79 protein-coding genes, 1 tRNA gene and 1 riboswitch (1 of these 81 cut by a window edge) are annotated in these 82791 nt (G+C 67.0%); of the genes, 29 read left to right on the top strand and 51 right to left on the bottom strand.

Annotated features, from left to right (window positions below):
* Positions 1-60 precede the first annotated feature (60 nt).
* Together ACM6JT_RS07100 and ACM6JT_RS07095 are read right to left on the bottom strand one after the other, a co-directional pair.
* Positions 61-702, bottom strand: a complete 642-nt coding sequence (locus ACM6JT_RS07100; RefSeq protein WP_105392372.1) for a LysE family translocator — start codon at positions 700-702, stop codon at positions 61-63.
* Between the two features lie 79 nt (positions 703-781).
* Positions 782-1858, bottom strand: coding sequence for an NAD(P)-dependent oxidoreductase (locus tag ACM6JT_RS07095; protein WP_265183309.1), 1077 nt, complete (start codon positions 1856-1858; stop codon positions 782-784).
* Between ACM6JT_RS07095 and ACM6JT_RS07090 the strand changes: the two genes are divergently transcribed.
* Entirely contained in the window at positions 1748-2506 is a 759-nt protein-coding gene (locus tag ACM6JT_RS07090) for a Mut7-C RNAse domain-containing protein (RefSeq protein ID WP_131948798.1), read from the top strand. The two genes, ACM6JT_RS07095 and ACM6JT_RS07090, sit on opposite strands and share 111 nt — an antisense overlap.
* A 77-nt stretch (positions 2507-2583) precedes the next feature.
* On the opposite strand, the gene ACM6JT_RS07085 is transcribed toward ACM6JT_RS07090, so the two are convergent.
* Positions 2584-2820, bottom strand: a complete 237-nt coding sequence (locus ACM6JT_RS07085; RefSeq protein WP_034183942.1) for a hypothetical protein — start codon at positions 2818-2820, stop codon at positions 2584-2586.
* Between the two features lie 402 nt (positions 2821-3222).
* On the opposite strand from ACM6JT_RS07085, the gene ACM6JT_RS07080 reads away from it, so the two are divergent.
* From ACM6JT_RS07080 to ACM6JT_RS07065, 4 genes are read left to right on the top strand one after another with little or no spacing between them, the layout of a single operon-like run.
* Positions 3223-4428, top strand: coding sequence for an efflux RND transporter periplasmic adaptor subunit (locus ACM6JT_RS07080; RefSeq protein ID WP_034183941.1), 1206 nt, complete (start codon positions 3223-3225; stop codon positions 4426-4428).
* A gap of 7 nt (positions 4429-4435) precedes the next feature.
* Complete coding sequence (locus tag ACM6JT_RS07075) at positions 4436-5134, top strand: ABC transporter ATP-binding protein (RefSeq protein ID WP_034183940.1); 699 nt, start codon at positions 4436-4438, stop codon at positions 5132-5134.
* Between the two features lie 21 nt (positions 5135-5155).
* Complete coding sequence (locus ACM6JT_RS07070) at positions 5156-6310, top strand: ABC transporter permease (protein ID WP_034183939.1); 1155 nt, start codon at positions 5156-5158, stop codon at positions 6308-6310.
* Positions 6311-6318: 8 nt separating this feature from the next.
* A complete protein-coding gene (locus tag ACM6JT_RS07065) occupies positions 6319-7485 on the top strand; it encodes an ABC transporter permease (RefSeq protein WP_217590163.1) in 1167 nt (388 codons plus the stop codon).
* A 13-nt stretch (positions 7486-7498) separates the two neighbouring features.
* Here the strand turns inward: ACM6JT_RS07065 and ACM6JT_RS07060 are convergent, their stop codons facing one another.
* The 3 genes from ACM6JT_RS07060 to ACM6JT_RS07050 form a co-directional block, all read right to left on the bottom strand.
* Positions 7499-8830 (bottom strand): carotenoid oxygenase family protein, encoded by a 1332-nt coding sequence (locus ACM6JT_RS07060; protein WP_414856159.1) that lies wholly within the window; start codon positions 8828-8830, stop codon positions 7499-7501.
* A 16-nt stretch (positions 8831-8846) separates the two neighbouring features.
* On the bottom strand, positions 8847-9470 hold the full coding sequence (locus ACM6JT_RS07055) for a DUF2239 family protein (protein WP_414856158.1): 624 nt from the start codon (positions 9468-9470) through the stop codon (positions 8847-8849).
* Positions 9471-9585: 115 nt separating this feature from the next.
* Positions 9586-10317 (bottom strand): glutathione S-transferase family protein, encoded by a 732-nt coding sequence (locus ACM6JT_RS07050; protein ID WP_414856157.1) that lies wholly within the window; start codon positions 10315-10317, stop codon positions 9586-9588.
* A gap of 107 nt (positions 10318-10424) precedes the next feature.
* Between ACM6JT_RS07050 and ACM6JT_RS07045 the strand changes: the two genes are divergently transcribed.
* From ACM6JT_RS07045 to ACM6JT_RS07035, 3 genes are all read left to right on the top strand, one after another.
* A complete protein-coding gene (locus ACM6JT_RS07045; protein WP_374955243.1) occupies positions 10425-11345 on the top strand; it encodes a LysR family transcriptional regulator in 921 nt (306 codons plus the stop codon).
* Positions 11346-11547: 202 nt separating this feature from the next.
* Entirely contained in the window at positions 11548-12888 is a 1341-nt protein-coding gene (locus ACM6JT_RS07040; RefSeq protein ID WP_034183933.1) for an MFS transporter, read from the top strand.
* A gap of 62 nt (positions 12889-12950) precedes the next feature.
* Positions 12951-14348 (top strand): enolase C-terminal domain-like protein, encoded by a 1398-nt coding sequence (locus ACM6JT_RS07035; RefSeq protein WP_131948790.1) that lies wholly within the window; start codon positions 12951-12953, stop codon positions 14346-14348.
* A gap of 107 nt (positions 14349-14455) precedes the next feature.
* Here ACM6JT_RS07035 and ACM6JT_RS07030 read toward each other — a convergent pair whose 3' ends face one another.
* On the bottom strand, positions 14456-15445 hold the full coding sequence (locus ACM6JT_RS07030; RefSeq protein WP_414856156.1) for an arginase family protein: 990 nt from the start codon (positions 15443-15445) through the stop codon (positions 14456-14458).
* An 81-nt stretch (positions 15446-15526) separates the two neighbouring features.
* Here ACM6JT_RS07030 and ACM6JT_RS07025 point away from each other — a divergent pair, with 81 nt between their 5' ends.
* On the top strand, positions 15527-16210 hold the full coding sequence (locus ACM6JT_RS07025) for a CGNR zinc finger domain-containing protein (RefSeq protein ID WP_414856155.1): 684 nt from the start codon (positions 15527-15529) through the stop codon (positions 16208-16210).
* A 298-nt stretch (positions 16211-16508) separates the two neighbouring features.
* On the opposite strand, the gene ACM6JT_RS07020 is transcribed toward ACM6JT_RS07025, so the two are convergent.
* From ACM6JT_RS07020 to ACM6JT_RS06980, 9 genes are all read right to left on the bottom strand, one after another.
* A complete protein-coding gene (locus tag ACM6JT_RS07020; RefSeq protein ID WP_081938585.1) occupies positions 16509-16766 on the bottom strand; it encodes a PAAR domain-containing protein in 258 nt (85 codons plus the stop codon).
* A gap of 9 nt (positions 16767-16775) precedes the next feature.
* Positions 16776-18242, bottom strand: a complete 1467-nt coding sequence (locus tag ACM6JT_RS07015) for a virulence factor (RefSeq protein ID WP_105392361.1) — start codon at positions 18240-18242, stop codon at positions 16776-16778.
* A complete protein-coding gene (locus ACM6JT_RS07010) occupies positions 18239-20605 on the bottom strand; it encodes a hypothetical protein (RefSeq protein ID WP_414856154.1) in 2367 nt (788 codons plus the stop codon). The genes ACM6JT_RS07015 and ACM6JT_RS07010 overlap by 4 nt, the downstream gene beginning before the upstream one ends.
* An 18-nt stretch (positions 20606-20623) precedes the next feature.
* Positions 20624-23410 carry a type VI secretion system Vgr family protein gene (locus ACM6JT_RS07005; protein ID WP_051983814.1) on the bottom strand — a complete coding sequence of 929 codons (2787 nt, stop codon included), beginning with the start codon at positions 23408-23410 and terminating at the stop codon, positions 20624-20626.
* Positions 23411-23917: 507 nt separating this feature from the next.
* Positions 23918-23993: transfer RNA gene (locus ACM6JT_RS07000), tRNA-Ala, on the bottom strand.
* 66 nt (positions 23994-24059) lie between these two features.
* Entirely contained in the window at positions 24060-24413 is a 354-nt protein-coding gene (locus tag ACM6JT_RS06995) for a c-type cytochrome (RefSeq protein WP_407971024.1), read from the bottom strand.
* On the bottom strand, positions 24410-25210 hold the full coding sequence (locus ACM6JT_RS06990; protein WP_034183993.1) for a BON domain-containing protein: 801 nt from the start codon (positions 25208-25210) through the stop codon (positions 24410-24412). The genes ACM6JT_RS06995 and ACM6JT_RS06990 overlap by 4 nt, the downstream gene beginning before the upstream one ends.
* Positions 25211-25227: 17 nt before the next feature.
* The gene (locus ACM6JT_RS06985) at positions 25228-25812 is read right to left on the bottom strand and encodes an SIS domain-containing protein (protein ID WP_105392357.1); all 585 of its coding nucleotides are present in this window, start codon (positions 25810-25812) and stop codon (positions 25228-25230) included.
* Positions 25813-25938: 126 nt separating this feature from the next.
* Positions 25939-26367, bottom strand: coding sequence for a YraN family protein (locus ACM6JT_RS06980; protein ID WP_175748383.1), 429 nt, complete (start codon positions 26365-26367; stop codon positions 25939-25941).
* A 46-nt stretch (positions 26368-26413) separates the two neighbouring features.
* On the opposite strand from ACM6JT_RS06980, the gene rsmI reads away from it, so the two are divergent.
* On the top strand, positions 26414-27292 hold the full coding sequence (rsmI, locus tag ACM6JT_RS06975; RefSeq protein ID WP_034183928.1) for a 16S rRNA (cytidine(1402)-2'-O)-methyltransferase: 879 nt from the start codon (positions 26414-26416) through the stop codon (positions 27290-27292).
* Between the two features lie 78 nt (positions 27293-27370).
* Here the strand turns inward: rsmI and ACM6JT_RS06970 are convergent, their stop codons facing one another.
* Positions 27371-27982 carry a septal ring lytic transglycosylase RlpA family protein gene (locus ACM6JT_RS06970; RefSeq protein WP_034183992.1) on the bottom strand — a complete coding sequence of 204 codons (612 nt, stop codon included), beginning with the start codon at positions 27980-27982 and terminating at the stop codon, positions 27371-27373.
* Positions 27983-28637: 655 nt separating this feature from the next.
* Between ACM6JT_RS06970 and ACM6JT_RS06965 the strand changes: the two genes are divergently transcribed.
* The 3 genes from ACM6JT_RS06965 to ACM6JT_RS06955 all read left to right on the top strand — a co-directional run bounded on the left by ACM6JT_RS06965 (position 28638) and on the right by ACM6JT_RS06955 (position 30488).
* Positions 28638-29282 carry an MBL fold metallo-hydrolase gene (locus tag ACM6JT_RS06965; RefSeq protein WP_034183927.1) on the top strand — a complete coding sequence of 215 codons (645 nt, stop codon included), beginning with the start codon at positions 28638-28640 and terminating at the stop codon, positions 29280-29282.
* A complete protein-coding gene (locus ACM6JT_RS06960; protein ID WP_034183926.1) occupies positions 29279-29938 on the top strand; it encodes an exonuclease in 660 nt (219 codons plus the stop codon). Before ACM6JT_RS06965 ends, ACM6JT_RS06960 begins: the two co-directional genes overlap by 4 nt.
* Before the next feature lie 79 nt (positions 29939-30017).
* Positions 30018-30488, top strand: a complete 471-nt coding sequence (locus ACM6JT_RS06955; RefSeq protein WP_006477376.1) for an Lrp/AsnC family transcriptional regulator — start codon at positions 30018-30020, stop codon at positions 30486-30488.
* A gap of 42 nt (positions 30489-30530) precedes the next feature.
* Here the strand turns inward: ACM6JT_RS06955 and ACM6JT_RS06950 are convergent, their stop codons facing one another.
* The 3 genes from ACM6JT_RS06950 to ACM6JT_RS06940 form a co-directional block, all read right to left on the bottom strand.
* A complete protein-coding gene (locus tag ACM6JT_RS06950) occupies positions 30531-31688 on the bottom strand; it encodes a cation diffusion facilitator family transporter (RefSeq protein WP_105392353.1) in 1158 nt (385 codons plus the stop codon).
* Positions 31689-31929: 241 nt separating this feature from the next.
* Entirely contained in the window at positions 31930-32223 is a 294-nt protein-coding gene (locus ACM6JT_RS06945) for an H-NS family nucleoid-associated regulatory protein (RefSeq protein ID WP_034183924.1), read from the bottom strand.
* 355 nt (positions 32224-32578) lie between these two features.
* Positions 32579-33238, bottom strand: coding sequence for a HugZ family protein (locus ACM6JT_RS06940; protein WP_105392374.1), 660 nt, complete (start codon positions 33236-33238; stop codon positions 32579-32581).
* A gap of 261 nt (positions 33239-33499) precedes the next feature.
* Here ACM6JT_RS06940 and ACM6JT_RS06935 point away from each other — a divergent pair, with 261 nt between their 5' ends.
* Complete coding sequence (locus ACM6JT_RS06935; protein WP_034183923.1) at positions 33500-34717, top strand: MFS transporter; 1218 nt, start codon at positions 33500-33502, stop codon at positions 34715-34717.
* A gap of 85 nt (positions 34718-34802) precedes the next feature.
* On the opposite strand, the gene ACM6JT_RS06930 is transcribed toward ACM6JT_RS06935, so the two are convergent.
* On the bottom strand, positions 34803-35945 hold the full coding sequence (locus ACM6JT_RS06930; protein ID WP_034183922.1) for a branched-chain amino acid ABC transporter substrate-binding protein: 1143 nt from the start codon (positions 35943-35945) through the stop codon (positions 34803-34805).
* Between the two features lie 443 nt (positions 35946-36388).
* A complete protein-coding gene (locus ACM6JT_RS06925) occupies positions 36389-37468 on the bottom strand; it encodes an NAD(P)H-dependent flavin oxidoreductase (RefSeq protein ID WP_414856153.1) in 1080 nt (359 codons plus the stop codon).
* A 246-nt stretch (positions 37469-37714) separates the two neighbouring features.
* Between ACM6JT_RS06925 and ACM6JT_RS06920 the strand changes: the two genes are divergently transcribed.
* A complete protein-coding gene (locus tag ACM6JT_RS06920; protein ID WP_414856152.1) occupies positions 37715-38407 on the top strand; it encodes a dienelactone hydrolase family protein in 693 nt (230 codons plus the stop codon).
* Between the two features lie 81 nt (positions 38408-38488).
* On the top strand, positions 38489-39967 hold the full coding sequence (locus ACM6JT_RS06915; protein ID WP_414856161.1) for an amidase: 1479 nt from the start codon (positions 38489-38491) through the stop codon (positions 39965-39967).
* 72 nt (positions 39968-40039) lie between these two features.
* On the opposite strand, the gene metF is transcribed toward ACM6JT_RS06915, so the two are convergent.
* From metF to ACM6JT_RS06870, 9 genes are all read right to left on the bottom strand, one after another.
* Entirely contained in the window at positions 40040-40870 is an 831-nt protein-coding gene (gene metF / locus ACM6JT_RS06910; RefSeq protein ID WP_034183918.1) for a methylenetetrahydrofolate reductase [NAD(P)H], read from the bottom strand.
* A gap of 13 nt (positions 40871-40883) precedes the next feature.
* Complete coding sequence (locus ACM6JT_RS06905; RefSeq protein ID WP_034183917.1) at positions 40884-41237, bottom strand: phage holin family protein; 354 nt, start codon at positions 41235-41237, stop codon at positions 40884-40886.
* A 160-nt stretch (positions 41238-41397) separates the two neighbouring features.
* A complete protein-coding gene (ahcY, locus tag ACM6JT_RS06900; protein ID WP_152862368.1) occupies positions 41398-42816 on the bottom strand; it encodes an adenosylhomocysteinase in 1419 nt (472 codons plus the stop codon).
* A gap of 32 nt (positions 42817-42848) precedes the next feature.
* Positions 42849-42976: riboswitch (S-adenosyl-L-homocysteine riboswitch) on the bottom strand.
* 94 nt (positions 42977-43070) lie between these two features.
* A complete protein-coding gene (locus ACM6JT_RS06895) occupies positions 43071-43805 on the bottom strand; it encodes an RNA polymerase sigma factor FliA (RefSeq protein ID WP_034183990.1) in 735 nt (244 codons plus the stop codon).
* A gap of 22 nt (positions 43806-43827) precedes the next feature.
* On the bottom strand, positions 43828-44646 hold the full coding sequence (locus tag ACM6JT_RS06890; protein WP_034183915.1) for a flagellar biosynthesis protein FlhG: 819 nt from the start codon (positions 44644-44646) through the stop codon (positions 43828-43830).
* Positions 44639-46399 carry a flagellar biosynthesis protein FlhF gene (gene flhF / locus ACM6JT_RS06885; protein WP_414856151.1) on the bottom strand — a complete coding sequence of 587 codons (1761 nt, stop codon included), beginning with the start codon at positions 46397-46399 and terminating at the stop codon, positions 44639-44641. The genes ACM6JT_RS06890 and flhF overlap by 8 nt, the downstream gene beginning before the upstream one ends.
* Positions 46396-48495, bottom strand: coding sequence for a flagellar biosynthesis protein FlhA (gene flhA / locus ACM6JT_RS06880; protein WP_131948773.1), 2100 nt, complete (start codon positions 48493-48495; stop codon positions 46396-46398). The genes flhF and flhA overlap by 4 nt, the downstream gene beginning before the upstream one ends.
* 82 nt (positions 48496-48577) lie before the next feature.
* The gene (flhB, locus tag ACM6JT_RS06875; RefSeq protein ID WP_034183912.1) at positions 48578-49774 is read right to left on the bottom strand and encodes a flagellar biosynthesis protein FlhB; all 1197 of its coding nucleotides are present in this window, start codon (positions 49772-49774) and stop codon (positions 48578-48580) included.
* A 341-nt stretch (positions 49775-50115) separates the two neighbouring features.
* Positions 50116-50496: a DUF805 domain-containing protein gene (locus tag ACM6JT_RS06870; RefSeq protein WP_034183911.1), complete on the bottom strand. Its 381-nt coding sequence runs from the start codon at positions 50494-50496 to the stop codon at positions 50116-50118.
* Positions 50497-50862: 366 nt separating this feature from the next.
* Between ACM6JT_RS06870 and ACM6JT_RS06865 the strand changes: the two genes are divergently transcribed.
* Entirely contained in the window at positions 50863-51279 is a 417-nt protein-coding gene (locus tag ACM6JT_RS06865; RefSeq protein WP_034183910.1) for a hypothetical protein, read from the top strand.
* Here the strand turns inward: ACM6JT_RS06865 and ACM6JT_RS06860 are convergent.
* The 16 genes from ACM6JT_RS06860 to flhD all read right to left on the bottom strand — a co-directional run bounded on the left by ACM6JT_RS06860 (position 51276) and on the right by flhD (position 66346).
* Positions 51276-51773: a VOC family protein gene (locus ACM6JT_RS06860; RefSeq protein ID WP_034183909.1), complete on the bottom strand. Its 498-nt coding sequence runs from the start codon at positions 51771-51773 to the stop codon at positions 51276-51278. The two genes, ACM6JT_RS06865 and ACM6JT_RS06860, sit on opposite strands and share 4 nt — an antisense overlap.
* Positions 51774-51935: 162 nt before the next feature.
* Positions 51936-53186: a DUF3443 domain-containing protein gene (locus ACM6JT_RS06855; RefSeq protein WP_414856150.1), complete on the bottom strand. Its 1251-nt coding sequence runs from the start codon at positions 53184-53186 to the stop codon at positions 51936-51938.
* A 16-nt stretch (positions 53187-53202) separates the two neighbouring features.
* The gene (locus ACM6JT_RS06850; protein WP_034183907.1) at positions 53203-53706 is read right to left on the bottom strand and encodes a DUF2844 domain-containing protein; all 504 of its coding nucleotides are present in this window, start codon (positions 53704-53706) and stop codon (positions 53203-53205) included.
* 262 nt (positions 53707-53968) lie between these two features.
* Positions 53969-54700, bottom strand: coding sequence for a protein phosphatase CheZ (gene cheZ / locus ACM6JT_RS06845; protein WP_034183906.1), 732 nt, complete (start codon positions 54698-54700; stop codon positions 53969-53971).
* A gap of 1 nt (position 54701) precedes the next feature.
* Positions 54702-55097, bottom strand: coding sequence for a chemotaxis response regulator CheY (cheY, locus tag ACM6JT_RS06840; protein ID WP_034183905.1), 396 nt, complete (start codon positions 55095-55097; stop codon positions 54702-54704).
* A gap of 67 nt (positions 55098-55164) precedes the next feature.
* Complete coding sequence (locus ACM6JT_RS06835) at positions 55165-56256, bottom strand: protein-glutamate methylesterase/protein-glutamine glutaminase (protein ID WP_034183904.1); 1092 nt, start codon at positions 56254-56256, stop codon at positions 55165-55167.
* Positions 56253-57038, bottom strand: coding sequence for a chemoreceptor glutamine deamidase CheD (gene cheD / locus ACM6JT_RS06830; protein ID WP_034183903.1), 786 nt, complete (start codon positions 57036-57038; stop codon positions 56253-56255). The genes ACM6JT_RS06835 and cheD overlap by 4 nt, the downstream gene beginning before the upstream one ends.
* Positions 57035-58027 (bottom strand): CheR family methyltransferase, encoded by a 993-nt coding sequence (locus ACM6JT_RS06825; RefSeq protein WP_131948767.1) that lies wholly within the window; start codon positions 58025-58027, stop codon positions 57035-57037. The genes cheD and ACM6JT_RS06825 overlap by 4 nt, the downstream gene beginning before the upstream one ends.
* 3 nt (positions 58028-58030) lie before the next feature.
* Positions 58031-60001, bottom strand: a complete 1971-nt coding sequence (locus ACM6JT_RS06820) for a methyl-accepting chemotaxis protein (protein ID WP_414856149.1) — start codon at positions 59999-60001, stop codon at positions 58031-58033.
* Between the two features lie 37 nt (positions 60002-60038).
* The gene (gene cheW / locus ACM6JT_RS06815) at positions 60039-60563 is read right to left on the bottom strand and encodes a chemotaxis protein CheW (RefSeq protein ID WP_034183900.1); all 525 of its coding nucleotides are present in this window, start codon (positions 60561-60563) and stop codon (positions 60039-60041) included.
* Positions 60564-60611: 48 nt separating this feature from the next.
* Positions 60612-62870: a chemotaxis protein CheA gene (gene cheA, locus ACM6JT_RS06810; RefSeq protein ID WP_414856148.1), complete on the bottom strand. Its 2259-nt coding sequence runs from the start codon at positions 62868-62870 to the stop codon at positions 60612-60614.
* Between the two features lie 33 nt (positions 62871-62903).
* The gene (locus ACM6JT_RS06805; protein WP_034183898.1) at positions 62904-63281 is read right to left on the bottom strand and encodes a response regulator; all 378 of its coding nucleotides are present in this window, start codon (positions 63279-63281) and stop codon (positions 62904-62906) included.
* A 24-nt stretch (positions 63282-63305) separates the two neighbouring features.
* Positions 63306-64325, bottom strand: a complete 1020-nt coding sequence (motB, locus tag ACM6JT_RS06800; RefSeq protein ID WP_034183897.1) for a flagellar motor protein MotB — start codon at positions 64323-64325, stop codon at positions 63306-63308.
* Positions 64326-64338: 13 nt separating this feature from the next.
* Positions 64339-65199 carry a flagellar motor stator protein MotA gene (gene motA, locus ACM6JT_RS06795; RefSeq protein ID WP_034183896.1) on the bottom strand — a complete coding sequence of 287 codons (861 nt, stop codon included), beginning with the start codon at positions 65197-65199 and terminating at the stop codon, positions 64339-64341.
* Positions 65200-65378: 179 nt separating this feature from the next.
* Entirely contained in the window at positions 65379-65933 is a 555-nt protein-coding gene (flhC, locus tag ACM6JT_RS06790; protein WP_011350591.1) for a flagellar transcriptional regulator FlhC, read from the bottom strand.
* A gap of 92 nt (positions 65934-66025) precedes the next feature.
* Positions 66026-66346, bottom strand: coding sequence for a flagellar transcriptional regulator FlhD (gene flhD, locus ACM6JT_RS06785; protein ID WP_011350590.1), 321 nt, complete (start codon positions 66344-66346; stop codon positions 66026-66028).
* Between the two features lie 667 nt (positions 66347-67013).
* Here flhD and ACM6JT_RS06780 point away from each other — a divergent pair.
* Positions 67014-68078 carry a glycosyltransferase family 4 protein gene (locus ACM6JT_RS06780; RefSeq protein WP_034183895.1) on the top strand — a complete coding sequence of 355 codons (1065 nt, stop codon included), beginning with the start codon at positions 67014-67016 and terminating at the stop codon, positions 68076-68078.
* A gap of 111 nt (positions 68079-68189) precedes the next feature.
* Here the strand turns inward: ACM6JT_RS06780 and ACM6JT_RS06775 are convergent, their stop codons facing one another.
* The gene (locus tag ACM6JT_RS06775) at positions 68190-68486 is read right to left on the bottom strand and encodes an H-NS histone family protein (RefSeq protein WP_034183894.1); all 297 of its coding nucleotides are present in this window, start codon (positions 68484-68486) and stop codon (positions 68190-68192) included.
* Positions 68487-68786: 300 nt separating this feature from the next.
* Between ACM6JT_RS06775 and aqpZ the strand changes: the two genes are divergently transcribed.
* Entirely contained in the window at positions 68787-69527 is a 741-nt protein-coding gene (gene aqpZ / locus ACM6JT_RS06770; protein ID WP_034183893.1) for an aquaporin Z, read from the top strand.
* A gap of 131 nt (positions 69528-69658) precedes the next feature.
* Here the strand turns inward: aqpZ and ACM6JT_RS06765 are convergent, their stop codons facing one another.
* Complete coding sequence (locus ACM6JT_RS06765; protein ID WP_131948762.1) at positions 69659-70483, bottom strand: Cof-type HAD-IIB family hydrolase; 825 nt, start codon at positions 70481-70483, stop codon at positions 69659-69661.
* 145 nt (positions 70484-70628) lie between these two features.
* A complete protein-coding gene (locus ACM6JT_RS06760; protein WP_034183891.1) occupies positions 70629-71510 on the bottom strand; it encodes a BadF/BadG/BcrA/BcrD ATPase family protein in 882 nt (293 codons plus the stop codon).
* A gap of 142 nt (positions 71511-71652) precedes the next feature.
* On the opposite strand from ACM6JT_RS06760, the gene ACM6JT_RS06755 reads away from it, so the two are divergent.
* Positions 71653-72255 carry a DNA-3-methyladenine glycosylase I gene (locus tag ACM6JT_RS06755; RefSeq protein ID WP_034183890.1) on the top strand — a complete coding sequence of 201 codons (603 nt, stop codon included), beginning with the start codon at positions 71653-71655 and terminating at the stop codon, positions 72253-72255.
* A 214-nt stretch (positions 72256-72469) separates the two neighbouring features.
* Here ACM6JT_RS06755 and rpsU read toward each other — a convergent pair whose 3' ends face one another.
* The gene (gene rpsU, locus ACM6JT_RS06750) at positions 72470-72682 is read right to left on the bottom strand and encodes a 30S ribosomal protein S21 (RefSeq protein WP_006401410.1); all 213 of its coding nucleotides are present in this window, start codon (positions 72680-72682) and stop codon (positions 72470-72472) included.
* A 518-nt stretch (positions 72683-73200) separates the two neighbouring features.
* Between rpsU and ACM6JT_RS06745 the strand changes: the two genes are divergently transcribed.
* From ACM6JT_RS06745 to ACM6JT_RS06705, 9 genes are all read left to right on the top strand, one after another.
* Positions 73201-74355 (top strand): flagellin, encoded by a 1155-nt coding sequence (locus tag ACM6JT_RS06745; RefSeq protein WP_407971033.1) that lies wholly within the window; start codon positions 73201-73203, stop codon positions 74353-74355.
* Positions 74356-74490: 135 nt separating this feature from the next.
* Positions 74491-75987 (top strand): flagellar filament capping protein FliD, encoded by a 1497-nt coding sequence (gene fliD, locus ACM6JT_RS06740; RefSeq protein ID WP_414856147.1) that lies wholly within the window; start codon positions 74491-74493, stop codon positions 75985-75987.
* Positions 75988-76012: 25 nt separating this feature from the next.
* Positions 76013-76312, top strand: a complete 300-nt coding sequence (locus ACM6JT_RS06735) for a flagellar protein FliT (RefSeq protein WP_243565093.1) — start codon at positions 76013-76015, stop codon at positions 76310-76312.
* A gap of 251 nt (positions 76313-76563) precedes the next feature.
* The gene (locus ACM6JT_RS06730) at positions 76564-78918 is read left to right on the top strand and encodes a tetratricopeptide repeat protein (RefSeq protein WP_407971035.1); all 2355 of its coding nucleotides are present in this window, start codon (positions 76564-76566) and stop codon (positions 78916-78918) included.
* Positions 78919-79107: 189 nt separating this feature from the next.
* Positions 79108-80238, top strand: a complete 1131-nt coding sequence (locus ACM6JT_RS06725; RefSeq protein ID WP_051983812.1) for a DegT/DnrJ/EryC1/StrS family aminotransferase — start codon at positions 79108-79110, stop codon at positions 80236-80238.
* Entirely contained in the window at positions 80228-80938 is a 711-nt protein-coding gene (locus ACM6JT_RS06720) for a WbqC family protein (RefSeq protein WP_244099561.1), read from the top strand. The genes ACM6JT_RS06725 and ACM6JT_RS06720 overlap by 11 nt, the downstream gene beginning before the upstream one ends.
* Positions 80935-81570: a class I SAM-dependent methyltransferase gene (locus ACM6JT_RS06715; RefSeq protein WP_175748224.1), complete on the top strand. Its 636-nt coding sequence runs from the start codon at positions 80935-80937 to the stop codon at positions 81568-81570. Before ACM6JT_RS06720 ends, ACM6JT_RS06715 begins: the two co-directional genes overlap by 4 nt.
* The gene (locus ACM6JT_RS06710) at positions 81570-82229 is read left to right on the top strand and encodes an acetyltransferase (protein WP_034183883.1); all 660 of its coding nucleotides are present in this window, start codon (positions 81570-81572) and stop codon (positions 82227-82229) included. Before ACM6JT_RS06715 ends, ACM6JT_RS06710 begins: the two co-directional genes overlap by 1 nt.
* 8 nt (positions 82230-82237) lie before the next feature.
* Positions 82238-82791, top strand: the 5' portion of a protein-coding gene (locus tag ACM6JT_RS06705) for a hypothetical protein (protein ID WP_414856146.1). Its footprint extends 424 nt past the window's final position; only the first 554 of its 978 coding nucleotides appear in the window; its start codon is at positions 82238-82240; its stop codon lies beyond the right edge, outside the window.

Genomic DNA, 82791 nt, shown 5'->3' with positions numbered 1-82791 from the left:
ACGAACGCCCCGCCCTCTTGCGAGAGGCGGGGCGTTCGGCGCGCCTGAGTCAGCCCGGGATCAGTGACGGACCAGCGCCATCATCGCGCCGAAGCCGACGAACAACCCGCCCGTCAGCCGGTTGAAGATCTTCGCGACGCTCTGGCTCTTCAGCGTCGCGCCGATGCGCGTGCCGAACGATGCATAGACGAGGTACCAGCTCACCTCGATCACCGCGAACGTGACGACGAGGATGCCGAACTGCGGCAGCGTCGGCTCGGCCGCGTTGATGAACTGCGGCAGCAGCGCGGCCGCGAACAGGATCGCCTTCGGATTGCTGCCCGCGACCAGGAAGCCGTTGCGGAACAGTACCCAGCGCGATGCCGACGCAGCCTGGCGCGACACGGTTTCGACGTCGGCGGCCGACGGCGCATCGTCGACGCGCGCCCGCCACGCCTTCACGCCGAGATAGATCAGGTAGGCCGCGCCCGCGAAGCGCAGCGCGTTGAACATCGCCGGCCACGCTTCGAGAAACACGCCGAGACCCGCCGCCGACACCGACAGCATCAGCACCAGCGCGCTCAGGCAGCCGGCCATCGTCGCCGACGAGCGCCGCAGCCCGTGTCGCGCGCCATGCGTCATCACGAGCAGCATGTTCGGGCCCGGAATCGCCGACACGACGAACACCGTCGCCACGAAAAGCCACCACGTATGCAAGTTCATGCCCGCCTCTGCGTGAAAGAAAGTAGAAAGACGAAACGTCGATTATGCCGTGCGCGCCGCGCTTCTGTCGCGCCCGGGATCAGCGGCCCGCGCGGCGCAGCGCGACTTCGCCGAGCACCGCGAAATCCTGCTCGCCGCCGCCGTGCGCGAGCGCATCGAGCAGGCTGTCGCGCACGACGCTCGCCACCGGCAGCGGCACCGACGTGGCGTCGCCGGCCTCCAGCGCGAGCCGGACGTCCTTCAGCCCGAGGCGCGCCTTGAAGCGCGCGGGCTCGTAGCGACGCTCGGCGATCATCGAGCCGTAGCCTTCGTAGACGGGCCCCGGAAACACGCTGCTCGTGATCACGTCGAGGAAGTCGCGCATCGCGACGCCGTGTGCGCCCAGCAGCGCGGACGCCTCGCCGAGCGTCTCGATCGCCGACGCGAGCGTGAAGTTCGCCGCGATCTTCGCGACGTTCGCGTGCTGCGGCAGCGAACCGAACCGCCAGGTCTTCTGGCCGATCGCGTCGAACAGCGGCTGCACGCGGTCGATCGCCTCGGCCGGGCCGCCCGCCATGATCGTCAGGCGTGCGGCGGCCGCGACGTCGGGCCGCCCCATCACCGGCGCGGCGACGTAGTCGATGCCGCGCGACGCGTGCGCATGCGCGAGCGATTCGGCGAGCGCGACCGACACCGTCGCCATGTTCACGTGGATCAGGCCGCGCGGCGCCTGCGCGAGCAGCGCGTCGTCGAACACGGCGCGCGCGGCCGCGTCGTCACCGAGCATCGAGAACACCGCGTCGCCGCGAAACGCGTCGGCCGGCGTGTCGACGATCTGCGCGCCGAATGCCGCGAGCGGCTCGGCCCGCTCGCGCGACCGGTTCCAGACCCGCACCGTGTGCCCCGCCTTCAGCAGGTTCGTCGCGATCGCCTGCCCCATTTCGCCCAGCCCGATAAACCCGAGATCCATTGCCCGCTCCTTCGCTCCGTGAAGCCGCGAGTTAAACACAGATGCCGGCCGTCTGCAGCGCCTGCCGTCGGCCGGGCGCGGTGCGATACTGCACGGATGGCGACCGCGACCTTCCGCTTCCACGGCGAACTGAACGCCTTTCTCCCGCGCGCGCAGCGCGACCGCGCGTTCGGGCACGCGTGCGCGCGCGATGCGACGGTGAAGCATGCGATCGAGGCGCTTGGCGTCCCGCATACCGAAATCGGCCGGCTCCGCGTGAACGACGCGCCGGCCGCGCTCGACCGGCCGCTCGACGACGGCGACCGTGTCGAAGCCTTTCCGGAGCGCGCGCAGCCGGCGGTAAACGGTGCAACCGCGCCGAAACCGGAACAATGGCGCTTCGTCGCCGACGCGCATCTCGGCGGCCTCGCGCAATTGCTGCGCCTCGCCGGCTTCGACACCTGCTACGACAACCACTACCGCGACGACGAGCTCGCGGCGCTCGCCGGCCGCGAGGGCCGGGTCGTGCTGACCCGCGACCGCGAGCTGCTCAAGCGGCGCGCGGTCGCGCGAGGCTGCTACCTGCACGCGGTGCAGCCGGCCGACCAGTTGCGCGAACTGTTCGAACGGCTCGATCTCGCGCCGCACATGCGGCCGTTCCGGCTGTGCCTGCGCTGCAATGCGCCGCTGCATCCGCTCGACGCGGAGGCCGCCGCGCCGCACGTGCCGGACGGGGTCCGGCAGCGGCACCGGCGCTTTGCCGCGTGCGACGTTTGCCGGCGCGTGTTCTGGGAAGGCTCGCACTGGCGGCGCATGCGGTCGGTGGTCGACGCGATGCGCGCGCCGGCGCCGCCGGCCAGCCCCGGCGACGCCTGAAAAAACAAAACCCCGCATGCCGGAGCATGCGGGGTTTTTCGACGGGCGGCCGGCAGCGCCGGCCCCGGGCGAATCGCTTAGTTCTGCGTGCCCTTGTCGTTCGTGCCTGCAGCCGAAGCAGCGGCGGCCTTCGCCTTGCCCTTCGCCGAACCGTGGGTCTTCAGCTGGTGCTTCGGCTTGCTGTGATCCTTCTTCGCCGGTGCGGAAGCGGGAGCCGCACCGACTGCCGGCGACGACGCCGACTCCTGTGCGAATGCCGAAACCGATGCGAGTGCGAATGCTGCGGTCATGATCGAAGCGAGCGTCTTCTTCATTGTTCTTCCTTTAGCGGAGAAAAAGTCAAACGTACCGGTAAGAGATGCGAGGCATTCGCATCGGAACGCCAGTCGCGCCGGGGTTTCCGGTCGCCGCCGGGCGGCCGGCTTGCGCCGTTTCGCCGCGACAAAGACTGACGTACTGGCTCCATAACGCGCCGCCTTCGCGGCAAGTTGACACACGGCTTGCGCCTCTCGGGTTTTCCCCGACGACGTCGGTTTCCGGCCGCCCCGGCATGCGTATCCGGCATCGCGCGGCCCGTCCGCCGGCAGCCGCGGCGGCCCGGCAAACCGGCTCTCGCGCGCTGCCCCGCGACGCTATACTGGGCGTCCATCCGTCCCTTTCCCCGGAAACCGGATCGCGGCCGGTCGCCAGACCGCCGCCGTCGCGAGGCGCTCAAATTGCCCGATCACAATCTGGACAAACTGAAAATCGACCGGCGTCCGATCGCGCCGGTGCCACGGCGGCGCCGGTGGGTCCGCTATGCGGTCGCAGCCGCGCTCGTCATCGTCGCGATCGTCGCCGGCGTCGCGCTCACCGGCCGGCCGACGGTCGAAACCACGTCCGTCACGTCCGCCTACCCGTACCAGAACGACACGCAGCTCAATGCGACCGGCTACGTCGTGCCGCAGCGCAAGGCCGCGGTCGCGTCGAAGGGCCAGGGGCGCGTCGAATGGCTCGGCGTGCTCGAAGGCACGCGTGTGAAGAAGGACGAGATCATCGCGCGCCTCGAAAGCCGCGACGTCGAGGCGTCGCGGGCACAGGCGCTCGCCCAGGCGAAGGTCGCCCGCGCGAACCTCGGCGTGCAGCAGGCCGAGCTGAAGGACGCCGAAATCGCGTTGCGCCGCACCGCGGTACTCGCGCCGAAGGGCGCCGTGCCGGCCGCGCAGCTCGACATCGACACGGCCCGCGTGAACAAGGCGCGCGCGTCGCTCAACAGCGGCGAAGCCGCGATCGCGTCCGCCGACGCCAATGCGCAGGCCGCGCAGGTCGCCGTCGACCAGACGGTGATCCGCGCGCCGTTCGACGGCATCGTGCTCGCGAAGCATGCGAACGTCGGCGACAACATCACGCCGTTCTCGTCCGCATCGGACAGCAAGGGCGCAGTCGTGACGATCGCCGACATGGACACGCTCGAAGTCGAGGCCGACGTCGCCGAATCGAACATCGCGAAGATCCGCGCCGAGCAGCCGTGCGAGATCCAGCTCGACGCGCTGCCCGACCTGCGCTTCGCGGGCCGCGTGTCGCGCATCGTGCCGACCGTCGACCGCTCGAAGGCCACCGTGCTCGTGAAGGTGCGCTTCGTCGACCGCGACGACCGCGTGCTGCCCGACATGAGCGCGAAGATCGCGTTCCTGTCGAAGCCCGTGTCGGCGCAGGACCGGCAGCCCGTGACGGCCGTGCAGGCGAGCGCGGTCGTCGAGCGCGACGGCCGGCCGGTCGTGTTCGTCGTGAAGGACGACACCGTGCGCGCGGCGGCCGTGACCACCGGCATGCGAATCGGCGAGCTGGTCGCGATCCGCGGCGTGAAACCCGGCGATACGGTCGTGCTCGCGCCGGGCGCGAAGCTGAAGGACGGCGCGAAAGTGGCCGTCGCGAAGAAGTAGCGCCAGCGTGAACGACGCGCCGCCGCCCCTCGTCGAGATCAGCCACGTCGCGAAGTCGTACCGGCGCGGCAACCAGATCGTGCCCGTGCTGACCGACATCACGCTCGATATCGGCGAAGGCGACTTCGTCGCGCTGATGGGGCCGTCGGGTTCCGGCAAGAGCACGCTGCTGAACCTGGTGGCCGGCATCGACCGGCCCGACAGCGGCGAGCTGCGCGTAGGCGGCCTCGACATCTCGCAGCTCGCGGAGGCGCAGCTGGCCGAATGGCGCGCGGCGAACGTCGGCTTCATCTTCCAGTTCTACAACCTGATGCCCGTGCTCACCGCGTTCGAGAACGTCGAGCTGCCGCTGATGCTCACGCACCTGTCGCGCCGCGAGCGGCGCGAGCGCGTCGAACTCGTGCTCGACATGGTGAACCTCGGCGACCGGATGACCCATTACCCGTCCGAGCTGTCGGGCGGCCAGCAGCAGCGCGTCGCGATCGCGCGTGCGCTGATCACCGATCCCGTGCTGATCGTCGCCGACGAGCCGACCGGCGACCTCGACCGCGCGTCGGCCACCGACGTGCTCGCGATGCTGCAGCGGATGAATGCCGAGCTCGGCAAGACGATCATCATGGTGACCCACGACGCGCACGCGGCCGACGCCGCGCGATCGGTCGTGCATCTGGAAAAAGGGGAGCTGATCGATGGGCACGCCGGCTGACCGGCTGCGGGAGCGCGCGCGATGTACGTGCTGAAGCTGATCGCGCGCAACGCGCTGCGGCACCGGCTGCGCACGCTGCTGACCGTGCTCGGGCTCACGATCGCGGTGCTGGCGTTCGGGCTGCTGCATACCGTCGTCGACGCGTGGTACGCGGGCGCGGCCGCCGCGTCCAGCGGACGGCTCGTCACGCGCAATGCGATTTCGCTGGTATTTCCGCTGCCGGTCAGCTACGAGAACCGGATACGCGGCATCGACGGCGTGACGGCCGTGGTCCGCTCGAACTGGTTCGGCGGCATCTACCGCGACCCGAAGAACTTCTTCGCGAGCTTCGCGGTGTCGGAGAACTATCTCGACCTGTATCCGGAATTCATCATCCCGGCGCAGCAGCGCGCCGACTACAACCGCGACCGCCGCGGCTGCCTGGTCGGGCGCCAGCTCGCGACGCAGTTCGGCTTCAAGATCGGCGACGTGATCCCGCTGAAGGGCACGATCTATCCCGGTACGTGGGACTTCGTCGTGCGCGGGATCCTCGATGGCCGCGACGATTCGACGATCACGCGCCAGATGGTGTTCCACTGGGACTACCTGAACGAGACGGTACGGAAGCGCACGCCGAAACAAGCCGACCAGGTCGGCGTATTCGTGCTCGGCGTCGCGAACCCGGACGACGGCGCGACGATCGCGCGCAACGTCGACGCCGTGTTCAAGAACTCGCTCGCCGAGACGCTGACCGAGACCGAGCAGGCGTTCCAGCTCGGCTTCGTCGCGATGTCGAACCAGATCATCGCGGCGATCCGCCTGGTGTCGTACGTGGTGATCCTGATCATCATGGCCGTGATGGCAAACGCGATGGCGATGAGCGCGCGCGAACGCACGGCCGAATACGCGACGTTGAAAGCGCTCGGCTTCGGGCCCGGCTTCCTCGCGCTGATCGTGTTCGGCGAATCGGTCGTGATAGCGGTGGCCGGCGGCGGGCTCGGGATCCTCGCGACGCCGCCCGCCGCGAGCCTGTTCAAGCAGGCGGCCGGCAGCATCTTCCCGGTATTCAGGGTATCGGCCGAGACGGTCGTGCTGCAGGCCGCGTGCTCGGTCGCGGTCGGCGTCGCGGCCGCGATCGTGCCGGCGTGGCAGGCGGCGCGCGTGCGCGTCGTCGAAGGCCTGCGGGCGATCGGGTAGGCACGCGCATGACGATCCCGCTTACCTACATCGCGCGCAACCTGTGGACCAGGCGGCTCACCACCGCGCTCACCGCGGGCGGGATGGCGCTCGTGATCTTCGTGTTCGCGACGGTGCAGATGCTCGACGCGGGGCTCACGCAGACGCTCGTGTCGACCGGCGAACCCGACAACGCCGTGGTGATCCGCAAGGGCGCCGAGACCGAGATCCAGAGTTCGATCGACCACCAGCAGGCCAACGCGCTCGAGATGCACCCGGCCGTCGCGCTCGGCCCCGACGGCCGGCCGCTCGTGTCGAAGGAAGCCGTGGTGCTGATCTCGCTCGTGAAGACGTCGAGCGGCAAGCCGTCGAACGTCGTGATCCGCGGCGTGTCGCCGTCCGGCCTCGCGCTGCGCCCGCACGTGAAGCTGGCGGCCGGCCGCATGTTCGCGCCCGGCTCGTCGGAAATCATCGTCGGCAGCGCGATCGCGAAAGGCTTCAGCAGCACGCAGCTCGGCGACAGCCTGCATTTCGCGCAGCGCGACTGGACCATCGTCGGCATCTTCGACGCGGGCGGCAGCGGCTTCGATTCGGAGATCTGGGGCGACGTCGACCAGCTGATGCAGTCGTTCCGGCGCACCAGCTATTCGTCGATGGTGCTGCGCATCCCGAGCGCCGACGGCTTCGCGCGCTTCAAGGCCGACATCGACGTCGACCCGCGGCTGACCGACGAGGCGAAGCGCGAGCAGACCTTCTACGGCGACCAGTCGAAGGCGCTGTCGAAGTTCATCAACATCCTCGGCATCACGCTGTCGACGATCTTCTCGATCGCTGCGATGATCGGCGCGATGATCACGATGTATGCGTCGGTCGCGAACCGCGTCGCCGAGATCGGCACGCTGCGCGCGCTCGGCTTCAAGCGCATGAGCGTGCTCGCCGCGTTCCTGCTGGAAGCGCTGCTGCTCGGCTTCGTCGGCGGCGTCGCGGGGCTCGCGTGCGCGTCGCTGATGCAGTTCGCGTCGTTCTCGACCACCAACTTCCAGACCTTCGCGGACCTGTCGTTCCGTTTCGTGCTGACGCCCGCGATCGTCGTGAAGACGCTGATGTTCTCGCTCGTGATGGGGCTCGTCGGCGGATTCCTGCCGGCAATGCGCGCCGCGCGGCTGAAGATCGTCGACGCGCTGCGCGCGCAGTGACGCGCACGGCCGCTCAGCGCACGCGCGGCACCCACGCGCCGTGGAAGCCGGCCGGCACGCGGCGCGGCAGGTGCACGGTCGCGACCGGCCCCGCATCGATCGCGCGCGCATCGAGGATCACGACGTCGCTCGTATCCGTCGCCGCGCGGTAGACCATCACCAGCAGCCAGCCGTCGTCTTCGTCGACGCCGCCCGGGCGCGGCACGAACACGGGCTCGCCGTTCTGGTCGCCGGCCGGCACCGCGTAGCGCGTCGTCGTGCCGCGCGTGTGGTCGAAGCGCATCACGCCGCGCATTTCCGTATTGTTCGGCTGCTCGGCCGCATACACATAGCGGTAGCGGCGCCCCGTCCGGCTTTCGTTGATGCGCGGCAGCTCGATGCCGCCGTCGTCGAGCGGCCCTTCGTCGATCAGCCCGTTCGCCGTATCGATCACGTAGCGCCACAGCTCGCCGACCGGGTTGTCGGCAAAGCGGCCCGTACGCGCGTCGAGCCGCAGGTACCACGGATAGCGCACCGCATCGAGCACGATGCACGATTCGTCGCAGTCGTACGCGTTCACGACGTGCTGGATGAAGCACGGCTCGATGCCGAACCAGCGCACGTCGCCGCCGTGGCGCGCGATCACGCCGATGCGCGCGGCCCGGTCGTCGTGCCAGCGCAGCGGCATCCGGTGGCCCTCTTTCAGCATCGAGAAGTCGTAGCCGACGTTCAGGTCGAGCAGCAGGCTGCGGGTTTCCGTGATCGCGAGGTCGTGCATCATCGACGGCGCTGGCACGTCGAGCGCGAGGTCGACGCGCTGCACGCCCTGCGCGTCGACGACGCCGTAGCGCAGCCACGGCGCGCGCCAGTCCGCACGAAACGCGATCAGTTCGCCCGTTTCCGGATCGACCTTCGGATGCGCGGTCATCCCGCCATCGAAGCCCGCATGCCGCTCCGGCACGCCGAGCGAATCGAGCGCGGCGGTGATCGCGAACGGCGCGCCGCCCTCCGCCAGCGCGAGCAATTCGCCGGCGTGCTGCAGCACGTTCACGTTCGGATTGGTGTCGGGCAGATGCGGCGCCTGCGCGGGCGCATGCACGGCGGCCCAGCGGCGCGTGCGCGCCCAGCGGTTCCGGTAGCCGGCCGCGCGGCCGTGTTCGAACGCGATCGCGTGCAGCATCGCGGCTTCCGGCCACCACGACAGCACGTCGTTCCCTTCGAAGCGGCCGCCCGGCGGATTCGGGCCGTTGCGCAGCAGCGTGCCGTCGAGTTCGCGCGGGATGGCGCCGGTCACGCGCAGGTCGACGAGATCGACCTCGTCGGCGACCGGCGCGATCGCGCCGCGGTTCAGATCGAATATGGTCATCGCGTCGGACGTTCCGTCAGCAGCCTTCGGTGGACGGCGGCAGGTCGCCGCGCGCCAGCGCGAGCGCATGGCCGCGTACGTCGTCCGGCCATCCGGCGACCAGCTCGGCCAGCCGTACCGCGTCGTTCGCGTACAGCGCCCGCGCAGCCTCCTCGAAACCGGGCAGGTCGCCCGCCATCGCCGACATGAAGTGGTACGCGCGCGCCTGCGCGTCGCGGCGCCGGTCGGCCTCCGCATGCGTGCGCCGCGCGTCCTCGACGAGCTTGCGCAGCGCGACGGACGCGCCGCCCGGCTGCGCGCCGAGCCATTCCCAGTGACGCGGCAGCAGCGTGACCTCGCGCGACACGACGCCGAGCTTCGGCCGGCCGCGGCCGCGCTGCTCGCCCGTGCCGGCCGGCTCGCCGGCGGCACCCGACGCGTCGCCCGGCGGCGGCGCATAGCGCGCGCGGATATCGTCCGCCGTGCCGCGCAGGTCGAGGTCGATCGAGCGGCCCGTTGCGTCGTCGAAGATCAGGATCGTGCCGGACGTTGCATCGCCGGCTTGCCGGACCGCGAGTGCGACCGTCGCGAGCGGGCCCGACGCGAGCCGCCGGTGGCCGTCGAAGGCCGTGTACGAAGGAAGGAGCGTGGAAGTTGTCATCGTGGTCGCCCGCAGGCAGGAATCGGAATGGCGTTATTTTTATCCGGGTATAAATTGGATGTCAATATCATCCGGGTAAAAAATATCGCCAGCCCCCCACCCACCCTTTGCGCGATCAGATCGTCCGGACCGGAATCGCCAGGCCGTGCGCGCTTGCGAGCACGTCGTCGAGCGACACATGTCCTTCGAACGCCAGCGACGCCGGCAGCGGCAGGTTTTCCTCGACTGCGTGCGCGAAGCGCACGCCTGCGTCGTCGGCGAGCTGCGCACGCAGCGCGGCGATGCGTGGAAACGCGTCGCGCTCGAACACCGCGTGATAGTCGGCCCAGCGGGCGAGCCCGGCGAAGTATGCGTCGGCCAGCGTGCGCTGCGCGCCCAGCAGCCATGGGCCCTCGCCTCGCGCGAGCAGCGCCTCGAGCTGCCGGTGCGCCTTCAGCACCTTGCCGCGGCCGTATGCCTGCAAGGCCGCTTTCTCGGCGCCTTCGCTGCCGTGTTCGTACACATGCCAGAGCGCGCCGAACGCGCTGAAGAACGTCGTGTTCAACCAGGCCAGCATCCGGTTCAGCCGGTCGAAATCCACGCTGCCCTGGCGAAACGCGAGGCCGCTGTCGAGCGCCTGCACGCCGATGTGGCCGAGGATCGCGAGGCTTTCGGTCAGCACGTCGCCGTTTGCGGTCACGAACGCCGGCGTCTCGGCGACGGGGTTCAATGCGAGGAACGCGTCGCTCGTCACGAGGCCCGGCATCGTGATGCGCGACAGCCGGTACGGGTGGCCGGCCCATTCGAGCGCGACGATCGAGCCGAACGAGCAGCCGGCGGGAACGCCGTAGAGAAGGATCGGGGACATCGGGGTATTCCGCGGAAAGTTGAACGAGCGGTCATACTCCCACGGCGAACGATGACGCAGTAGCCGTTAGAATCGAAACCCGTCGTTTCTTTTTGTGGACGCTGACAGTGAATCTGAACGATCTCTATCTGTTCGTGCAGGCGGTCGACGCAGGCAGCATGTCGGCGGCCGCGCGCCGGCTCGACCTGCCGAAATCGACGGTGAGCAAGCGCGTTGCCGAGCTCGAGCGCACGCTCGGCGCGCGGCTCGTGCATCGCACGTCGCGCAGCTTCCGGCTGACGCCGGTGGGCGCCGAGTTCTTCGACCATGCGCGCGCGGCCGTGATCGAGGCCGAAAGCGCGCGCGACGCGGTGCTGCGGCAGGCCGCCGAACCGGCCGGCATCGTGCGTATCACGAGCTCGGTGCCGGTTGCGCAGCACATCCTCGCGCCCTGCCTGCCGGCGCTGGCCATCGCGCACCCGAAGCTGCTGCTGCAGATTCACGCGAGCGACCGCCTCGTCGACATCGCTCAGGAAGGTTTCGACATCGCGGTGCGCAGCCATTTCGCCCCGCTCCCCGATTCCACGCTCGTGCAACGACCGCTCGCGACGTCGCCGATCATCGTCGTTGCGTCGCCGGGCTATCTCGCGCGTGCCGGCACACCGGACGAACCGGCCGACCTCGCGCGGCACGACGGGCTCCATCCGGGCCAGCAGCCGTGGCGGCTGCAGCGCGGCGGCGACACCGTCGACGTGGCGCCGCGCATCCGCCTGCTGGCCGACGAATCGACACTGCTGCTGCAGGCTGCGATGGCCGGCCTCGGCATGGCCTGCCTGCCCGACTGGATCGCTGGCGATGCACTTGCGTCCGGCGCGCTCGCGCGCGTGCTGCCCGGCTGGCGGGCGGGCACCGTCACGACGACGCTGCTGATGCCGCACCGGCGCGGCCAGTTGCCCGGCGTGCGCGCCGCCGTCGAGTTTCTCGTGCGGCACGTGGAGCGCCATCATGGCGCCGGGGTGGACGGCGCGCGCGCCCGAGCGATCGAATGACTCGATCGATTCAAATGCTGAATCGATCAAGTCAGCAATTGGCATGAAAGCGCAAATATCGACATGACAGAATGGCCCGGACGCCCTGCCTGCATCGGCGTCCGGCGCCCGGCCTCCGGCCGGCGGCACCTGCACCCATAACGCGCGCACCCGACGCGCCTGCCGCACGACGGCAACCTTCCGCCATTCGGAGGAGACAGTCATGAATCCGCTTCAAGCGCTGCCGGCGTCCGCGTCGGCAACGGCCCGGCGCACGCGCGTGCGCTGGCTCGTGCTGGCCGTCCTGTTCGCGGTCACGACGATCAACTACGCGGATCGCGCGGCGATCGCGATCGCAGGACCGAGCCTCGCCCGCGCGCTGCACCTGAGCCACGTGCAGATCGGCTTCATCTTCTCCGCGTTCGGCTGGTCGTACGTGGTCGCGCAACTGCCGGGCGGCTGGCTGCTCGACCGCTACGGGTCGCGCATCGTCTACGCGTTCAGCATCTTCTTCTGGTCGCTGTTCACGCTGCTGCAGGGCGCGATCGGCTTCTTCGGCGGCGCGGCCGCGTTCGCACTGCTGTTCGGGCTGCGCTTCCTGGTCGGCGCGGCCGAGGCGCCGTCGTTTCCGGCCAACAGCCGGATCGTGTCCGCGTGGTTCCCGGCCGCCGAGCGCGGCACCGCGTCGGCGATCTTCAACGCCGCGCAGTACGCGGCGACCGTCGTGTTCGCGCCGCTGATGGGCTGGCTCGTGCACGCGTTCGGCTGGCAGTCGGTGTTCGCGGTGATGGGCGTGCTCGGCTTCGCGTTCGTCGCGGTGTGGAACCGCACGATGTACGACCCGAAGGACCACCCGAACATCAACCGCGCGGAACTCGACTACCTCGCCGAAGGCGGCGCGCTCGTCAACATCGACCAGGCGACGGGCGCGCACGGCGGCGGCCCGTCGATGCGTCACGTGAAGGCGCTGCTGAAGAGCCGAATGCTGATCGGCGTGTACGTCGCGCAGTACTGCATCAACGCGCTCACCTATTTCTTCATCACGTGGTTTCCGGTCTATCTCGTGCAGGCGCGCGGGATGTCGATCCTCAACGCGGGGCTCGTCGCGTCGATCCCGGCCGTGTGCGGGTTCCTCGGCGGGATTCTCGGCGGCGTCGTGTCCGACGCGCTGCTCAGGCAGGGCCGCTCGCTGTCGGTCGCGCGCAAGGTGCCGATCGTGCTCGGCATGCTGCTGTCGATGTCGATGATCGTCTGCAACTACACCGATTCGCACGTGCTCGTCGTGCTGTTCATGGCGCTGTCGTTCTTCGGCAAGGGGCTCGGCGCGCTCGGCTGGGCCGTCAACGCGGACACCGCGCCGCGCCAGATCGCGGGGCTGAGCGGCGCGCTGCTCAACACGTGCGGCAATCTGTCGAGCATCACGACGCCGATCGCGATCGGCTATATCGTCGACCGCAGCGGCTCGTTCAACGGCGCGCTCGTGTACGTCGTCGCGCACGCGCTCGTCGCCGTGATCTGCTACCTGTTCGTCGTCGGCGAGATCCGCCGCGTCGAGCTTCATTGAACGGCGCGGGCCGCGCCGGCGCGTCCGGCTGCCCGCGCGCCACCGGAACCAGGAGCGAACCGATGTCCGAATCCCGCCGTGCCGGCACCCCGCGCGTCACGCGCATGCAGGTGATTCCCGTCGCCGGCCGCGACAGCATGCTGCTCAACCTGTGCGGCGCACACGCGCCCTACTTCACGCGCAACCTCGTGATCCTCGACGACAGCAGCGGGCACACCGGCGTCGGCGAAGTGCCGGGCGGCGAAGGGATCCGCCATGCGCTCGAGCGCATGACGGATCTCGTGGTCGGCCAGTCGATCGGACGCTACCAGGCGACGCTCAACGCAGTGCGCGCGGCGCTGTCCGGCGCGGGTGCAGGTGCGGGCCGCACGATCCGGCACGAGGTGACGTCGGCTGGCGAAGCGGCCGTGCTGCGCCAGCCGCACGAGATCAACCTGCGGCTCGACAACGTGATCACCGCGATCGAGGCCGCGCTGCTCGACCTGCTCGGTCAGCATCTCGACGTGCCGGTCGCGGCGCTGCTCGGCGAAGGCCAGCAGCGCGACGCGGTGCCGATGCTCGCGTACCTGTTCTACATCGGCGACCGGCGCCGCACCGATTTGCCGTATCGCGACGAGACGCACGCATCGGACGCGTGGTTCCGGCTGCGCAACGAAGCGGCGCTCACGCCGGCCGCGATCGCGCGGCAGGCCGAGGCCGCGGTCGAGCGCTACGGCTTCGCCGACTTCAAGCTGAAGGGCGGCGTGATGGCCGGCGCCGACGAGATGGAAGCGATCGCGGCGATCAAGGTGCGTTTCCCGGACTCGCGCACGACGCTCGACCCGAACGGCGCATGGTCACTCGACGAGGCCGTCGCGCTGTGCCGCGGGCAAGGCCACCTGCTCGCGTACGCGGAGGATCCGTGCGGGCCGGAGGGCGGTTATTCGGGCCGCGAGGTGATGGCCGAATTCCGCCGCGCGACCGGCATTCCGACCGCGACCAACATGATCGCGACCGACTGGCGGCAGATGGATCACGCGGTGCGGCTGCAGGCGGTCGACATCCCGCTCGCCGATCCGCATTTCTGGACGATGCAGGGCTCGGTGCGGCTCGCGCAGCTGTGCCGCGACTGGGGGCTCACGTGGGGCTCGCACTCGAACAACCACTTCGACGTGTCGCTCGCGATGTTCACGCATGCGGCGGCCGCCGCGCCCGGCACGATCACCGCGATCGACACGCACTGGATCTGGCAGGAAGGCGACGCGCGGCTCACGCGCGAGCCGCTCGCGATCGTCGGCGGCAAGGTGGCCGTGCCGGAGCGGCCGGGGCTCGGGATCGAGCTCGACATGGCGCAGGTCGAGGCCGCGCATGCGCTGTACAACGAGGTGGGCGGCACTGCGCGCGATGACGCGGTCGCGATGCGCTATCTCGTGCCGGGGTGGACGTACGATCCGAAGCGGCCGAGTTTCGGGCGGGGATAAGAACGGCGATACGTTCGCGTCGCGCCGAAACGCCCGCCCGCCGCGCTTCGTCACGGACAGGCGGATGGCGGCGTGTGCGCGCCGGGTTCGAACGATCGCGCTCGCCGTCAACCGCGCGGCACGGGCAGCGCGGCCACGCCATCGGCGATGCTGCGCGCGATTCGATCGGCGTACGCGAGCTCCGGATCGAGCCCCGGGTCGTAGATGGTGAAGTCGATCCCCGCGATACGGCCCGACGCGACGAGCGGACCGAGCAACGCGTCGAGCCCGTCGAAGTCCAGCCCCGGCGAACCGGGCGAATCCACGGCCGGAAGCTGCGCCTGATCGAGTACGTCGAGATCGACGTGCAGCCAGGCTCGCCCGAGCGCGCGCCGATGCAGCCAGTCGACCAGCTCGCCGGCGACGACGCCGGGCCCGCGTGCCAGCAACTGCTGGATCGTCACGCGCGTGATCGCGGTGCGAACGATATCGCCATACGCAGCCTCGAAGGCGTCGGTTTCGGCATCGCGCTCGCCGATCTGGCACGCGTCGAGATCGTCGACGAGCGGGCCGTCGAGATCCGGCCAGCAGGTCAGCAACGGCTCCCCTCGCCCGGTCGCCAGCGCGAGATCCATCCCCGCCCCGGAACCGAGCCGCTGCGCGGTGTCGTAGTTGCCGGGATGGAAGAAATCGCTGTGCCCGTCGACGTGGACCAGCCCCCTGCCGCCGGCCCGCCGGTTGCCCAGCAGGCATCCGAGCAGCACGCTGCAATCGCCGCCGAGCACGACCGGAAACGCGTGCCGCCCGAGCGCATCGACGACATACCCGGCCAGTTCGAGCGAGAAGTCGCGGATCGACACGCCGTTGCGAATGCGCGTGCCGGACTGCGGCTCGAATGCATAGGCGGGATGCGCGAGCCACGACACGCGCGCGCCGAGACGCGCGGCGAGGCCGGTGGCCAGCAGCACCTCGGGGCCGCGCCAGGTCTCGGGCTCGCGGCCGGCCGCGTTCGGCCGCAGGCCGAGGCTGCTGGGCGCGGCAATGAACTCGACCGGGCGAGCGACGCCGGTTTGCGGATGCCCGTCCCGCAGGTCGGGTGAAGCGGTCGACACCGTCATGATTTCTCCTCGCACGATCGCCGGCCCGCCGGGTGTGCCAACCTTTTAAAGTGTTATGAAAGGTTAGCATCGATTTACCCCATGTCCAACACGTCAGCGGCGATGGAAGCCCATACGTTCGTGGCCCGCGATTTCGTTGGCGGCCACCTGGCCCTCGACTTCGTGAATACGGTGACCGGTCGCGATCGGGCGCCGCGCGACTGGCTGCCCGACTACGACGCCTGGCTCGCGTGGCTGGCCGCGTCGTCGACCCTGCCCGCGCGCGACCTGAAGCAGCTCGCGGCCCGCGCGGCCGAAGCGCCGGCCGCGGCCGACCGCGCGCTGCGCGACGCCAAGCGCCTGCGTGAAGCGCTGTTCGGCATCTTCGGCGCGCTCGCGCATGAAGTCCCGCCGGTCGCGGCGGATCTGGAAACGCTGGAGCAGGCATGGCGACGTGCAATCAACGGCCGGCGGCTGATCGCGATCGAAGGGCGCGTCGCATTCAGCGACCCGCCCGACACGGCAGGCGTGGTGGACCTGCATCTGCCCGCCCACCGAATCGCGCTCGGCGCCGTGACGCTTCTCGAAGCGTTGCCGAGTGGGCGGCTGCGGATGTGCGCAGGATCGAATTGCGCGTGGCTGTTCATCGACAGTTCCAAGACGGGACGCCGCAAGTGGTGCGACATGGCGACCTGCGGCAACGTCGCGAAGGCCCGACGGCACTACCGCGCGGTGAAGCGTGCGCCGGCCGGATCGGCACGCGGGCGCGACGCGATCAATGAATAGGATCGAGGCTGCCGGGTGCGGTCGCCCCATGCAGAGCGCCCTGAAAACAAAAAGGGCTCGGTTTTGCGACCGAGACAGGACGGAAGTTCTTGCACTCGGCGGGTACCATCTTCCTGCACTTGAGCTCTCGCCCGTCAAGGCGTTCCCGCAGCAGAGTGTTGGCGCGTGACGCACATCTTTTTGCACTTGGTCAGGGCTGCTCCGATATCTCCGCTCTATGTTCTTTCAAAGAGGTGCGGATCGAACGAAGCGATACTGCGCTGCTCCGGGGAAGTCGGGATGTGTCATCACGTCCGGCTTAGGCAAGCCCAGAGGTGGGTACGGAAGAAATCAGCACCGCGCCGCACGATGTTTTATGACCGTCGAACGACGCTGGGGCGCCCTCCACATCAAAACCTGCCTCACCATCGACGATCACAACCTCGCCATGCAGCGGGCACGTACAGCGATCTCCCTGGCGCGCGACAGCGCGCCCCATGACTTCACTGTTCGCGGCACCGGTCTCCACACGACCACCGTGGCTATGCACGTCGCCTACACGAATGATGCCGCGCATGGATGCTCCTCAGTACGAGTAACCCTGGATGCCGTAGTTCGTGTCGTGACGACGCCCCCACCACGGGAGATAGGCGTTGTCTTCGCCGCGTGCACGGAACCAGTCGCCGTTCGGGTTGATCGGTGTGAGCTTGGACGGCGGAAGGATGACAACGGCGGTCGGATGGCCAGCGTCCGTTGTGCCGGCAACCAGCGCATTGCCGCCGAAATGATTGATCCGGCCGATCGCGAGTGCGACGTTCGTCAGCGCCGTACCGGCGCCCATGTCGCCGAGCAGCGCCGGCGTGTTGAAGACCTGCTTCGTATAGTCGAATTCAGGCAGCGTTTCCGTGAGCGTCTGCGACAGCGAGGCCAGACGCGCCGATGCCGAATCGCTGCCCTTGCCCGCATCGTGCACGACGAACTGGATGCTTGCAGGGTCGACGTTGGCGTTATGGGCAGCCTGCGCGATCGTCGCCTTCCATGCCTGGACAGCACGCGTGGTGCCGGCCTTCGCCTCGTAGTCGCTCACCTTGCCCGTTGCAGCCTTGCCGATCCATGCGAGCGGCTCGCGTTCGGTCTTCAGATCAGGGCCGGCGAGAAACAGCACTGTGAGGTTTTCGTTCATCTGCGCATCTCTGGGCGGAAAACTCGGTGCGTCCCAGTTCATCACCCACACGCTTTCCTGCGGACGCTTCTGCAGATAGTCGAGCGCGGCGTTCAGTGACGTGAAACCGGCATTGGCACCACCGACGTGAATCTGAATGTCGGCAGGCAGATCCTTGCTCCACAGATCTTTTGCAGACTTATTGCCAATTTCAAAATAATCTTTTATCTGGTAAGCCAAATAATCTTTTGCCTCTTTCGGCACCAGTCGCTGAGGTATCGTGAACTCGACGCGAATGCCCGCCAGCTCTCGCCAAAGACTCGGGTCATGTGGTTGTACCGTATAGAAATAGCGGCCATTCAGCACGTATTTCTCGGCAAACAGACTCAAAAATTTAGAAATGTACTTTTCATAGAATCCGTCGAAACTTTCCGCCCCGTTGTTGCCATAGGCAACTCCAGCAACGGGGCGAACAGTGCCGAACGCCTTGGGATCCTTTCTGACCATATCGTCATTCTTGTTCGGCTTGACTAGTCCCATCGTCCATAGCAGTTGCCATTCAGTCGGATAATCGCGGCGCTGCAACGGATTGAGCCATTCCAGCCCCACGACCTGTGCGAGAAACGGCTTCTCCTGAGCAGGAACCGGCGGTGCCTGTATCGAAATGGGCTGTGCAGCATCCGCGGTCGAAGACGACCATGCCGTGGCAAATGCAAAAACAGCAATTCCAGCCAAGGCCGGCAATCCTATCCATCGTGTCATTTCTTCTCCCATGCTTCGCGTCTGCGGGCCGTGACCAATCGCTTCGATAGCAACGACACCAATCACAAGTAGTACTCCAACGAATGCCAGTGCGAGGCGTCGCGACCGGGAGGCAAACAGCGATCTCATACGGCCTCCCCGATACCGAGCAACGCACCTCCCTGACGCTTGTCGTCTATCGATTCGGGGAGCTTCGCTTCCGGATCGGTAAGCACCCAGTCCTGCAAAAAGGCACCCTTCATTTTTCCTTTCTCGAAGTAGTCCGAATAAATCTTATTTGGATTCAACTTGTCCAGACTCTCACCGAATCGCCAGTCGGCCTCAATCCTGAACTGGTTCAGTTGTTGAGACGAGATTCGACAGATACCGATAGCGACATCGTAGGCCAGCGCCTTCTCCGCGTGCATCGGATTGGTCATGATCGTCGAATGGTTGGTCGGGTTATTTACTGCTGCATCGAGGATGTTCACGATCTGCTTGTTTCGCCACTTCTGATACCCGTCGGGCATTTGTGCATTGGGGCCAGCTTCACCAACGACCACACCGTCCTTGACCCAATCGGATTTGTTCTTGTACCGCGCCTCCATGCGCGCGATTGCGTGATCCTCATAACGCTGTGACGCCTCACTGTCGGCATCGCCATGGGGGGCCATCTCGTCGGCATGATCGTCGTTGTCGGGTTTGTAAGTGTCGTACGGATCGGCCGTATTGATGGTTGTCTTCTTCTTGTTACGCGCGGCCGCCACCGGGTCGTTGTCCTCGTTGAAATCGCTTTGCGCATTACCGTCCTTCACCTGCACGACCGCCCCATAGCGAATCGCCTGCGGGAAGAACGGTTCCGGCAGGCCAGGCGCATCACAGATCACGTGCCAGCCCTCCTGCGTGTTGCCGCATTTCTGCGGCGGCTCGGCATTGACGCGCATCACTCCCAGCGCCGATGTCGCCATCGTTACGATGTACAGTACGGGGGCCACCGCGATGGTACCGACCTTACCGTACCAGTGCGGGTTGCCCCTCAGTGCTTTGACCAGGTTGTATTTTGCCGGGGGGGACGTCGGGTAAAAGAACAGTTTCGTTGAGCCCTTGCCATAACGCCAATCGTCCTTCCACGTGTCGTAGGTCACGGGCGACGCCTGACCAACCTGGAAATTGGTTGCAAACACGCGTTGCGTGAAAAGGCTCGAACCCTTGACAAGCGCGACCTCTTCCGGATGTAGTCCGCGCCAGCCCATCCCCTGCACCGGAGCGGCGGAAATCACTTGGTCGTGCGGGCACGAATACAGCGTCACGCGGCCATAAGTATGGTTCTGAACCCCATACTGCTTCCGGTCATTGTCGGGATCGTAGGCGGGTTTGCCGTCTTCTCCCGGCTTCATGTTTGCCATCACTATCCGGTAGTCGAGCGGGTCGCGCTGGTCCTCGGCATCCTTGCTCTGCGCGATCAGTTCGAAGAACGCTTTCAGGGCCTTCACCCGCGCCTGCGATTCCACCCGCCCACGGTTGCCTTGCGAGTCCTTGTCGTTGCGTTCGGTCCAGTCTTCCATGAAAGGCGAGTTGTCGCCCTCGATGGAGCCGAGGACGCTGTACGGCGGGTTGGCCAGTACATAAGTGTCGGCCACGCATCTCACGCCCGCATTCTTCGACAGCCGGTCCCCGAGGAACGCGGCTGCAATGCCGACCATGTTGCCCTGGCTATGGCACACCACCGTGATTGGCACGTCCTTCTGTACCTTGCGGATAGAGCCGATGAGTTTTGCGAGACGCAACGCTCCCATTACGTTGTACAAGCGCGGTGGCGTCTCGAAGAGCGGACGCTGTGTCGGATTGAGCCCCTGCACATTGATGAAGCCGAAGATCCGCGGGTCGACACCAGCGTTCCACAAGTCCGGCAGGCTGCCGCAACCGTTCGCGAATGGGCCACCGCCCCAGTAGTTCTGTTCATTCAGGAAGATCGACTCGCCGTAGCGTTTCAATTCCTCCTTGTTCGCCTTGTAGCCCCAGCGGAAATGAATGACGGGCGAAAAGGTATTTTCATCTGGTTGCAGATACGCACCGGCCCACAACTGCGGGTTGATGAACCCATCATCGGTCAGGCTCTTCATGTAATGCATCGGTCCCATCTGGCCGGCCTGCGGACCGCGATGCGTCAGATGATCGTCTAGGCGTCCGAGCCGCTGGTTCAGGCCGGCGCACAGACCCTCTTCGCCCGGTTCGAACCACTCGCCCTCCGAGTTCACCCCATGCACAAAAATCACGATGCCCGGCAATGGCATCTGCATCACGCACAGGTAGTCCGATTGGCTGAGCGTCATCACGCCATTGCCGTTTGCGACCAGATAGCGATTCTGCGAATCGTCCCCGCCCCCCGACGCGCCCCCGCCTGAAGGCGTGCGCGGATCGAGACCGCCACCGTCGTTCGCTGCGGCCTGCGCCGACGGATTGTTTTCAGATGCAACCGGACTAGCCGGTGCTGTATCGGCAGTGTCTGCCATGATTTTTTTATCCCCCGGTCAGGTCTTGTTCTTGAAGAAATTCACGACGAATGGTTCGAACTGGTTGCTCTGGATGGGAGCAAGCTTGCCCGCTGCGTCGGATTGCCCCTTCACCACCTCGCCCGACGCTTTCGTGATTTCCGCCTGCATGCCCTCTACGGCCTGACCGTCGGTCGGTCGCACGAGCTTCGGCACGCGCCCGAGCGGCGCATGGTCGAACTTCGGCATGTCCGTGCTCATGCTCGCCGGCCCCTGCCACGAGTGCCCGGCGGACTTCACCGTGAACGTGCCGGGGCACCCCAGCTCGATATCGCTGCCGTGCAGTTTCAGGTAGGCACCGCCGGACGTCGTGAAGACCACCTCGTCGCTCGCCATGCCGGCGAGCTTGCCACCGGCCGCAGTGAACTGAATGTTCTTCGCGGAATCGATCTGCGTGTCGTCGTTCTGGCTCTGCAGCGTCACCTTGCCCTGATTCGCGATCGCCGAGACGCCATCGCTGTGCGCGAACATCGCGACACCGCGGCCGCCGTGCAGCGTGATGCGCTGGCCGCTGGTCAGCTGGACATGTTGCTGCGCGACCTGGTCGATGTTCTCGCCGGCGTACGTCACGTGGGTCTTCGGAGTCATCGCGACCGAGCCGGCTTGCGCACCGAACGCCATCAGCGCCTGCGATCCGGCCGCATCGCCGGTTCCGGTGCCCGACGCACCGCTGCCGCTACCGGGCGTCCAGCCCTTGAACGCCGCGGCGACTGCCTGCTGGCCCGCCGTATCGCTCGCCTGTCCGCCATGTTGACCTGCGTAGTCGCCCAGCGACTTGAACAACTCGGTGCACTCGCCGAGCAGCCGCAGCAACTCATCACGATCGAGCTGACCGCCGCTCGCCTGCGAGCGCGCGTAGGTCGTCAGCAGAATCCCTTGTGCGGCCCGCAGCGCGGCGGCCGCGTCGGTGCGCAATTCCGCGCCCTCTCCACGGTCTTGACCTCGGCCGTCCTGACGGGGCTGCGTCAGATACCCCAGATTCAGTTGAGAATGCGCATGTTCGCTCGCCAGCTGACTGGAAATCTGACCCGGCGTGTCGTCGAGACGCAGCTGGTTATACCGGCGCCCCTTGATTTCCTTGGTCTTGATCCCCGACACGTAGCGGTTGCCGGGAAGGTTGCCGATATGGGTGAAGGCCGCCGGCGGGTTCACGCCGTTGCTCAGCACATTGATGATGATCAACCGGTCCGGATCGCCGCCGAGGCTGCCGATCAAGACTTCCATGCCGACACGCGGCAGAAAAAGCGAACCAAAGCTTCCACCCGCGAGGCTCGCTCCGACACGGATCGGCGCACTGTCGCCGGCGTTGTCGTTCGTGCCCGCACCCTGGGCGTGCGCATGATCTACCGGATCGAGGCCGTGGATCCGCACACGTACGCGGCCATCGGCATCGCAGAACACTTCCTCGCCTTGCTGACCGACGATCGTACCGGTGAGCAGGTGCACGGGTGGCAGGTCGATCTTCGGATCGTATGCCGGCGTGAGCGGTACGCCCCGGCGCACGCACGTGAAGCGGTTCTCGTAGCGCGTGTCGGGTTCGGCTGCCGCCGCCGGCTGCCGGGACGGCGACGGATAGGCGAGGTGCCGGCTCGCTGCAAACAGCGCCTGCACTCGGTCGGTCAGTCCTTTCGGGAGGTTGTTCCAGACGTCGTGGTCGATTGACGTGATCACGAACTGCCGCTTGTCCGTGGTCTGCATGTCCCATTCGGGGTCGCCGGTCAACGTGATCCAAGCGCCGACGGCCAGGTCGCGCACGCTGCTCACGCCATCGTAACGCTCGGCTTCGAACTGATGCGCAAGCATCCGGGCGCGTGTGAGGCGCTCGTGGTCGTTCCACGAGTCGCCCATATGCGGGATGTCGATCGCGACGTCGGTCAGCAGTTGCGCAAGATCGTTGCCGGCCTCGCCCTGATTGAGACTCGTGGCGACCATCGACTCGTCGATACGCGCCTTCTTGTAGTCCCATGACGGACGGCCGACCTGCCCAGGCGTCAGCCGCTGATGCAGTGCGAACAGCGTGACGGTGTCGCGCTCCTCCGTGGCGGCGTCGCGCGGATGCAGTCGTACCGTGCCGGCCGGTGCTTCGGGCAGCGACATCGGTTCGTCACAGCACACGAGCGTATGTACGGGCGTGTCGTCGTGGTTGTCGCGCGCGCCTTTGGCCGAGCCAGCATTGGCAAACACCGTGATGCCTTCGCGCCGCAGCAGGCGGCGCACAAACTTCGCATCCGATTCGTTGACCTGCCGGGTCAGCTCGCGTGCCGGATACCGGTCGCGACTCAAGCCGGACAGGTCGAATTCGAAGGCAGCAGCCAGCGCCGGGCTGCGCTGACGCCATTCGTTGAACAACGTCGCGAGGATATCGACGACACTGCTCTGGCGGAATACGCGGGAATTCGTACGCTTGTCCATCAACGACAACGCGTCGCACACGGTAAGCTGGTACACGCACAACTCGCCGTCGCTCTGGCCGATCTGCACGTCCTGGACGATTGCATTGACGAAGTGCAACTGGCCCCGGTCAGTAACAAGCCGGATTGAGACGGGGACGCCGAGGAACAACCGCGGCGACAGATTGTGGCGGGGCGACACACAGGTTAGATGCCCGTGAATACCGGTCATCAGCCCTTCGTGCACGTGCGCGTGCTGCAGCGCAAGCAAGTGCCCCAATGCGCCTTGCGCCTTGCCAAAATTCAAGGCTACCGGCCGACGGTTCCAGTCGACCACCCCCGATGCGAAGCTGCTTATTGTTTCGCTTATCGACACAGCCGTTCTCTCAATATTGTTGTAAACGTATTGGATTCGGCTTTGCGACTCGCGTCACGGCACGGTCACACTACCGATTTGTGACAGCGAAGATATCAAATTTGTGGGGATAATTCGACGCCCGACGACTATCCATGCCGTTTGCCGACACAATCTGACTAAAATTGACGGAATCCCGCATGAGGCGGATAAGGCGCCGGTCGCCGAGGTCGCGTAAAAGCACGGGGCCAGCGAACAGCGATCAACAATTGGCAACGGCATGTCGGCCACCTGGGAGGTCGCCGTCAAGAGCCTCAAGCAATTCGAGCGGGAGCGCGCGCGGCTGAAAAAGAGCTGGCGGAGAAACGTGCGTGCACGCTGATATCGAACAGAAAAGCAAAAAGCCGGCGCAAGGCCGGCTTTCTATTTGCGAAACATAAGGCTGCACTTTGTGAAAAGAAGCATAACCCTGCACTCGGTGCAAAATTATCCTTCCAGTCTCATACGACCGAGCCCTTCAAATTCCGTTGGTGGAGCGGAGGAGGATCGAACTCCCGACCTTCGCATTGCGAACGCGACGCTCTCCCAGCTGAGCTACCGCCCCAACAGTCGACCATCATACACATGCATTTCCGCGCTTGGCAATAGGGGTTTCAGCACCCCTGAAGCGTCACTTTGACGGCGCGCCAGCCAGCACCCATTCGACCACCGAACGGACGTCGGCGTCGCTCATGCGCGGGTGCGCCGGCATCGGAATCGCACCCCAGACGCCGGAACCGCCATCCTTCACCTTCTTCTGCAGCTTCGCCACGGCCTGCGGATCGGACTTGTAACGGGCAGCGATATCCTTGAACGACGGGCCGACCAGCTTGCGGTCGACCGCGTGGCAGCCCATGCATGCGTTGCCGCGCGCCACCTTCAGGCCGTCGCCGACGTCCGCATGCGCGGCGCCCGGCATGCCGGCCGCGAGCACCGCGGCCGCGGCGCCCTGCACCATCCACTGTTTCATCTGCACGATCTTCATTGCGGCGGTGCCTTCGGGTTGCCCGGGTGCACGTTCGACGAATTCGAGATCGGCGCGGGCGGCTGCAGCGGCGTGGACTGCACCGACGCGTCGGGCACCGCACCGACCGTCGCGGTGTCCGCCGGCGCGGCGGCAGCCTGCGTGCCGGATGCGCCGCTCGCGGGTGACGCGGCCTGCAGCGCCTGCGCGTCCTGCGGCTTGACGTACTGGAACACCTTCACGACCTTCTCGACGCCCGGCACCTGGCTCGCGGCTTCGGCGCCGCGATTGCCTTCGTCGACCGTCACGAGACCCATCAGGTAAAGGTTGCCGCGCTCGCTGACGACCTTGTAGTAGTTCGCCGAAATGCCCTTCGTCGCGATCAGCTCGGACTTCACGCGCCCTTCGAGGTACGAGTCGTTCGCACGCGACGACAGCGACGCCGCCGGCTCGACCGACAGCTCGTTGACGATGCCGTTCACGTTGTTGATGCCGCGCACGATTTCCTCGGCACGCTGCTTCGACGCATTGTTCGGCACTTCGCCCGTCAGCAGCACGCGGCGGTTGAACACCGTCACGTTCACGTGCGACTGGTCGGGCAGCCCGTTGTTGATCTGCGAAAGCGCCTTGACCTGGATCTCGCGATCTTCCGTCTGCGCACCGAGCGTACGGCGATCGGTCGCGATCAGCGCGCCGCCGCCGGCCGCTGCACCCACGACCCCGAGCACACAACCCTGCAGCGACACGGCGAGGCCCGCCGTCAGCGCGGCGAGCAGCGTGGTTCTGACGAGCGTCTGTTTGACGCGACTTTGATTCATCGACGGCTCTCCTTCGTTCAATCCTCACCCAGCAGCATCGCGTCGATGCCGTCGCACAGGCAGTGGATAGTCAGCAGATGGACTTCGTGGATGCGCGCCGCGCGGACGGCGGGCACACTGATCGGAATATCGGTGTCGGACAGCGCGGCCGCGACCGCGTGGCCGTTGCCGCCCGTCAGCGCGACGACGGTCATCTCGCGCTCGTGCGCTTCGTCGATGGCCGCCAGCACGCGCGGCGACGCGCCGGTCGGGTCGAGCACCAGCAGGATGTCGCCGGTCTGGCCGAGCACGCGCACCTGCTGCGCGAACAGTTGCCCGGCGGCCGCCGCGCCCGCGAGGCCGGCCTGCGACGCATCGGTGGCCAGCGCGATCGCGGGCAGGCCCGGACGCTCGCGCTCGAAGCCGCCGACGAGCGACACCGCGAGATAGTGTGCGGCGGCGGCCGACGGGCCGTCGCCGCACGCGACGATCTTGTTGCCGTTCGCCAGCGCGGCGAACATCGCGTCGACCGCGGCTGCGATCGGCAACGACAGCGCGTCGGCCGCTTCGGCATGAAGCGCGGCGCTGTCGCGAAATTGTTGCTGAATACGTTCGACTGACATCGATTCCTGGTGAACTGGGCGCGTGGCACGCATCGCGCGACATCGTGGGTGCGGCGAGTTTACCGTACTCCGGCACCCTCTCCAGCGGTCCGGCAAGAACTCTTTACATCTCGTCACAGCTCGCCGCTACGCATCGTCGGTACGAAATGCGTCGCGCAGCCATGCGAGCCGCCCGGCCTCGAACGCGACGACGTCGAAACGGCACGCGGCGCCGGCACCGTGCCGCGCCCAGAACTGGAGCGCCGCGGCGACCAGGCGCCGCCGCTTGCGCCAGCCGACGCTCGCGGCCGCGCCGCCATGCCGGATGCTGCGCCGCGCGCGCACTTCGACGAATACGAGCACGCCGTCGGGTTCGCGCATCACGAGATCGAGCTCGCCGCCGCGCATCGTCACGTTCGCCGCGACGCACACGAGGCCGCGGCGTTCGAGAAACTGCCGCGCCCGCTGCTCGAATGCCGCGCCGACCGGTTTGGATCGCGCCGCACCGGAAAAGTTGTCGCCCGCGCGCGGCAAACCGCGCCCGCCATCCGGCCGCGCCGGCGCCGCGTGGCACAATGCCGTCCTTGTTCCGCTTGCGCCGCGATTGCGCGCATTGCCTGCCATGACTGCCCTCCTCGAACTCGCGCATACGCAGCACTACCCGAGCGCCGCGCTCTACGTGGTCGCCACGCCGATCGGCAACACCGCCGACATCACGCTGCGCGCGCTGCACGTGCTCGGCCTCGTCGACCGCATCGCGGCCGAAGACACCCGCAACACAGGCCAGCTGCTCGCCCGCTACGGGATCTCGAAGCCGCTCGTCGCCGTGCACGAGCACAACGAACGCGAAGCCGCGCAGCGCGTGATCGAACTGCTGCGCGCCGGCGAACGCGTGGCATACGTATCGGACGCCGGCACACCCGGCATCTCGGACCCCGGCGCGCGGCTCGTCGACGCAGTGCGCGAGGCCGGCTTCGCGGTGATCCCGCTGCCGGGCGCGAGCGCGGCCGTGACCGCGTTGAGCGTGGCCGGCGGCTGGGCCGGCGCGTTCACGTTCGCGGGCTTCCTGCCGCCGAAGGCCAGGCAGCGCGCGACCGCGTTGCAGGCGCTGGTGTCGCACCCGTACGCGCTGGTGTTCTACGAAGCACCGCACCGGATCGCCGAAACCGTCGCCGCGCTCGCCGACGCGTTCGGCCCCGCGCGCCGGCTGCTGATCGCGCGCGAACTCACCAAGCTACACGAGCAACTGTTCCAGGGCACCCTGGCCGAAGGACAGACCTGGCTCGCCGGCGATGCGAACCGGCAGCGCGGCGAATTCGTGCTGGTCGTCGAAGGTGCGCCGGCGACGAGCGGCGAAGCCGACGACACCGCGCACGACGCGCTGCTCAGGCTGCTGCTGGAAGAAGTGCCGGTGAAGAGCGCGGCCAAGCTCGCGGCCGCGCTGACGGGCGCGTCGCGCAACACGCTGTATGCGCGCGCGCTCGCGCTGAAGGAAGGCTGACGCGCGACGGCGCCGCGCGGAAACGACAAAGGGCTGCCGGAAGGCAGCCCTTTGTGCATGAGCGGACGATCCGCCGCGTTACTTCGCCGAGACCGACGCGAGCATTTCGTCGCGCGCGTCGCGCGCTTCCTGCGGCGACAGCCCTTCGATCTTCACGCGGCCCGTGCCGGCGTGCACGAGGCCGATCACCTTGGCGGCCGCGTACGACAGGTCGAGCACACGGCCGCGCTTGAACGGCCCGCGATCGTTGACCTTCACGACGACCCACTTGCCGGTCGACGAATTCGTCACCTTGATGTACGACGACAGCGGCAGCGTGCGGTGCGCGGCGGTGAGCGCGTTCATGTTGAAACGCTCGCCGTTCGCGGTGCGGCGGCCGTGGAAATCCCGGCCGTACCAGGAGGCGCGCCCCGTCTGGCGGAAGTCGGACACATCCTTGCCGTCGATCGGCTCGGCGTCCGCCAGCGACGGCTTCTTCGCGTCCTTGCTGTCGGCAGCCGGCATCGACGCCAGTGCGGAATCGAAATTCAGTTGCTGCTTGTCGTTGCCCGTCTTCGCGGCAGCGGCCGTCTTGTCGACCGCGTTCTTCTGGTTCGCGCTTCCGGTGGTCTGGCTGGGTGGCACCGCACAGCCCGTCAGCGCAAAAAATAATGCAATGGTCCCGAATCGACTCGGAAATCGTACGTTCATCGACGTGTCGCCTTCTGGTTCGGGCCGCTCCTTCACGACGCTGTTTCACAGCGCACATACGCGGCCCGGACGGCAAATGCGTGCACGCCCCGCTCGAATGCGAGCAGGCGGCTAGCATGGGCGCGGCTTTCGTCTATGCCGCAACCGTCCTGATTAGCTTTCACGTCTGGCGCAACCTGTCCCCAACAGCCTGACCAGACCCCACATGCCGCCATCGAACATGGCTTCACGGTCGCGCGCGTCGATACGACCAACGCACAGGAACGGCGGCACAGGCCTCATCCGGCGGCGCGGCAGCAGGGCCGCAGGCGGGCGCGCAGCACCCGGCCGGACAAGACGTGAGCACCGAATGCTCGGTGCTGGATACACCGCCGGACTCCCCGGCGGCTGATGCTTGACGGTGATTTCGACGCCTCTTTTAACGGGGCCGAAACACCAGCGAATTGCGTGAAATTCACGCGCAATGGGGCGCATTATACATAAATCAAAACGCCATCTCGAAAAGGCGCCCGGCCGGACCATTGATTCTCGCTATGGCGGTAACAATCGACATGCTCCGGGATTGCCCGTAGACGCGCGTCGCGCGGTGCGCCGCAAGGGCGGCAGGCAGCGCGCGCGACCGGTACAATCGCTCCTTTTAGCCGCCGGTATCTCCATGAAAGTCACGCTCATTCCGGTCACGCCGTTCCAGCAGAACTGCTCGCTGCTCGTCTGCGAGAAGACGGGCCGCGCCGCCGTCGTCGATCCGGGCGGCGATCTCGACCGGATCGAACAGGAAGTCGCGCGGCAGAACGTGCAGGTCGAAAAGGTGCTGCTCACGCATGGGCACATCGATCACTGCGCGGGCGCGAAGACGCTCGCGACGCACTACGGCGTGCCGATCGAGGGGCCGCAGGAAGAAGAGCGCTTCTGGATCGAGAAGCTGCCGACACAGAGCGAGCGTTTCGGTTTTCCGGCCGCCGAAGCCTTCGAGCCGGACCGCTGGCTGAACGACGGCGACACCGTGCGGTTCGGCGACGAAACGCTCGAGGTCTATCACTGCCCGGGCCACACGCCCGGCCACGTCGTGTTCTTCAGCCGCGCGCATCGCGTCGCGATCGTCGGCGACGTGCTGTTCGCGGGCTCGATCGGCCGTACCGATTTCCCGCGCGGCAATCATGAAGACCTTGTCCGTTCGATCAAGGAAAAACTGTGGCCGCTCGGCGACGACGTCACGTTCGTGCCGGGTCACGGCCCGGTGTCGACGTTCGGCGACGAGCGCCGCACGAACCCGTTCGTGTCCGACAAGGTGTTCGGATGAACCAGACCGCCATTCAGGAAATCTACGTCAGCACCGACGTCGAGGCCGACGGCCCGATTCCGGGCCCGCATTCGATGCTGAGCTTCGCATCGGCCGCCTATACCGAGGACAAGCAGCTGATCGCGACGTTCTCGGCGAACCTCGAGACGCTGCCGGGCGCACAGGCGCATCCGGTGCAGGAAGCATGGTGGAAGACGGAGCCCGAAGCGTGGGCCGCGTGCCGGCGCGACCTGCAGGCGCCCGAGGCGGCACTGGTCGCGTACGTCGACTGGGTCGAGGCGCTGCCCGGCAAGCCCGTGTTCGTCGCGATGCCGGCCGGTTTCGACTTCACGTTCATGTTCTGGTACATGATGCGCTTCGCAGGGCGCTGCCCGTTCTCCTGGTCGGCGCTCGACATCAAGACGCTCGCGTTCGCGATGACGGGCCTGCCGTACCGCAAGGCGATCAAGCCGCGCTTTCCGAAGCACTGGTTCGACGACCATCCGCATACGCACGTCGCGCTCGACGACGCGATCGAGCAAGGCGCGCTGTTCTGCAACATGCTCGCCGACCTGCGCCGGCAGCAGGCCGCGCTCGCGGGCCTCGCGGTGTCGGATACCGATCGGTCGGAAAACGCGGGGACGGGACAAAACCCCACGGATCCGCGAGCAAATTAGCGAATCTCGCTCAACAGCACCACGCCAGATTGCCTTTCCTTTCCCGGCCCTCTAACATTCAGCGTGTTGTAGCTGCCGCATGGAGGCGCAGGTGACGCTCGATTCCTTTTCGCAAAAAATCCTTCGCCTGTTGCAGCTCGACGCGCGCCGTTCCGTACAGGAAATCTCCGACCAGGTCGGGCTGTCGAGCACGCCGTGCTGGCGCCGCATCAAGGACATGGAACAGTCGGGCGTGATCCAGCGCTACACGGCGCTGCTCGATCGCGAGAAGCTCGGCCTGCACGTGTGCGCGCTCGCGCACGTGCACCTGACCCGCCACAACGAAGGCGGCGTCGAGCAGTTCGAGCGCGAGATCGCGACCTGCCCGGAAGTCACCGAGTGCTACAGCACGACCGGCGAAGCCGATTACATCCTCAAGATCGTCGCACCCGACATCAAGGCCTACGACGTGTTCCTGCACGAACGCATCTTCAAGATCCCGGCCGTGTCGCAGGTGCGCACGAGCGTCGTGCTGCGCGAAATCAAGTTCGACACGCAACTGCCGCTGTAACGCGCGGCCCCGCGCGGACGGCCCGCGCTCGCGGGCATCGCATCACGCCTGCGCGGGCATCGTGCGCGTGAAGCCGATCCGGCGCGCGCCGAACTCGCGCTTGAGCGCGTCGGCGTCGAGCCGGCCGGCCAGCGCCGCATCGGTGTCGCCCGGATCGCTCGCGAGCGTCACGTCGATCTCGAGCCCCGTACTCAGGTAATGCAGGTTGATCGCCGCCGCACGCAGGCCGCGCTGCGCGAGCGCGGCCTCGAGCCGTGCCGCGATCTCGCCGCGCGGCGGCAGCGCGAGCGCCGGACGGCGCGCCGCATCGTTCTCGGGGTCGACGTGGATCAGCGCATCGAGCACGCGCGGGTCGGACAGTACACGTGCGCGCGCGGTCTCGGCGATGTAATGCCCTTCGGAGACGGAGATCTTCGGGTCGACGAGGATATGCGCGTCGACGAGCGCGGCATCGCCCATCTTGCGCGTGCGCAGGTCGTGCACGTCGCGTACGCCGGGAGTCTCCACGAGCAGCGCACGGATTTCGGCCGTGTCGGTCGTGTCGAGCGCGCGGTCGGAAAGGTCCTGCAGCGCGTCATAGCCGAACGTCCAGCCCATGCGCGCAACCATGAAGCCGACGATAGCCGCCGCGATCGGGTCGAGCAGCCGCACGCCGGCCAGGCTGCCGACGATGCCGATCGCGACGACGAGCGACGACGCGGCGTCCGAACGCGCATGCCATGCGTTCGCGACGAGCATCGCCGAGCGCACGCGCCGCGCCTCGCGCAGCATGTAGCGAAACAGCGCTTCTTTCGACACGAGCACCGTCAGCGCGACGACCAGTGCGGAAAAATGCACGGCCGGGATGTTTTCGAGATTAACGAGGCGGTCGCCGGCGCGCCAGAGCATGCCGATTCCGACCGCAATCAGGATAGCGCCGAGAAACAGCGACGCGACCGTCTCGTAGCGGCTGTGCCCGTAATTGTGGTCGGCGTCCGGCGATGCGCCGCTATGCCGATTCGCAACCAGCACGACGAAATCCGAGATCAAATCGGAAATCGAATGCACACCGTCGGCAATCAACGCCTGCGAATGCGCAATCGTGCCGACGACGATCTGAAATGTCGCAAGCACGACATTCAGCACAATACTGACGAGCGTACTCTTGCGCGCAACTGCGTGCTTATCTGCGCTTTGCGCGTCGCCGGAAAACGTGGACATGAAATATGAGATATCGGTGTGCGATACGCAATTCTATCAAAAGCGCCCCGCGAGACTCGCCAATATCAACAAATTCCTCATTCAAATCAATCGCTTATGCGAACGTGTCGCATTTTCATTCACGCCGGATTATTACAGTTTCATGACAAACTTCCGCACACCGACGAGTGTCCGGAAACAAAAAAGCCGCGCTCCTGAACGGACACGCGGCTCTTTTGAGGCAGACGACTTAAACAGACGTTTAAATCGCAAACTGTTCGCGGTTCTTGCCGGCGATCCAGCGCGGCGGCTTGCCGCGGCCCGACCACGTCGCGCCCGTTTCCGGATCGCGGTATTTCGCGGCCACGCCTGCGCGCGGACGGCCAACCTTACCTGCCTTCGCGCGGTTGAGGCCGAGTTCGGCGAGCGAAAAGCCGTAGTCGGCAATTTTCTGCTTCACGTCATTCAGCACTTCAGCGTATTCACGCGACTTCGCTTCTTCGATTTGCTTCTCCAGCTTTTCCCGCTGGGCCAGCAGGTCCTTGTAAGAAGACATAGTTTCCCTTTCTATCTGACTAATGGCGCCGGTCTGCCGCCAGCTCACCATTCATGAAATATATGTGCCTCGGATTTTCGAAGGCAGAGATTAGCACAAAAAAGATTTGATAGAAGCGGGATTCATGAAAATCCCGAGGTCAATTGAAATTCGCACATGTCATTTTGACCGGATGCGGCCTTTTCTCAAATTTTTACGCTCCTCCACAGAGATTAGGACATTAGCGATCGTCTATTAAGGCTATCAACATACGCAATTACCCTGCATACTAAAAATCAAAGCTTTCATAGGACGAGAGGTTTGCGAAAATCGAATGGTGCGGCTTGCTGAACCGACAAACCGGCAACCCGCGACGTCACGCCACATCCCGCGCGCATTCAATCAGCCGGTCGCGCAGCGCGCCGGCATCGGCCGGCGGCGCGTCGAATGGCGTGCGTACGCGGCGGCCGTCGCACCGCCAGTCGGCGCCGTGGCGATCGACGCCGAGCAACTCGAGCCCGTCGCGGCGCGCATCGCCGGCATCGTATGCGTCCCACAGTGCCTGTTCCTCGTCGAACCGAAGCGGCGGCAGCGCATCGAGATGCGTGCCGTCGACCCAGCCCATGCGCCCGAAGCCGCCGATATAGCGCAGCCGCTCGATATCGAGCGCCCAAAACGTGAAATCGCCGAGCGCGAGATAACGCGCGGCGTCCGGCTCGTAGCGCAGGTAGCGCGCGGTGACGTGCGGATCGTCGCCGAGCGGCACGAAACGGCCGAGCAGCGTCGCGCGTTCGGCGTTCAGCACGTCGCCGTCGGGCGCGTCGACGACGAGGAAGCCCGCGCGCGGATCGGCGGCGAGATTGCGCGTGTGTTCGGCGAGGCCGCTCACGAGAATCACGGGCCGATGGCTTGCATCGGGCGCAAACGGGACGACCGTCGGATACGGGAAGCCCTGCGGATCGCGCGCATGGGTGGCGAGCGTGCCGAGCGCGCAGCGGTGCAGCAGATGCAGGGCGAAGGCGGGATCGATGTTCAAGAAGACTCCTGCGGTCGAAGGGCGGCGCTTCGGGCACGCCGCGTGCGCTTCGATGTTACCCGCGGGCGCCGCGCGCCGCGTATCGGCCGAACGGCCGATGCGGCGCCAGGCACCGGACGGACGGCGCGCTGCCGCGACGTGACCGGATCGCCGGATCATCCACCGAACGGGCAGCGCCCGGCAGGATCGTAAGCGGTTCGATAGAATCGGACGATTCCGACGGACGCCGCGTGCGTCCTCGCATCCTTTGACGAGCCTTCCGTGTCCGAATCCGCCTCCCCCGAATCGTCGTCCCCGTTCGCCGCGCCGCCCGACGCGCATCGCGTGCTGCCGCTCCCGGCCCGCCAGCGTGCGCGCACGGCGTCGATGGCGCTGTTCTTCGTCGCCGGCATGATGTACGCGTCGTGGGGCGTGCACGTGCCGACCGTGCGCGACAAGTTCGCGCTGAGCCCCGGCCTGCTGTCGATCGCGCTGTTCGCGGTCGCCGGCGGCTCGATCGCCGCGATGCTGACCATCGCGCGCTGGATCGCGCGCGTCGGCTCGCGCACCGCGTGCCTCGCCGGCGGGCTCGTGATGTCCGCGTGCGCGGCGCTGATCCTCGTCGTGCCCGACTACTGGATGCTGCTCGGCGTGCTCGCGCTGTTCGGCTTCTCGATGGCAACGCTCGACGTCGCGATGAACGCCGAGGCCAGCGCGGTCGAGATCGCGCTCGGCAAGCCGATCATGTCGTCGCTGCACGGCATGTTCAGCATCGGCGGGATGTCGGGCGCGGCGGCCGGCGGCGCGCTGCTGTCGGCCGGCATGGCGCCGGCCGTGCATCTCGCGCTTGCGGCGGCGGCAAGCGCCGCGGTGCTCGTGGCCGCGAGCCCGGCCGTGCTGCCGCATGTGCCGCACCACGAACACGCGCACGGCGGCGGCAACCGCTGGCGCTCGCCCGCGCTGTGGATGCTCGGCGGCATCGCGCTGGTCGCGCTGATCGCCGAAGGCGCGATGTACGACTGGGCGACGGTCTACATGCGCGACGTCGTCGCGGCGAGCCCCGCGCTCGCAAGCGCCGCGTACGCGGCGTTCTCGGGCGGGATGGCCATCGCGCGCTTCGCGGGCGACGCCGTGCGCGCCCGCTTCGGCGCGCCGCAGCTCGTGTTCGCGAGCGCGTCGCTCGCGTGCGCGGGGATGATCGGCGCGCTGCTGCTGCCCTATCCGGCCACCGTGCTGACCGGCTTCACGCTGATGGGCCTCGGCCTCGCGAACATGATGCCCGTGCTGTTCGCGGCCGCCGCGCGCGTGAAAGGCATCCACGCGGCCGAAGGGCTCGCGCATGTGGCCGGGCTTGCGTATTTCGGACTGCTGTTCGGCCCGGTCGTGATCGGCGCGGTCGCCCAGGCCGCGAACCTGACGATCGGCCTGTCGGTCGTCGCGCTGTGCGCGGCGCTCGTCGCGGCCGTCGCGCCGAAGGTGCTCGCGCATCTGAAGATCTGACGGCATCGCGCCCGTCGGCCAAAAAGAAAGCGCGCATGCGTTGCCGCATGCGCGCTTTCGCCCCTACTGTCGACCGCCTGTTGCGTTACATCTTCACTTCGTCGAGCAGCGACTTCTTGCCGCCCTTGTAGTTGTACAGCGAGATCACGCCGTGCTGCAGGTCGCCCTTCGAGTCGAAGGTCGTCGTGCCGATCACGCCCGTGTAGTTCGTCGCCGGCATCGCCGCGAGAATCTTCGCCGGGTCCGCCGAGTTCGCGCGCTTCATCGCGTCGGCGACGATGTACACGGCGTCATACGTGAACGGTGCGTAGATCTGGATCGGCTGGCCGAAGCGCTTCTCGTACTTCGCCTTGAACGCGCCGCCGCCCGGCATCTTCTCGAGCGAAGCACCGGCTTCCGAGCACACGACGTTGTCGGTCGCATCGCCGGCCAGGTCGGCCAGCTTTTCCGTGCACACGCCGTCGCCCGCGAGGATCTTCGCGCGCAGGCCGAGCTGCTTCGCCTGCTTCGCGAACGGGCCGCCGGTGGCGTCCATGCCGCCGTACATGATCGCGTCCGGGTTCTCACCCTTGATCTTGGTCAGAATCGCGCGGAAGTCGACCGCCTTGTCGTTCGTCGCGTCGTGCGACATCACCTTCAGGCCGAGCGCCTTCGCCTTCTTCTCGAACTCGTTCGCGAGACCCTGGCCGTATGCGGTCGAATCGTCGACCACCGCCACGCTCTTGATGCCCTTCGAGTGCGCGTAGTTCGCGAGTGCCGGGCCCTGCTGCGCATCGGTCGCCACCACGCGGTACGTGGTCTTGAAGCCTTGCTGCGTGTAGGCCGGGTTGGTCGCCGACGGCGAGATCTGCACGATGCCCGCATCGCTGTAGATCTTCGAGGCCGGGATCGACGTGCCCGAGTTCAGGTGGCCGATGACGGCGACGACCTTGTCGTCGACGAGCTTCTGCGCGACCTGCGTCGCCTGCCGCGGGTCGGCCGCGTCATCCTGCGGGTCGAGTTGCAGCGTGATTTTCTGGCCGCCGACCGTGAGACCCTTCGCGTTGATCTCCTCGACTGCGAGACGCGCACCGTTTTCGTTGTCCTTGCCCAGGTGGGCAATGCCGCCCGTCAAGGGCGCGACGTGGCCGATCTTGACGACTTGATCGGCGGCAGCGTTGCTTGCAGCTGCAACGCACAGCATCGCCGCTGCGGTGATCGGCAACAGCTTCTGCATTTTGATATTCATGTAAGTCTCCAGTTTCGGTCCCAAAAAACGCCATCGCCCGGTGCCCCGCTGCCATCCCTGTGTTTGCATTCACTGGACGATTCGCCGGTTGCATCCTTCATGCACTTGGCCTCAAGCACGTGAAAACAGCCGCTTTTAGCAACCGCCCGTCCGTACTTGCGCGCAAGTGTAGGTGATCAAATTAATTTGTGGGACTTTTTTGGGGTAGTGGTAACACTACCGATATGCGCACTTTGGAATGATGACTCGAATATCGCTACAAGCCGCGCCGAATAAGGGTTTCCGCTAGTTTCCGGCAGCTTGTCGAAAGGTGGTTTCAAGCGATTCCCGGGGCATTTCGATTCGGTATTTTGTGCCCGCGATCATTGAATGAAACGCGCGTGACAACACGCGCGTTTCGTCGCTCGATACGAACGGTTCGGACGGTCGATGAAGCGACCCGTTCAGGCGGCCAATGCGCGCCATTCGGCGTCGAGCGCGGCGACGAGCTGCGACGTCGTCAACGCATCGCCGCGCCGCCGTGCGAGCGGCGCGCCCTGCCCGGCCCACAGCGACAGGTAGTCGCCGTCGTTCGCGCGCGCGGCGGCCTGGCGCAGCGGCTGCGTCAGCGCGTTCTGCACCGGGTACGGCGCGGCGTCGGCCACGCGCTCGCCGAGCCGCGCCATCAGCGTGTTGCGCAGCCCGCGCGCATGGCGGCCGGTGATCGCGCGCGTGACCTGCGTCGACGTATCCGCGCAAGCCAGCAGGCGTGCCTTCCAGTCCGCCGCGATCGCGCTTTCCGTGCAGGTCAGGAACGCGGTGCCGAGCTGCGCGCCCTGTGCGCCGAGCGCGAGCGCGGCCGCGATCCCGCGCCCGTCCATGATGCCGCCCGCGGCGAGCACGGGCAGGCCCGTCGCGTCGACGAGCTGCGGCACGAGCGCGAACGTGCCGATCAGCGCGTCTTCGGCAGCGCCGATGAACGTGCCGCGATGGCCGCCCGCCTCGGCGCCCTGCGCGGACAGCGCATCGGCGCCGGCCGCCTGCCACGCGAGCCCTTCGGCGACGTGTGTCGCGGTGCCGATCACGTAGGTGCCGGCGGCCTTCAGCCGCGCGACGTCGGCCGCGTCGAGCACGCCGAACGTGAAGCTCGCGACCGGCACGCGCAGCGACACGAGCGCATCGAGCTGCGCGCGGAAGTCGGGCGCGTAGCGCGCGGGCGCGGTGCCCGGCGGCAGCCCGAGCGTCGCGTTCAGCGGGTCGATCGCCGCGAGTGCGCGCGCGACGGTCGCCGCATCGGGTGCGGCGTCCGGCAGCACGAACAGGTTGACCGCGAACGGGCGATCGGTCGCCGCGCGGATCGCCGCGACTTCGGTCGCGAGACGGTCGGGCTCGAACGCGCCGGCGCCGAGGCTGCCGAGCGCGCCGGCGTTCGATGCGGCGGCGACCATCGCGGCCGTGGTCGCACCGACCATCGGCGCCTGCACGAGCGGCAGGCGCAGGCCGAAGCGTTCGGAAAAGGGGGTGGAATACGGACGGGCAGGCATGACGAATCCTTCGATGACGATGCGCGAAAGCGCTTTGTAAAAGCCGGTACATCGACTCTATCGAAGCGGCTCGTCGCCGAAAAATGAATAATCGAGATCGAAACGATCGCTGCGCGAGAAGCGGGCGCGCGCGGCAGGCGCACGCGTTGCGCGTGCCCTGCAACACCTGACGATTGGTGGCACACTAGGCCGCCCTATTCCACCCGGGGCGCGCGCGGCGCACCCCGTACGCCAGGAGTTCAAAACGTGACTGCCCAATGGATCGACATCCCGACCGGTAACGACAGCTTCGGCGGCTATCTCGCGCTGCCCAAGCGCGGCAAGGGCCCTGCCGTCATCATCATCCAGGAGATCTTCGGCGTGAACTCGCACATCCGCGCGGTCGCCGACCAGTACGCGGCCGACGGCTACGTCGCGCTCGCGCCGGACGTGTTCTGGCGCACGCAGCCGCGTGTCGAGCTGACCTACGAAGGCGCGGATCGCGACAAGGGCATCGAGCTGTTGAAAAAGACCGACGTCGGTCTCGCGGTCGCGGACATCGGCGCGGCGGCCGACGCGTTGCGTGCGCGCCCCGAAGTGGCCGGCAAGCTCGCCGCGATCGGCTACTGCTTCGGCGGCCAGCTCGCGTACCGCGCGGCCGCGGCCGGCAAGCTCGACGCGGCGGTCGCCTATTACGGCGGCGGCATCCAGAACGCGCTCGATCTGGCCGGCAAGGTCACGCAGCCGATCCTGTTCCACTACGCGGAAAACGACCACGGGATCCCGCTCGCGGCCGTCGATCAGGTCAAGGCCGCGTTCGCCGGCCGCAGCCACGCATCGTTCCACGTGTATCCGGGCGCCGAGCACGGCTTCAACTGCACGGACCGCGCGTCGTACAACCAGCGCGCGGCGGCACTCGCGCACGGCCGCACGCTGACGTTCCTCGCCGAGCACCTGTAAAAACGCCCCGCCGCGGGCCCATCGCGCCGGGCCCGCGTTATTCTCCCTTCATCGCCACGAGTCACAACGGGGGTGACAGCGATGCACTCGGACTATCTCGCGCATGACGCAATCGGCCTCGCCGCGCTCGTACGCGACCGCAAGGCAAGCCCGCGCGAATTGCTCGATGCCGCGATCGGCCAGGCCGAAGCGGTCAATGGCGCGATCAACGCGATCGTGCTGCAGGACTACGACGCCGCGCGCCAGCGCGCGAGCGCCGCGCCCGAACCCGGCGCCGACGCGCCGTTCGCGGGCGTTCCGTATCTCGTCAAGGATCTCGGTGCGGCGGTCGCCGGGCTGCCGCTGTCGATGGGCAGCCGGCACTACCGGTATTTCGTGCCCGGCGACGATTCGCCGGTGATCGCGCGCAGCCGCGCGGCCGGCCTCAACGTGTTCGGCAAGACCAACACGTCGGAGATCGGCCAGATGCCGTACACGGAACCCGAACTGTTCGGCGCGTGCCGCAACCCGTGGAATCTCGACCACACGCCCGGCGGCTCGAGCGGCGGCGCGGCGGCGGCCGTCGCGGCCGGCATCGTGCCGCTCGCGCATGCGTCCGACGGCGGCGGCTCGATCCGCATCCCGGCATCGTGCTGCGGGCTGTTCGGCCTGAAGCCGAGCCGCAACCCGATGCTCGTCGACCAGCCGTCGAACGGCGAGCTCGTCGTCCAGCATGCGGTCTCGCGCAGCGTGCGCGACAGCGCGCTGCTGCTCGACGTGACGACCGGCCAGACGCTGCCGCACGGCGCGCCCGGCACGTTCCTCGGCGAACTCGATACGCCGCCCGGCCCGCTGCGGATCGGCCTCGTCGTCGATCCGATGCTCGCGCCGGCACTCGCCGACGACACGCGCGCGGCGCTCGACGACGCAGCCGCGCTGCTCGAATCGCTCGGCCACCACGTCGAGCCGGCGACGCTGCACGTCGACTACGCGCGCGCGGCCGAAACCTTCCTCACGCTGTGGGCGACGATCGCCGAGGAGATGGTGCTCGGCGCGCGCGAGCTGACCGGCCGCGCGCCGCGCCGCGGCGAATTCGAAGCGGCGACGTGGGCGATGGCCGTGGTCGGCCGGCGCCTCGCGCGCACGCGCCTGCCGGACGTGCTCGAATGGCAGCGCCAGCTCACCGTGCAGGTGGCCGGCCTCGTGTCGCGCTACGACGTGATCCTGTGCGCATCGCTCGCGGGGCCGCCGGTGAAGATCGGCGAACTGCAGCCGACGCCGTTCGAATCGGCACAGATGAAGCTGCTCGCCGCGCTGCCGGTGAAACCGCTGCTGAAGGAAATGCTCGCGAAGTCGTCGGAGAAGGCATTCGCGTGGGCCGGCTGCACCGAGCTGTTCAACCTGACCGGCCAGCCGGCGATGTCGGTGCCGCTTTACTGGAACGCGCGCGGGCTGCCGATCGGCGTGCAGTTCGCCGCGCGCCATACCGACGACGCGCTGCTGCTCAGGCTCGCGCGGCAGCTCGAACAGGCACGGCCGTGGTTCGACCGCCGCCCGCCGCTGATGCAGGCGCAGCGCTGACGCAAGCATCGAAAAAAAGCCCCGCCGGCATAACCGGCGGGGCTTTTGCGCATGCAGAACGCGCGGCGGCGCTTACACCGCGAGCCGTTCGCAGATCGTCCGCGTCGCGGTCGCAGCGTTCAGCGTGTAGAAATGCAGCCCCGGCACGCCCGCGTCGATCAGGCGCCGGCACAGATCGGTGACGACGTCCGCGCCGAACGCGCGGATCGCTTCGCGATCGTCGCCGAAGCTCTCGAGCCGGCGCGCGATCCAGCGCGGCACTTCGGCGCCGCACATCTCGGAGAAGCGCATCAGCTGCGAGAAGTTCGTGATCGGCATGATGCCCGGCACGATCGGCACGTCCACGCCCAGCTTGCGCACATCGTCGACGAAGCGGAAATACGCGTCGGCGTTGAAGAAGTACTGCGTGATCGCGGAATTCGCGCCGGCTTTCACCTTGCGCGCGAAATTCTCGAGATCGGCCTTCGGCGAGCGCGATTGCGGGTGGTACTCGGGGTAGCCCGCGACCTCGATGTGGAACCAGTCGCCATGCTCGGCGCGGATGAAGCTGACGAGCTCGGACGCATAGCGCAGCTCGCCCACCGCGCCCATCCCCGACGGCAGGTCGCCGCGCAGCGCGACGATATGCCGGATGCCGTGCGAGCGGTACTGGTCGAGGATCGCGCGCAGGCTGTCGCGCGACGAGCCGATGCACGACAGGTGCGGCGCGGCCTCGAGGCCGTCCTTCTGCATGTCGAGCACGGTATCGAGCGTGCCCTGCTGCGTCGAGCCGCCGGCGCCGAACGTCACGGAGACGAATTTCGGCTTCAGCGGCAGCAGCTGCGCACGGGTTGCGCGCAGCTTTTCGACGCCGTCCGCCGTCTTCGGCGGGAAGAATTCAAACGAGAGTTCGATCGGTTTCATGATTCGAAAGAGGTCAGCCGATGTCGCGCTGGCCGAAGATCAGCGCGGACAGCAGCCAGGACACGATGCTGTACAGGATCGAACCGAAGAACGCGGACCAGAATCCCGACACCTCGAAGCCCTTCAGCAGCGACGACGCGAACCAGAAGCACAGCGCGTTCACGACGAGGATGAACACCCCGAGTGTGACGACCGTGACGGGCAGCGTCAGCAGGATCAGCACCGGGCGGATCACCGTGTTGATCAGGCCGAGCACGACCGCGACGATCAGCGCGGTGCCGAAGCTCTTGATGTGGATCGACGGCACGAGGTACGTGATGATCAGCAGCGCGAGCGCGTTGATGACCCAGGTAAGGATGACGCTCATGGAGTGCTCCGGTTCGGTTGTCGATCAGTGCGATCAGTGGCCGCCGCCGGCCGCCGCGCGCGCCCGAAGACGCAACGCGAAGACCGGCGATCCGGCGCCGTGCCGCCGCCGCACCGCGGGCCCCGTAGCGGGGCGCGCACGGCACGGCGGCGGCGGCGCATCAGTAGCGGTAGTGGTTCGGCTTGAACGGGCCGTCCTTCTGCACGCCGATGTACGAAGCCTGCTCGTCCGACAGCACGGACAGGTTCGCGCCGATGCGCGCGAGGTGCAGGCGCGCGACCTTTTCGTCGAGATGCTTCGGCAGCACGTACACCTTGTTCTCGTACTCGCCGCCGCGCACGAACAGCTCGATCTGCGCGAGCGTCTGGTTCGCGAACGAGTTCGACATCACGAACGACGGGTGGCCGGTCGCGCAGCCGAGGTTCACGAGGCGGCCTTCCGCCAGCAGGATCACGCGCTTGCCGTCCGGGAAGATGATGTGGTCGACCTGCGGCTTGATGTTTTCCCACTGGTACTGACGGGTCGACGCGACGTCGATTTCCGAGTCGAAGTGGCCGATGTTGCAGACGATCGCGTTGTGGCGCATCGCCTTCATGTGATCGTGGTTGATCACGTGGTAGTTGCCGGTCGCCGTCACGAAGATGTCGGCCTTGTCGGCCGCGTATTCCATCGTCACGACGCGGTAGCCTTCCATCGCGGCCTGCAGCGCGCAGATCGGATCGATTTCGGTGACCCACACGGTCGCGCCCAAGCCGCGCAGCGACTGCGCGCAGCCCTTGCCCACGTCGCCGTAGCCGGCAACGACCGCGACCTTGCCCGCGATCATCACGTCGGTCGCGCGCTTGATGCCGTCGACGAGCGATTCACGGCAGCCGTACAGGTTGTCGAACTTCGACTTCGTGACCGAATCGTTCACGTTGAACGCCGGGAACGGCAGGCGGCCGTCCTTTTCCATCTGGTACAGGCGGTGCACGCCGGTCGTGGTTTCTTCGGTCACGCCCTTGATGTGCGCGAGGCGCTTCGAGTACCAGGTCGCGTCGATGTCGAGGTGCTTCGCGATCGACTTGTACAGCGCGACTTCTTCCTCGTTGGTCGGCTTCGCGATCACCGAACGGTCCTTCTCGGCCTTCGAGCCGAGGATCAGCAGCAGCGTTGCGTCGCCGCCGTCGTCCAGGATCATGTTCGCGAATTCGCCGTTCGGCCATTCGAAGATGCGGTGCGAGAACTCCCAGTATTCGTCGAGCGACTCGCCCTTGAACGCGAACACCGGCGTGCCGGATTCGACGATCGCAGCCGCTGCGTGGTCCTGCGTCGAGAAGATGTTGCACGAGGCCCAGCGGACGTCCGCGCCGAGCGCCTTCAGCGTCTCGATCAGCACGCCGGTCTGGATCGTCATGTGCAGCGAACCGGCGATGCGCGCGCCCTTCAGCGGCTGCTGCGCCTTGTATTCGTCGCGGATCTGCACGAGGCCCGGCATTTCGGTCTCGGCGATGTTCAGTTCCTTGCGGCCCCAGCCGGCCAGCGCCATGTCGGCGACGACGTAATCCTTGGAAGCTTGCGAATCGATAATGGCGTTCATCACGCCCTCCTTTCTAAAAAAGTTCTAGATTGGTGACGTGAGCGCCGTTCAGGAAGCGGAGCCGGCGCGACGGTCGCGAAACGCGTGCCGCACGGCTGCTTGGTGAAGCCTTCCGAGCCTGGCGGACGCAGAGTGGTCCGTCGCAACGCTCCTCGGAAAACGGGAGGGATTGTAGCAAATCGGCGCGCAAAATGCGCAAGCGGCGCGAGCGATTCAAGCGCGCGGCGTCGGCGCGCGTTGCCGTCGAGAAAGGGTCAGGACTCCGCGCCGACCCACGCCTGTTCGCGCAGCCGCGCGCGCAGGCGCGCGACGGCCTGGCTGTGCAGCTGGCACACGCGCGATTCGCTCACTTCGAGCACCGCGCCGATCTCGCGCAGATTCAGACCCCGTTCGTAATACAGCGACATCAGCAGCTTCTCGCGTTCCGGCAGCCGCTCGATCGCCTCGACGAGCGCCTCGCGCAGGTGCTCGTCGAGCAGCGCCGACAGCGGATCGGCGTGATCGACGCGATAGCGGTCGAGGAACGGCTCGTCGTCGGCCGCACGGTCGAAATCCTCGTAGTAGATGAGCTGGCTGCCGTGCAGGTCCTGCAGCATCCCCTGGTATTCGTCGAGCGGCATGTTCAGGTGCAGCGCGATCTCGGTCTCGCTCGCCGAGCGGCCGAGATGCTGCTCGACCTGGTGCACCGCGTGCTCGACCTCGCGCGACGTCTTGCGCAGGCTGCGCGGCAGCCAGTCGTTGCTGCGCAGCTCGTCGAGCATCGCGCCGCGGATGCGCTGCGTCGCGTAGGTCTCGAACTGCGCGCCCTGGTCTTCCTTGTAGCGGCCGGCCGCGTCCATCAGGCCGATCATGCCGGCCTGGATCAGGTCGTCGAGGTCGACGCTCGCCGGCATCTTCGCGACGAGCTGCAGCCCGAGGCGACGCACGAGCGGCGCATATTGCGCGAGCACGTCGGCCTGGGACATCTTTCCTTGAGCGTTGTACATCATGGCTCTCTCCTTCCGGTAGCGCTCACGCGGCGTGTGCCGCGCCCGCTTCATACGACGGCTTGCCGCCCGCGTGAACGGCGCGGTCCGCACCCGAACGCGGGCGCATCGGCCAGTACAGCAGGTCGGCGGCAATCTGCCGGTAGTCGCGCGCGGCCGCCGCCGACGGGAACGCGTCGACCACCGCATGCGTCAGCTCGCGCGCATGCTCGACGAGCGGATCGGCGCTCACGCAGCCCGCGTCGGCAATCGACACCGTCAGGTAGCGGCTTGCGACGCCCGCGAGGTTGTCGAAGGCCGTCTTCGCATCCGCATGGCTGCCGACGTGATTGGTCAGCACGCGGAACTGCGCGAACGCGTGCGCGAAATGCAGCCGCTTCATGCACGCGTACGCCTCGGTGATCGCCTGCGCGGCGACCCGCGTGACGACCAGCACGTCGTGCGCTTCGCGCGCGAGCGCCGAGAACGAGCCGTCGGCGCCGAGCTGCGCGTCGACGAGGACGATGTCGGCCGGGCCGTCGATGAAGTCGCTCAGTTGCGTGTCGCTGTAGCCGGCGCGCGCGAGCCGCGCGGCCGCGCACAGGCCGAAGCCGGCGGCCACCCGCGTGCGCTCGCCGTCGCGCAGCCACGCGCCCGCGAGCGTCGCGCTGGCCGAATGCACGTCGGCGCGCTCGTCGACGACGAGCACGTCCTTGCCGAGCGACGCGAGCGCCGCCGCCAGGTTCACGGTGGTGGACGTGCAGCCGACACCCGCCGGCCCGCCCGTCACCGCGACGATGCGCGACGCGCGCCCGGCCAGCAGGCGCCGCAGCCCTTCGGCCTGGTCGATGATTCGTTTATCCAAATCGCACCTCGTGCAGCTCGGCGGTGGAACGTGCGGTCAGTGCGGAGAGCAGCGTCGGCATGTCTTCGTCTTGCGGCACGAAGGGCGAGCCGTCGCGCGGCACACAGAACGCGCTCTTCAGCAGGAACTTGGTCGATGCGACATACAGGTTCTCCGGCACCTTCTGGCCGGTCGACACGTAGTGAACCGGCAGCTTGTAGCGGATCACCGTGTCGAGCACGCCGCCGAGGTGGGTCGCCTCGTCGAGCTTCGTGAGGATGCAGCCGGCGAGATCCGGATGCTCGCCCGCGCTGCGGTACGCCTGCACGACTTCGTTGAGCGTGTCGCCGTGGCTCGTCGCGTTGAGCAGCAGCAGGCGCTGCACCGGTGCGTTCGCGCCGTGCAGCATCGCGATCTGGTCGGACACCGCGCGGTCGCGCTGGCTCATGCCGATCGTGTCGATCAGCACGATGTGCTTGTTGCGCAGTTCGGACAGCGCGAGCGCGAGATCGCCCGCATCCTTCACCGCGTGCACCGGCACGCCGAGGATCTTGCCGAAGATGCGCAGTTGCTCGTGGCCGCCGATCCGGTAGCTGTCGGTGGTCAGCAGCGCGACCTTGCTCGCGCCGAAGCGCATCACGCAGCGCGCGGCCAGCTTCGCGGTGGTGGTGGTCTTGCCGACGCCCGTCGGCCCCATCAGCGCGAACACGCCGCCGCGCTCCATCAGCGCGTCCTCGCTGTCGAGCACCGGCAGGTTCGCCGCGAGCACCGACTGCGCCCATTCGGCGGCCTGCTCGAAGGTCTGCGCACCGTCGCCGGACGGCAGGTTGTCGACGAGCATCCGCACGAGCTGCGCGGACAGGCCGGCCGCGAACAGGTGCTTCGTCAGCGCGCCATGCACGGCGCTGCGACGCTGGCGGTCGTGCCACATCAGGCTGTCGAACTGCTCCTCCATCATCCCGCGCAGTTCGCCGAGCTCGTGCATCACCGTGTCGTTGACGATTCGCTCGACGCGCGACTTCACCGCATCGGCCACCGCGGCGGCGGTGTCGGCGGACAGGCGCGTGCGCTCGGCCGCTTTCGCGGCGTTCGCGGCGTTCGTGTCGGGCTTGCGCGGGGCGGCGGCCGGCATCCGGCGTTCGGCATCGCGCACGATGTCGCGTGCCCAGTCGGGCGACGATGCGCTCGCGGCGCCCTGCGGCGCGGGTGCGCTCGCTTGCGGCGCAGCAGGCGTCGCCTGCGTGCGCGCGATCAGCGCATCGCGCTGCTGCGTCAGGCGCTTCGCGTGCTCGACGAGCCACGGCGCGGGTTCGGAAGCGGGGGCCGGCCATCCGGCGGCCGGTGCGGCGGTCGACGGCGTTGCCGCTGCGTCCGCATCGATCGTCGAAGGTTGCGCCGCCGTCTCGTCCGCGTCGTCCGTTTCGTTCGCTTCGGCACTTGCGCCGAACACCGACGAGAACACGTCCGGCAGCCCGCCATCGCCCGCCGCATACGGATTGACGCTCGGGCGCGCGAACGCGGCGCCCGGGCGCGACACGATGCCCGGCACTGCGGCGGCCGGCACGGAATCCGGCACGCGCGGCGCGGCGATGCGCGGCCGTGCGGCGGCCGGCGGCGTCACCGCGGCCAGGTCCGAATCGGCCAATGCGACGATTTCGACGCTGCCGTCATCGAGCGTGCGGTTCGACAGCACGACCGCGTCGGCGCCGAGCGCCTCGCGCACGAGACGAAGCGCGTCGCGGCTCGTTGCGCCGGTGAATTTGCGAATGTTCAAGCGGAACCCCCGATGACGTTAACGACTTTGATCGTGCGTGTGTCCGGCACTTCGGCATACGACAGCACTTTCAATTGCGGCAGGCTGCGGCGCAGGAAACGCGCGAGCATCGCGCGCAGCGCGTGCTGCACCAGCAGCACCGGCGGCAGCCCGAGATTCTGTTGACGCAGCATCGCTTGCTGCGTGCCGGTCAGAAGGTTGTGCGCGAGGCCGGGTTCGAGGCCCGGATTCGCGCCGGTGGCGAGCGCCTGCGACAGCACGCGCTCCAGATTCGAGTCGAGGCCCATCACCTGCATCTCGCCCGCGCCCGGATACCACTGCTGCGTGATCGCGCGGCCGAGCGAGAGCCGCACCGCGGCGGTGATCTCGAACGCGTCGCCGCGGCCCGCATGTTCGGACACGGCCTCGAGGATCGTGCGCATGTCGCGGATCGGCACGCCTTCCTCGAGCAGGTTCTGCAGCACCTTCTGCAGCGTCGTCAGCGAGATCGTCTTCGGCACGAGGTCCTCGACGAGCGACGGCGCGTCCTTGCCGGTGCGCTCGACGAGCGCCTGCACTTCCTGGCGGCCGAGCAGCTCGGCAGCGTGCTGGACGACGAGATGGTTCAGGTGCGTCGCGACGACCGTGCTCGCGTCGACCACCGTGTAGCCGTACACCTGCGCCTGTTCGCGCAGCGCGACGTCGATCCACACGGCCGGCAGCCCGAACGCGGGATCCTGCGTCAGGGCGCCCGGCAGCGCGGCCGTCACCTGGCCGGGGTTGATCGCGAGCCACTGGCCCGGGAACACTTCGCCGACGCCGATCTCGACGCCCTTCAGCGCGATCCGGTATGCGTTCGGCCGCAGTTCGAGGTTGTCGCGGATATGGATCACCGGCGGCAGGAAGCCGATTTCCTGCGCGAATTTCTTGCGGATGCTCTTGATGCGCTTGAGCAGCTCGCCGTCGCTGTTCTTGTCGACCAGCGGGATCAGCCGGTAGCCGACTTCGAGGCCGAGCGGGTCGATCAGCTGCACGTCGTCCCAGGTCGCCTCGTGGCTGTCGGACGGCAGCACGGCGGGCGGCGCGATGTCGGTCACGTCGCCGGCCGCCTTGCGGGCCGCCGCGCGCTTCGTCTGCGTGCGGGCCAGCCAGATCGCGCCGCCGCCGAGCGCGAGGAACGCGAAGTGCGGCATCCCCGGGATCAGCCCCATGATCACGATGATCACGCCGGTGATCGTCAGCACGCGCGGGTTCGTGAACAACTGTCCGGTGATCTGCGTGCCGATGTCCTCGTCGGTCGCGACGCGCGACACGATCACGCCGGCCGCGGTCGAGATCACGAGCGACGGGATCTGCGCGACGAGGCCGTCGCCGATCGTCAGCAGCGTGTAGTTGGTGCCGGCCGCCGCAAAGCTCATGTCGTGCTGGACCATCCCGACGATCAGCCCGCCGATCACGTTGATCGCCATGATGATCAGGCCGGCGATCGCGTCGCCGCGCACGAACTTCGACGCACCGTCCATCGACCCGTAGAACTCGGCTTCCTGCGACACGGCCAGGCGGCGCTTGCGCGCCTGTTCCTCGTTGATGAGGCCCGCGTTCAGGTCGGCGTCGATCGCCATCTGCTTGCCGGGCATCGCGTCGAGCGTGAAGCGCGCGGACACTTCGGCGATCCGCCCCGCGCCCTTCGTGATCACCATGAAGTTGATGATCATCAGGATCACGAACACGACGATGCCGACCGCGAAGTTGCCGCCGACGAGGAAGTGGCCGAACGCCTCGATCACCTGGCCGGCCGCGTCGGGGCCCGTGTGGCCCTCGAGCAGCACGACGCGCGTCGACGCGACGTTCAGCGACAGGCGCAACAGCGTCGAGAACAGCAGCACGCTCGGGAACGCCGCGAAGTCGAGCGGCTTCATCGTGTACATGCTGACGAGCAGCACCATCACCGACAGCGCGATGTTGAACGTGAACAGCAGATCCAGCAGCATCGGCGGCAGCGGCAGGATCATCATCCCCAGGATCATGCAGATGAGGACGGGGCCCGCGAGCGCGCGCAGGTTGGTGCCCGCGAACGGGTTCGTGCGCTTCGCGAACAGGCCGGTCGGGGTGCTCATGCTGCCTCCCGCCGGGCCGCCCCAAGGGAGGCAGCCGCCCCCTCGGGGGGCAGCGAACGAATGTGAGCGTGGGGGCTAATCATCACGTGGCTCCTTGCGTGCCGAGCGTGTCTTCGGCTTCCTCGCGTTCATCGTCGGCGGGCACCGACGTGCCCTTGTCGAGTTCGGCCGGCACGTCGAGATCGACCGGCACCGCGGGGAACGCGCCGCCTTCCGAACGGAAGCGCTTGAGCTGGTAGACCCACGCGAGCACTTCGGCGACGGCCGAGTACAGCGAGCCGGGAATCTCGCGTTCGATTTCGACGTTGTGATACAGCGCACGCGCGAGCGGCGGCGCCTCGAGCAGCGGCACGTTGTGCTCGGCCGCGAGTTCGCGGATGCGCGCGGCGACGAGGTTCACGCCCTTCGCGACGACCTTCGGTGCGCGCATCTCGCCATCCGTGTATTGCAGCGCGACGGCGAAGTGCGTCGGGTTCGTGACGACCACGTCGGCCTTCGGCACGGCCGCCATCATCCGGCGGCGCGCGATCGCGCGCTGCTGCTGGCGGATCCGCCCCTTCACGTGCGGATCGCCTTCGTTCTCGCGATGCTCGCGCTTCACTTCTTCCTTCGTCATGCGCAACTTCTTGTTGTACTGCCAGATTTGGTAAGGCACATCGAGCGCGGCGACCACCAGCATCCCGGCGACCGTCGTGCCGCAGCACACGGCGACGAGATGCAGCGCGTCGGGCAGCGCCGCGCCGAGCGGCTGCGTCGCGAGGCCGAGCAGCTCGTCCTTGCTGCGCCAGATCGCGATGCCGCCGATCCCGCCGACGACCAGCGTCTTCGCGAGCGACATGCCGAGCTGGATCGGCCCCTGGATCGAGAAGATCCGGCCGAGGCCCGAGATCGGGTTCAGGCGGTCGAACTTCAGTTCGAAGGTTTTCTGCGAGATCAGCCAGCCGCCGAGCGCCATCGGCGCGAGCAGCGCCGCGACGCCGGTGAGCACGAGGATCGGCAGCAGCGCGGCGAAGCCTTCGAGGCTCGCGCTGCCGGCCGCCGACAGCATCCGGTTCGTGTCGAACGCGGTCGCGCGGTCGAACGTGAACGCGCCGCGCAGCATCGCCTGCAGATGCGCACCCGACGGGCCCGCGAGCAGCCATGCACCGTAGAACCCGGCCGCGAGCAGCGCGAACGAAGCCAGTTCGCGCGAACGCGCGACCTGCCCCTCCTCGCGCGCCTTCTCGCGGCGCCTGGGAGTGGCGGCTTCGGTCTTGTCGAGATCGCTCTCGTCTGCCACGGGGCCTCCAGTCGGGTACGGCGGAATGCCGCTTTCCAGTGACACCGATTATTCATGGAGGCGTCAAACGCCGATCGGTCGAGCAAAGCCGGGAAAGGGGGGTATTTCGGGGAATCGGGCGAGCCGGTGCGAACGAGGCTGGATGGGGACGGAGCGGCGCGCGACGGGGTGCGATGCGGCGGAAAAACGCGGCGATCGGCGCAACGGTGGAGCGAGGTTTCCGGCAAGGTTCCCGGACGGGACGGTGGCGGAATGAAACGGGGAACGGTGAAGCGGAGAAAACGGAGAAACCGGGGAAGTCAGGCCCCGACGCGACGGCGTCGCGTCGGGGCAGGCGGCGCTCAGACCGCCGGGATCGGATCCGAGCCGAAGCGGTTCGGGCCTGCGGTGCCGCGCGAGCACATCCACACGAGCAGCAGGATGGGGCCGACGACCGGAATGAGCCCGAGCAGCAGGAACCAGCCCGAGCGGCCGGTATCGTGCAGGCGGCGCACGCTGACCGCGATGCCCGGAATGATCAGCGCCAGCGAAATCAGGAAGATCGCGCCCAGCAGCAGCAGCGCGATCAGGCCCGCGTCGCGGCCGATCGCGCCGATCACCTGCGCGGCGATCGAAAGAATGCAGCTCAGCAGCGCGAAATACCAGTATTCGGCACGACGCGCACGGCCTTCGAATTTCGCGTATTGATTGAGTACGGAACGAACAGCCTCGGAAAAATTCATTTTATTACCCTCCTGTTTTATATTTACGACCCCGGAAACAACGCGGGAATTATATGTTCGAATTTCGACAGGCTCCATCTCTTTTCGCATGCCGGCCAAGCGAAACCCCGTCGCACCAGCTCTGGAACGGCTGTCATAGCGTAATGCGGCGCCGCCGGCTTGCATGCCGCGTCATTTTAATAATCTTGAAGACCTGACAGAAACCACACCCTCGGATAATCCGGCGTTTGATTACAACCGAATGAATCCCGACGCGATCGATAATCGATCCAGGCGTGCGGCATTCGATTTACCGGCCGATCGGCATGACGCGAGCGCGCCGGTCGCGCCACCCTTCGCCATTCCCGATCCCGCTCGCATCGCATCGTGTTCCGTCATCCGCTCGCTCCGCTGCTGTCGCTCGCCTGCGCGCTCGCCGCCGGCTGCGCGGGCACGCCCGGTACGCCCGACCTGCCACCCGGTGCGCAGGCGCCGGGCGCGCCGCATCCCGGCACGATCGTCGTGCGCTATGCGTGGAACGGGTCGACGCAAACCTGGCGCGCACAGGATGTCGCCGCGAGCTTCGCGTTCCGCTGTTTCGACGCGCATGGCCAACCGGCGGAACGCGCTCGCGCGGCCTGGTGCGTGCCGGTCGTCGAGATCGAATCGGTGTCGGTCGATGCGGGCGGGCGCGCCGTCGCGCCGGCCGCCGCCGCGCGCATCGAAAGCACCGCATACGGGCCCGGCCGCCGCTTTCTCGACCATACGACGGCGGTAAGCGCCGGCCTCCGGCCTGGGCCCTAACCGGCCGCCGCCCGCTGCAGCGCGCCGAGATCGAGCTTCTTCATCGTCATCACCTGCGCCATCACACGCTCGGCGCGCGCCGGATCGCCCGTCATCAGTTCGGACATCTGCACGGGCACGACCTGCCACGACACGCCGAAGCGGTCGCGCAACCAGCCGCACTGCTGCGCACGCTCGTCGCCGCCTTCGGACAGCCGCGCCCAGTAGCGGTCGATCTCGTCCTGGTCGCGGCAGTTGACGACGAACGATACGGCCGGCGTGATCTGGAACACGGGGCCGCCGTTCAGCGCGACGAACGCCTGCCCGTCGAGCTCGAACGCGACCGTCATCACCGTGCCCTCGGCCTGCCCGGACGCGTGCGCGCCGGCCTTGCCGTAGCGCGCGACGTGCACGATGCGCGCGTTGTCGAACACCGACACGTAGAAACCGGCGGCCGCCTCGGCGTCGCGGTCGAACCACAGGAACGGCGTGATGCGTTGTATGCGCGGGCTCATGACGCTGCCTCCTCGATGTCGTGCCGGCACCGGTGCCGGTCTTACATCGTAGGCGCTGCGCGCACACACGGCGGCGATCCGATCCGTAGTGCGCGCGCAACCTCCGGATAAAAAAAGGGGGCGATCGCTCGCCCCCTCTTTGCTGCCTGCGGCCGTGCCGCGTCAGAACGCGACGAAAGGCGCCGCGCCGCCGCTCGAGCGCTTGTCCATCCCGAAGTAGATCGTCTTGCCGTAGAAGTGCGGCATGCCGATGTCGAGCCATCCGGACGAACCGAACGGGCCCGCGATGTCGTTGAACGCGAACGTCGACGCGTTCGAGAACAGCGTATCCGCGTTCGCGACGGGCATCGACACGGTGCCGCTCGCGCTGTTCTGGCCGGTCAGCGTCGCCGTATAGGTGGTCGTCGAGGACGGGCAGTAGAACTGCGAGTTCCTCGAACAGACCGTCTGCGACGAATCGTTGAAGAAATACGCGTTCGAACCGGTATCGAAGAAAGCCGTCACCGTGCTGCCGAGGAACGACGCGCTGACGTCGCCCGTCGTGGTCGACGTCATGACGGTCGACGCGCCGAGCCCGTTGTTGCCCTGCGTGCCGATCCCGAAGATCAGCAGGCCCGTCGCGCTGGCCTGCCCGCTGCTCGAGACGTTCGGCATCTGCACGATCACGCCGTTGTTGTCGTTCGCGAAATGATGAACCGGGTTGGCCACCTGCTGTGCGACCGGCACGAGCGCGACCGCACAGCTCGCATTGCCGTTCGGGCACGCGTAGTAGTTGTTGCTCGACGACGTCGACGTCGCGCAGGTCGTACCGCAGTCGACCGGCGCCGGCCCGATGCCGAGGATCCCGTTCGCGCCGAGCGCGCTCGCCGAGTTGGCCGACGCGCCGCCGTTCGTGCACGAGGTCGGCACGCTCGTCGTGCCGAGGTCGCCGATGATCTGCACGGGCAGCGAGTTCGCCTGTTCGGTGCCGATCGACAGGTCGACCGTGCGCACCGAGCCCCACGTGTAGCTCGACACGAACTTGCCGCACTCGGCGACCGGCGCGCCGCCGCTCGTCACCTGCGGCAGGTTGCCGAGCACGCCCGACACCGCGCTGCCGACGAGCCGCAGCCCGTAGGATGCGGTATCGACGAGCACGTTCTTGACCACCTGGCAGTTCGACGTGCCCGGCACGCAGACCTTCACGTTGACGGTCGGGATGTTGATCACGTTCGCGACGCCGGTGCCGACGGTGATGACGGCCGTATTCGCGGTATTGCCGTCCGACACGCTCGAGCCGTTGCCGTTACTGCCGCCGTTGTTGCCGGAGCTGCCGCCGTCGTCGCCGCCGCCGCATGCCGTCACGAGCACGGCCGTCGCGGCCGCGAGGCCCAGCACGCCGAGCCAGCGCTTGAATGTACGAGGAATTCTCAAGATCGCTCTCCCGCTGTCACTGGATGTCGTTGCCGGCGAGGCCGGCAGGCAGTGCCGCCGGCAGCCACGCCTGGCCCGAGAAGGCGCCCATGTGGCCGCCCGTCCGGATCACGAGGCCGCTCGTGTCGACGGACACGGGCGCGCGCCAGCCGTGCGCCGCATGCGCCGCCTGGACGCCGGCGGTGTACTGCGGGAAATAGCTGCCGAGCAGCGACGCGAGATCCGGCATCGTCGGCCCGCGCCATGCGAGACCGAACACGCTGCCGGCGGCCGACGTGTATTCGTGAATGACGGTGCCCGACCCGAGCGTGATCTCGCGGACGGTATAGGCGGCCGTGCTCGTCTGCACGCCATCGGCCGAACGCATCGCGCGCTGCATCGCACGCACGGTTGCAGCCCGATCGTCCGCCGGCGGCGACATCGGCGCACCGCCCAGTTCCGCGTGTGCGTGGACGGTCCACAGCACACCCATTGCAGCCGTCGCGTGTGCGACGGCCCAGCCCAAGCGTTTCAGCTTCACGTTCCCCCCCAAGGGACTGGCTTCGTTGCCGGCGGCACAGCCATCGTGCCCGCGCCGCCGGTCAACATATGAAATCGTACGAATGACGCTCCATTACTGCTGACGCGTAGTATGCCTGCTGAGTGTGTCGAAGTGTCAATTCGACGCAGCCCGAACAGGGTGCGCGCGTGCACGGCGAGCGTGGGAAAACGTGGCGGGAACGGCATGACGCGCGCATCGGACGGCCCCGCGAAACGGAGCGCGCCGATGCACTGCAGCAAGCTCAGAAGCCCAGGCTCGCGAGCAGGTCGTCGACCTGTCCCTGGTCCTGGACCACGTCGGACTTGCCTTCCGGCGCGATCTGCGGGCCGTTCAGCAGCGACTCCGGGCTGCCGGTCGAGCTCATCTGCTCGGCCGCGAGCGCGGCCGCGGTGGCCGCGAACTGCTCGCGCCGCTCGGGCGCGATGTTCTCGACGAGCACGGTGAGGAGCTGCTGCTCGATCAGGTAGACCATGTCCATGATCTTCTTGATCACCTGCCCGGTCAGGTCCTGGAAATCCTGCGCGAGCATGATCTCGAGCAGCTGCGCGCTGGTCGCCGACGTCGACTCGGGCAGCGTGCGCAGGAACGTGCGCGTATCGTCCATCAGCTCGCGCACTTCCGCGTGCTCGATCGGCGCCGCGTACCACTGCGCCCAACGCGCGTCAAGCGCCTCAGCCTCGTTCTGGATGCGCTCCTGCATGGGCTTCGCGACCTCGATCGCGTTCAGCACGCGCACCGCGGCCTGCTCGGTCATCGTCGCGACGTAGCGCAGCCGGTCGCGCGCATCGGGCACGGCTTCCGCCGCGCGCTCGACATGCTTGTCGAGCCCGAGCTCGCGCATCGAATCGCGCAGCGCCCGCGTGACCTGGCCGATGCGCGCGAGAATGCGGTCGCTCGCGAAATCGGCGCCTTCGGGGTGGCTGTCGGCACTGAACCCCGCGCCGGCGAGCGCCGCATGGATCGGCTCGTTCACGTCAGCTCCCGGTCTTCGCCATCTTGTCGATGATCTTGTTCAGCTTCTCGTCGAGCGTCGCGGCCGTGAACGGTTTCACGACGTAGCCGCTCGCGCCCGCCTGCGCGGCCGCGATGATGTTCTCCTTCTTCGACTCGGCCGTGACCATCAGCACCGGCAGGTGCGTGAGCGTCGCGTCCGCGCGGATTTCCTTCAGCATCGCGAGGCCGTCGAGGTTCGGCATGTTCCAGTCCGAGATCACGAATTCGAAGCCGCCGCCGCGCAGCCGCGCGAGACCGGCTGCGCCGTCCTCCGCTTCGTCGACGTTCGTGTAGCCCAGTTCCTTGAGCAGGTTGCGGACGATCCGGCGCATCGTCGGGAAATCGTCCACCACCAGGATTTTCATGCTCTTGTCCATCGTCGTTCCTTTCCAGATTCGTTTCCGTCAGGACGCGTATCGTGGCACGCGCCCCGTGACATTCCATTCACACGCGCTGCACGCGGTCGCCCATCGTCGCCAGTCGCGCCATCACGCGGCGACTCATGTCGGCGAGCGGCACAACCTCGTCCGCACCGCCGAGCGCGATCGCCTCGCGCGGCATCCCGAACACGATACAGCTCGCTTCATCCTGCGCGAACGTGTAAGCGCCCGCGCGTTTCATTTCCAGCAGGCCGGCCGCGCCGTCGCGGCCCATCCCGGTGAGGATCACGCCGATCGCGTTCTTGCCCGCGTGCGTCGCCGCCGAGCGGAACAGCACGTCGACCGACGGGCGGTGACGGTTCACCGGCGGCTCGTCCGACAGCTGCGCGATGTAGTTCGCGCCGCTTCTCGCGAGCAGCAGGTGCGCATGGCCCGGCGCGATGTACGCGTGGCCCGGCAGCACGCGCTCGCCGTGCTCGGCTTCCTTCACCGCGATCCGGCACAGGCCGTTCAGCCGCTGCGCGAACGATTTCGTGAAGCCGGGCGGCATGTGCTGCGCGATCAGCACCGCCGGCGCATCCGGCGGCAGCGGCGTCAGCACTTCGCGGATCGCCTCGGTGCCGCCCGTCGACGCGCCGATGATGATCAGCTTCTCGGTACTGACGAGCGGGTTGTTGATCATCGGCGCGGCCGCCTGGCTGTCCGCCGTGCGCGCGGCGGCCTGCGGCTGCGGCGCCTGGCGCACGCGTGCGCGCGACGCCGCGCGGATCTTGTCGGCGAGCTTTTCCGCGTAGTCGAGCATCCCGTCGCGAATCCCGACGCGCGGCTTGGTGACGAAATCCACCGCGCCGAGCTCGAGCGCGCGCAGCGTGATCTCCGAGCCGCGCTCGGTCAGCGACGACACCATCACGACCGGCATCGGCCGCAGGCGCATCAGCTTCTCGAGGAAGTCGAGCCCGTCCATGCGCGGCATTTCGACGTCGAGCGTGAGCACGTCGGGGTTGTGCTGCTTGATGAGCTCGCGCGCGACGATCGGATCGGGTGCGGTCGCACACACCGCCATGTCGGGCTGGCTGTTGATGATCTCCGTCATCAGGCTGCGGATCAGCGCCGAATCGTCGACGCACAATACTTTGATCTTCTGCACTGCGGTCATGCCTCCTGCTTTTTCGATAGGTTCCCCGCGTACGCGCTTCCGGCGCCCGGGCTCCCGGCATATGGGTTCGCCGCCCGCACGCCGCCGGCACTGCCCGCGCCGGTGCCGCCCGGGCTCGCGCTGCGCGCGCCGAACAGTTCGATGCGCGGGCGCGCCGGCTGCGGCGCGGCCGGCCGCTTCGCCGCGAACAGCTCGACGTGCGCGCGCGGCCGTGCGGCGCGCTCGGCCTCGCGCGCGAGCGCGGCTTCGCGCTCGGTGACGCCAGGCACCTGCAGCCGCAGCTTCTTCACCATCGCGCGCCCCGTGTGCGGCATGAACGCGACCTTGCGCGGGTGCACGCCCTGCAGGTCTTCCGCCGTGATGCGGATGCGCTCGAGCGCGAGGTAGCGGCGCACGAAATCCGCGTTGCGATCGCCGATGTTGATGGTCGTCATCCCGGCCAGTACGGCCGCGCCGCCGAACACCTTCGCCTCGATGCGCTCGCGGCGCCCGCCGGCCTTGATCAGCTCGTTGATCAACACTTCCATCGCATACGCGCCGTAGCGCATCGATTCCGACGCGGCCGCGCCCGGATCGGTGCCGTCGTCGGGCAGCATGAAGTGGTTCATCCCGCCGATGCCCGCGTACGGGTCGTGCAGGCACGCGGCGACGCACGAGCCGAGCACGGTCATCAGCACCATGTCCTCGGACGTCGTGTAGAACTCGTTCGGCAACAGCTTCACGCCGGGACGGCCAAAGTGGTTGTCGAAATAGCGATTGGTCGCGATCGGCAGTGCGCTCATCCGCGATCTCCATAGGCGGGCGCGGCGTTCGCGGCCCGTGCGGGCACGCGCGACGGCATGGCGGCCGCCGCGGGCGCCTGCGCGCCACGCGGCCGCGCACCCTGCGCGGCGTCGCGCGTCAGTTCGTACACCGTCTGCCCGCGCAGGCGGAACGCCTGCGTGACGTACGTGAAGTTTTCCGAATGGCCGGCGAACAGCAGCCCGCCCGGCTTCACGAGCGGCTCGAAGCGCGACAGCACCTGCCCCTGCGTCGGCTTGTCGAAATAGATCATCACGTTGCGGCAGAAGATCGCGTCGAACGGCTTCGCGATCCCGTAGTCCGCATCGGTCAGGTTCAGCTGCTCGAAGCGGATCATCGCGCGCAGCTCGGGACGCACCTTCACGCGGCCGGCCTGCGCGCCCGTGCCCTTCAGGAAAAAGCGCTTCAGCCGCTCGGGCGACAGGTGCTTGACCTGGTCGTACGTATAGATGCCGGCTTCCGCCTTCGCGAGCACCTGCGTGTCGAGATCGGTCGCGAGGATCGACGCGCCGCGCGCCGCCGATTCGCCGAGCGCCTCGATCAGCGTGATCGCGATCGAGTACGGCTCCTCGCCGGTCGACGCCGCCGAGCACCATACCGACACGGGCGCCGGCCGCCCCTTCACGAACTCCGACAGGATCGGGAAGTGATGCGACTCGCGGAAGAACGCGGTCAGGTTGGTCGTCAGCGCGTTGGTGAACGCCTCCCACTCGAGCGGATCGTCTTCCTGCTCGAGCAGGTCGAGGTAGTCGCGGAACGTGTCGAGGCCGCGCGCGCGCAGCCGCCGCGCGAGACGGCTGTACGCCATGTCGCGCTTGTGCTCGGACAGCGAGATCCCCGCGCGTTGGTGGATCAGCGCGCGGATGCGGGCAAAATCCGCGCCGGTGAACGCGAAGTCGCGCCCCGGCTCGCCCGCGCGAGGCGAGGCATCCGGTGCATCGGGTCGAAACGGCGCGCGCGCGTTCGGCATGGCTTAGAAGGTCTCCCAGTCGTCGTCGGACGTACCGGCCGCGGCCAGCGCCGGCTTCTCGCCGTTCAGCGCGGGGCGCACGAGCGCGGGCTTCGCGGCCGGCTTGTCCGCCGGGGCGGCGGCCGACTTCGCGAGACGCGGCCCGTAGCCGCCTGCAGCGGCGCCGCGGGACGCGGGTGCTTCCTTCTGCGTGCGCGCATCGGAGTCCGCCGCGCGCTTCGCTTGGCTTGCGCCCGCCGCCGACGTGGCCGCATGCGACCCCGGCGCGGCGCGCCGTGCCGGTTGTGCCGCCGCCTGCGGCGCCGGCAGCGCGGCGACCGGCGCCGCGTCGCGACGCGGCTCCGACGGCAGTGCCGGCACGCTCGCCGAACCATGCGCGCCCGGCCGCGCGACGCCGCGCGCCGGCGCGAGCACGATGCCGCCCGTCACGCGCCAGCCCGACACGATCGCCTTCATCTGGCGCGTCTGCTCCTCGAGCGACGCGGCCGCGGCCGCTGCCTGCTCGACGAGCGCCGCGTTCTGCTGCGTAACCGAGTCCATCTGGCTGACCGCACGGTTGACCTGCTCGATGCCGGTCGACTGCTCTTCCGACGCGGCGCTGATCTCGCCCATGATGTCGGTCACGCGGCGCACGGCCTGCACGATCTCGTCCATCGTCGAGCCCGCGCGCGCAACGAGCGCCGACCCGCTGTCGACCTTCTCGGCCGAATCGCCGATCAGCTGCTTGATTTCCTTCGCGGCGCTCGCGCTGCGCTGCGCAAGCGAGCGCACCTCGCCCGCGACCACCGCGAAGCCGCGGCCCTGCTCGCCCGCACGCGCGGCTTCGACCGCCGCGTTCAGCGCGAGGATGTTGGTCTGGAACGCGATGCCTTCGATCGTGCCGATGATGTCGACGACCTTGCCCGAACTCGTCGCGATGTCCTGCATCGTCGACACGACCTGGCCGACCACCTCGCCGCCCTGCGTCGCGATGTCCGACGCGTTCACCGCGAGCTGGCTCGCCTGCCGCGCGTTCTCCGCGTTCTGCCGCACGGTGCCCGTCAGCTGCTCCATGCTCGATGCGGTTTCCTGCAGCGACGCGGCCTGCTCCTCGGTGCGCTGCGACAGGTCGATGTTGCCGGTCGCGATCTCGCGCGCGCCGACGTCGATCGATTCGGTGCCGCGATGCACGGACTGCACCATCGTCGTGACGGCGTCCTGCATCCGCTTGATGCCGCCGAACAGGCGGCCCATCTCGTTCGTGCTGGACACGTTCACCGGCTGCGTGAGATCGCCGCCGGCGATCCGCTCGAAGTGCGCGATCGCGTCCTCGAGCGGCTTCACGATCAGCCCGCGCATCGCGAAGCGGATCGCGATCACGACCACGAACGCAATCGCGATGCCGGCCGCGATCAGCGCGACCATCAGCGAGATCTGCGACTGCGTCGCGGCCTGGCGCTCTTCCGCGCGCTTCTGCAGCGACGCGATCACGGCCGCCGCCGTCTGGTCGAACGCGACGAACAGCGGGCTGATCTTCGCGTCGGCAATCGCGTGGTACGCCGCCATGTCGCCCGCGCGCGCCGCGGCAAATTCGGGCTCGACGCCTTCCTTCATGATCGTCGTGTAGCGGGCGGTGAGCTCGTCGAGGAGCGCCTGCTCGACACCGAGCTTCGGCAGCGACTGGAACGCCTGCCAGTTCTGGTTCGACTTCGCATACAGCTCCTGCGCCCGGTCGAGCACCTTCGCCGCCTCGGCCGCATTGCCGGCTTCGGTCAGCGTACGGAAGCGGTCGAGCGCAACGCGCGAGCGCAGCAGGTGCGCGGCCGTGTCGTCCAGCGTGTGGATCGCCGGCAGGTCGATGTGCGCGATCTCATCGAGCGAACGACTCGCGTGATTGAGCGCGTAGAGGCCGAGCCCGCCGACCGCGGCGGCCAGGCACACGAGGATGAGTCCGACCGCCGTCAGCGTCGTGCGGATCGACCAGTTATGCAACATTGCAGATTCTCCCGAAATTCCTGCGCGCGCGGCGCGCTTACCCGCCGAGTGTCTCGATCAGCGCCATTTCACGGCTCGACATCAGCTTCTCGATGTCCATCAGGATCAGCATCCGGCCGTCGACCGTGCCGAGGCCCGTCAGGTACTCGGTCGTCAGCGTCGCGCCGAATTCCGGCGCCGGCATGATCTGGTCGGTCTGCAGCGTCAGCACGTCCGACACGCCGTCGACCACCATCCCGACCACGCGGTGCGCGACGTTCAGGATGATCACGACGGTCTGGTGGTCGTACTCGACGCGGCCGAGATGGAACTTGATCCGCATGTCGACGATCGGCACGATGATGCCGCGCAGGTTGATCACGCCCTTGATGAAGTCCGGCGCGTTCGCGATGCGCGTGACGCTGTCGTAGCCGCGGATTTCCTGCACCTTCAGGATGTCGATCCCGTATTCCTCGTCGCCGAGCGTGAACACGAGGAATTCCTGGCCCGTCGCGTCGCCTTGCGCCGCGTCGCGGCGGCCGGTTGTCGCATTGGCCGCGTTCGCCGCGGCCGGATGAATCATTTGGACTTCAGCAGACACGTTTGCCCCCAATCGGTTGAATGGCGAGAGTCAGAACATCGCGAGCTCGGCGCCGGCTCGGGCGCCGTGCGTCGCACGGGTTTCTCGGTTCAGCGCCGCGACGTCGACGATCAGCGCGACGCTGCCGTCGCCGAGGATGGTCGCCGCCGAGATGCCGTGCACCTTGCGATAATTGGTTTCGAGGTTCTTCACGACCACCTGCTGCTGGCCGACCAGTTCGTCGATCAGCATTGCGAAGCGGCGCCCCTCGGTTTGCATGATCGTGACGATCCCCTGCGTCGGGTCGGTGCGCGCGTCCTCGACCGAGAACACCTCGTGCAGTGCGACCAGCGGCAGGTATTCGCCGCGCACGCGCACCACGCGCTCGCCGTTGCCGACCGTGTAGATGTCGTCGATCGACGGCTGCAGCGACTCCATCACGAAGTTCAGCGGCAGGATGAAGATCTCGCTGCCGACCTTCACCGACATCCCGTCGAGGATCGCGAGCGTCAGCGGCAGCACGATCCGCGTGGTCGTGCCGCGGCCGGCCTGCGACGTGATCTCGACGTGGCCGCCCATCGACTGGATGTTGCGCTTCACGACGTCCATCCCGACGCCGCGGCCCGACACGTCGGTCACCGTCTCGGCGGTCGAGAAGCCCGGCGCGAAGATCAGCTGCCAGACTTCGTCGTCGCTGATGTTGTCGGACACCGGCATGCCCTGCTTCGCGGCCTTCGCGAGGATCCGTTCGCGGTTCAGGCCCGCGCCGTCGTCGCTGACCTCGATCACGATGTTGCCGCCGTGATGCGCGGCCGACAGCACGAGCTGGCCGACCGCGTCCTTGCCGGCGGCGACGCGCTTGTCGACCGTCTCGATCCCGTGGTCGAGGCTGTTGCGCACGAGGTGCGTGAGCGGGTCGATGATCCGTTCGATCAGGCTCTTGTCGAGTTCGGTCGCCTGGCCGAACGTGACGAGCTCGACCTGCTTGCCGAGCTTGCCGGCGAGGTCGCGCACGAGCCGCGGGAAGCGGCTGAACACGTAGTCCATCGGCATCATGCGGATCGACATCACGGCTTCCTGCAGGTCGCGCGCATTGCGCTCGAGCTGCGCCATCCCGTTGAACAGGCGATCGTGCAGCGCCGGATCGAACGCGCTCGCGGTCTCCGCGAGCATCGCCTGCGTGATCACGAGCTCGCCGACGAGGTTGATCAGCTGGTCGACCTTCTCGACGCCGACGCGGATCGAGCTGCCTTCGGCGCCCGATGCGGCCGCGGCGGCCGGGCGCGGGCGCTTGTCGTCGTGATGCGCGGCGGCCTGCGCCGCATGTTCGGCCTGCGGCCGTTGGGGTTGCTGCGGCGGTTGCGTTGCCGCGGCCGGCTCGACGGTTGCTGCGGGAGCCGGTGCCGGTGCGGCCGGTTGCGGCGCGGCGGCCTGCGGCGCGAATACCTCGACCCGCGCGGCGGGTTGCGCGGCGGCAGCCGGTTCGGCAGCCGGTTCGGCGGCCGGTGCAGCGGCGTCCTGCGCGGCAGCCGGTGCCGCCGACGCGGCCGGCGCAGTGCCGTGCGCGATGCGGATCTGGCTTTCGTCGATCACGAAGCAGCACACCGCGACGATGTCGTCGGACGGCACGTCCGATTCGAGCCACAGCGTCAGGTCGGCGCCCGCTTCCTCGCGGCCGACGATCCGGCCGAGGTTGCCGAGTTCTTCGCTGAGCAGTTCCCGGTCCTTCGCGTCGACGCCCGCCAGCGTGATCTTCAGGTGCGGGCCGTCTTCGCCCGCGTCGGCCGCCGGATGCGCGGCCGCGACGGCCTGCTCGACCACATGATCGGGCGCGCGATCGCCGCCGCCGGCGGGCTCCGCGGTCGGTGCGGCAGCAGCGGCGACCGGCGCGGCAGGCGCGGCCGTCGGCGCGCCCGCGCCGCTCTCGGCCTTCAGCCGTTCGAGCTTCGCGCAGATCGTCGCGGCGGCTGCCGCGTCCGGTTCGGCGCTCGCGCGGTAGTCGACGAGCTGGTCGGACAACACGTCCTTGGTCTCGAGGAACGCGTCGATCATCTCCTTGGTCAGCGTCAGCTCATGGTTGCGCGCGCGGTCGAGCAGCGATTCGAGGATGTGCGTCGTATCGGTCAGCGCGGAAAAGCCGAACGTCGCCGCGCCGCCCTTGATCGAATGCGCGGCGCGGAAGATCGCGGCCAGGTCTTCGGGGTCGGGCGAGTCGACGTCGAGGTTCAGCAGAAGCTGCTCCATCTGCGCGAGCAACTCGTCCGCTTCGTCGAAAAAGGTCTGGTAGAACTGCGTGATATCGAGAGTCATGCCCGGTCACCGGTTGGATTCGTCGCGTTCATTTCAGGAGGCAGCCGGCTCGGACAGCGTCGCGACCAGGTCGACCAGCACGACCGGATCGATCGGCTTCTCGATCCAGCCGGTCGCGCCCGCGTCGCGCGCGGCGTCCTTGAAGGCATCGCTGCCTTCGGTCGTCAGCACGAGGATCGGCGTGTTCGCATACGCGGTCAGCTTGCGCAGCGCGGCGATCACCTCGAGCCCGTTCTTGCGCGGCATGTTCTGGTCGGTCAGCACCAGGTCGTACGGCGCTGTCGCGGCCATGTCGAAGCCGGCTTCGCCGTCCGGCGCCACCGTCACGTCGTAGCCGGCCTGCGCAAGCGTTGCCTGCAGCAGCGCACGCATGGTCGCGGAGTCGTCGATGGCGAGAATGGTTCGGATCATGTCTGTCTCGGAATCTCGGGAACGTCAGGGTTTCGGCGCCGCGGCAGCGGCGCTCGCGACCGCCGGACGCGCGGCCGGCACCGGGCCGGCGAGCTGCTGCGCGAGCAGCTTCGAGCCCGCCGCGTCGGCCGACAGCGTCGTGGTCGTCGCGTCGTCGCGCATCAGCGCTTCTTCGGATTTGCGGTTCAGCACGATCACGCTGATCCGGCGGTTTTCCGGATCGAGCGGGTCGGCCTTGTTCAGGTTCTGCGTCGACGCGAGGCCGAGCACGCGCAGCACTTTCGCCTCGTCCATGCCGCCGGAAATCAACTCGCGGCGCGACGCGTTCGCACGGTCGGCCGACAGTTCCCAGTTGCTGTAGCCGCCCTCGCCGCCCGCGTACGGCACGGCGTCGGTGTGGCCCTGGACGATGATCCGGTTCGGCACGTCGTTCAGCGTCTTGCCGATTTCGCGCAGGATGTCGCGCATGTACGGCTCGACGTGGTCGCTCGACATCGCGAACATCGGCCGCTTCTGCGTATCGACGATCTCGATGCGCAGCCCCATCAGCGTCGAGTCGATGCGGATCTGCTGCTTGAACTGGCGCAGCGTCGGGTTGGCCTCGATCGCGGCCATCAGCTTGATCTGCAGGTCGTGCAGGCGCGCCTGCTCGAGCCGCTCGATCGCGCCCTGCGCCTGCGCTTGCGCATGCTCGTCGACCGGCTTCGCGACGCGCTCGGCGAGCGACGTCGTGCCGTCGGTGCGGCGCAGCGTGCCGGCGTCGGTGCTCGACAGGTCGCGGCCGCCGCCGTTGATGATGCTGGAGTCCTGCGAGTTGCGGTCGCCGCTGCCGAACAGCGCGGCCTTCAGCGGCGTGTTGAAGTATTCGGCGATCCCCTTCAGCTGCACCGGCGTGACCGAGCTCAGCAGCCACATCAGCAGGAAGAACGCCATCATCGCGGTCATGAAGTCCGCGTACGCGAGCTTCCATGCGCCGCCGTGGTGGCCCTTCTTCGCCGGGGCCACCCGCTTGACGACGATCGCGCGATCCTTGCTCTTGCTCATTGGTCGCTCCGCGTCACTTCGCCTTCACGCGGCGCACGTGCTCTTCGAGCTCGGAAAACGACGGCCGCTCGGTCGAGAACAGCACCTTCCGGCCGAACTCGACCGCGATCGCCGGCGCATAGCCGTTCAGCGTCGCGAGGATCGTCACCTTGATGCACTGGAACATCTTGGTCGACTCGGCGACGCGCTGCTCCGCGAGGCTCGCGAGCGGCCCGATCAGCCCGTACGACAGCAGGATCCCGAGGAACGTGCCGACCAGCGCCTGCGCGATCATCGCGCCGAGCACCGCGGGCGGCTTGTCCGCGGACGCCATCGTGTGCACGACGCCCATCACGGCCGCGACGATGCCGAACGCCGGCATCGCGTCGCCGACGCGCATCAGCGCATGCGCGGGGCCTTCGCCTTCCGAGTGGTGCGTCTCGATCTCCTCGTCCATCAGGCTCTCGATCTCGAACGCGTTCATGTTGCCGCCCACCATCAGGCGCAGGTAGTCGGTCAGGAATTCGACGATGTGGTGATCGGCGAGGATCTTCGGGTATTGCGTGAAGATCGGGCTCTTTTCCGGATCGTCGATGTCGGCCTCGAGCGTCAGCGTGCCTTCCTTGCGCGCCTTCGCGAGCAGCACGTACAGGAGCGCCATCAGCTCCATATAGACGTCCTTCGTGTATTTCGAGCCCTTGAAGAGCGTCGGCAGCACGCGCAGCGTGGCCATGATGGTCTTGCCACCGTTGCCGAGGATGAATGCGCCGACGCCGGCGCCCACGATCATCAGGATCTCGATGGGCTGGATCAGGGCGCCCAGATGCCCGCCTGCCAGCGCATAACCGCCGAAGACCGACAACAGCGTCACGAGTGTTCCCACGATAATCAGCACTGCCTGTCCCTCATGAAAGACCGGCGGGAAGATCGCCGTTAAACAGGTTTACGGCAGTCGGCAGGAAAACTTTCGCGGCCGCCCGGCGGCGGCCCGACGGTGTTTACCAGCAGTCGGCAGACGGTTCGCGCGGCCCGCGGCAGCCGCTCGCGCCCGCCCGGCCCTGCCCGGCCCGGCGCTCAGGCCGCGGCGGCGGCCAGTTCGGCGCGCGCGGCGGCGGCCTTGCGGGTCTTGCCCGCGCGCGACGGCGGCTGGCACAGGCCGCAGACGAAACCTTGATGCGGATCATGCGCATGCGCGACGAAGTGGCCGCCGCAGCGCGTGCACGGGGTCATCTGCAGCATCCCCGAATCGAAGAAGCGCACGAGCGTCCACGCGCGCGTGAGGCTCAGCGCGGCCTCGTCGCCGGACAGGTTCACGTGCTCCTGATAGAGCCGGTACGCTTTCACGATCGACTGGATCGGCTCGCAGCGGCCGTGGTCCTGCATGAACCGGTAGATGTTGTAGAACAGCGACGAGTGGATGTTCGGCTGCCACGTCATGAACCAGTCGGTCGAGAACGGCAGCATCCCCTTCGGCGGCGACACGCCCTTCAGTTCCTTGTACAGCTTGATCAGACGGTCCCGCGACAGGCTCGTCTCCGCCTCCAGCAACTGCAGCCTGGCGCCCAGTTCGATCAGTTCGATGGCGAGGGTGATTTCCTTCACCTCGATCACGACGCTTTTGCTTGCCATGGTGATAACTGTCCGCTTGACGTGGTTCGGATGGATGGCCAATACGCTGCCGGCCGGCGCGGCACGCCGGGACAAACGCAAGGCGGGATGGATCAGCGGACGCCTTCGACCTGCTGCCCGGCCATCAGGATGGCCGAGTGGGCATGCGCGACGACATCGCTGCGGCCCTTGTCGGCGAGCGACGACAGCAGCGCGTGATCGTCGAAGCGGAAGCGGCACAGCATCTGGTTCGACGCGGCGAGCTTCACGGTCTGTGCGAGCGTGAGGTTCGCGAGCACGTCGGCAAGTTCCTGGGAAATTCCCATGCGGAACATGCCCATCGCCTTGTCTTCCCGCAACAGGCGTTGCGCGAGGAGGAGGTACGACAGGTTGACCTCTTTGATCTCACTGAGCATTTCGCTGGTAGCGCTCATGATTCCCCCGTTAAAGAGCTTTGCTTTGGCCATTCGTGTTATGACAACGTTTGCTCGATCAGGGCGCACCCGGCGCTCAGTCGGCTCGTTTATATTCTTACAGGGCGAATTTTGGCCAAACGGCATTTATGTCGGTATCAGCGAAGTGGCGTATGCCGCGCAGGATTTGTCTGTAAACCGTGTAGGAATTTTTCCGACAAGGCGAATTGAAAGGAGGCAATCGGGAAAGCGGGTGACGGCGCGAATTCGGCCAAGATGGGCCCGATGGCCGCCGCGCAATGGCGGAAGGCTTGCCGGCAAGGCCGCCGACAATCGGATCGGTAAAAATTATAGTGGTTTTTCACGATGGCGCAACAATAGTTGATTCTGTCTCGATTTATGTTTTCCCGCCCTTTTTCTCGGGGTTTTTGCGTATTTCATCGTGTAACAAGCCTTAAGTGTTTGAAAAAACACTCGAACCCCTCAGGCCGATACCGATAATGGACTCCAATGGGCGGCGGCGCGAGCCGTGCCGGCCCGCCCCGCAGCTTGCCGTCCGGCGCCCCGCGCACCCCGCCCAGGGCCCGGCCACGTACCGCCAACAGCGTGCGTCGGCGAGTTCCGCAACCTTGTAGGGGATCCGCATCGGCGCCGCAGCGCCCACACGGATCGACATCGGAGAACATCCATGCGAATTGCCCAGATCGCGCCCCTTTACGAAGCCGTCCCGCCGAAACTCTACGGCGGCACCGAGCGTGTCGTGTCCTACCTCACCGAGGCGCTCGTCGAACTCGGGCACGACGTGACGCTGTTCGCCAGCGGCGACTCCGTCACGTCGGCCCGCCTCGAGGCGGCCTGGCCGCGCGCACTGCGGCTCGACCCGTCGATCCGCGATTCGATGGCGCCCCACATGCGGCTCCTTGAGCAGGTCGCCCGCGTCGCACATGAATTCGACGTGCTGCACTTCCACCTCGACTACCTGCCGTTCCCGCTGATGTCGCGCCTCGACACGCCGTACGTGACGACGCTGCACGGCCGCCTCGACCTGCCGGAGCTGCAGCCCGTGTTCGACTCGTTCCCGGACGCGCCGGTCGTGTCGATCTCGAACAACCAGCGCAAGCCGCTGCCGCAGGCCGCGTGGGCCGGCACCGTGTACCACGGGCTGCCCGACACGCTGCTCACGCCGCAGCCGGGCGTGAAGCCCGAATACCTCGCGTTCCTCGGCCGGATCTGTCCCGAAAAGCGCGTCGACACGGCGATCCGGATCGCCGCGCAAAGCGGGCTGCCGCTGAAGATCGCCGCGAAGGTCGACAAGGCCGACGCCGACTACTTCAAGGAAGTGATCGAGCCGCTGCTCGGCCAGGCACACGTCGAATTCATCGGCGAGATCAACGAAGCGCAGAAGCCCGCGTTCCTGTCCGGTGCGAAGGCGCTGCTGTTCCCGATCGACTGGCCGGAACCGTTCGGCCTGGTGATGATCGAGGCGATGGCTTGCGGTACGCCGGTCGTCGCGTTCAATCGCGGCTCGGTGCCGGAAGTGATCGAGGACGGCGTGACCGGCTTCATCGTCGAGGACGTGCAGGGCGCGGTCGGCGCCTTGCACCGGATCGACAGCCTGTCGCGCACCGCGATCCGCGAACGTTTCGACACGCGTTTCAGCTCGAAGGCCATGGCGCAGCGTTATGTCGAGACTTACGAATCGCTTTGCACGGCGACCAGGCAACCGGCATTGCGCCGGGTCGCAGGCGCCTGACGCGGAAATCCGCGCGGAAATATTCCGTAAAATCCGCGCCGAAATCGGCGCGCAAAACCGCAAAGCAAAAGAGCCGCATCGACGATGCGGCTCTTTCTTTTTGGCTTTCAGTCATTCGATCAGGAATCGATCGCGGTTTTTCCCGGCGATCCAATTCGGCGGCTTGCCGCGCCCGCTCCAGGTCGCACCCGACTTCGGATCACGGTATTTCGGGGGCAGCGGCGCCTTCTTCGGCGGGCGGCCGCGCCGCGCCCGCTCCGCGAAGCCCAGGTCCTGGGCCGTCAGGCCGTATTCGGCAATCATTCGCTGGACGTCGGCAATCACCGCCGCCACTTCCTGGCGGCGTACATCGTCCGCCTGGGCCTGCAGATCGGCGATCTGCGCCTTGAGTTTCGCGTATTGAGACATTTTTTCGACTCCCTTTTCGATGATGCGGCCCCGGCGAATCCGACCGGGACACAAACATCCGTTACGCCATCCGCACTGCCGCCCTGCCCTTCGAAATAAATACTGTCATCTTTAACCAATTCGGCTATATCGAGAATGCGGGCTTATTCTAATAAAAGGCATTCGTCAGCCATTCAAATTTAACAATCGTTGACCCTCCCGGACCCGATTCATTTCCTATAATCCAGACCAATTCCGGGCGACGGAATAAATCCGTCGTGTCGACCGGTTGTCTTCAATCCACTTGGACGAGGTCCTTACATGAATCTTTCTCAGCGTCTCGCTGCAGAGGTATTCGGCACGTTCTGGCTGGTGCTCGGCGGGTGCGGAAGCGCCGTGCTGGCCGCCGCCTTTCCGGGCCTCGGCATCGGCTTTGCCGGCGTCGCACTTGCCTTTGGCCTGACCGTGCTGACGATGGCATTCGCAATCGGCCACATTTCGGGTTGCCACCTGAATCCGGCGGTGAGCGTCGGCCTGACGGTTGCCGGGCGTTTCCCGGCACGCGATCTCGCGCCGTACATCGTCGCGCAGGTTGTCGGCGCGACGCTCGGCGCGTTCGTGCTGTACCTGATCGCGACCGGCAAGCCGGGCTTCGACGTCGTCGGCAGCGGCTTTGCGACGAACGGCTTCGGCGAGCGCTCGCCCGGCCACTACTCGCTGGCTGCGGCGTTCATCTGCGAAGTCGTGATGACGGGCTTCTTCCTGTTCGTGATCCTCGGCGCCACCGACAAGCGCGCGCCGGCCGGCTTCGCGCCGATCGCGATCGGCCTGTGCCTGACGCTGATTCACCTGATCTCGATTCCGGTCACCAACACGTCGGTGAACCCGGCGCGCTCGACCGGCCCGGCGCTGTTCGTCGGCGGCGACGCGATCGGCCAGCTCTGGCTATTCTGGGTGGCACCGCTGATCGGCGCGGTACTCGCCGGGATCATCTACCCGCTGGTCGCGGGGCGCGACGACGCCGTCGACCTGCTGCCGGCATCGGCTCGCACAAGCGAATAAAACACTACGGGGTCACGCGAGCAGAACAGCGAGCCTCACGCTGTCGAAGAACATCGAGGCAGGCAATTTCGACGGGCGCCCCTGGCGCCCGTTTTTCATTGCCGCGCGGGAAGCATGCTCGGGTCGTTCGCTCAGGAAGCAGCGACGTTGTCCTCGAGCGAGAACAGCGTGCGCAGGTGGCGGGCGACGCCCGCATCGAAGTTGTTGCCGATTCGCGGGATGTGCGGCAGCCGCGCGACCAGGTCGGGATTTGCGTTGTTCATCATGAACGCGTGGCCGGCGGTTTCGAGCAGGTCGATGTCGTTCATGTTGTCGCCGAACGCGATGCAGTGACCGGTATCGACGCCGAGCCGCGCGAGCACCGTGCGCAGCGCGCGGCCCTTCGACACGTTCGCGGTCATCACTTCCAGACAGTCGGGCAGCGAGTACGTGACGTACAGCGCATCGCCGAACCGCACGCGCATCTGCTCGGCGACGAGCGCCAGATCGGCCGGTTCGCCGATATACAGCACCTTCGCGATATCCGCGCCGTCGTGCGCGGGCATGTCGATCACGTCGTACCGGAAGCCCGAATCCTGGTGGAATTCGAGCAGGTGCGGTGCATCGCGGTCGATCAGCCAGCCCTGGTCGGTGAACAGGTTGACGATCACGCGGCCATGCGTGCCGACGACGTCCGGCTGCACGAGGCCGCGGACGATCGCGGGATCGATGTCCTGCGCGTGGATCGTCGTGTCGTCCGGCGCATGCACGCGCGCGCCGTTCGACGTGATCAGGTACGGCCGGATGCCGAGCACGTCGCGAATGCCCGCGACGTCCGCGTAATGGCGCCCCGTGGCGATCACGAACTGCAGGCCGTCGCGCTCGAGCCGGCGGACGGTATCGATCGTGTACGGATCGAGCTGGTGGTCGCTGTTCAGCAGGGTACCGTCGAGATCGGTGGCGATGACTTTGTACATGGGACGGAAGAATGGCGCTCAGGGCTCTGCGGAACGGCCATTCTAACGTCGCGCCCGGCTGCGCGCCGGACGGTTCCCGGTCAGGCGCCGCCTTCGGCGCCGCTGCGGCGCGCCGTCAATCCGCGTCAGACACGTTCAGCCACATTCAAGCACCTTCCGCCGCCCGCAGCGCCTGCAGCGCGAGCCGCAGCGCGCCGTGCGCGGAATCGTCGAGCGGCGCGCGCAGCCGCGCGGCGTGGCGCGCCGGCACGGCCGGCGCGAGCGCATCCGCGAGCCCGCCGCACAGCGCGACCGGCAGCGCCTGCTGCGGATCGAGCGCATCGATCATCTTGCCGATCTCTTCGCCGGCCTGCGCGATCAGCGCGCCCGCGACCGGGTGCGAGCGGTGCGCGAACACGACCGGCGCGAGCCGCGCGTAGATCGTCTGGTTCGCATCGCACGACCACTGGACGAGCGCGTCGCGATCCTGCGCGCCCGTTTCCGCGAGCAGCGCGTCGGCGAACGCGTCGCGCGGCACGCGGCCGTCGAGCGCCTGTTGCGCATATGCGAGCGCACGCACGCCGAGCCACGCGCCGCTCGCCTCGTCGCCGGACGGAAAGCCGAAGCCGCCCGCGATCCGGCATACGCCGCCCGCATCGAGCGCCGCCGCGATGCTGCCGGTGCCCAGCGCGACGATGAGCCCCGGCGCGCCGCCGTGCGCGCCGACGACGGTCGTATACGCGTCGCTCTCGATTGCGAGCGCGCCGAGCGGCGCCTGCGCGCGGAACGCGGCGAGCCATGCCGCATTGTTGACGCCTGCGAGCCCGCAGCCGAGCGCGCATTGCGGCCAGTCGAACGCAAAGCCGGCCTGCGTGAACGCATCCGCGCAGGCTGCGCCGATCGACGCCCACGCACGCTCGATGCCGAGACCGAGCCCCGACGGGCCGCCGCGCCCCTGCGCGAGCTCGCGCCCGTGCCGGTCGGCCAGCACCGCGCGCGTACCCGTGCCGCCGCCGTCGATGCCGATCGCAAAAAGTAATGTCGCCATGCCTTCATCCCGCTGATTCGAACAGGCGCCAAGCTTAACCGGATCGGTACCGCGCGCCCATCTGCCGTTCGGCCGGCTATCCCGCGAAAAAGGCTTCCGCTATGCTGGCGCGATCGAACCGACACTGAAAACGAGGCAGACGATGTCGCAGCGGTGCAACTGGGTGAAGACGGAAGCGGATGCTCACTATCACGATACCGAGTGGGGCGTGCCGTCGCACGACGATCGCCACCTGTTCGAAATGCTGATCCTGGAAGGCGCGCAGGCCGGGCTGTCGTGGTCGACGATCCTGAACAAGCGCGCGGGCTATCGCGAAGCGTTCGCCGATTTCGATGTCGACGCCGTCGCGCGCTTCACGCCGAAGCACATCGAGAAACTGCTGGAGAATCCCGCCATCGTGCGCAACCGCGCGAAGGTGCAATCTGCGGTGACCAACGCGCGCGCCGTGCAGCGCATCCGCGACGAGCACGGGTCGCTCGCCGCGTTCCTGTGGTCGTTCGTCGGCAACACGCCGGTCCAGAACGCATGGGAGTCGTATCGCGACGCGCCCGCGTCGACCGAGCAGTCCGACGCGCTCAGCAACGCGCTGAAGGCGTACGGCTGCAAGTTCGTCGGTTCGACGATCTGCTATGCGCTGATGCAGGCGACCGGCATGGTCAACGATCACGAGGCCGGCTGCCCGTGCCACGCGCAATGCGCGGCACTCGGCGGCAAGCAGCCGGCACGCCGGCGCAAGGCGGGCTGACGGCCGCCAACCCCATCACCCTGAGTGAGCCTGCATCGGCTCCGCCCCGTCCAGTCACCGCGCGGCGCGTGACGACGCCGGCACGACCGACCGCGAGAGACAGATAGATCACCGACACGGCATCGGGACTTTCCCCCGGCCTCCAAAAGCGAAACGGCGGAGCGGCCTCTTTCGAGACACACTCCGCCGTTTCGCGGCAAACCGTAAGACGCTCTTAGTGGAGCTTCTTCGGCAGCATCTGGCTGCGCAGACGCTTGTGCAGGCGCTTGACGGCTGCTGCCTTCTTGCGCTTGCGGACTGCGGTCGGCTTTTCGTAAGACTGGCGTTCGCGCAGTTCAGCGATCAGGCCATTTTTTTCGATAGCGCGACGAAAGCGGCGAATCGCCACTTCGAACGGCTCGTTTTCTTTCAGAAGAATCGTCGTCATGTCGTTCCTAAATTGCTTAAACGGTCAAAAACGTAGCGGCCAAGCGCCACGCACCGGCCATCCGAGCGTCCCCACAACAGGCGAAACGAGCGGAAATACGGCCTCGGAGGCCGGAAAAGAGAGGCGGAAAGCACCGCGAGTACGCTTCACAACCGCGTGCAGCGCCGCGTTTGACTGCCAGCAGACATGCCGAAACCGGCAAAGGCGTGACAGAAATCTCAATTCAGCCCGCCATCATATCAGGGAATCACAGACAAAACCATCCTTTTGTCGATTCCGTGTGCACAGCCTTGCAACTCCGTCGCCGGGGCGGTCTCTGCCCCCGTTAGTCGGGCATCTGGCCAGCCCCGTCCGAAATGACAAAGAACGATAAAAATTCGGGACGAATCTCAACGCGCCCCTCAAGTTTTGTTTTGGCACGCCGAAATCCTGCTCTGAGGCGGCCAGCAATGAACGAGTGCTTCCGCCGACGCCAAAACGGCTTTCCAGGGCTTTCGGCTTAAACAGGAGATTTTTCCATGCTCGGAATCAATAGCAACATCAACTCGCTGGTTGCTCAGCAGAACCTCAACGGCTCGCAAGGCGCACTGTCGCAAGCCATCACGCGTCTGTCGTCGGGCAAGCGCATCAATAGCGCAGCCGACGACGCAGCCGGCCTCGCGATTTCGACGCGGATGCAAACGCAGATCAACGGCCTGAACCAGGGCGTGTCGAACGCGAACGACGGCGTGTCGATGATCCAAACGGCATCGAGCGCACTGTCGTCGCTGACGAACAGCCTGCAGCGTATCCGCCAGCTGGCCGTCCAGGCGTCGACGGGCACGATGTCCACGACCGACCAGGCAGCACTGCAACAGGAAGTTGCGCAGCAGATCCAGGAAGTGAACCGTATCTCGTCGCAAACGACGTATAACGGCACGAACATTCTCGACGGCTCGGCAGGCATCGTGTCGTTCCAGGTCGGCGCGAACGTCGGCCAGACGATTTCGCTGGACCTGAGCCAAAGCATGTCGGCTGCGAAGATCGGCGGCGGCCTGGTGCAGAAGGGTCAGACGGTCGGCACGGTGACGGGCCTGAGCCTTGACGCAGCCGGCGCATATACCGGTTCGGCCGCAGCGATCACCGCGATCAACGTGATTTCCGACGGCAAGGGCGGCTACTCGTTCACGGACCAGAACGGCCAGGGCATTGCCGCTGGCGCAGCAACGGCAGTCTTCGGCGCGAACGCAACGGCCGGCACGGGCACGGCAGTCGGCGCGCTGTCGCTGCAAGCGGGCGCAACGGGCGCAGGCACGACGGCCGCGCAGCTCACGGCAATCACCAACGCGATCGCCCAGATCAACGCGGTCAACAATCCGAAGACCGTTTCGGGCCTCGACATCAGCACGGTCAGCGGTGCGAACGTCGCGATGGTGTCGATCGACAACGCGCTGCAGACGGTGAACAACGTGCAGGCAGCACTCGGCGCGGCACAAAACCGTTTCACGGCAATCGCAACGGCGCAGCAGGCAGAATCGACCGACCTGTCGTCGGCACAGTCGCAGATCACCGACGCGAACTTCGCGCAGGAAACCGCGAACATGTCGAAGAACCAGGTGCTGCAGCAAGCAGGCATCTCGGTGCTCGCACAAGCGAACTCGCTGCCGCAGCAGGTCCTGAAGCTCCTGCAGTAATCGCGTAGCAACCGACGGCCGGGCCCCGCGTAGCGCGCGGCCCGGCCGCAAGCACTTGGCATGCGGGGCCTTGCCCCGCATCCAGGTGTTCACCCAGCAGCATTTCACGGATCATCCGCCGCACGGAGCAACACGATGTCGACGATCAATTCCGCCACCAACGCGGCCAACAGCCAGCTGCAGCAAGCCGCGCAATCGATCATCAGCGGTTCGACCGGCAACTCGTCGATGGACGTCAGCTCGCTCGTGACGGCGCTCGTCAATGCGAAGACCGCCGGTCAAAGCGCCGCGCTCAACGCGAAGCAGGCCAGCGACAACACCCAGATTTCCGCGTACGGCGCCCTTTCGGCCGCGCTGAGCGCGCTGCAGACCAGCCTCACGACGCTGTCGAACGGCTCGCTGCAGAACACCTTCACCGCGACCGCGAGCGGCACCGGCCTTACCGCGACCGCCGGCGCCGGCGCCGTCGCCGGCAGCTATTCGGTCGGCGTCACGCAGATCGCGACGTCGCAGTCGCTGTCGTCGGCCGCGTTCGGTTCGTCGACGGCGCTCGGCACCGGCACGATGACGCTGTCGCTCGGCAGCCAGTCGTTCACGGTCGACGTCAACAGCACGAACAACACGCTGTCCGGCATCGCCGCTGCGATCAACAGCACGGCCGGCAACCCGGGCATCGTCGCATCGGTCGTCAACGGCAGCGACGGCGCGCACCTCGTGCTCAGCTCGACGCCGACCGGCGCGGCGAACACGATCAGCGTCGCGCTCAGCAACGTGTCCGGCGACAACGGCCTGTCCAGCCTCGGCGTCACGTCGACGGCCAGCACGACGGGCGGCCAGTCGACGTTCACGTCCGCGAACGGCAGCGCCGCGTGGAAGCAGAGCACGGCCGCGCAGGATGCCGCGTTCACGATCAACGGCATCGCCGGCACGAGCGCGAGCAACACCGTGACGAGCGCGATCACCGGCGTCACGCTGAACCTGACCACGGCCGCCGTCAACGCGAACCAGACCCAGACGCTGACAGTCGCCACCGACACGAAAACCCAGGCCGCCGCGGTCAACAACTTCGTGACGCTCTACAACACGCTCGTCACGACGATGGGCTCGCTGTCGAGCTTCACGTCCGGCGCGTCGTCGCAAGGGCCCTTGCTCGGCGATTCGACGCTGAACACGATCAAGAACTCGCTTGCGTCGATCGTCGCGAGCGGCGTGAACAACAACGGCTCGACGATCAACCTCGCGTCGATCGGCGTCACGCTGCAGGCCGACGGCACGCTGAAGACCGACAGCACGACGCTCAACACCGCGCTGCAGAGCAACCCGTCGGGCGTCGCGTCGCTGTTCAACTCGACGAACGGAATCGGCGAGCAGCTGACGACGAACATCACGAATTACACGAAGACGAACGGGCTGATCGCCGCGCGCACGACGGCGCTCAGCAACGACCTGAAGAGCGTCACGACGCAGCAGACGAACCTGTCGAACTACGCGGCACAGCTGACCAAGCAGTACCAGGCGCAGTTCACCGCGCTCAACACGCTGATGGCGACGATGAACAGCAACTCGCAGTACCTGACGCAGCTGTTCGGCGGTGCGAACAGCGCCGGCGCGATGTCGAACAACAAGGGCTGACCGCCGGCCGGACAGGAGAGCCACGATGGAACAGACCGAACTGATCGCGAAGCTCGACGCGCTCACCGATGCGATCGAACATGCGGCATCGATGGCCGACTGGATCGAGGCGACACGCCTCGTCGACGCGCGCGAGCCGCTCGTCGCATTGCTCGCGGCCGACCAGCCGCCGGCAGGCATCGCCGCGATCCGTCGCATGCAGGCCAGCAACGAACGCATCTTCGCCGACGCGCAACGCGCGCAGCAGGAGCTGACCGACGAATACCAGGCGGCGATGGGCCGCGTGCAGGCCGTCGGCCAGTACCAGAACGTCGCGAGCCGCTAACGCACCGCAAACGCCGCGCCAACCGGCGCGCGCCAACCCGACAACAAGAACTACGCGCTGATGTGAGGGCGTGCTCGTTCGCCTCCGCCCGCCTCGTGCGGGCGTTTTTTTTGCATCCGGTATGTCGCTGCTCAGCCGCGTCGTCCCGGTCCAATCGATGGAATTGGCCGCGCTTTTGGCACCATCTCGCGAGTTCGGCGCGACCGCACGCTACAGATAATGATAAACACCGAATAACCGCGTCCCCCGCCATGCTTCCACTCGACTCGTCCGATCGCGCCACGCTCAGCCCGGAGCAGCAGTTCGAGCAAGATATCGCCCTCGTCATGCAGAATGCCATCGAGCGCCATCACGACGGCGCATTCGACGATGCGAAAGCGCTGTACGACGCGATCCTCGATGCCGTCCCGGGACACGCGGAAGCGAACTACAACCTCGCGGTGCTGCTGGTCGACGCCGGGCAGCCGGCCGACGCGATTCCGCACTTCGAGATCGCGCTCGGGGAAAATCCCGGCAATGGCCAATGCTGGGTCAACTACATCAACGCGTTGTACCGGGCGGACCAGGCACCTGCCGCATGGATCGCCGTCGAAATGGCACAGCAGCGCGGCGTACACGGCCCCGCGCTGGACAGCCTGATCTCACAAATGGCAATGCCCACCGCGACGTTTCCCACGGCACCCGCCACCGACCCGGGCAGCCCGGCTGGCATCACGCTGAATATTTCGTCCCGGAACGCGCCCCACGAAAACATCAACGGGGCAGCAGCAGCCGGCCCCGTGCGCAAAGCGCCGCTGCACAAGCTGCAGAAGCACGCCGGACTCTTCGACAAGAATCGGTCGGCGGAAGCGCTCGCGCTCGCGCGGCGACTCGTCGCCGAATATCCGGACGACGCCGCGTGCCTGCGTGCCCTTGCGGTCTCGCTTTACAGAGACCGGCAATACGCCGAGATGATCGATATCGCCTACCGCGCACTTGAAGGCTTTCCCGGCGACGTCCTGTTGCGGACGCTGCTCGCCGATACGCTGCGACTCATGACCCGGCTCCAGGAAGCGGAAACCCAATGCCGCCTGATCATTGCCGCACAAGCGACGAATGTGGAGGCGCACCGGATTCTCGGCATCGCGTTGCACGGGCTGCGGCGCCAGCAGGAAGCCGTCGCGGCATGCCGACGCGCGGTGGAACTGGCGCCGCATGCGGCATCGCCCAACGGGGCACTCGGCTTCGTGCTGCTGGACCAGGGCGCCGCGCAGGAAGCGGTTCCCTGGCTGCGGCGCACCATCGAAATCGATCCGAACGACAGCGTGTCGCACAGTTCGCTGCTGTTCAGCCTGATTCACGACGACACCAACACGCCGCAGATGTTGCTCGACGAACATCGCGCATTCGGCAAACGGCACGAAAGACACGTACTGCCGAAAAATTACGCCAACTCTCGCGACCCCGAGCGCGCGTTGCGGATCGGCTTCGTGTCCGGCGACCTGCTGAACCACGCGGTCGCGCACTACTTGCTGCCCGTCGTCGAACACCTGAGCCGCGACCCGAATCTATCGCTGCACTTCTACTACAACTTCGTGATCGACGATCACGTCACCGCCAAACTGCGTGCGCACGCCACCACGTGGAAAACCGTGACGACGCTGGGCGACGCCGCGCTCGCCGAACAGATCCGCAACGATCGCATCGATATCCTGATCGATCTCTCCGGTCACACCGGCCGCAACCGCCTGGTCGCGCTCGCACGCAAACCCGCGCCGCTGCAGGCATCGTGGATCGGCTACCCGGGCACGACCGGCATGAGCACGATCGACTACTACCTCAGTGACAGCATCGTCACGCCGGCCGGCGAGCTGGACGACCAGTTCGTCGAGAAAATCGTGCGCATGCCCGCGCTCGCGCCGTACTCGCCGCCGGCGAACTGCCCGCCCGTCAACGGCTTGCCTGCGCTGCACAACGGCTACGTCACCTACGGCAGCTTCAACCGGCTCAACAAGCTGCGCCAGGACGTGATCGCGCTGTGGGCCGCGGTGCTGCGCGCGAAGCCCGACGCGCGGATGGTGATCGGCGCGATCGAGCAGGATCGCGATCGCGACACGATCGCCGGCTGGTTTGCGGCCGAAGGCATCGATCCCGCGCGCCTGACGTTCCAGCCGCGCGCGACCATCCCCGTTTATCTGCAGCAGCATCATCGCGTCGACATTTGCCTCGACACGTTCCCGTACGCCGGCTCGACGACGACGCTCAACGCGCTGTGGATGGGCGTGCCGACCGTGACGCTCGCCGGGTTTTCGATCCCGACCCGCGGCTCCGCAAGCTGGCTCAAGCGGGTCGATCTCGACGCCTTCATTGCGCACGACAAGGACGAGTTCGTCCGCAAGGCGATCGCGCTCGCCGACGATCCCGACATGCTGCAGACGCTGCGCAGCGGCCTGCGCGACCGCTGCCTCGCGTCGGCGCCGTTCCATCCCGACGTCGTCGCGCAGGGGCTGTCGGTCGCGTTGCGGATGATGTGGCGCCGCTGGTGCGCGGGCGATGCGCCGGTCTCGTTCGATGCGGTCCTGCCCGACCGGCCGACCTCGATGCTCGTCCACGAAGCGGCCGGCTGAACGCACGGGCCGGTTGCATGCGGCGCGACCGGCCGGCCCGGCGAGCGAGCGAGCGGCGGCATTACCGCGAATTGACTCGCAAACCGCCTCCTGCTCGGCCGATCAGCCGGGCGTCGCACCCGCTAGAGTGTTCTCACGATCACCGGTGTGCGCATTTGCGCTCGAGACGTACGACTTCGGGACAGCATCATGGACAAGCTCATACCCGTCACACAGCCCTACATGCCTCCGCTGGACGAGTTCCTCCCGTATCTGAACCAGATCTGGGAGAGCAAGATCGTCACCAACGGCGGCCGCTTCCATGCGGAGCTTGAACGGTCGCTCTGCGAATTCCTGGGTGTGGAGCATATTTCGCTGTTTTCCAACGCGACGCTCGCGCTGATCACCGCACTGCAGGCGATGAAAATCACCGGCGAAGTCATCACGACGCCGTTCAGCTTCGTCGCAACGACGCACGCGCTGCACTGGAACGGCATTCGCCCGGTTTTCGTCGATATCGATCCGGTGACCATGAATCTCGATGCCGCGCGCATCGAAGCGGCGATCACGCCGCAGACGACCGCGATCCTGCCCGTACATGTCTACGGCTACCCGTGCGACGTCGACGCGATCGAACGGATCGCCGACACCTACGGCCTGCGCGTGCTCTATGACGCCGCGCACGCATTCGGCGTGCGTCGCCACGGCCGCTCGGTGCTCGAATTCGGCGACATGTCCGTGCTCAGCTTTCACGGCACCAAGATCTTCAACACGTTCGAGGGCGGCGCGCTCATCTGCCGCGACGCGAAGACGAAGCGCCGCATCGATCATCTGAAGAACTTCGGCTTCGTCGACGAAGTGACGGTGATCGGCCCCGGCATCAACGGCAAGATGAACGAAGTACAGGCGGCATTCGGCCTGCTGCAGCTTCAGCACATGGACCGGATCGCGGACGGCCGCGCGCGCGTGGATGAACGCTATCGAGCGGCATTGAAAAACGTGTCGGGCCTGCTGCTCCCCCCGGTTCCCGAGCACAGCACCCGCAATCATTCGTATTTTCCGGTGCGCATCACCCGCGACTTCCCCGTGACGCGCGACGCGATCTACGATGCGCTGCGCGCGCACAATGTCGCGGCGCGCCGGTACTTCTACCCGCTGATCAGCGAGTTCCCGACCTATCGCGGCCTGCCGTCGTCGGCACGCTCGAACCTGCCCGTCGCCAGCGAAATCGCGCATCAGGTGCTGTGCCTGCCGATCTACCCGGCGCTCACCGCGCACGACCAGGACCGGATCATCGACATCGTGCTGGCCGAGGCGGGCCTGACGCAACATGCAAGCTGAACGCACGCTGGCGGTCATGCAGCCGTACTTCTTCCCGTACGTCGGCTATTTCCAGTTGATGGCCAGCGTCGACACGTTCGTCGTGTTCGACGACGTGAGCTTCATCAATCGCGGCTGGATCAATCGCAACCGCATCAACGTCAACGGCGCGCCGCACATGATCACCATGCCGTTGCGGCAGGCGAGCCAGAACCGGCTTATCTGCGATATCGAAGTCGCGGACGATGCGGCGTGGCGGCCCCGGATCCTGCGCACGATCCATCAGAGCTATGCACGCTCGCCGCATTTCGCGCGCGTGTTTCCGGTCGTCGAACGCATCCTGATGCACGACGCGCCCAACCTCGCCGATTTCCTGCTGCACGGCCTGATCACGCTGCGCGACCACCTGCGGCTCGACACGAACATCGTCGCCACGTCGCGACGCTACGCGAACGCGGACCTGAAGGCCCAGGCGCGCATCATCGACATCGGCCGGCAGGAGCACGCGGACATCTACGTGAACCCGGTCGGCGGGCAGGAACTGTACGACCCGCACGCTTTCGCCGCCGCCGGCCTGCAGCTGAAGTTCCTGACACCCGGTCTCGCGCCGTACACGCCCGTTCGCGGCGCATTCGTTCCCGCGCTGTCGATCATCGACGTGCTGATGTGCAACGACGACGCGTCGATCGACCAACTGCTGGCTGGCGCCACGCTGTCATGAAAGACGATCTTCATAACACCCTCATCCGTCACTACGAGTCGTGCCTCGAGCGCCACGGCGATACGCATCGCGGCGTGGACTGGCCCAATGCCGAGGACGCCGACACGCGATATCGCGTGATGCTCGACCTGGTGAAGCCCGGCTCGGCGCCCGCCACGCTGCTCGATTTCGGCTGCGGGGCGTCGCATCTGTACCAGTACATGCTGGACCACGGCGTCGACGGCCTGCGCTATGCCGGGCTCGATGCGTCCCCGGCGTTCTGCGACTTGTCCCGACGCAAGTATCCGGACAACGCCTACCAGTGCGTCGACGTGCTCGCGGAGCCCGACCGGCTCGGCGAATACGACTACATCGTGATGAACGGCGTCTTCACCGAGAAGCGCGAGCTCGGCTACGACGAGATGTTCGACTATTTCTCGCGCGTGTTGCGCGTCGTGTTCCCGAAGGCGCGCAAGGGCATCGCGTTCAACGTGATGTCGAAGGAAGTCGACTGGGAACGCGACGACCTGTTCCATGTACCGGTCACGCAACTGACGCACTTCCTGTCGCGCGAGCTGTCGCGCCACTACGTACTGCGGCACGACTACGGGCTGTACGAGTACACGACGTACGTGTACAGGGAGCACAACTGATGGCAAACGTCATTCTGTTCGGCCTGCAGGATTATGCGGAACTCGCGCACTACTACCTCGAGCACGATTCGCCGCATACGGTGGCCGCGTTCTGCGTGAACCGGCAGTACCTGCCGGAAAGCGGCACGTTCAAGGGCCTGCCCGTGATCGCGTTCGAGGACGTCGTCGAGTCCCACCCGCCCGGCAAGTTCAGCTTCTTCGCGCCGATGTCGCCGAAGCGGATGAACCGCGAGCGCGAAAAGATCTTCAACGAGCTCAAGGCCCGCGGCTATTCGCTGATCAGCTATGTCAGCTCGCGCGCGACCGTCTGCCACAACACGATCGGCGAGAACTGCTTCATCCTCGAAGACAACACGCTGCAGCCGTTCACGACCATCGGCAACAACGTCGTGCTGTGGAGCGGCAACCATATCGGGCATCACGGACGCGTCGGCGATCACGTGACGATGACCTCGCATGTCGTCATGTCCGGTCATTGCGATATCGGCGCGTACAGTTTCGTCGGCGTGAACGCCACGCTGCGCGACGGCGTGACGATCGGCGAAGGCACGTTCGTCACGATGGCATCCGCGATCACGAAATCGACCGAGCCCTGGTCGGTGTACAAGGGCAATCCCGCCGTCAAGCTTGCAATGGCCAGCACCGACCTGAAGATCTAGGGGAGCCCATGGCAGGCATACACTGGGACAAGCAGGGGCAGATCTATGCGCCCGATGCGCGGCTTCCCTGGGCGAAATCGCACGCGCAGATTCCGACGGTAGCGGGTGTCGACAGCGATACGCTGCAACTGTTGTTCAGCAGCCGCGACGCAGGTAATCGCAGCGCGATCGCGAGCATGGCCGTCCGCGCAAGCGCGCCCGCCGAAATCGTCTCCATCGATCCGGAACCGGTACTGCCGCCGGGCGCGCTGGGCGCGTTCGACGATTGCGGCACGATGCCATCGTCGGTCGTCGAGCACGACGGCGTTCGCTATCTGTATTACATCGGCTGGAACGTGCGCAATACGATTCCGTACCACAACGCAGTGGGCCTCGCGATCAGCGAGGACGGCGGCCGACGCTACCGGCGCCTGTTCGACGGGCCGGTGATGGACCGCACGGCCGACGAGCCGTATTTCTGCGGCACGACCTGCGTCCGGATCGAGCATGGAATCTGGCGCAACTGGTATCTGTCGTGCACCGGCTGGACGCTGGTCGACGGCAAGCCCGAGGCGCGCTATCA

Origin of the sequence: Burkholderia sp. IT-111MI5, from assembly GCF_949752865.1 — a bacterium.
Classification (GTDB): Bacteria; Pseudomonadota; Gammaproteobacteria; order Burkholderiales; family Burkholderiaceae; genus Burkholderia; species Burkholderia pyrrocinia_C.
This window is presented reverse-complemented; position numbering and strand designations above follow the sequence as displayed.

Coding starts and splice junctions, on each gene's coding strand:
- ACM6JT_RS06945 (WP_034183924.1), bottom strand. CDS start 32,223: ATGTCTTCTTACAAGGACCTGCTGGCCCAGCGGGAAAAGCTGGAGAAG.
- ACM6JT_RS07050 (WP_414856157.1), bottom strand. CDS start 10,317: ATGTCCCCGATCCTTCTCTACGGCGTTCCCGCCGGCTGCTCGTTCGGC.
- ACM6JT_RS06825 (WP_131948767.1), bottom strand. CDS start 58,027: ATGCCGAACGCGCGCGCGCCGTTTCGACCCGATGCACCGGATGCCTCG.
- ACM6JT_RS06905 (WP_034183917.1), bottom strand. CDS start 41,237: ATGAGCGTCATCCTTACCTGGGTCATCAACGCGCTCGCGCTGCTGATC.
- ACM6JT_RS06730 (WP_407971035.1), top strand. CDS start 76,564: ATGCTTCCACTCGACTCGTCCGATCGCGCCACGCTCAGCCCGGAGCAG.
- ACM6JT_RS06990 (WP_034183993.1), bottom strand. CDS start 25,210: ATGAATCAAAGTCGCGTCAAACAGACGCTCGTCAGAACCACGCTGCTC.
- ACM6JT_RS07060 (WP_414856159.1), bottom strand. CDS start 8,830: ATGACCATATTCGATCTGAACCGCGGCGCGATCGCGCCGGTCGCCGAC.
- ACM6JT_RS07030 (WP_414856156.1), bottom strand. CDS start 15,445: ATGACGGTGTCGACCGCTTCACCCGACCTGCGGGACGGGCATCCGCAA.
- ACM6JT_RS06805 (WP_034183898.1), bottom strand. CDS start 63,281: ATGATCCGAACCATTCTCGCCATCGACGACTCCGCGACCATGCGTGCG.
- ACM6JT_RS07040 (WP_034183933.1), top strand. CDS start 11,548: ATGAATCCGCTTCAAGCGCTGCCGGCGTCCGCGTCGGCAACGGCCCGG.
- ACM6JT_RS07100 (WP_105392372.1), bottom strand. CDS start 702: ATGAACTTGCATACGTGGTGGCTTTTCGTGGCGACGGTGTTCGTCGTG.
- ACM6JT_RS07020 (WP_081938585.1), bottom strand. CDS start 16,766: ATGCGCGGCATCATTCGTGTAGGCGACGTGCATAGCCACGGTGGTCGT.
- ACM6JT_RS06950 (WP_105392353.1), bottom strand. CDS start 31,688: ATGTCCACGTTTTCCGGCGACGCGCAAAGCGCAGATAAGCACGCAGTT.
- fliD (WP_414856147.1), top strand. CDS start 74,491: ATGTCGACGATCAATTCCGCCACCAACGCGGCCAACAGCCAGCTGCAG.
- ACM6JT_RS06780 (WP_034183895.1), top strand. CDS start 67,014: ATGCGAATTGCCCAGATCGCGCCCCTTTACGAAGCCGTCCCGCCGAAA.
- ACM6JT_RS07010 (WP_414856154.1), bottom strand. CDS start 20,605: ATGGCAGACACTGCCGATACAGCACCGGCTAGTCCGGTTGCATCTGAA.
- cheY (WP_034183905.1), bottom strand. CDS start 55,097: ATGGACAAGAGCATGAAAATCCTGGTGGTGGACGATTTCCCGACGATG.
- flhD (WP_011350590.1), bottom strand. CDS start 66,346: ATGAGCGCTACCAGCGAAATGCTCAGTGAGATCAAAGAGGTCAACCTG.
- cheA (WP_414856148.1), bottom strand. CDS start 62,870: ATGACTCTCGATATCACGCAGTTCTACCAGACCTTTTTCGACGAAGCG.
- ACM6JT_RS06725 (WP_051983812.1), top strand. CDS start 79,108: ATGGACAAGCTCATACCCGTCACACAGCCCTACATGCCTCCGCTGGAC.
- ACM6JT_RS06720 (WP_244099561.1), top strand. CDS start 80,228: ATGCAAGCTGAACGCACGCTGGCGGTCATGCAGCCGTACTTCTTCCCG.
- ACM6JT_RS07095 (WP_265183309.1), bottom strand. CDS start 1,858: ATGCTTCACCGTCGCATCGCGCGCGCACGCGTGCCCGAACGCGCGGTC.
- motB (WP_034183897.1), bottom strand. CDS start 64,325: ATGAGCAAGAGCAAGGATCGCGCGATCGTCGTCAAGCGGGTGGCCCCG.
- flhC (WP_011350591.1), bottom strand. CDS start 65,933: ATGGCAAGCAAAAGCGTCGTGATCGAGGTGAAGGAAATCACCCTCGCC.
- ACM6JT_RS06715 (WP_175748224.1), top strand. CDS start 80,935: ATGAAAGACGATCTTCATAACACCCTCATCCGTCACTACGAGTCGTGC.
- rsmI (WP_034183928.1), top strand. CDS start 26,414: ATGACTGCCCTCCTCGAACTCGCGCATACGCAGCACTACCCGAGCGCC.
- metF (WP_034183918.1), bottom strand. CDS start 40,870: ATGAAACCGATCGAACTCTCGTTTGAATTCTTCCCGCCGAAGACGGCG.
- ACM6JT_RS06835 (WP_034183904.1), bottom strand. CDS start 56,256: ATGACCGCAGTGCAGAAGATCAAAGTATTGTGCGTCGACGATTCGGCG.
- ACM6JT_RS06965 (WP_034183927.1), top strand. CDS start 28,638: ATGAAAGTCACGCTCATTCCGGTCACGCCGTTCCAGCAGAACTGCTCG.
- ACM6JT_RS06925 (WP_414856153.1), bottom strand. CDS start 37,468: ATGCCTGCCCGTCCGTATTCCACCCCCTTTTCCGAACGCTTCGGCCTG.
- ACM6JT_RS06930 (WP_034183922.1), bottom strand. CDS start 35,945: ATGAATATCAAAATGCAGAAGCTGTTGCCGATCACCGCAGCGGCGATG.
- ACM6JT_RS06895 (WP_034183990.1), bottom strand. CDS start 43,805: ATGATGTACAACGCTCAAGGAAAGATGTCCCAGGCCGACGTGCTCGCG.
- ACM6JT_RS06960 (WP_034183926.1), top strand. CDS start 29,279: ATGAACCAGACCGCCATTCAGGAAATCTACGTCAGCACCGACGTCGAG.
- aqpZ (WP_034183893.1), top strand. CDS start 68,787: ATGAATCTTTCTCAGCGTCTCGCTGCAGAGGTATTCGGCACGTTCTGG.
- ACM6JT_RS07015 (WP_105392361.1), bottom strand. CDS start 18,242: ATGAGATCGCTGTTTGCCTCCCGGTCGCGACGCCTCGCACTGGCATTC.
- ACM6JT_RS06765 (WP_131948762.1), bottom strand. CDS start 70,483: ATGTACAAAGTCATCGCCACCGATCTCGACGGTACCCTGCTGAACAGC.
- ACM6JT_RS06775 (WP_034183894.1), bottom strand. CDS start 68,486: ATGTCTCAATACGCGAAACTCAAGGCGCAGATCGCCGATCTGCAGGCC.
- ACM6JT_RS07055 (WP_414856158.1), bottom strand. CDS start 9,470: ATGACAACTTCCACGCTCCTTCCTTCGTACACGGCCTTCGACGGCCAC.
- ACM6JT_RS06760 (WP_034183891.1), bottom strand. CDS start 71,510: ATGGCGACATTACTTTTTGCGATCGGCATCGACGGCGGCGGCACGGGT.
- rpsU (WP_006401410.1), bottom strand. CDS start 72,682: ATGACGACGATTCTTCTGAAAGAAAACGAGCCGTTCGAAGTGGCGATT.
- ACM6JT_RS06710 (WP_034183883.1), top strand. CDS start 81,570: ATGGCAAACGTCATTCTGTTCGGCCTGCAGGATTATGCGGAACTCGCG.
- ACM6JT_RS06870 (WP_034183911.1), bottom strand. CDS start 50,496: ATGAATTTTTCCGAGGCTGTTCGTTCCGTACTCAATCAATACGCGAAA.
- ACM6JT_RS06755 (WP_034183890.1), top strand. CDS start 71,653: ATGTCGCAGCGGTGCAACTGGGTGAAGACGGAAGCGGATGCTCACTAT.
- ACM6JT_RS07025 (WP_414856155.1), top strand. CDS start 15,527: ATGTCCAACACGTCAGCGGCGATGGAAGCCCATACGTTCGTGGCCCGC.
- ahcY (WP_152862368.1), bottom strand. CDS start 42,816: ATGAACGCCATTATCGATTCGCAAGCTTCCAAGGATTACGTCGTCGCC.
- ACM6JT_RS07085 (WP_034183942.1), bottom strand. CDS start 2,820: ATGAAGAAGACGCTCGCTTCGATCATGACCGCAGCATTCGCACTCGCA.
- ACM6JT_RS06860 (WP_034183909.1), bottom strand. CDS start 51,773: ATGAGCCCGCGCATACAACGCATCACGCCGTTCCTGTGGTTCGACCGC.
- ACM6JT_RS06970 (WP_034183992.1), bottom strand. CDS start 27,982: ATGAACGTACGATTTCCGAGTCGATTCGGGACCATTGCATTATTTTTT.
- ACM6JT_RS07070 (WP_034183939.1), top strand. CDS start 5,156: ATGTACGTGCTGAAGCTGATCGCGCGCAACGCGCTGCGGCACCGGCTG.
- ACM6JT_RS07065 (WP_217590163.1), top strand. CDS start 6,319: ATGACGATCCCGCTTACCTACATCGCGCGCAACCTGTGGACCAGGCGG.
- ACM6JT_RS07090 (WP_131948798.1), top strand. CDS start 1,748: ATGGCGACCGCGACCTTCCGCTTCCACGGCGAACTGAACGCCTTTCTC.
- cheD (WP_034183903.1), bottom strand. CDS start 57,038: ATGAGCGCACTGCCGATCGCGACCAATCGCTATTTCGACAACCACTTT.
- ACM6JT_RS06735 (WP_243565093.1), top strand. CDS start 76,013: ATGGAACAGACCGAACTGATCGCGAAGCTCGACGCGCTCACCGATGCG.
- ACM6JT_RS06955 (WP_006477376.1), top strand. CDS start 30,018: ATGGAGGCGCAGGTGACGCTCGATTCCTTTTCGCAAAAAATCCTTCGC.
- ACM6JT_RS06995 (WP_407971024.1), bottom strand. CDS start 24,413: ATGAAGATCGTGCAGATGAAACAGTGGATGGTGCAGGGCGCCGCGGCC.
- ACM6JT_RS06985 (WP_105392357.1), bottom strand. CDS start 25,812: ATGTCAGTCGAACGTATTCAGCAACAATTTCGCGACAGCGCCGCGCTT.
- cheW (WP_034183900.1), bottom strand. CDS start 60,563: ATGATTCATCCGGCCGCGGCGAACGCGGCCAATGCGACAACCGGCCGC.
- ACM6JT_RS06745 (WP_407971033.1), top strand. CDS start 73,201: ATGCTCGGAATCAATAGCAACATCAACTCGCTGGTTGCTCAGCAGAAC.
- flhA (WP_131948773.1), bottom strand. CDS start 48,495: ATGAGCACCCCGACCGGCCTGTTCGCGAAGCGCACGAACCCGTTCGCG.
- ACM6JT_RS06820 (WP_414856149.1), bottom strand. CDS start 60,001: ATGTTGCATAACTGGTCGATCCGCACGACGCTGACGGCGGTCGGACTC.
- ACM6JT_RS07035 (WP_131948790.1), top strand. CDS start 12,951: ATGTCCGAATCCCGCCGTGCCGGCACCCCGCGCGTCACGCGCATGCAG.
- ACM6JT_RS06915 (WP_414856161.1), top strand. CDS start 38,489: ATGCACTCGGACTATCTCGCGCATGACGCAATCGGCCTCGCCGCGCTC.